The 115,343-nt window shown below is 38.2% G+C and carries 115 protein-coding genes, 1 pseudogene and 1 riboswitch (2 of these 117 running past the window's edge); of the genes and pseudogenes, 84 read left to right on the top strand and 32 right to left on the bottom strand.

The window, feature by feature from the left end; translation table 11 throughout:
• Positions 1-181: the final stretch of a glycerophosphodiester phosphodiesterase gene (locus MKY37_RS07165; RefSeq protein WP_340775374.1), read on the top strand. The gene continues 539 nt to the left of window position 1, outside the view; 181 of the gene's 720 nt are visible here — the last part of the coding sequence; the start codon falls outside the window, past its left edge; the stop codon is at positions 179-181.
• Positions 182-537: 356 nt separating this feature from the next.
• Here the strand turns inward: MKY37_RS07165 and MKY37_RS07160 are convergent, their stop codons facing one another.
• The 4 genes from MKY37_RS07160 to MKY37_RS07145 are packed head-to-tail and all read right to left on the bottom strand — an operon-like array spanning position 538 to position 4,314.
• Positions 538-1,545, bottom strand: a complete 1,008-nt coding sequence (locus MKY37_RS07160; protein WP_340775371.1) for a FecCD family ABC transporter permease — start codon at positions 1,543-1,545, stop codon at positions 538-540.
• Positions 1,542-2,540 (bottom strand): FecCD family ABC transporter permease, encoded by a 999-nt coding sequence (locus tag MKY37_RS07155; protein ID WP_340775367.1) that lies wholly within the window; start codon positions 2,538-2,540, stop codon positions 1,542-1,544. Before MKY37_RS07155 ends, MKY37_RS07160 begins: the two co-directional genes overlap by 4 nt.
• Positions 2,541-2,598: 58 nt before the next feature.
• Positions 2,599-3,519 (bottom strand): iron-hydroxamate ABC transporter substrate-binding protein, encoded by a 921-nt coding sequence (locus MKY37_RS07150; RefSeq protein ID WP_340775364.1) that lies wholly within the window; start codon positions 3,517-3,519, stop codon positions 2,599-2,601.
• The gene (locus tag MKY37_RS07145) at positions 3,520-4,314 is read right to left on the bottom strand and encodes an ABC transporter ATP-binding protein (protein WP_340775362.1); all 795 of its coding nucleotides are present in this window, start codon (positions 4,312-4,314) and stop codon (positions 3,520-3,522) included.
• Positions 4,315-4,437: 123 nt separating this feature from the next.
• On the opposite strand from MKY37_RS07145, the gene MKY37_RS07140 reads away from it, so the two are divergent.
• Entirely contained in the window at positions 4,438-5,478 is a 1,041-nt protein-coding gene (locus MKY37_RS07140) for an NAD(P)/FAD-dependent oxidoreductase (RefSeq protein ID WP_340775360.1), read from the top strand.
• 677 nt (positions 5,479-6,155) lie between these two features.
• Here MKY37_RS07140 and MKY37_RS07135 read toward each other — a convergent pair.
• Positions 6,156-7,178, bottom strand: coding sequence for a DUF2804 domain-containing protein (locus MKY37_RS07135; protein ID WP_340775358.1), 1,023 nt, complete (start codon positions 7,176-7,178; stop codon positions 6,156-6,158).
• A gap of 113 nt (positions 7,179-7,291) precedes the next feature.
• On the opposite strand from MKY37_RS07135, the gene MKY37_RS07130 reads away from it, so the two are divergent.
• Positions 7,292-7,780 carry an amidase domain-containing protein gene (locus MKY37_RS07130; RefSeq protein WP_340775356.1) on the top strand — a complete coding sequence of 163 codons (489 nt, stop codon included), beginning with the start codon at positions 7,292-7,294 and terminating at the stop codon, positions 7,778-7,780.
• 640 nt (positions 7,781-8,420) lie between these two features.
• On the opposite strand, the gene MKY37_RS07125 is transcribed toward MKY37_RS07130, so the two are convergent.
• Complete coding sequence (locus MKY37_RS07125; RefSeq protein ID WP_340775353.1) at positions 8,421-9,269, bottom strand: DegV family protein; 849 nt, start codon at positions 9,267-9,269, stop codon at positions 8,421-8,423.
• 105 nt (positions 9,270-9,374) lie between these two features.
• On the bottom strand, positions 9,375-9,947 hold the full coding sequence (locus tag MKY37_RS07120; protein WP_340775350.1) for a glycerol-3-phosphate acyltransferase: 573 nt from the start codon (positions 9,945-9,947) through the stop codon (positions 9,375-9,377).
• A gap of 213 nt (positions 9,948-10,160) precedes the next feature.
• On the opposite strand from MKY37_RS07120, the gene MKY37_RS07115 reads away from it, so the two are divergent.
• Entirely contained in the window at positions 10,161-10,736 is a 576-nt protein-coding gene (locus MKY37_RS07115) for a nitroreductase family protein (RefSeq protein WP_340775349.1), read from the top strand.
• A gap of 84 nt (positions 10,737-10,820) precedes the next feature.
• Here the strand turns inward: MKY37_RS07115 and MKY37_RS07110 are convergent, their stop codons facing one another.
• Positions 10,821-11,588 carry a hypothetical protein gene (locus MKY37_RS07110; protein WP_340775347.1) on the bottom strand — a complete coding sequence of 256 codons (768 nt, stop codon included), beginning with the start codon at positions 11,586-11,588 and terminating at the stop codon, positions 10,821-10,823.
• Positions 11,589-11,824: 236 nt separating this feature from the next.
• Positions 11,825-13,222: a dipeptidase gene (locus MKY37_RS07105; RefSeq protein ID WP_340775345.1), complete on the bottom strand. Its 1,398-nt coding sequence runs from the start codon at positions 13,220-13,222 to the stop codon at positions 11,825-11,827.
• Positions 13,223-13,394: 172 nt separating this feature from the next.
• On the opposite strand from MKY37_RS07105, the gene MKY37_RS07100 reads away from it, so the two are divergent.
• Both MKY37_RS07100 and MKY37_RS07095 read left to right on the top strand, forming a co-directional pair.
• Positions 13,395-14,666: a hemolysin family protein gene (locus tag MKY37_RS07100; RefSeq protein WP_340775343.1), complete on the top strand. Its 1,272-nt coding sequence runs from the start codon at positions 13,395-13,397 to the stop codon at positions 14,664-14,666.
• A gap of 395 nt (positions 14,667-15,061) precedes the next feature.
• Positions 15,062-15,610, top strand: coding sequence for an RNA polymerase sigma factor (locus MKY37_RS07095; protein ID WP_340775341.1), 549 nt, complete (start codon positions 15,062-15,064; stop codon positions 15,608-15,610).
• 703 nt (positions 15,611-16,313) lie between these two features.
• Here MKY37_RS07095 and MKY37_RS07090 read toward each other — a convergent pair.
• Genes MKY37_RS07090 through MKY37_RS07080 form a run of 3 tightly spaced genes read right to left on the bottom strand, consistent with a single transcriptional unit; the run spans position 16,314 to position 19,151 of the window.
• The gene (locus MKY37_RS07090; protein WP_340775339.1) at positions 16,314-17,879 is read right to left on the bottom strand and encodes an ABC-F family ATP-binding cassette domain-containing protein; all 1,566 of its coding nucleotides are present in this window, start codon (positions 17,877-17,879) and stop codon (positions 16,314-16,316) included.
• Positions 17,880-17,916: 37 nt separating this feature from the next.
• Positions 17,917-18,099: an SE1832 family protein gene (locus MKY37_RS07085; protein ID WP_340775337.1), complete on the bottom strand. Its 183-nt coding sequence runs from the start codon at positions 18,097-18,099 to the stop codon at positions 17,917-17,919.
• Positions 18,100-18,146: 47 nt separating this feature from the next.
• The gene (locus MKY37_RS07080) at positions 18,147-19,151 is read right to left on the bottom strand and encodes a hypothetical protein (protein ID WP_340775335.1); all 1,005 of its coding nucleotides are present in this window, start codon (positions 19,149-19,151) and stop codon (positions 18,147-18,149) included.
• Positions 19,152-19,228: 77 nt separating this feature from the next.
• On the opposite strand from MKY37_RS07080, the gene MKY37_RS07075 reads away from it, so the two are divergent.
• The 5 genes from MKY37_RS07075 to MKY37_RS07055 all read left to right on the top strand — a co-directional run bounded on the left by MKY37_RS07075 (position 19,229) and on the right by MKY37_RS07055 (position 24,586).
• Positions 19,229-19,987, top strand: coding sequence for an NAD-dependent epimerase/dehydratase family protein (locus MKY37_RS07075; RefSeq protein ID WP_340775333.1), 759 nt, complete (start codon positions 19,229-19,231; stop codon positions 19,985-19,987).
• A gap of 11 nt (positions 19,988-19,998) precedes the next feature.
• The gene (locus MKY37_RS07070; protein WP_340775332.1) at positions 19,999-21,825 is read left to right on the top strand and encodes a cation:proton antiporter; all 1,827 of its coding nucleotides are present in this window, start codon (positions 19,999-20,001) and stop codon (positions 21,823-21,825) included.
• 82 nt (positions 21,826-21,907) lie between these two features.
• The gene (locus tag MKY37_RS07065; RefSeq protein WP_340775329.1) at positions 21,908-22,471 is read left to right on the top strand and encodes an NADPH-dependent FMN reductase; all 564 of its coding nucleotides are present in this window, start codon (positions 21,908-21,910) and stop codon (positions 22,469-22,471) included.
• A gap of 299 nt (positions 22,472-22,770) precedes the next feature.
• Positions 22,771-23,289 (top strand): sigma-70 family RNA polymerase sigma factor, encoded by a 519-nt coding sequence (locus MKY37_RS07060; RefSeq protein ID WP_340775326.1) that lies wholly within the window; start codon positions 22,771-22,773, stop codon positions 23,287-23,289.
• A complete protein-coding gene (locus MKY37_RS07055; protein ID WP_340775324.1) occupies positions 23,282-24,586 on the top strand; it encodes a DUF4179 domain-containing protein in 1,305 nt (434 codons plus the stop codon). Before MKY37_RS07060 ends, MKY37_RS07055 begins: the two co-directional genes overlap by 8 nt.
• Before the next feature lie 78 nt (positions 24,587-24,664).
• Here MKY37_RS07055 and MKY37_RS07050 read toward each other — a convergent pair whose 3' ends face one another.
• The 4 genes from MKY37_RS07050 to MKY37_RS07035 form a co-directional block, all read right to left on the bottom strand.
• Positions 24,665-25,006, bottom strand: coding sequence for a DUF3147 family protein (locus MKY37_RS07050; protein ID WP_340775323.1), 342 nt, complete (start codon positions 25,004-25,006; stop codon positions 24,665-24,667).
• Positions 25,006-25,398, bottom strand: a complete 393-nt coding sequence (locus MKY37_RS07045) for a MarR family transcriptional regulator (protein WP_340775321.1) — start codon at positions 25,396-25,398, stop codon at positions 25,006-25,008. The genes MKY37_RS07050 and MKY37_RS07045 overlap by 1 nt, the downstream gene beginning before the upstream one ends.
• Positions 25,399-25,643: 245 nt before the next feature.
• The gene (locus MKY37_RS07040; protein ID WP_340775317.1) at positions 25,644-27,638 is read right to left on the bottom strand and encodes a sensor domain-containing protein; all 1,995 of its coding nucleotides are present in this window, start codon (positions 27,636-27,638) and stop codon (positions 25,644-25,646) included.
• A 251-nt stretch (positions 27,639-27,889) separates the two neighbouring features.
• A complete protein-coding gene (locus tag MKY37_RS07035; protein WP_340775315.1) occupies positions 27,890-30,079 on the bottom strand; it encodes a DNA topoisomerase III in 2,190 nt (729 codons plus the stop codon).
• Between the two features lie 161 nt (positions 30,080-30,240).
• Between MKY37_RS07035 and MKY37_RS07030 the strand changes: the two genes are divergently transcribed.
• The 14 genes and pseudogenes from MKY37_RS07030 to MKY37_RS06965 form a co-directional block, all read left to right on the top strand.
• Positions 30,241-30,654: a BlaI/MecI/CopY family transcriptional regulator gene (locus tag MKY37_RS07030; RefSeq protein WP_340775313.1), complete on the top strand. Its 414-nt coding sequence runs from the start codon at positions 30,241-30,243 to the stop codon at positions 30,652-30,654.
• A gap of 3 nt (positions 30,655-30,657) precedes the next feature.
• A complete protein-coding gene (locus tag MKY37_RS07025) occupies positions 30,658-31,506 on the top strand; it encodes a M56 family metallopeptidase (protein WP_340775311.1) in 849 nt (282 codons plus the stop codon).
• Positions 31,507-31,555: 49 nt separating this feature from the next.
• A complete protein-coding gene (locus MKY37_RS07020; protein ID WP_445323020.1) occupies positions 31,556-32,206 on the top strand; it encodes a DsbA family protein in 651 nt (216 codons plus the stop codon).
• Entirely contained in the window at positions 32,184-32,600 is a 417-nt protein-coding gene (locus MKY37_RS07015; protein WP_340775306.1) for a disulfide oxidoreductase, read from the top strand. The genes MKY37_RS07020 and MKY37_RS07015 overlap by 23 nt, the downstream gene beginning before the upstream one ends.
• 26 nt (positions 32,601-32,626) lie before the next feature.
• Positions 32,627-33,160, top strand: coding sequence for a thiol-disulfide oxidoreductase ResA (gene resA, locus MKY37_RS07010; protein WP_340775304.1), 534 nt, complete (start codon positions 32,627-32,629; stop codon positions 33,158-33,160).
• Between the two features lie 522 nt (positions 33,161-33,682).
• On the top strand, positions 33,683-34,354 hold the full coding sequence (locus MKY37_RS07005; protein WP_340775302.1) for a hypothetical protein: 672 nt from the start codon (positions 33,683-33,685) through the stop codon (positions 34,352-34,354).
• A gap of 18 nt (positions 34,355-34,372) precedes the next feature.
• On the top strand, positions 34,373-34,855 hold the full coding sequence (ybaK, locus tag MKY37_RS07000; protein ID WP_340775300.1) for a Cys-tRNA(Pro) deacylase: 483 nt from the start codon (positions 34,373-34,375) through the stop codon (positions 34,853-34,855).
• A gap of 88 nt (positions 34,856-34,943) precedes the next feature.
• Entirely contained in the window at positions 34,944-35,591 is a 648-nt protein-coding gene (locus MKY37_RS06995) for a YczE/YyaS/YitT family protein (protein ID WP_340775298.1), read from the top strand.
• A gap of 77 nt (positions 35,592-35,668) precedes the next feature.
• Positions 35,669-36,730, top strand: coding sequence for a hypothetical protein (locus MKY37_RS06990; protein WP_340775296.1), 1,062 nt, complete (start codon positions 35,669-35,671; stop codon positions 36,728-36,730).
• 135 nt (positions 36,731-36,865) lie between these two features.
• Positions 36,866-38,056: a glycine C-acetyltransferase gene (locus MKY37_RS06985; RefSeq protein ID WP_340775293.1), complete on the top strand. Its 1,191-nt coding sequence runs from the start codon at positions 36,866-36,868 to the stop codon at positions 38,054-38,056.
• Between the two features lie 332 nt (positions 38,057-38,388).
• Positions 38,389-38,847: an NUDIX domain-containing protein gene (locus MKY37_RS06980; RefSeq protein WP_340775290.1), complete on the top strand. Its 459-nt coding sequence runs from the start codon at positions 38,389-38,391 to the stop codon at positions 38,845-38,847.
• A gap of 152 nt (positions 38,848-38,999) precedes the next feature.
• A complete protein-coding gene (locus tag MKY37_RS06975; RefSeq protein ID WP_340775287.1) occupies positions 39,000-39,539 on the top strand; it encodes a sigma-70 family RNA polymerase sigma factor in 540 nt (179 codons plus the stop codon).
• A complete protein-coding gene (locus MKY37_RS06970) occupies positions 39,532-40,338 on the top strand; it encodes a hypothetical protein (RefSeq protein WP_340775285.1) in 807 nt (268 codons plus the stop codon). Before MKY37_RS06975 ends, MKY37_RS06970 begins: the two co-directional genes overlap by 8 nt.
• 513 nt (positions 40,339-40,851) lie before the next feature.
• Positions 40,852-41,277 (top strand): annotated as a pseudogene (locus tag MKY37_RS06965) (transposase); the annotation flags it as partial.
• Positions 41,278-41,503: 226 nt separating this feature from the next.
• Here the strand turns inward: MKY37_RS06965 and MKY37_RS06960 are convergent.
• Positions 41,504-42,145 (bottom strand): hypothetical protein, encoded by a 642-nt coding sequence (locus MKY37_RS06960; RefSeq protein ID WP_340775282.1) that lies wholly within the window; start codon positions 42,143-42,145, stop codon positions 41,504-41,506.
• A 164-nt stretch (positions 42,146-42,309) separates the two neighbouring features.
• Here MKY37_RS06960 and MKY37_RS06955 point away from each other — a divergent pair, with 164 nt between their 5' ends.
• Positions 42,310-43,269 (top strand): L-threonine 3-dehydrogenase, encoded by a 960-nt coding sequence (locus MKY37_RS06955; RefSeq protein WP_340775280.1) that lies wholly within the window; start codon positions 42,310-42,312, stop codon positions 43,267-43,269.
• A gap of 17 nt (positions 43,270-43,286) precedes the next feature.
• On the opposite strand, the gene MKY37_RS06950 is transcribed toward MKY37_RS06955, so the two are convergent.
• The 5 genes from MKY37_RS06950 to MKY37_RS06930 all read right to left on the bottom strand — a co-directional run bounded on the left by MKY37_RS06950 (position 43,287) and on the right by MKY37_RS06930 (position 47,278).
• Positions 43,287-44,627: a YjiH family protein gene (locus tag MKY37_RS06950; protein ID WP_340775278.1), complete on the bottom strand. Its 1,341-nt coding sequence runs from the start codon at positions 44,625-44,627 to the stop codon at positions 43,287-43,289.
• A 110-nt stretch (positions 44,628-44,737) separates the two neighbouring features.
• Positions 44,738-45,424 carry a bacillithiol biosynthesis deacetylase BshB2 gene (bshB2, locus tag MKY37_RS06945; RefSeq protein WP_340775276.1) on the bottom strand — a complete coding sequence of 229 codons (687 nt, stop codon included), beginning with the start codon at positions 45,422-45,424 and terminating at the stop codon, positions 44,738-44,740.
• A gap of 13 nt (positions 45,425-45,437) precedes the next feature.
• Positions 45,438-45,788, bottom strand: coding sequence for a YojF family protein (locus MKY37_RS06940; RefSeq protein ID WP_340775274.1), 351 nt, complete (start codon positions 45,786-45,788; stop codon positions 45,438-45,440).
• Positions 45,789-46,117: 329 nt separating this feature from the next.
• Positions 46,118-46,951, bottom strand: coding sequence for a bifunctional hydroxymethylpyrimidine kinase/phosphomethylpyrimidine kinase (gene thiD / locus MKY37_RS06935; RefSeq protein ID WP_340775272.1), 834 nt, complete (start codon positions 46,949-46,951; stop codon positions 46,118-46,120).
• A gap of 69 nt (positions 46,952-47,020) precedes the next feature.
• Positions 47,021-47,278: a hypothetical protein gene (locus MKY37_RS06930; protein ID WP_340775269.1), complete on the bottom strand. Its 258-nt coding sequence runs from the start codon at positions 47,276-47,278 to the stop codon at positions 47,021-47,023.
• A gap of 41 nt (positions 47,279-47,319) precedes the next feature.
• On the opposite strand from MKY37_RS06930, the gene MKY37_RS06925 reads away from it, so the two are divergent.
• From MKY37_RS06925 to MKY37_RS06905, 5 genes are read left to right on the top strand one after another with little or no spacing between them, the layout of a single operon-like run.
• The gene (locus MKY37_RS06925; protein WP_340775268.1) at positions 47,320-48,132 is read left to right on the top strand and encodes a DUF4230 domain-containing protein; all 813 of its coding nucleotides are present in this window, start codon (positions 47,320-47,322) and stop codon (positions 48,130-48,132) included.
• 7 nt (positions 48,133-48,139) lie between these two features.
• A complete protein-coding gene (locus tag MKY37_RS06920) occupies positions 48,140-48,793 on the top strand; it encodes a uracil-DNA glycosylase (protein WP_340775266.1) in 654 nt (217 codons plus the stop codon).
• A gap of 37 nt (positions 48,794-48,830) precedes the next feature.
• Complete coding sequence (locus MKY37_RS06915) at positions 48,831-49,010, top strand: uracil-DNA glycosylase (protein WP_340775265.1); 180 nt, start codon at positions 48,831-48,833, stop codon at positions 49,008-49,010.
• Positions 49,007-49,258 carry a YwdI family protein gene (locus MKY37_RS06910; protein WP_340775263.1) on the top strand — a complete coding sequence of 84 codons (252 nt, stop codon included), beginning with the start codon at positions 49,007-49,009 and terminating at the stop codon, positions 49,256-49,258. Before MKY37_RS06915 ends, MKY37_RS06910 begins: the two co-directional genes overlap by 4 nt.
• Positions 49,259-49,277: 19 nt before the next feature.
• On the top strand, positions 49,278-49,658 hold the full coding sequence (locus MKY37_RS06905) for a DUF423 domain-containing protein (RefSeq protein WP_340775261.1): 381 nt from the start codon (positions 49,278-49,280) through the stop codon (positions 49,656-49,658).
• A gap of 129 nt (positions 49,659-49,787) precedes the next feature.
• Here MKY37_RS06905 and gerQ read toward each other — a convergent pair whose 3' ends face one another.
• The 3 genes from gerQ to hemQ form a co-directional block, all read right to left on the bottom strand.
• The gene (gene gerQ / locus MKY37_RS06900) at positions 49,788-50,126 is read right to left on the bottom strand and encodes a spore coat protein GerQ (protein ID WP_340775258.1); all 339 of its coding nucleotides are present in this window, start codon (positions 50,124-50,126) and stop codon (positions 49,788-49,790) included.
• Between the two features lie 18 nt (positions 50,127-50,144).
• Positions 50,145-50,564 (bottom strand): cell wall hydrolase, encoded by a 420-nt coding sequence (locus MKY37_RS06895; protein WP_093493752.1) that lies wholly within the window; start codon positions 50,562-50,564, stop codon positions 50,145-50,147.
• A 297-nt stretch (positions 50,565-50,861) separates the two neighbouring features.
• A complete protein-coding gene (gene hemQ, locus MKY37_RS06890) occupies positions 50,862-51,611 on the bottom strand; it encodes a hydrogen peroxide-dependent heme synthase (protein ID WP_340775254.1) in 750 nt (249 codons plus the stop codon).
• A 151-nt stretch (positions 51,612-51,762) separates the two neighbouring features.
• Between hemQ and pta the strand changes: the two genes are divergently transcribed.
• Both pta and MKY37_RS06880 read left to right on the top strand, forming a co-directional pair.
• Positions 51,763-52,707 carry a phosphate acetyltransferase gene (pta, locus tag MKY37_RS06885; RefSeq protein ID WP_340775252.1) on the top strand — a complete coding sequence of 315 codons (945 nt, stop codon included), beginning with the start codon at positions 51,763-51,765 and terminating at the stop codon, positions 52,705-52,707.
• 11 nt (positions 52,708-52,718) lie between these two features.
• Entirely contained in the window at positions 52,719-53,558 is an 840-nt protein-coding gene (locus MKY37_RS06880; RefSeq protein ID WP_340775250.1) for a lipoate--protein ligase family protein, read from the top strand.
• Positions 53,559-53,838: 280 nt separating this feature from the next.
• Here the strand turns inward: MKY37_RS06880 and MKY37_RS06875 are convergent, their stop codons facing one another.
• On the bottom strand, positions 53,839-54,462 hold the full coding sequence (locus tag MKY37_RS06875) for an RsfA family transcriptional regulator (RefSeq protein ID WP_340775248.1): 624 nt from the start codon (positions 54,460-54,462) through the stop codon (positions 53,839-53,841).
• A 200-nt stretch (positions 54,463-54,662) separates the two neighbouring features.
• Between MKY37_RS06875 and MKY37_RS06870 the strand changes: the two genes are divergently transcribed.
• From MKY37_RS06870 to MKY37_RS06860, 3 genes are all read left to right on the top strand, one after another.
• Positions 54,663-54,890: a DUF1450 domain-containing protein gene (locus MKY37_RS06870; protein WP_093061364.1), complete on the top strand. Its 228-nt coding sequence runs from the start codon at positions 54,663-54,665 to the stop codon at positions 54,888-54,890.
• A gap of 106 nt (positions 54,891-54,996) precedes the next feature.
• Positions 54,997-56,292, top strand: a complete 1,296-nt coding sequence (locus MKY37_RS06865; RefSeq protein WP_340775246.1) for an HD domain-containing protein — start codon at positions 54,997-54,999, stop codon at positions 56,290-56,292.
• A gap of 28 nt (positions 56,293-56,320) precedes the next feature.
• Positions 56,321-56,836 (top strand): YwgA family protein, encoded by a 516-nt coding sequence (locus MKY37_RS06860; protein WP_340775245.1) that lies wholly within the window; start codon positions 56,321-56,323, stop codon positions 56,834-56,836.
• 447 nt (positions 56,837-57,283) lie between these two features.
• Here MKY37_RS06860 and MKY37_RS06855 read toward each other — a convergent pair whose 3' ends face one another.
• From MKY37_RS06855 to MKY37_RS06845, 3 genes are all read right to left on the bottom strand, one after another.
• Entirely contained in the window at positions 57,284-58,216 is a 933-nt protein-coding gene (locus tag MKY37_RS06855) for an IS3 family transposase (protein ID WP_340779856.1), read from the bottom strand.
• Positions 58,135-58,623, bottom strand: a complete 489-nt coding sequence (locus MKY37_RS06850; RefSeq protein WP_340775242.1) for a hypothetical protein — start codon at positions 58,621-58,623, stop codon at positions 58,135-58,137. Before MKY37_RS06850 ends, MKY37_RS06855 begins: the two co-directional genes overlap by 82 nt.
• Positions 58,624-59,406: 783 nt before the next feature.
• Positions 59,407-59,592 carry a 2-hydroxymuconate tautomerase gene (locus MKY37_RS06845; protein WP_340775239.1) on the bottom strand — a complete coding sequence of 62 codons (186 nt, stop codon included), beginning with the start codon at positions 59,590-59,592 and terminating at the stop codon, positions 59,407-59,409.
• Positions 59,593-59,658: 66 nt separating this feature from the next.
• On the opposite strand from MKY37_RS06845, the gene MKY37_RS06840 reads away from it, so the two are divergent.
• Positions 59,659-60,174: a YwhD family protein gene (locus MKY37_RS06840; RefSeq protein WP_340775237.1), complete on the top strand. Its 516-nt coding sequence runs from the start codon at positions 59,659-59,661 to the stop codon at positions 60,172-60,174.
• Positions 60,175-60,459: 285 nt separating this feature from the next.
• On the opposite strand, the gene MKY37_RS06835 is transcribed toward MKY37_RS06840, so the two are convergent.
• Complete coding sequence (locus MKY37_RS06835; RefSeq protein WP_340775233.1) at positions 60,460-62,526, bottom strand: transglycosylase domain-containing protein; 2,067 nt, start codon at positions 62,524-62,526, stop codon at positions 60,460-60,462.
• A 168-nt stretch (positions 62,527-62,694) separates the two neighbouring features.
• Between MKY37_RS06835 and speE the strand changes: the two genes are divergently transcribed.
• Together speE and speB are read left to right on the top strand one after the other, a co-directional pair.
• Positions 62,695-63,528 carry a spermidine synthase gene (gene speE / locus MKY37_RS06830; protein WP_211893000.1) on the top strand — a complete coding sequence of 278 codons (834 nt, stop codon included), beginning with the start codon at positions 62,695-62,697 and terminating at the stop codon, positions 63,526-63,528.
• 4 nt (positions 63,529-63,532) lie between these two features.
• Positions 63,533-64,405, top strand: coding sequence for an agmatinase (gene speB, locus MKY37_RS06825; protein WP_340775227.1), 873 nt, complete (start codon positions 63,533-63,535; stop codon positions 64,403-64,405).
• Between the two features lie 442 nt (positions 64,406-64,847).
• Here the strand turns inward: speB and MKY37_RS06820 are convergent, their stop codons facing one another.
• A complete protein-coding gene (locus MKY37_RS06820) occupies positions 64,848-65,930 on the bottom strand; it encodes a diguanylate cyclase (RefSeq protein WP_340775224.1) in 1,083 nt (360 codons plus the stop codon).
• 216 nt (positions 65,931-66,146) lie between these two features.
• Between MKY37_RS06820 and MKY37_RS06815 the strand changes: the two genes are divergently transcribed.
• From MKY37_RS06815 to MKY37_RS06700, 24 genes are all read left to right on the top strand, one after another.
• Positions 66,147-66,566, top strand: coding sequence for a DUF1934 domain-containing protein (locus tag MKY37_RS06815; protein WP_340775222.1), 420 nt, complete (start codon positions 66,147-66,149; stop codon positions 66,564-66,566).
• Complete coding sequence (gene argS, locus MKY37_RS06810) at positions 66,567-68,234, top strand: arginine--tRNA ligase (RefSeq protein WP_340775220.1); 1,668 nt, start codon at positions 66,567-66,569, stop codon at positions 68,232-68,234.
• Between the two features lie 568 nt (positions 68,235-68,802).
• A riboswitch (cobalamin riboswitch) is annotated at positions 68,803-68,942 on the top strand.
• A 122-nt stretch (positions 68,943-69,064) separates the two neighbouring features.
• Positions 69,065-70,033, top strand: a complete 969-nt coding sequence (locus MKY37_RS06805) for an ABC transporter substrate-binding protein (protein ID WP_340775217.1) — start codon at positions 69,065-69,067, stop codon at positions 70,031-70,033.
• A gap of 4 nt (positions 70,034-70,037) precedes the next feature.
• Positions 70,038-71,021: a FecCD family ABC transporter permease gene (locus MKY37_RS06800; protein WP_445323061.1), complete on the top strand. Its 984-nt coding sequence runs from the start codon at positions 70,038-70,040 to the stop codon at positions 71,019-71,021.
• Positions 71,022-71,023: 2 nt separating this feature from the next.
• Entirely contained in the window at positions 71,024-72,493 is a 1,470-nt protein-coding gene (locus tag MKY37_RS06795; protein ID WP_340775214.1) for an adenosylcobinamide amidohydrolase, read from the top strand.
• A 1-nt stretch (position 72,494) separates the two neighbouring features.
• A complete protein-coding gene (cbiB, locus tag MKY37_RS06790; RefSeq protein WP_340779855.1) occupies positions 72,495-73,454 on the top strand; it encodes an adenosylcobinamide-phosphate synthase CbiB in 960 nt (319 codons plus the stop codon).
• A complete protein-coding gene (locus MKY37_RS06785; protein WP_340775212.1) occupies positions 73,441-74,517 on the top strand; it encodes a pyridoxal phosphate-dependent aminotransferase in 1,077 nt (358 codons plus the stop codon). The genes cbiB and MKY37_RS06785 overlap by 14 nt, the downstream gene beginning before the upstream one ends.
• Positions 74,490-75,020, top strand: coding sequence for a bifunctional adenosylcobinamide kinase/adenosylcobinamide-phosphate guanylyltransferase (locus MKY37_RS06780; RefSeq protein WP_340775210.1), 531 nt, complete (start codon positions 74,490-74,492; stop codon positions 75,018-75,020). Before MKY37_RS06785 ends, MKY37_RS06780 begins: the two co-directional genes overlap by 28 nt.
• 9 nt (positions 75,021-75,029) lie before the next feature.
• On the top strand, positions 75,030-75,860 hold the full coding sequence (locus MKY37_RS06775; RefSeq protein WP_340775207.1) for a cobyric acid synthase: 831 nt from the start codon (positions 75,030-75,032) through the stop codon (positions 75,858-75,860).
• Entirely contained in the window at positions 75,857-76,606 is a 750-nt protein-coding gene (gene cobS / locus MKY37_RS06770) for an adenosylcobinamide-GDP ribazoletransferase (protein WP_340775205.1), read from the top strand. Before MKY37_RS06775 ends, cobS begins: the two co-directional genes overlap by 4 nt.
• Positions 76,576-77,175, top strand: coding sequence for a histidine phosphatase family protein (locus MKY37_RS06765; RefSeq protein ID WP_340775203.1), 600 nt, complete (start codon positions 76,576-76,578; stop codon positions 77,173-77,175). Before cobS ends, MKY37_RS06765 begins: the two co-directional genes overlap by 31 nt.
• Positions 77,127-77,510: a bifunctional adenosylcobinamide kinase/adenosylcobinamide-phosphate guanylyltransferase gene (locus tag MKY37_RS06760; RefSeq protein ID WP_340775201.1), complete on the top strand. Its 384-nt coding sequence runs from the start codon at positions 77,127-77,129 to the stop codon at positions 77,508-77,510. Before MKY37_RS06765 ends, MKY37_RS06760 begins: the two co-directional genes overlap by 49 nt.
• Positions 77,511-77,512: 2 nt before the next feature.
• Positions 77,513-78,103: a cob(I)yrinic acid a,c-diamide adenosyltransferase gene (locus tag MKY37_RS06755; protein WP_340775199.1), complete on the top strand. Its 591-nt coding sequence runs from the start codon at positions 77,513-77,515 to the stop codon at positions 78,101-78,103.
• A gap of 5 nt (positions 78,104-78,108) precedes the next feature.
• The gene (locus MKY37_RS06750; RefSeq protein ID WP_340775197.1) at positions 78,109-78,591 is read left to right on the top strand and encodes an ECF transporter S component; all 483 of its coding nucleotides are present in this window, start codon (positions 78,109-78,111) and stop codon (positions 78,589-78,591) included.
• The gene (locus tag MKY37_RS06745) at positions 78,584-79,249 is read left to right on the top strand and encodes a hypothetical protein (protein WP_340775194.1); all 666 of its coding nucleotides are present in this window, start codon (positions 78,584-78,586) and stop codon (positions 79,247-79,249) included. Before MKY37_RS06750 ends, MKY37_RS06745 begins: the two co-directional genes overlap by 8 nt.
• A 499-nt stretch (positions 79,250-79,748) precedes the next feature.
• Positions 79,749-81,905 (top strand): (Fe-S)-binding protein, encoded by a 2,157-nt coding sequence (locus tag MKY37_RS06740; protein ID WP_340775191.1) that lies wholly within the window; start codon positions 79,749-79,751, stop codon positions 81,903-81,905.
• A 201-nt stretch (positions 81,906-82,106) separates the two neighbouring features.
• Positions 82,107-83,315 (top strand): acetyl-CoA C-acetyltransferase, encoded by a 1,209-nt coding sequence (locus MKY37_RS06735; RefSeq protein ID WP_340775189.1) that lies wholly within the window; start codon positions 82,107-82,109, stop codon positions 83,313-83,315.
• Positions 83,312-84,163 (top strand): 3-hydroxybutyryl-CoA dehydrogenase, encoded by an 852-nt coding sequence (locus tag MKY37_RS06730; protein ID WP_340775187.1) that lies wholly within the window; start codon positions 83,312-83,314, stop codon positions 84,161-84,163. The genes MKY37_RS06735 and MKY37_RS06730 overlap by 4 nt, the downstream gene beginning before the upstream one ends.
• Positions 84,164-84,177: 14 nt before the next feature.
• Positions 84,178-85,314 carry an acyl-CoA dehydrogenase gene (locus tag MKY37_RS06725; RefSeq protein ID WP_340775184.1) on the top strand — a complete coding sequence of 379 codons (1,137 nt, stop codon included), beginning with the start codon at positions 84,178-84,180 and terminating at the stop codon, positions 85,312-85,314.
• Between the two features lie 287 nt (positions 85,315-85,601).
• Positions 85,602-86,741: an acyl-CoA dehydrogenase gene (locus tag MKY37_RS06720; protein ID WP_340775182.1), complete on the top strand. Its 1,140-nt coding sequence runs from the start codon at positions 85,602-85,604 to the stop codon at positions 86,739-86,741.
• Between the two features lie 9 nt (positions 86,742-86,750).
• On the top strand, positions 86,751-87,368 hold the full coding sequence (locus MKY37_RS06715) for a TetR/AcrR family transcriptional regulator (RefSeq protein ID WP_340775179.1): 618 nt from the start codon (positions 86,751-86,753) through the stop codon (positions 87,366-87,368).
• A gap of 38 nt (positions 87,369-87,406) precedes the next feature.
• Positions 87,407-90,664 (top strand): fused isobutyryl-CoA mutase/GTPase IcmF, encoded by a 3,258-nt coding sequence (gene icmF / locus MKY37_RS06710; protein ID WP_340775176.1) that lies wholly within the window; start codon positions 87,407-87,409, stop codon positions 90,662-90,664.
• 336 nt (positions 90,665-91,000) lie between these two features.
• Positions 91,001-91,537: a DNA-directed RNA polymerase subunit delta gene (gene rpoE / locus MKY37_RS06705; protein ID WP_340775172.1), complete on the top strand. Its 537-nt coding sequence runs from the start codon at positions 91,001-91,003 to the stop codon at positions 91,535-91,537.
• A gap of 220 nt (positions 91,538-91,757) precedes the next feature.
• Positions 91,758-93,353: a CTP synthase gene (locus MKY37_RS06700; protein WP_340775169.1), complete on the top strand. Its 1,596-nt coding sequence runs from the start codon at positions 91,758-91,760 to the stop codon at positions 93,351-93,353.
• Between the two features lie 876 nt (positions 93,354-94,229).
• Here the strand turns inward: MKY37_RS06700 and MKY37_RS06695 are convergent.
• The gene (locus tag MKY37_RS06695; protein WP_340775166.1) at positions 94,230-94,745 is read right to left on the bottom strand and encodes a DUF2529 family protein; all 516 of its coding nucleotides are present in this window, start codon (positions 94,743-94,745) and stop codon (positions 94,230-94,232) included.
• Positions 94,746-95,055: 310 nt separating this feature from the next.
• Here MKY37_RS06695 and MKY37_RS06690 point away from each other — a divergent pair, with 310 nt between their 5' ends.
• From MKY37_RS06690 to MKY37_RS06590, 21 genes are all read left to right on the top strand, one after another.
• Complete coding sequence (locus tag MKY37_RS06690; protein ID WP_340775164.1) at positions 95,056-95,412, top strand: response regulator; 357 nt, start codon at positions 95,056-95,058, stop codon at positions 95,410-95,412.
• Between the two features lie 207 nt (positions 95,413-95,619).
• Positions 95,620-96,477: a class II fructose-bisphosphate aldolase gene (locus MKY37_RS06685; protein ID WP_340775162.1), complete on the top strand. Its 858-nt coding sequence runs from the start codon at positions 95,620-95,622 to the stop codon at positions 96,475-96,477.
• Between the two features lie 86 nt (positions 96,478-96,563).
• Positions 96,564-97,211 (top strand): fructose-6-phosphate aldolase, encoded by a 648-nt coding sequence (fsa, locus tag MKY37_RS06680; protein WP_340775160.1) that lies wholly within the window; start codon positions 96,564-96,566, stop codon positions 97,209-97,211.
• A 19-nt stretch (positions 97,212-97,230) separates the two neighbouring features.
• The gene (locus tag MKY37_RS06675; protein ID WP_340775158.1) at positions 97,231-98,508 is read left to right on the top strand and encodes a UDP-N-acetylglucosamine 1-carboxyvinyltransferase; all 1,278 of its coding nucleotides are present in this window, start codon (positions 97,231-97,233) and stop codon (positions 98,506-98,508) included.
• 251 nt (positions 98,509-98,759) lie between these two features.
• Positions 98,760-99,722: a class II fructose-bisphosphatase gene (glpX, locus tag MKY37_RS06670; protein WP_340775156.1), complete on the top strand. Its 963-nt coding sequence runs from the start codon at positions 98,760-98,762 to the stop codon at positions 99,720-99,722.
• A 293-nt stretch (positions 99,723-100,015) separates the two neighbouring features.
• Positions 100,016-101,299: a transcription termination factor Rho gene (gene rho / locus MKY37_RS06665; RefSeq protein ID WP_340775154.1), complete on the top strand. Its 1,284-nt coding sequence runs from the start codon at positions 100,016-100,018 to the stop codon at positions 101,297-101,299.
• A 312-nt stretch (positions 101,300-101,611) separates the two neighbouring features.
• Positions 101,612-101,839, top strand: a complete 228-nt coding sequence (gene rpmE / locus MKY37_RS06660) for a 50S ribosomal protein L31 (RefSeq protein ID WP_340775152.1) — start codon at positions 101,612-101,614, stop codon at positions 101,837-101,839.
• Positions 101,840-101,967: 128 nt separating this feature from the next.
• Positions 101,968-102,540 (top strand): thymidine kinase, encoded by a 573-nt coding sequence (locus MKY37_RS06655; protein ID WP_340775151.1) that lies wholly within the window; start codon positions 101,968-101,970, stop codon positions 102,538-102,540.
• Positions 102,541-103,222: 682 nt separating this feature from the next.
• On the top strand, positions 103,223-104,302 hold the full coding sequence (gene prfA, locus MKY37_RS06650; protein WP_340775148.1) for a peptide chain release factor 1: 1,080 nt from the start codon (positions 103,223-103,225) through the stop codon (positions 104,300-104,302).
• Positions 104,295-105,152: a peptide chain release factor N(5)-glutamine methyltransferase gene (prmC, locus tag MKY37_RS06645; RefSeq protein WP_340775145.1), complete on the top strand. Its 858-nt coding sequence runs from the start codon at positions 104,295-104,297 to the stop codon at positions 105,150-105,152. Before prfA ends, prmC begins: the two co-directional genes overlap by 8 nt.
• A gap of 44 nt (positions 105,153-105,196) precedes the next feature.
• The gene (locus MKY37_RS06640) at positions 105,197-105,727 is read left to right on the top strand and encodes a stage II sporulation protein R (protein ID WP_340775141.1); all 531 of its coding nucleotides are present in this window, start codon (positions 105,197-105,199) and stop codon (positions 105,725-105,727) included.
• Between the two features lie 68 nt (positions 105,728-105,795).
• Entirely contained in the window at positions 105,796-106,824 is a 1,029-nt protein-coding gene (locus tag MKY37_RS06635; protein ID WP_340775138.1) for an L-threonylcarbamoyladenylate synthase, read from the top strand.
• Between the two features lie 63 nt (positions 106,825-106,887).
• On the top strand, positions 106,888-107,391 hold the full coding sequence (locus MKY37_RS06630; RefSeq protein WP_340775136.1) for a manganese efflux pump: 504 nt from the start codon (positions 106,888-106,890) through the stop codon (positions 107,389-107,391).
• Between the two features lie 59 nt (positions 107,392-107,450).
• The gene (locus MKY37_RS06625) at positions 107,451-107,897 is read left to right on the top strand and encodes a low molecular weight protein arginine phosphatase (RefSeq protein WP_340775134.1); all 447 of its coding nucleotides are present in this window, start codon (positions 107,451-107,453) and stop codon (positions 107,895-107,897) included.
• The gene (locus MKY37_RS06620; RefSeq protein WP_340775132.1) at positions 107,894-109,198 is read left to right on the top strand and encodes a methyl-accepting chemotaxis protein; all 1,305 of its coding nucleotides are present in this window, start codon (positions 107,894-107,896) and stop codon (positions 109,196-109,198) included. Before MKY37_RS06625 ends, MKY37_RS06620 begins: the two co-directional genes overlap by 4 nt.
• Before the next feature lie 449 nt (positions 109,199-109,647).
• The gene (gene rpiB / locus MKY37_RS06615) at positions 109,648-110,088 is read left to right on the top strand and encodes a ribose 5-phosphate isomerase B (RefSeq protein ID WP_340775130.1); all 441 of its coding nucleotides are present in this window, start codon (positions 109,648-109,650) and stop codon (positions 110,086-110,088) included.
• Between the two features lie 15 nt (positions 110,089-110,103).
• The gene (locus MKY37_RS06610; protein ID WP_340775128.1) at positions 110,104-110,649 is read left to right on the top strand and encodes a TIGR01440 family protein; all 546 of its coding nucleotides are present in this window, start codon (positions 110,104-110,106) and stop codon (positions 110,647-110,649) included.
• A complete protein-coding gene (gene glyA, locus MKY37_RS06605; RefSeq protein ID WP_340775126.1) occupies positions 110,646-111,905 on the top strand; it encodes a serine hydroxymethyltransferase in 1,260 nt (419 codons plus the stop codon). Before MKY37_RS06610 ends, glyA begins: the two co-directional genes overlap by 4 nt.
• A 1,019-nt stretch (positions 111,906-112,924) precedes the next feature.
• Entirely contained in the window at positions 112,925-113,554 is a 630-nt protein-coding gene (gene upp / locus MKY37_RS06600) for a uracil phosphoribosyltransferase (protein WP_340775123.1), read from the top strand.
• Between the two features lie 18 nt (positions 113,555-113,572).
• Positions 113,573-114,694, top strand: a complete 1,122-nt coding sequence (gene wecB / locus MKY37_RS06595; protein WP_340775122.1) for a non-hydrolyzing UDP-N-acetylglucosamine 2-epimerase — start codon at positions 113,573-113,575, stop codon at positions 114,692-114,694.
• 408 nt (positions 114,695-115,102) lie between these two features.
• Positions 115,103-115,343: the 5' portion of an ATP synthase subunit I gene (locus tag MKY37_RS06590; protein ID WP_340775120.1), read on the top strand. It continues 134 nt past the right edge of the window; only the first 241 of its 375 coding nucleotides appear in the window; it begins with the start codon at positions 115,103-115,105; its stop codon lies beyond the right edge, outside the window.

Below are 115,343 nucleotides of genomic sequence, written 5' to 3'. Positions count from 1 at the left end.
ACTCCATGCTTTTTTCCCGACAGTCCTAAGGCAGATGGGCGAAGAGGCGATTGCAAGTGGCAAAAAAGTTCGCGTTTTTACGGTCAATGAACCGAAGTATGCAGATACGTTAAAACAAATTGGAGTAGATGCTATTTTCACCGACTATCCAGAGAAAATGTGGAAATATCTTCAATCATAAGTAAAGAGGTAGGGACAGAAGTAGAAAGTTTATTGGATAAGGAGAAACCTTTACTAAATAATGGATAGTTAATAAAATTGATTGAAATGGAGGGGCGACTCCTACGGGAATAGCGTGACGCCTGAGACTACAGGCTCAGGCCACGCCCGTGGAAAGCGTCCCTGGAATGGAAATCAATTTTGTGCACAGCAAAAAAACAGCATTTTTCTCACAGAGAAAAATGCTGTTTTGGGGTTCTGTCCCAGTCTCTTTTTGTTTAAGTTAAGAAAGTCTTTCCGTACTTGCTTTGACGTCTTCGTTACTTGTGTTGATTGTTACAACAGTATTCCAATGAGCTCTTCATAAGGATAGAAGAGTTATTTCTTCATCAACAAGTACATAAAGTAAGGTGCACCAATTAGAGCAACTACAACTCCTGCCGGAATCCCATTAGGCTCAATCACGTTTCGACCGATCGTATCAGCGAAAAGTAAGAGCCAACCACCGATGAGGATGGAAATAGGTATGAACAATTGATGACGCGGTCCTACTAATGATTTAGCGATATGAGGGGCCATCAAGCCTATGAAAGCAATTCCCCCGGTAACAGATACTGCCGTGGCTGCAAGAGCAACAGCAGCTAATAAAAGGATGATCCGTTCCTTCTCAATTGCAAGTCCTACTCCGATTGCTACGGGCTCATTTAAATTGAGTAAATTTAATTTATTTGCCTTATATAAGATAAACGGAATAAGAACGATTAACCAAGGTAAAAGAGCCAAGATAAATGGCCAATCGGCTCCCCAAATATTACCAGCCATCCAATTAGCGATGAAATCTACTTTTTGACGATCAGCAGATGAAATAAAGACAATCATCAAACCTGAAAGAGCCATTGAGAAACCAATCCCAACCAAAACTAACCGAACCGGCTGTAGCCCAGTTTTTCGATTGTACGATAGGATATAGATGAAAAAGGCAGTGATCAAAGCACCAACAAAGGCGACTATTGGTAGTAAGTATACAAAAGAACCAGGTTGAATTGGTATAAATAAGAAGAAAATTGATACCGCTACTCCAGCTCCAGAGTTAATCCCAATTATCCCAGGGTCCGCTAAATCATTTCGTGTGATGCTTTGCAAAATAGCACCAGATAGCGCTAATGCCATTCCCGCAAGAATTGTAATGATAATTCTAGGTAAGCGAACGGAGAATAAAACAAATTCCTCTTTAAAAGTTCCTTGCCCTAAAAAGGTTGGTAAAAGCCGATTAAAGGAAAGGGTAGAATAGCCAATTCCAGCACTCATAAAAGCAGTAATTATAATAAGCGCCAGTAAAATGATAAATATTATACGTTGTTTTTTAACTAGTTTACGTTGAATCATTGAAATACTCTTCCTCCTTTACGAACGATTACTAAGAAGAAAGGTAATCCCATAATAGCTATAATAGCAGCAACAGGGGTCTCATACGGAATATTAATAGTTCGTCCAATTGTATCAGCAAGTAGCATAAGGGTAGCTCCTAATATAACCGACATTGGAATTATAAGTCGGTAGTCCGTTCCAACTATTGCTCGAACAATATGAGGGACCATCAATCCGACAAAAGCCATATTTCCTACAAGAGCAACTGAAGCACCCGCAAGTAAAATAACGACTACAAATAAGATTGTCTTTGTTTGAGTTGTTTTTTGACCAAGTCCGACTGCAACTTCTTCATTTAAACTTAAAATAGTTAGCTGTCTAGATAATAATAGGGCAACAATGATTCCGATTGCGATAAAAGGAGTAATCATCTGGAGCTGACTCCAGTTGGTTCCTATTAACCCCCCAGCTGTCCACATGGAAACATCTTTGGAAATTTTAAAATAGATCCCCACACCGTCTGCAATTGCATACAAAAAGGCGGAGACCGCAGCACCTGCTAGTACAATTCGTAGAGGAGAAAAGCCCCCTTTTTTCATAGCACCAATTCCAAATACCATTGCGGCACCAACTGCTGCTCCGATAAAGCATGCAATAGTGATACCGAAGTAATTGAGGCCCGGAATAAGTGCAATACTTATAGCAAGGGCCGCATTTGCTCCCGAAGTTAAACCTAATAATCCAGGGTCTGCGAGAGGATTACGGGTGACTCCTTGCATAATCGCGCCAGATACAGCTAAGGCGGCACCGACCAATATAGCAGCAACTTCTCTAGGCAGTCGCAGCTCTCTTAAAATATTGATAGAATCGCTTTTTACGCTAGAAAATAATGCTTGCCATACGTCTTGTAAGGATGTGGAGGCTGCGCCATACACCATAGAAATGCTGAACATTATAACCAATAAAATAAGTCCAATAACAAACTTTAAACTAAAATGAATAGAGGTTTTCATCGTATTATCCTTTCTACAAAAATAGCGGAGGAATCCCGTAAGAATTCCTCCACTATTATTACTTACTGTTTAAAAAGCTGTCTTTAAAGAACTCCAATTGATAATCTAACGAGATAGGATCATTAAAGTAAAACTCTTCTGCATTTGCTTCAAACAGTTGTCCATTTTGAACAGCGGGAATATTTTTAAATACATCTGTCTCTTGGAATGAATTATCTTGATCTGCTACTTTACTAAAGATGACATAGTCTCCTGCATATTCAGGAAGAACCTCTAAAGATAAAGCATAATAACCAGCTTCTAAAGCCATTTCTTTTACTTTTTCAGGCATATTCAGTCCCATTGCTTGATAGATAACTTCTGTACCTCGTCCCCAATTATCTCCGAACACATATAATTGCTTGTCGAAGTTTTCAATAACGGAAATAGTTGCATCCTCACCAATTACTGCTTTAATTTCTTCTCCGGCTACTGCTGAACGTTCTTTGAAATCATCTATCCATGTTTGTGCTTCTTTTTCTTTATTCAGTAGTTTTCCTATTTCTAAATGCTGTGTCAAATAATCTACTTTTCCATAAGTGAATGTAACAGTTGGAGCTATTTCTTTTATTTTATCCAAGTTTTGTGTGGTAGAGGAGCCGATGATTAAATCTGGGTCTAATTCAATAATTTTTTCTAAGTTTTCTTCCGATACTTCCTCCACATCCGCTAGGTAAGAATCGTATCCTGGGTTAGACTTTGACCAAGAATCTACTCCAACTAAATTTACGTCTAGTGCAGCTACGTTTCCTGCATAAGTTGAAAGAACTACAACTCGTTTAGGATCTGCTGGAACTTCTACAGGACCAGTTTCAGATTCGTACGTAATGGTAGTGGGTTCATCTTTCGTTTCACTTGCTTTCGAATCCTTAGTCTCACTGTTGCAAGCACCGAGGATTAGTACTAATAAGATTGAAATCGTCAATATTAACTTTTTCATTTATTTTTCTCCTTTTAGTAAATCGTATGTAATACACATTGGTTTATTTGTTCGTGGATCTATTCCAATTTCGGCATCTATATTAAAGACATCACGTAATACTTCTTTCGTGATTACTTCTTCACAAGGACCAGCTTTTACAATTTGTCCTGCCTTTAAAGCAACGACATAGTCTGCAAAACGTGCTGCTTGGTTCAAATCGTGTAAGACCATTACAATAGTTCGTTTCTCTTGCTGATTTAGGCGCTGCAGAAGCTCAAGAACTTCTAATTGATGTGCCATATCTAAATAAGTGGTAGGTTCATCAAGAAATATAATTTCTGTTTCTTGTGCAAGGGCCATCGCTATCCATACACGCTGACGTTGACCACCGGAAAGAGAATCGACCGGTAAATACTTAAATGTGCTAGTATTAGTCACTTGCAGTGCCCAATCTATCACCTCGTAATCCTTTTTAGAAAGTCTTCCAAAACCAGTTTGGTAAGGAAAGCGTCCATACGATACCAATTCTCCTACAGTGAGACCGCTTGCACTCTCAGGTGTTTGAGGTAAAATGGCCATTTTTTTTGCGAGAATTTTAGTGTTTTCTTTCGCAACGTTTTTACCATCTAATACAACCGCACCAGATTGATGAGAAATGATTCGTGTAATCGCTTTGAGAAGAGTGGACTTACCACATCCGTTTGGTCCTATTATTGTAGTTATTTTCTGATTTGGAATTTGCACAGACAAATCCTTAACGATGAGTTGCTCACCGTAGCCAATGGATAAATCGTCCGTATATAAACGAACCATTTGAATACCTCCAAACTAATTCTTGCTTATTTTATTGATAACGATTATCATTATCATATTAGCAACTATATTTAATAATTTAACTTATGTCAACAAAATTTTTTTTAGGGTGGGAGACTGAAAATGCATAATGTATTTGATGTGACGGTTATTGGTGGGGGCCCAGCTGGCCTATACTCTGCTTTTTATAGTGGTTTAAGAGAAATGAAAACGAAAATTATAGAATTTCAACCTCAATTAGGTGGAAAGCTACATGTGTATCCCGAAAAAATGATTTGGGACGTAGGTGGGCAAACTCCAATTTCTGGAGAGCGTTTAATCGATCAATTAGTTCAACAAGGACTAACATTTGACCCTGAAGTTGTAGTGAATGAGAAAGTAGAATCGATAACTCGTCGAGAAGACGGTATTTTTGTTTTGCATGCTACTTCAGGCGTTAAACATTATTCGAAAACTATTATCATTGCAGTAGGTAGTGGGATTTTAAAGCCGACCAAGCTAGAAATCGAAGGGGCTGAACGATTCGAGGTCAGCAACTTAAACTACACAGTCAAATCAATTCAACGCTTTAAGGATAAAACCGTTATTATCTCAGGCGGAGGTAATGCAGCAATTGACTGGGCCAACGAGCTGGAGCCGATTGCGAAAAAAGTATATGTAACATATCGTAAAGATTCGTTAAATGGTCATGAAGCACAAGTTACTCAATTATTAGAGAGCTCTGTAACCTGCTTTTTCAATACAAAGATTACTAAGCTAATCGCCAATGATAACCACGATATGATACAACGAGTTGCCGTTTTGGACAATGAAACAGGAAAGACAACGCATATAGAAATCGATGAGGTTATTATAAACCATGGCTATGATCAGGATGCAGAGCTTCTAAAAAATAGTGAAATGCCAATTGATATTGCAGATGATTTTTATGTGAAGGGCACTAGCTCTTGTGAATCATCCATCGATGGTATTTATGCAGCAGGGGATATCATTCAATATCCAGGCAAAGTAAACTTAATAGCTGGTACCTTCCAAGATGCTGCAAATGCAGTCAATCAGGCTAAACAATATATCCAACCTGATGCTAACAAATTTGCAATGGTATCTTCACATAATGAAGTATTTAAAGAACGAAATAAAAAGTTAGTGAAGCAACTCGTATAAAAAGAATGCATGAAGTTCTCCTACCCACCAAAAAAAGTTGTCTCTAAGTAATCTATACTTGGGGACAACTTTTTTTATGTTGTTAGTAAATTAGATTCTACACATTTAGATTGCGAATTACTAAAATGATTTGAAAATATTATCCGTTTCGAAAGTGAAAGGTAATTGATCGCAAGTAAATATAGAATTAGAGCAAGTAAATCCTTACGAGCGTAAGTAATATACAGATGGAAGCAAGTAAATAATAGAAGAGAGCAAGTAAAAACAAAATGCTTTTCTCAAAAGCTACGAATATGGAGTATTTAGCTATACACCTAGTGCTCATAGTATTGTAAGAATTTACACTATCGGAAGTAAAGAAAAATAGTAAGTGTTTGCCCCGTAAAGAAGCGTGGTAGCGAACGAAATTACATCTTCGAGGGCTGTCACTATGAATAAGATAGTATCTTTTCTCTAATTAACCAAAAATGCATTAACCTGTTTTTAGAATTGAAAGACATACGCCATAAGATTACCAAAAAAAAGTTCTGTTGGCTGTGACGTATGTCTCAACCAATAGAACTAAAAATTCACTCGATAATTTTATAGTAAAACCTCAGTCCGAAGCCCTTCAAAAAACATTTGAAACAGGTTGTGAACTTAAAAGAGCAGGCATTTTTTGTCTGTTTTTCGAGAAATTACCATCTAGCTTTATGTTCTTCAATACATCCAAGTAATTGTTTTACCTCAAGGGTAGGTCCATTTTCTAGTTGGATTTTGCCGTTAAAATAGCCCATCATTTGATGAACCTCGGAGGAAATAAGTTTCAAATCTGTTTTAGCAATACGATGGAAAAAGGGGGTGAATGTCATATTCACTTCATCGGAAAACTTTGTGTTGACCTTCCATGGTTTCATAAAGTCATTCGTATCGTATGTAAACAATAAGTCTTCATGGATTTTGGTCATTTTGCCATCAATGATAATAGCATTTTCGGTCATACCTGTACCGTCTGTCCATTTACCCCCAAAATTCAATCCAATTCTTTTAGAACCAACTCGTTGAGAAGCAAATCCCCAGTTCCATATAGCTTCTCTTGGCCAAACTCCTCTACCATAATCGAGTACTGCAAAATTGTCCTCTTGGTGAAAGCTAAAGCGAGAATCACCAACCTTCACAAACCCAGATGTTGGTAATGTATGATGCTTCCCGGTAAATTGAAATTGCGTACGATTCCAAGGAATTACTACATTCAAGGATTCATCCTCGGCAGGGTGAGATATATGTAAATCTGCATGCAATAAATCACCATCAAAATCTGGGATAGTTACCGTCATATGAGTTTCATTTTGGATATAAAGTAATTGGATAGACATTTCTTTCGAATGAAGTTGAATACTTTCCAAAATATTAGTTGGCATTTTTAGCTTATTTCCCAGTGGAATCGTAACTGTCTTTTCAACATATCGTTGCGTTTCATAGTTAAGGAAATAGACAAAGCAAACCGCAGCGTAATCTAGATGGCTGATAGTTGCAGAAAAAAGAATATCATCCCCAAAAACACACCAATAATTCCACTTTTTTTTACGCATATAGTGACCTTTCAAATTGCTTTCAATTAGGGGCTTCCTAGCGTATCCAATTGCTTTTGGATTCAAATTACCTTTTTTATCGCAAAGTAAAGTGGGCTCTGAAATTTCTTTTTCTGCATGCTGTTTCACTGGCCATCTTCCTTTCAAAAGTAATTTGTCAAAAAAATAAATTAGTTCATTAATTCCATACTAGCATATATTTTCTGTTTAATCATATAAACAAAATAGAGGGAGGATGAAAATTGGCAACTTACAATCGTGAAGCAGCAGTAGCCTATGCGCAAAAGTGGTGGAATAGCTATAACCCAAGATTTCCGATGTTCGATGTGGACTGCACAAATTACATTTCACAATGCTTGTTTGCGGGGGGGGCACCTATGAGGGGGCAACCAAATAGGGAACGGGGGTGGTGGTTGAGTAATGACACATGGAGTTTGAGCTGGAGTACTCCACACTCCTTACGTTGGTACTTAGCGGGCTCTACAAAAGGTCTGCAGGCAACACAAGTTAATTCACCTGATCAGTTAATCCCAGGTGATCTTATTTTTTATGATTTCCAAGGAGATGGTAGATACGATCACTCGACCATTGTAACAAGTGTTCAGAATGGTGTTCCTTATGTTAACGCGCATACGAATAATAGCCGTAATCGATATTGGAGTTACGAGGATTCTTATGCACATACACCAAGAACAAAGTATATATTTTTCCACATAAAAGATAAATTTTAACGTCAATTCACTACAGGTATAAGTAAAATTAGGGTTTATCAGGTAATAACCATATGTAAAATCCAAAAAGACTCCCGATATTGGAAAATCGGGAGTCTTTTTGAAATCTGTTTTCATAAAGAGTGTGCGCTTATTCTAAGTATAAGTGATTATCTTTTCTCTAGTTACCAAAAAATGCACTAACCAGTTTCCGAAGGTTTTTGAAGGACGATGGACAGACAAATTAAAACTTCATTCCGTGCTGAGTGAACTCAGGCAAATAACGCCGCGTAGTGCGGCAATGCCTGAGTGACCAACATCCTGTTGGCCCGAACCATTCGGGCTTTTACGGGCAGTTATCTCCCACTTATGCTTTTTGTCGTTTAGGTCCAACATCGAAATGGGAGTCTACTGCCGGTTAGAGTGGGACAAATGCCATAAGATTACCGAAAAAAGTGTTGATGGTTGTGACTTCTGTCACAATCATCAACACTTAAAATTCACTCGGTAATCATATAGCAACAAGACTGTCCAAAGCACTTCGAAAACGGTAGAAACAGGATTTGAACTTAAATGAATGGGCATTTTTTGCCGATTTTTTCCTATGTCTGCTATTACATTAACTTGCCTCGAAAAAGTTAAGCTGTATATTGGGTATGTCTTACAAATACCAAAGTAAGGCAACAGTATCCTCGCCAGCGTGTACTGCAAGGGATGTGCTTATTTCACCGATAGTAAAATGTAAATCTGGCGCTTGCTGCAAAATGGCTTCTTTTAAGTCATTGGCCTGTTGCTCTGCGTTGGCATGCATTATATACACATGCTTTAAACCATCCTTATCTGCAGCTTCAAGCGCCTTATTAATAAGATACTGGATTGCCTTTTTATAAGATCGAACTTTATCTAATTCCTTAAGCTCCCCTTGTTGGGTGATTTGAATAATTGGTTTTATTTTAAGGAGGCTTCCTAAATAGAATTGTGCACTGCTCAATCTTCCGCCTTTATACAGTTGGGTTAAGTTACCTATTAAAATATAGTTACGAAACTTCATAGTCATTTCCCTTAACTCCACTGCAATCTCCGTGTATGAATGACCTTTTTCTTGTAGCTCCAATCCTTTTTCGACTAATCCTGTAATACCTGCTGATAAGGAAAAGGAGTCAATAAATTCTACTTGGACGAGTGCAATCTGAGCTCCACTAATAGACGAAGAAAGGGTCCCGCTAAGACTTTTAGAAACATGAATTGCTATAATTGAATCATATTCTTTACTCAGCTTTTCATATAACTTGGCAAATTCACCTGCAGAAGGTTGAGAAGTTTTAGCTGATTCTGTTCCATTACGAATACGATCGTATAATTGGTCGGGTGTTAGATCTATGCCATCTACAAATTGTTCTATACCAAAATGAATATTAAGAGGGAGTACGTATACATCTGGGTGGTCTTTTAATGTATTACTCATGTACGCACTACTATCGACTACCCACGCAATTTTTTTCAAAGTCATTTTCGAACATCCTATCTAATTTAGTATTTAAATGATAGTAATTATATCATACTAAGTCTAATTGTCTGTTCATTTTTTTGGCTAAATATTATAAAAGTAATAATATTAAATTGTTTTTTTCCACCATCTTTTGTCCCACGATTCCACGATATCTAATCGGTGGCGAACTAGAATGATGAGAATAGCAATAGAAAGCGGCCACAAGGAAACAAATGCAGGTATTGTCCAAGACAAAATAGCATATGCACTAAATGAAATGGTCATGCTAAGTGTTGCGCTTCTAAGAAACGCCAGCAAAACGATAAAACAAATGACCAACATACCAAACAATGCTGGTTCTATAACTAGCGATATACCTATGAACGTGGCTATCCCTTTACCGCCCTTACCCTTTAACCAAAATGGAAAAAGATGTCCCAAAATTACCGCTAACCCTCCAATAGCAATAAGTTCCAAAGAATATTCAAAATAAAAGCCGATATAAATAACAAGGACACCTTTTAAAGAGTCACCCAAAAATGTGAGAAGAAATGCAGATTTCCCAAGTACTGCACCAGCATTTCTTGCACCTAAATTACCACTTCGTTCATTTCTTAAATCAATCTTTTTCCATTTTCCAATCCACCAAGCAGAAAGAAAGTTACCGATTATATAACTAAACAACCAATAGAAGAGCATACTGTCACCTCAATTAATATATGTAAAGTAAAGGAAGAACTACTATTTGACCCTTAAATATTATTTTACACCATGATACATGGAAATAAATATCGTATTACGCTCTAAATGTATCCAAGTAAAACGAAAAAAATCAAGTCACTTTCTTATGAATGATTAAATTGGTATGATGGAGAAAATAACTTAATAGTAAAAGGGAGAATGAAATAATAAATGGTGCAATCACTAACGGTACGCGATGCAATAATTCAAAGAAGATCCATTAAATTATTTAATGGACAGCCTGTAGAAAGAGATATACTATTATCAATCATTGATGACGCGGTGTGGGCACCTAACCATCAATTGAGACAGCCATGGAGATTTATAGTGGCATGTGGAAAAGAATTAGAAGATTTATATAGTGTAATAAAGGAATTTGCACTTCCAAAATGGAAAGAGCTTTCGGAAGAAGATTTAGAAAAACAAATGAAGAAATTTACGACTCCTGGAGGATATGTATTTGTTGTAGTCCCTGAGGATGCTCGTCAAAAGGAACGTTTAGAAGATTATGCTGCAGCAAGTATGCTTGTACAGAATATTCAATTACTGGCGTGGGACCGAGGTATTGGATCTTGCTGGAAAACACCAGGATATTTGGACAATCCATTATTCCGCAAAGCGCTTGATATTCAACCTGGAGAACGTATTATCAGTATGCTTCAAGTGGGCTACTTTGATGAAATGCCGAGACCGAAAGATCGAAAAGGTGTAGAAGACCTAGTAACTATATTTGAGAAGAAAGAATAAAACGAAGTAACATATGCGGAAGCGAGGATTCATCTCTCTTCCGCTTATTTATTTTTTTAGTTATATCCAAAACAATTTTCTATATTATGGATTCTTAGCATAATATGGAGGAGAATTACCTTCTGATTCTTTGATTGTCATAGAATTTCGATCTACGATATAAGAAGTAAGATAGCTTCCTGAGATGTATCCTTTTTTCCATTCTTCCTCAAAGGTTACTACGTATTCCTCGTCACCAATGGAAATTACGCTTGTTTCTCTTTTGACTTCATAGTCTTCAATAGTTCCAGTCCATGTTCCAACTTCTTTTGGAAACTCGCTAATCATCGTACCTTCACCCGCTGTCGCATATGAAACTGCGTCATCTGCTGTAAAAGGAGGGACGGGAGGCGACGTGACTTCTAAAAACACCCAAAGACAAAAAAAGAAAAGTAAAGGAGAGAAAATTAGGAAGAATAACTGCTTTGTTTTATAGCTATTTTTCATCAACCATAAATCTAAAAGAGCAAAGAAGATTGCTATAAAAAAACTATAAATGGCTAAGGGCATTTCCTCATAAACAATCCCAAATAATGCTCCGAAAATCCCAAGTATGCCTACATATAGCCATTTTTTACGGGCAAAATATTTTCTTTGTAATAATTCGACCCCAATTGAAATAATATTTCCGTATACTAAGATTACTGCTCCGACGTACAAACAGAAAAAGAAAGTCCAGCCTACAAAATGATTACCCTGTCCATAACTAGCCATATCTACATTGGAAAGGGCAATGAACATAGCTATAAATGTTGTGGTAATGAAGGTCGCTATTAGCTTACGGGAGAAAAAACTAACTCCAGTTGTATCCATACAATCCTCCTATGTTAAGAAAAGCGCAAGCGCCTATGTTTTGGAAGTCAGTCTAAGTTCGCGACATCGTGGTGCTCCTGCGCATAGCTCGTCGCAAGATAAAAAACATTTCGCAACGACTGATTGACCCACATCGTGTGCCTTGAAATCCTGAAGCGACTCAGGCGGGCTAGGCGCTGGAGCTAGACAGAAAGTTAAAAAACACATGGATTAGACAACCCATGTGTTTGAAATAGTTATTTCTTTAAATCTTCTTTCGAAAGCTCAGCTAACTCAAAATAGTAATCCCCAATTACACGTAGGCCTTGGTCAAAGTTTTCTAAATGGAAGTGCTCGTTAGGTGCATGGAAATTTTCTGAAGACAAGCCAAAGCCCATTAATACGACCGGAAGTCCAAGAATTTCGTCAAATGCAGCAACAATAGGAATAGAACCTCCGCCCCGAGTATATGCTGTAGGAACGTTATATACTTTTTCGTAACTGCGCCCAGCTGCTTGTATAGCAGGATGGTCGAAAGGAGTGATGAACGGTTTACCTTTATCGAATTCCGTTAGTGTAACAGTTACTCCAACTGGCTTGTTCTTTTCAATATGTGCTCTTAGTTTAGCAACAATTTCGTCTGGATCTTGATCGGGTACTAATCGACAAGTGATTTTAGCACCTGCTTCACTTGGAAGTACTGTTTTAATACCTTCACCAGAGAAACCTCCGAAGACACCATTGATCTCTAAAGTAGGGCGTGCCCAGACACGTTCTAAATGAGTGTAGCCTTTTTCGCCGAATAATTCATCAACACCAACTTCGGCCTTCAATTCATCTTCGTCGAAGCCAAGGGAGGCATAAGCTTCTCTTTCTTCTGCAGATAAAGAACGGACATTGTCATAGAAACCTTCTACTTCAATTGTTCCCTCAGCATCACGGAAAGATTCTAATATAGAAACTAATGCATGGATGGAGTTTTGAACGCCACCACCATAAAGTCCGGAGTGAAGATCACCTTTTGCACCTTTTACATCAATTTGAACGCCGCATAACCCGCGCAAACCGTAGCAAACTGCTGGCTGTCCAGGGCCCTGCATCCCTGTATCGGAAATTACGATAACGTCTGCTGCAAGTTTTGCTTTATTATTTTCAATATATTCTTCTAGATTAGGGCTACCAACTTCTTCTTCTCCTTCAATTAAAAACTTAACATTTACAGGTAAGTTTTTATTTGTTTGAAGAAGTGCTTCAATAGCTTTTACGTGCATAAATACTTGCCCTTTATCATCACTTGATCCACGTGCGTATAATTTATTGTCCCTCATTTGAGGTTCAAATGGTTCGCTATCCCATAGATTAAGGGGATCTACTGGTTGAACATCATAATGCCCGTATATAAGCATTGTAGGCTTGCCTTCAGCATGTAACCAATCAGCATAGACAACTGGATGTCCGCTAGTTTTATCGACTAAGACGTTGTCCAATCCTGCTTTTGTTAAGGAATCAGCTAGCCACTGAGCGCCCTTTTGCATATCCTCTTTATGTTCAGATAAAGAAGAAATACTTGGGATACGTAAAAACTGTTTTAATTCTTCTAAATGTTCTTCTCTTTTTTCTGTAAAATAATGGTCTAATGTAGTTAATTGACTCATTACAATCCCTCTTTTCAAAAAATTTCGTGAATAGAAATAGTATAGCATAAGTTTTGTGTGTAATAGGTAATTTAGTCATGGTCGATATTAGTTTTGTGACAACTAAAATCACAATATGATATAGTAGTAAGAAAACATATGAACGTATTAATACTCACAGGAGGCAACAATTTTGTACATAGAATTTGTACTTTTTGCTCTTTCAGTACTTGTATCCCTTTTTCTATCAGGTAGTGAAACAGCGTTAATGACAGTTAATAGGACGAAGGTCCAGCTAAGAGCGGAACAGGGAGACACAGAATCGGAGAAACTACTTGCCCTACTATCTAAGCCGGACCGAATGATTATCACTATCTTAGTAGGAAATACAGTAGCAAATATAAGTATGGCAGTAATTTTAATATTGATCGCAGAGCAGTTTGAATGGCATATTGGTTGGTCTATTGCCATTTTAACAGTGTTTATTATTTTATTTTGTGAAGTACTTCCCAAAACGATTGCCGCTACGTTTTCGGATCGAGTTGTGTATGTAGTTTCTCCACTTATACGCTTGCTTGTCATCATTTTGCGTCCAATTACAGCTTTTATATCTGAAATCACGAATTTATTTATTCGAATTGGTTCAAAAGGTGCTATAACAGAAACGACAATTACGAAAGAAGAGCTACTATCTATGGTTGATCTTGCTTCAACGGATGGAACCTTTGAAGATGAAGAATCAGAACGCATAAAAGGAATGCTCGATTTTCCAAATAAGGATGTCTCTGATGTTTTGTCTACACATAGAACAGAAGTAGTAGGTATTCCTATTGAAGCTACATATGAAGAAGTTCGAGATACCATTCTGGAGCATCATTATACAAGATATCCGGTTTATGACGATAGCTTAGATACAATTGTTGGTATGTTTTATTCGAAAAAGTTTATCGAATGGTCAATGGATACATCTGTAGGGCTCGATACATTTATCGATAAAGATCCAGTATTTGTCGTACAAACCTTGAGTGTAGAAAAAGTATTTAAACTAATGCTGACCCATAAAAAACATATGGCTATTGTATTAGATGAATATGGTGGAACACTTGGAATCGTAACCCATGAAGATTTAATAGAAGAAATGATTGGGCAGGAAATAGAAGACGAAACAGATGATGACGAAGAAATTCTTGTCCATGAGATGACGGAAAGCCGTTTAGTCTGTGCAGGTAGAATGGAAATTGAAGAAGTCAATTCACTATTCAACATTTCTATTGTCAATGAAAATGAAACAATCGGTGGCTTTGTCTTAGATCAATTAGGGCATGTGCCAGAAGAGAATGAACAATTCGCTTACGAGGATTTAATGGTCGAGATCAATGAAATGGATCGCAGTCGTATTGTTAAGTTGACTATCACGAAAAGAGAAGAGGCTACATGGCCTGAACCCGAAAAACAAGAGGACTAGTACTCCTCTTGTTTTTTTGTGGGGTATATAATTGTTTTAAGTAAGTAAGTAAGTAAGTAAGTAAGTAAGTAAGTAAGTAAGTAAGTAAGTAAGTAAGTAAGTAAGTAAGTAAGTAAGTAAGTAAGTAAGTAAGTAAGTAAGTAAGTAAGTAAGTAAGTAAGTAAGTAAGTAAGTAAGTAAGTAAGTAAGTAAGTAAGTAAGTAAGTAAGTAAGTAAGTAGCAAATCAACAGGGAAAATACCGATAAAATAAGTATCGGCAATATAGCCGTTAGATTAACCTCCTAATATTTGGCTTACACCTTTGTAATTTTCCTGAAAGAGAATACGATGGAGGGTAAGGTTAAAGTTTGGCATTATAGAGTTAACAAGAAAAGCCGAGCGGAGGAAAAATAACATGCAGGTTCAATTAGAAGAAATTTACGAGGAATATAATCGTTATATATATTATTTATCTTTGAAATTAACTAAAAACCAAATAGAAGCTGAAGACTTAATGCAAGAAGTTTGGGTAAAAGTCGTACGATACGAGTCTTATATGAAAGAAGTGGATCATGTAAAAGCATGGTTAACGACTATTTGTATGAATACATTTCGCGATCGATACCGCAAACAGGTAAGACGCAGCAAATACGTAGCAAATCAGCCAGAGCAATTAGATATTTCTTTGCTGGACTTAATCGCAGCAGATGTATTAACAGTTGAAGAGCAATTAGAGAAAGAAGACGTTGGTGAAATGATTAGAACCAAAGTTAGTGAATTAGATGGTATATATCAGAAAACAGTAATGTATTTCTATGTACATCAATTTTCCCTAATCGAAATTGCGGAAGTAATGAAGGTATCAATAGGTACAGTAAAATCTAGATTGTTCCGTGCAAAACAACGTTTGAAAGAATTAATAATGAATGACGAAATTGCAAAAGAATCATTAGTGTTAGCGTAATAGTAAGAGCCTCCTATTAAGAAAATAGGAGGCATTTTTTGATTTACACTCTTTTCGAAGAAGAAGGAGGGGGGGCTTTCGTATAGGATGAATTCTCTCTCGGATACCCCGTGGTCGCTCTCGTATAGCGGTTGTCTCTCGGATAGGGTTAGGTCTCTCTCGTATGAGGAGGAATCCCTCCCTGATGCCCGATGATTGCTCTCGTATAGCCAGTGAACACTCTCGTATAGCGGTTGTCTCTCGGAGAGGATTAATTCTCTCTCGTATTAGGAGGAATCACTCTCGGATACCCGTTGATTGCTCTCATATAGCCAGCAAATCCTCTCGTATAGCCAGCGAACACTCTCGTATAGGGTCAGGTCTCTCTCGTATGAGAATGAATCCCTCTCAGATACCCGTTGATTGCTCTCATATAGCCAGCGAACACTCTCATATAGCAGTGTCTCTCGGATAGGGTCAAGTCTCTCTCGTATGAGGATGAATCCCTCTCGGATACCCGGAGATTGCTCTCATATAGCCAGCGAACCCTCTCGTATAGCGGTTGTCTCTCGGATAGGGTTAGTTCTCTCTCGTATGAGGAAGAATCCCTCTCGGATGCCCGGAGGTTGTCTCTCGTATAGCCAGTGACCAGTGAACACTCGCTGATAATCAGCAAACGGAAAAGACCCTGAGTGCATATACACTTAGGGTCTCCATGTATTCATTATTCTTTAATGACCTCTTTACCTGTAGAGAACCATTCTTCCACGTTCCATACTTTTGTTACAAGGCCTTCGTAAAATTCTGGTTCATGGCTAACTAGCACAATTGTGCCTTTGAACTCGGTCATAGCACGTTTCAACTCTTCTTTTGCATGTATATCCAGATGGTTTGTCGGCTCATCGAAGATTAACCAGTTCGTTTCTTCCATCATTAATTTACATAGACGAACTTTTGCTTGTTCGCCACCACTTAAACTAGATAGCGGACGGGAGATATGCTCGCTCTTTAGACCAGTTCTAGCTAATGCGCCACGCACTTGGGCTTGTCCCATGCTTGGATACGTTTCCCAGATAGCTTCGATCGGTGTGATATTGTCGGCTTTTACTTCCTGTTCGAAATAACAAGGGGTTAAGAAATCACCACGTGTTACTTTTCCGTTTAGAGGAGGTATTTTGCCAAGGATTGTTTTTAGTAAAGTCGATTTACCGACCCCGTTCATGCCGACTAGGGCTATTTTTTCACCACGCTCAATTGTAAATGTCAATGGAGGTAGTAACGCCTTATCATAGCCGATTTCCAAATGCTCTGCTTCTACAACGTAGCGACTAGGGCTGCGAGATTCCTTGAAGCTAAATTCTGGTTTTGCAGCCGTTTCAGGACGATCAATTCGTTCGATTCGGTCTAGCTGTTTTTGACGAGATTTTGCTCGTCCTGTCGTTGAGTATCGTGCTTTATTTTTAGCGATAAAGTCTTCTTGTTTTTTTATGAAATCCTGCTGCTTCTCATAAGCATCGATATGCTGTCTTTTATTCAACTCGGCAAGCTCTAAGAACTTCTCGTAGGATGCTGTGTATCTTGTCAGTTTTGAAAATTCTAACTGGAAGATGACTCCTACAATACCATTCATGAATTCAGTGTCATGCGAGATTAATAAAAAAGCATGGGGATAGTTTTTCAAATAGTTGGATAGCCAGTTTACATGCTCTTCATCTAAATAGTTGGTAGGCTCATCCAGTAATAATACTTTAGGCTTTTCTAATAATAGCTTGGCAAGTAATACCTTTGTACGCTGACCCCCAGAAAGTGCTTCCACTGGGCGGTCTAACCCAATAGCGTCCAATCCTAGACCTCGAGCAACCTCTTCTACCTTCATATCCAATGAATAAAAGTCACCAGCATCTAAAGCATCTTGAATTTCTGCCATTTGCTCCAATAACACTTCAAGCTCTTCGGGAGTAGCTTCTGCCATTTTGCCAATAATTTCGTTTAACTCTGCTTCTTTTTTATAAAGCGGTAAAAAAGCATCGCGAAGCGTATCAAACATCGTACGACCCGATTCTAGACGAGTGTGCTGATCTAAGTATCCGTAATGGGTACCTGGTAGCCATTCCACCCGGCCTTCGTCGTGAATGATTTCTCCTGTTAATATATTCATCAATGTTGATTTTCCAACACCATTTGCACCTACAAGACCTACATGCTCACCTTCGACTAAGCGAAATGAAACTTCCTTGAAAAGGGTACGATCTCCGAATGTATGTCCTAAATTTTCTACTAATAAGCTCATGTCTTTATTTCCTCCAAAAAGAAAGCTCTGCGGATTATTATAATTCCGCGAGCTGTTTGTTTAGTTCTGCAAGTTTTTCTTCCATTTTCGCTAGTCTACGTTCAGCATTTTCAACCTGAGTAGGATGGCCATTTGATTCTAATTTTTCCATATCACCTTGCAAGTTAATATAGTCCAATTTCAGCTCTGCAATTTCTGATTGTAGCTGTGACTTTGTCATTTCGATCACCTTCAGTATTTTGCATTTATTGTAGCATAAAAAAGGACTTAGCGTACGATTTCTTGTTCTTCTTTCGAACTTAAAACAGTTTGTTCAATCAGTTTTACCAATTCTACTAAGTTATTACTAAAATCAAAGCGTTTCTGTTTTTGTATATAGGCGTTTCTTCTATTATTATGCAGGATAATTTCCATCACCGCATTTTGTAGATAAGATTGTTTTATCTTTCTACCAAGTCCTAGGTTTGCGAAGCCATGTCCTTCTTGTGGGAATGCGTAATTAACTTCTTCCTCGTGTGCACAAAGAACGATGCAAGGTATTTGAAATTGCGCAACTAAGAATGGCATATACGATCCAGAAGTTATAACAATATCACTATTAGGAAGGTACATATCAGGTTCCGAGGTAGAGATAATTTGTATGGATTTACGTGTAAGTGCAAATCGTTTCAGTTCCAGTATGTCATGCTTATAATGTTCATCCACTAATACGCTAATCTGAAGTGGAATATGAAGCTGTACAAGATGTCTTAAAGTTCGGTAAGTTAAATTTTCGGGATCTTCATGAGGGAAAGATACGATTATATGCGGGGGATCCTGTATCGTGTTATTATTTTTATAGACAATTTTTTTGGCTGGAATATATCCAAGCGGACCAAATACATAATGCTCTTTCGATACGTCCTTTGGATTTTCATACAGCGATTGAATAACAAGATCAGCTAGAGTCCCACCATCTCCATGGTCGTCCAAATGAATAAGCGCACTACCCAACACTTTTAAACGACGGATTAGATCTTTTTCCGAATTTCCACCATCATGCATGATGCAAGTTGGGCTAAAAGCTTTCATTTCCTCGATTAAGTGAGCATTATTTCTATACAAGAGAGGTTGTATCTGCTGTTTTTTTAAATATTGAATGAGGCTTGTATTAGAACTATGCACAAAAATTTCGAAGTTAGTTGGTTTTAACGAAGAAAGCAATGCTACTGCACGATCTGCAGGGTAAAGTCCACGGTGTGGTAATGTATTCAATAAATAAGCTAGTTTCAAATTGTATCTTCCTTTCTAAAAGTTATCTCTTTAGTGTATGGATTTGTACAGTTGCTTATGACAAGGGGGTAAGTAAAATGGCTAGAAGAGTAGCTATAGTAGTAGGTGCAACCGGTTTTACTGGACAGTTTTTAGTAAAACAATTATGTGAGAGCGAAGAATATGCTGCAGTTTCAGTGATAGTCAGAAGAGATTTTTCTTATAAACATGCCAAATTAGACATTCGAGTAAAGGATTTTGATAAATTAGGGGAAAATGATTTAGATATTGCGGATGACCTATTTTGCTGTCTAGGAACTACGATGAAAAAAGCTAAATCAAAAAAGAACTTTGAGAGAGTAGATTTAGAATACCCACTACGAATTGCTTCCTTAGCCAAAAAACGTGGGATTCCAAATTTTCATGTGATCTCTGCAGTTGGCTCCAATAAAAAATCTCTTTTTTTCTATAGCCAGGTGAAGGGCAGGATGGAGGAGGGATTAATAGAAATGGAATTACCGCATCTTTTCATTTATAAACCGTCCTTACTTACGGGAGACCGAGGCGAGTTTCGCTTAGCAGAGCGCCTATCTGAAGGTATTTTCCAACTATTAAATCCTTTATTAATAGGACCTTTAAAAAGAATGCGCTCCATTGAAGCGGAGCAACTAGCTTTTGCTATGTACTATTACGCAATACATAATAAAAAGAAGAATATAACAATTTATAAACCATTAGATATATTAAATGCTAAAACTTCGCCGGTATTAGAAGAAAAGCCGATTTCACGAGAAGAATTATTCAATTGGGATAATCGAAAGGATATTTTTGTTGATGGGGAAAAAGTGAACAAGTAAGGGGAGAAGCTATGTTAGACTCAATGTTATTTGTTTTGATGTTTGTTGTAGTGTTAGGGATATTTTCACAGTGGCTAGCATGGCGTATTCGAATGCCTGCAATTGTATTAATGTCGATTGTAGGGCTATTGGTTGGACCAGTTTTGGGTATTATCAATCCACAGGAGAGCTTGGGTGAATTGTTTAGCCCGCTTATTTCTTTAGCCGTAGCTATTATATTATTTGAAGGAAGTCTTAATCTAGATTTTCGTGAAGTACGGAGCTTTAGCAAGCCACTTACTCGAATTGTAACGCTTGGCGCTTTCATCGCCTGGATCGCAGGTTCCCTTGCTGCGCATTATATTGCGGGACTATCGGTTGCTGTCGCTTTTGTTATCGGGGGACTATTTATCGTGACTGGCCCGACGGTAATTTTGCCGTTACTTAGACAAGCGAAGTTGAAATCTAGACCAGCCGCTATTCTAAAATGGGAAGGGATTGTAGTAGATCCGTTTGGTGCATTATTAGCGGTGTTTGCATTTGAAGCTATCAAGTTTATAAATGGCAATGAATCGTTCACATCGTTTTTACTTTTTTTCACAGGTTCCATTTTTGCCGGGGGATTGGGCTGGTTGTTAGGCTGGATCTTGGGGAAAATGTTTGAAAAAGGGCAAATACCTGAGTATTTAAAAGCACCTGTCGTGTTTGCGGTTGTACTATTGGTTTTTGTTTTCTCAGATGTAATTATGCATGAAACAGGTTTACTTGCTGTAACCGCGATGGGTATAACGATGGCCAATATGCATATTGCATCCATCAATGATATGAGACATTTTAAAGAAAATATTTCCGTATTACTTGTTTCTAGTATTTTTGTAATGTTAACAGCCTCCTTAGACCCAAGTATCTTATTGGAAATTTTCAATCCGCAAATCGTATTATTTGTATTAGCAATGTTGTTTATCGTTCGCCCTTTATCAATATGGTTATCGACCATTGGAACGGACCTAATGAACAATGAAAAAATATTGATTGGTTGGATTGCTCCTCGGGGGATCGTGGCACTCACAGTTTCCGGATATTTTGCTACTGTGCTACAAGAGAGTGGCTATAAGGATGCAGAAATGCTTACTGCTTTAACATTTGCCCTTGTATTTGCGACTGTAATTTTCCATGGGTTTTCCATCGGCTGGGTAGCTAAAAAGCTCCAGCTTGTTGCTACAGAAAAACCGGGCGTACTTATTGTAGGAGGAAATGCTTTTACAGCAGAGCTTGCACTTTCATTGCTTAACGAGAAAATGGATGTACTGGTAGTCGATAATTCATGGGAGCAGCTTCGATATGCAAGAAAACTAGGAGTACCAACTTATGCAGGAGATATATTATCCGAGCAAACGGAGTATACCTTAGATCTGGCTCCCTTTCCTAAAATGATTGCTGCAACCGAAATGGATGCCTATAATGCATTGATCTGCTCGAACTTTGTAGTGGAATTAGGTCGAGATGCGCTATATCAAACTGCCTCCAGTAACGTTTCAGAAAATGAGTACCATCCATCTATTGGTGGTAAAACGCTTTTTAATAGCTCCGCTAATATTTATGATTTAACAGAACTTGTGCTAAAGGGCTTTGTTATTCGAAAGACCAATATTACAGAACAGTACGATTACAACCAATACCTAGATGCTCGTGCTAAAGAATCGACCTTACTTTATATTATTCGAGCAGATGGCACATTGAAGTTCTTTACGACCAAAATGGAACTCAGTGCGAATCCGGGTGACCTTGTTGTCAGCTTGACACCTCCAACGCATATACAAGAGCCAAATTGCGGTAACACCCCTCCGTCGAAAGGATGAACTTTCATAAATAGGATCTCTTATTGCGAAAAAAACGTCTTTTTTTGATACAATAAAGGACGAATAAGGAGGTTTTTATAAGGTGAAAATTCTACTCGTAGATGGAACGATTATCGGCACGAAAACAGGTGTCATTTTAGATCAAGTGAAAGACTATATAGAAGAACTTAATAAAGAGTACACTTTAGAAATTATTCGACTTTCAAATTACGAGCATCAGTTTGTAGATGGACGTCCATTTGAAAACTACAATGATGATATGAAGCTACTTGTGAGTAAATTCGACCAAGCGGATGGTTTTATCATCGCATCACCTATTTTCCAAGGTTCCATACCAGGTGTTTTAAAAAATACATTCGATTTCCTACATCCAAAGTCAATGCGTTACAAACCAGTATCAATCGTGGCAAATGGTGGAACATACCAGCATCATCTTGTAATTGAAAATCAGCTTAAACCGATTTTAGACTATTTTAGATGCCTTGTTACACCTAACTATGTATATACGCATAAAAGCCACTTCGATGAAAATAATGTAATTATCGACAACGATGTACATGATCGTTTGAGAGAGCTCGCTCGTGTATTTGTCCAATACGCTGAAATGAGCAAAAGCCTCTGCAAAGAACCAATTGATGCATATTAAGTTAAGTCAAGATGTCTCGGTAAATAGAGACATCTTTTTTTATGGTGCATTAAACTACGATCCGTAAAATATGTTTGCTTAACAGTTGAAAGTGTATGAGAAAAAAACTATTTATGGAAAAATATCCGATACGAAATTAATAGACACTGGGGAGCAAGTAAATTGAAAACAGAGCAAGTAAATTTATCCAAAGAGCAAGTAAAAGCAGGTGAGCGCAAGTAACCAAAGTTTTCAAATGTTAAATGAACTTTTTCGACTTTGCGATGTCTAATGTATAACAGAACAAGGGGGGTGACAGAGTGGAAGAAGTAGAGATCGCTAAGAAAGCAATTAAAGGAGATGAACAAGCTTTCTTACAGGTAATGCAATTATATAAAGATACATTATATCGAACAGCCTTTGCATTTTTAAAAAATGAACATGATGCACTTGAAGCGATGCAGGAAGTAACTTTTCGAGCTTATCAAAAAATACATACAGTAAAAGAACCGCGCTACGTGAAAACATGGCTAGTTCGGATTATGATGAATTATTGTCAGGATCAGTTGAAAAAAAGTAAAAGATATAGCTCAAGCGAAATAGTACAGGAGATTGGCCATAGCGAAGACACTACTCACTTAGAGATCAACGAAGCAATAGCATCCTTGACGAGCGGTGAACAGCAGCTCATATTTCTAAAGTATTTTCAAAATACAAAAATCAAAGAAATAGCAGAATTAGAAAAAATTCCAGAAGGCACTGTTAAGTCAAGGCTTCATAAAGCACTCAAGTCACTTAGAGATTTTCTATCGGAGAAGGGAGATGCAGACCATGTATGAAATAGAAGAAGAAATGCTTGATAAAACTAGGAAAAGACTAGAACAAGTTGATATACCTGAACAGCTCGTAAATGATGCTATTCAACAGGGAGTACTCCAAGCAAAAAACAAAAAGCGAAAACGTAAAAAGACACTATGGGCTTTCTCTGTTGCAGCAATTCTAATTCTAACCTTTGTGACTTCTATTCGTGTATCGCCGGCATTCGCGAATGCAATTTCTACCATTCCAGGTATGGAGAGGTTCGTTCATCTTATTCAGATCGATAAAGGCATCGAAGCAATCGTGGAAAATGATTATTATGAGGCTATCGGTAAAAGTCAAGTCAAAAATGATATTACGTTTACAGTAGATGGAATTATTATAGATGAAACAGGTGCTGAAATATTTTACACATTGGAGGCTCCTTACTCACTTGAAGGAATGGATTACCCAGGGGTTAAGTTATTTAATAATGGCAAGGAGTTAGTAGCGTCTAGTAGTTATAATTTACCAGACCAGGAACAGGTAAATAGAAAAGTAGACAAATTTAGTCTTGTATTTGTTGAACCAGAACAATTTACAAGTAATGCCCTTGAAGTTCAATTTGAAGTGGAGCAAGATAACAAAATTACTTCTTTTAACGTACCCTTCACACTCAATAATGACATTAAGCAAGGGAAAATATATACGTTAAATGAAACCGTCGAGATAGATGGTCAACAAATTGAAGTAAAAGAAATTGAGGTATACCCACTGAGAGTATCTATAACATTAGAATTTAATAAACAAAACGAAATGAAAATATTACAGTTTGAGGATATGCGATTAGAGGATGAAAACGGCGAAGTATGGAGTTCAATTCAGAGTGGAATATCTGGTCGTGGTGAAAATGCAAAAAGAGAAAGAACGTACTTTTTACAAAGTAATTATTTTAAGGAGCCTAAAGAGCTATATTTAAAATTCGATAAAGTGCAGGCACTCCCGAAAGAGGAAAGTTACTTGCTAGTAGACTTTGCAAAAAAGGAAATCTTGGAGCAACCGTCCCTTAGAAAAGTAGAAGTATTGAACATAAGCAGCAATACTATCGAACTTAAATATCATCCAATTAGAGAAAATCATATGTACTCTTTATTTTCTCAAGGTGAAAACGCTAAAGGCGAGATAGTTGATATACCCGAACAAAGTAATCGGGGCAACGACGAAGAACAACTTTCTATAAATACTTTAAATGAAAAAGATATAATTAACCCCGTTAGACTAGATTTCATTGCATATCCCAACTACTTAGAAGGCTCTGTTTCCATTCAAATAAAATAGAAGCTATAAAACCTTATTATTTCACTCACCATTATGTCAAAACCTCCTATCAATTCATTTGACAGGAGGTTTTTGTATTCATAGTATATTAAATTGTGCAAGAACTAATTTTTGTATCCCAAGAAAAACTCCCCAAGATAGGATGCCCACTATTATCGCCAATACAAAAGGAAATGAGTTCTTTAACATCATATAAACTGCAAGTAGCATAACAATTGTAGCAGGTAATCCAACAAGTACACCTAGTGTAAAGGTTTGAATTTCTCTGCTTGTTTCCCCTTGAAAAGTTAGCCAAAAAATACTCATTAAACTAATAAGGGGAAGGGCAGCGATAATTCCACCATACAATGGAAACCTTCTTGCAAGTTCTGTCACACAAGCAATGATAAAAGCTGAGCTAACGATTTTCATCCACCACATTATTTGACTACCTCACTCAATATCCGGAAAGCTTTTAACACCAAAGCTTGTTCCTCACTCGATAATTTTAATAATGATTGTTGCAATTTTATGTCGTCTAATTCTGTATTTTGCTTTACTACCTCTAATCCTACTGTCGTTAATTGTAAATAGACTTTTCGTTGGTCTTCTTTCAGTCGTTCTTTTATAACCCAACCATTGTATTCAAGCTTTTTCACATGTTCAGATGCAGTATTATGAGAAATATTTAAAGCAATAGCTATATCACTGACTGTAACTAATTCTTCTTTTTGAATAATTTGCAGTATACGAACACTTTGGTGAGAAATGATTTGTTGATGTTTAGGATGTAAATAATAATAAATATCCGTAAAATATTTGTTTAATTCCATAGCAACCTCCATTTATATCGTATAAACGGATTGTATCGTGTTATACGATATAAGTAAAGGAGGATTTTTTGGTCATTATCATATTGACCTTAGGAGACTTGGCATCGTCAACGGAAAGTGTTCCACTACAATGGAAATGAATAGTATTAATTCCTTTCCATTCGATAAAATTACTTTAGTGTTGTTCGATAAATATGCATAAAAAACAGGTGAAGAAAATGCACTTTTCCTTCACCTGTCTATAATTATTTGTCTTTTAAGTAGTTCTGTTCAAATTCATCGAAAGAAATAGGTTTTGAGAAATAATAGCCCTGGAAGTATGTTAGACCAAGAGTATTCAGATAATCGACCTGCTCTTTTGATTCTACACCTTCAGCGAGAACATCGCATTTTAATCCTTTGGCAAGATTCATAAATGTATGTAGAATGAGCTCTGCATTTGTTTCTTTCCCAATCTTATCCACAAAATACTTATCGATTTTCAATTTATCTATTTGAAAATCTACAAGATCTGCTAGCTTTGAATATCCTGTCCCGAAATCATCTAGAGATAAGCGAATTCCATGCTTTCTACAAAATGCAATATTTTCTAATATATTTTGATCAGTTTCTAAGTTTGCATTTTCTGTAATTTCAATATCGACCATTTGGGGTGGAATTCTATAATACTGGATAAAATGAATTAAATCATTAAAAAACTGTCTATTTCCAAGTAGTTTTGGAGTGATATTAATAGCTACTGGTCTATCAAATCCATAATCCTGAATCCATCTAGAAACTTTTGAAAACACCTCGCTGATTAAATACTTCGTTAGTTCCTCAATTCTTCCACTATTATCGGCAATTTCAATAAACTCTGGGGGTGTAATATATCCGTATTTTGGATGAATCCAACGAGTGAGTACCTCTATACCAATTACTTCATTTGTTATAGAATTGAATTGAGGCTGTACAACAAAATGAAGAGATGTATCCCTTAAGTCCCCGTGTAATTCATTTTCAATATTTACCTTTCTTTCTAATTCCTCAATCATGGAGAGTTCAAAGAAACTGAAGTTATTAACATTTCGTTTCTTAGAATCATACATAGCAATATTAGCGTATCGAAACAGTAAATCGGTGTCAGGTGCATCCATAGGATATCTTGAAATTCCAATATTAAGGCTTAGTGGAATAGAGGGCACTGATTTGGATTCGGAAGTTTGTTGGAAATCTTGAATCAGTTTATTAGCTATAACGCTTAGCTGTTCCTTATTTACTTCATCTGTAAATATAACAAACTCATCGCCACCTACACGTGCAACTACTTTATCGATCTCCATACTTTGGTTAAAAAACTTGGCTATTTCTACAAGGAGTGCATCCCCTCGTGCATATCCATACATATCATTTATTAATTTGAAACCATCTAAATCTATGTAAAAAAAGGAAAAAGACTGATTTTTTTTTATTTTGTGTTTGAGAATATCGTAAGTCATTCGTCGATTAGGCAAGTTTGTTAAAAAGTCATAATAAGCAAGACTTCTTAAATCCTTTTCTATATTTTTTCTTTCGGCTATATGGTGAAAAAATACAGACAATCCCCCTTCAGCTCTGGGGTAGGCTTTTACCTCGAACCAAGTAGGTATAGAAGGGATGTAAATTTCCTGCTGTTGAGTTTTTTTCTCCAACATAACCTGTTGGAGGAAAGGGTAAAACTCCGTATCTATTATGGATGGGCTTTCGGAATTAGAATAGTTAAAGCTTGGATGCACTTTGCTTAACAAGGTTTTTCCATACTGGTTTATGTAGGTAACATTCCAATTTTTATCCATCGAAAAGAAAGCATCTGTCATACTTTCTAAAATGCTAGTCGTCTCTGAATTCGATACGACATGCTTTTTATATACCGAATAAATAATAATTGCACCTATTTGGTTCGAAGAAAGCTTCAATTTGTAAGTATGAAATAAATAGCAATATTGATTTTCTTCTATAAGTTCAGTAAATTCCTTTTGAAATTCATCAATTTCACCACGTAGTATCTGTTGGATAGAATCTAATTGCTCGTAGTTATGAGTCGACTCCAATAAATCTATGAAGCTAGAATTTTCTGTCATAAGTTGGTTATATTCGTTCGTGTGATTAAACTTATTCCACGCATTATTCTTATTTAATATCTTGCCGGTTTCGTCCAGAACGATGATTAAATCTTCCGACGTGCTTAATATTGTTTTTGTAAAAGGATGAATTGCATCCAACTATTTCACCTCCAAAGTTCCATATTACTATGTCAATAATATCATTTATTGACTAAAGTTTGTGAGAAAAAAGTAATGTCATCACAAATAAATTGTGAAAATGTGATCCAATATAATATACTTACAATATTTTATAGTAAAAAGAGGACAAAATTAATGAAAAATAACGGAAAGTTAAGAATTCTATAATCAGTTTTTAAAAAAACACATCAAATCCTTATTATAGGAATTTGATGTGTAGCTGATTTACCTTATTTTAAGTTTAATTTTTTCAATGCATCTGCAAGTGCAGTGTTTACAGGTTCTTCCTCTTGATCTTGTTTCTTTAAATACTTTTGTACATCGCGTTTATCGACTTTACCGCCTGAATTTTTTCTGCGACGCTCGAAAGCGGAAAGTTTTTCACGATATCCACATTTACAAGTGAAGATTTGGCCTTCACCTTCACCGCGCAATTCCAGTTTTTTCTTACATTGTGGACAGCGAGCATTGGTTACTCTTGCTACGTTTTTGCGGTGGCCACATTCGCGGTCCTGACAAACTAGCATTTTTCCTTTTTTTCCATTCACTTCAAGCATAGGCTTACCACAGTCTGGACAGCTTTTGGTTGAAATATTATCATGCTTGAATTTCTTATCACTATTTTTGATATTGCTAACAATTGTTTTTGTATAAGTTTTCATTTCATTGATAAATACGTTTTTACTCAATTTACCTTTTGCAATGGCATCCAGTTTTTGCTCCCATTCAGCTGTAAGGGCAGGGGTTTTCAAGTCCTCTGGAACTAATTCAAGCAATTGTTTCCCTTTGGAGGTTAGGTAAATATCCTTCCCTTTTTTCTCCATTAGAAATGAGTTGAATAGTTTTTCAATAATATCCGCTCTTGTAGCTACTGTTCCTAAGCCACCTGTTTTATCTAGTGTTTTTGCTAGTTCCTTATCTTGTGTACCCATATATTTTGCTGGATTTTCCATTGCTGTTAGTAAAGATCCTTCATTAAATCTAGCAGGTGCTTTCGTTTGACCAGAAGTCTCTGCTACTAATTTAACAGATAATTTATCGCCTTTGTTTATGCTAGGAAGTAGTTGTTCTTTCATGTCTTCCGTATTTTCGTCCTCATCAAAACGATTTTCATAAACTTCCTTCCAACCTGAAGAAAGAATCGTTTTTCCTTTTGCTACAAATATTTCATCTCCTATTGATGCTTTGACCGTAATTTGTTCATATTCAAAAGGAGGATAAAGTACTGATATAAAGCGTTTAATAACTAGATCATAAATCTTACGTTCTTTGTCTGTAAAGTTAGATTGGATCACTGTTTCTTCAGTTGGAATAATTGCATGGTGATCGGAAACTTTACTGTTATCTACAAATGCTTTGGTCGCTTTGATAGGCTTTTGTAATACTTTATTTGCAAAAGGTCTATATTGCCCGATGCCGCATGACTTTAAACGTTCTGGAAGTGTCTCTACTATATCACTCGAAATATATCTTGAATCAGTACGAGGATACGTTAGTACTTTATGTCGCTCATACAAAGTTTGCATAATGCCAAGCGTTTCTTTTGCTGAATAACCAAATATTTTATTGGCATCGCGTTGTAATTCAGTTAAATCATAGAGCTGAGGAGCAAAGCTTTTCTTTTGTTTTTTATCGACTTCTACGATTGTCCCTTGCTTTTTATCCACTTTGGAAACAATTTGTTGCACTTTTTCTTTAGAGAATGTTCTGGAGTCATTCGTTTGTTTATCCACCCATGTAAGCTTTAACTTTTGGTCCGTATGTGCTTCCACTCCGTAATATGTTTTTGGTTTGAAATTTCGTATTTCATCTTCTCTTTGTGCAATAATAGCGACAGTAGGAGTCTGCACACGTCCGCAAGAAAGCTGTGCATTGAATTTACTAGTAAGTGCACGGGTCGCATTTAGTCCGATATACCAATCAGCCTCAGACCTTGCAACTGCTGCATGGTATAAGTTTTCATAAGCCTTTCCTGGCTTTAGATTTTGGAATCCTTCTCTAATAGCTTTATCTGTAACTGATGAAATCCAAAGTCGTTTAACTGGCTTGTTTACCTTTGCTTTTTCAATAATCCATCTGGCAACTAATTCACCTTCACGACCAGCGTCGGTTGCAATGATAATATCACTTACATCTGTACGTACTAATTGGCTTTTGACCGCATTATATTGCTTGCCAGTTTGTTTGATAACGACTAGCTTTAAGTCATTTGGAAGCATTGGTAAATCATCCAAATTCCAAGTTTTATATTTTGCATCATAACTTTCTGGATCTGCTAATGTTACTAAATGCCCTAATGCCCATGTGACGATATATTTGTCACCTTCTAAAAAACCATTTCCTTTTTTATGACATTTCAGTACATTTGCGATATCTCGAGCTACAGAGGGCTTCTCTGCAATTACTACACTTTTCTTCATTTTATAACATCCCTTCGAACTACCATTAAAAATTAATATATCATACAATATTAACGTTTGCAGTGATAGACATACAGTGGAAAACTAATGGGACTCTATAGTAAACTTTTATTGACTGAAAAACTAATTCACACTACAATGAGTAGTGAGGTGGATAAATCATGTTGATTCGAAAATTTAAAATTAACGAAAGTGGATTGAATCGTTTTTTTGGACCTCTTGAAGCGAAAATTATGGATATTTTATGGAATGACGTGGAAATGACGATAAAAGATGTTCAGCAAGTTTTGGATAAGGAAAAGATGACCAATTTCAATACGGTTATGACGGTTATGAACCGATTAGTTGAAAAGGGGATTCTGGAGAAACGGGCAGAGGGTAGATCGTCTCTTTATAAACCAGTTCAATCACGAGTAGAGTTTTTAAGTGAGCAGTCAAAGGAAATGACAAATGAATTAATGGATGAATTCGGAAACGTTGTTGTCAGTCATATGCTAGATGCGCTAGAAGACGTAGATGATGATCTTGTTGCAAAGCTCGAGCAAAAAATTAAAGAATTGAAAAAGGAAATGTAGTTTATGTCTAAACGTCAATCATCTTTTATATTTTTCTTGTCACTTGTCATTTCGGGAACAATTTTTATCCAAATGGCTTTATATGTCCTATCTCTATTAGCTGGCTGGAACGTCAAATTTAATATTGTGGAAGTTTGTCATAGTTGGATGAAAGCAATCGGATTCTCTTCGCTTGAATATGTGCTTGATGCACTCGTAATCTATACGTTCTTATTTTCCATTTGGCATATAGGATCTCAATTTTTCTATGCTTCACGCTTAAAAAACCATTTTGAGCAATATAAAGATAATTTGCTTACGAATAATATGAACCAAACATATGGTAGTAAGAAAAAAGATTTTCTCATCGTTTCGAATCCTGCACCAATAGCAATAACAATGGGATTTATTTGTCCTAAGATTGTTATATCGACAGGGTTGATAAACTTACTAACAGATGAAGAGTTAAAAGCTGTCGTTTCTCATGAAATATATCATAAGGAAAATCGTGATCCACTGAAAATATTTTTACTTTCACTTTGCGCATCCACAATTGGGTATATCCCGATTCTAAAGTGGTTCAATCATCAATATAGAATCATTCAGGAAGTATTGGCAGATGAGTTTGCTATAAAAAAACAAGAGACATCTGTAAACTTGGGTAGTGCATTATTGAAAATGTTAAAGGTTGGCAAGCAAGAAAAAATGCCATTTGCTTATGCATCATTTGCGGACACATCTTTAAATTACCGGATTGAGTATATGTTAGATCCATTAAAGGATGTTCAGTGGAAGGTTCCATTGAAAAAAGCATTTTTGTCATTGGCAATATTTATTTTAATATGTGTATTTTTTATTTACGCTCTTGCGTAAATTTTTACCCAATTACACTACATAATGTAGTTTTAACTTAATCAGAGGAGTGTTTTATTTGTCTAAGAAATTATTTTGGTTCATCGGTGTAGTGGCAGTATGTCTTATTGCCATAGTTATGTTAACGAATGCTAAAGAAGATGCAGTAGTAATAGATTACGAGGGGCAACCATTTCTAGGAGAAGAGTCTGCACCAGTTGAGATAGTTGAATTTGGTGATTATAAATGTCCACACTGTGGGGAGTTTAATAACACACTCCTTCCAATGATCAACCAAGAATTAGTGGAAACAGGGAAAGCGAAATTTTACTTTATGAATTATTCGTTTATCGCAGCAGATTCAACTACGTCGGCTCAATTTGGGGAAACTGTTTACCAGGAACTAGGTAATGAAAGATTTTGGGAGTTCCATCATCTCCTATTCGCAAATCAAACTAACGAGTCTGGACAAGAGAATTTGATGTCAGAGGAGTTTTTGAGTGCGGTTTTAGCAGAAGTTGCAACTCAGGAAGAAGTTGAAAAAGTGAAGCTTGCTTTCAGTGAAGGGAAAGCAAAAGAAGCTTGGGATAAAGATATGAGTACGGCAAATAATCTAGGTGTCAATTCGACGCCAACAATTTATATTGATGGTAAAGAATTTACTGGACAAACAATGGATGACTTTGTGGAAATGGTAGATGAGTCTAAAGATGGTAAATAAGCCGCTACTCTTAGCGTGGATAACATCGATTATAGCGATGGTAGGTAGTTTATTTTTTAGCGAGCGGATGGGGTTTATACCATGTACGCTCTGCTGGTATCAGCGAATTTTGATGTATCCACTTGTCATTTTCTTAGGTATCGCTTTTTACCAAAATGACGCAAAAGTTTATAAGTATATTCTCCCGTTGTCAGTGATTGGGATGTTAGTGTCTAGTTATCATTATGCATTGCAGAAAATTCCTTCTTTAAGTGAGTTCAGTGCATGTACAAACGGAGTTCCGTGTTCCGGACAATATATTAATTTGTTTGGTTTTGTAACAATTCCATTTCTGGCACTCATTGCATTCACATTAATAACTGGGATGATGCTAGTGCTAGGCAAACGCAAGTAATTCATTAAAGAAGGGACAGATCTAAGATGGATAAAAAGAAAAAACGCTTCTACATGCGTACAATTATTTTAGCTTTTATGGTAGTGGCGATTGTTTTTACTATTTATACAAATTTAACGAAGGAGAGAACCGCGTTAATACAGGTTGGGGATGATGCTCCAGATTTTGCCCTTGTGGATATGAATGGAGAAAAACATCAACTATCCGATTATAAAGGCCAAGGAGTCTTTTTAAACTTCTGGGGAACCTGGTGTAAACCATGTGAAAGAGAATTCCCACTAATGGATAAACAATATCAAGTTTATAAAGACCAAGGACTAGAAATATTGGCAGTAAATATAGGAGAGTCTGATTTTGCCGTTCAAAAATTTATAGATCGCAAAGGATTAAGTTTTCCAGTACTTATCGATGACAACAAAAGTGTGATGGAAACTTACAAGATTAATCCTTTGCCAACCACGTTACTTATCAACCCTGAAGGTAAAATTGAGAAAGTCATCACCGGGGAAATGAGCGAAGAAATGATCAAGGAATACATGGAACAAATTATCCCTATTTAATTTGATCGATAAATCTTAATACGTTAGAGTTTGCCTCCGAAAAAGAAACGTCGGAGGCATATTTTTTAAAGAATAAGTATTTAAAAATGTCCTTTCAACAAACGGTATTATCACTATATTAACTTTGACTACTATTATCATCTAAGCGATAGGCTATGCAATATCTTATAACCTGCGTACTACACATTCTATTGATTGCAGTGGAGAGCGTCCCTGAAATGGAAATCAATTTTGGGGTTCTGTCCCAGCCTCTATCACTAAAAATTCACTCGGTAATCTTATAACAAAACGTTTGTCCAAAGCCCTTCGGAAACGATAGAAACAGGTTTTGAACTTAAAGGACCGGGGATTTTTATTGCCCGATTTTTCTTATATAGTTATTAAGACTCAGTACCGCTTAATTTTCATAAAAATTAATTTGAGCCTTTGTGCGTACTTACTTTATGACAATAGTAAGTTTGAATATTTTGTGAAAATGGTAAAATGTTAAGAAGGATAACTATATGGGAAGAGGTGGAAGAGATGACATTTGTAAGAGCTACTGGTAATGGTGCCTCCAATGTAATGGCTGAGATAGAGCAAAGAAAGCGTGCCTTTAACCGAAAAGATGTAGGACAAGCTTATCGTAAAAATGCTGCGTATTATGAGCCTAAAAAAAATCCTACATTAGCAGAGTTGGAGGATTTGTTACTTGGAAATAAGGAAAAAGAAAGCGTTTCCGCTGAAATGAATGTAGCAATTAAAGAGTACCAGCAAATAGAGAAAAACAAAAATATGCTAGACATTAAAGGACCTACTTTGCCTGTGCAAACAATTGGAGGACCAACACCCGAAAAAACGATTGAACTATTGGAAAAAGTTCGAAGTTCTGCTCTTGCTACTGATGAACCGACTCCACAAGACTTACGGCTAGCGGCTAATGCCACTGCGAAAATTCAAAACGTCCAGTCGCAAATTACACTAAACCAAGAAGCGACTAGACAAATTGAACTTGAAGCTAAAAGGCAAAGAGAAGATGAGGCAGCAGTATCCAATCGTTCTGTTCAATCGGACTTTCAATCTCCTAAAGTTCTGAGCGAGAATCTACAAAAAAGAAGGTTTATTGAACAAGCAATTGCGAAATACGCATTTCAAGTACACATGAAAAAATATGGATTTACAGACCAACAGCCAAGTTTCTTCCGTATAGCTTAAGAAAGGGCACTCACGAATATGAGCAAAAAACTAAAAACGAATGCAGTTCGTAAATTAGAACAGCAGAAAATTACGTTCGAATCAATTGAATATGAGCTTACTGGCGATCAAGTAGACGGGGTAACTGTAGCGGATAAAATAGGCTACCCCGTTTTAGTTGTATATAAAACATTACTTGTTACTGCTGGAACCAATAAATATTATGTTTGTATTATTCCTGTCCATAAAGAGTTGAATTTAAAAGAAGTAGCTAAAGCGGTAGGGGAGAAAAAAGTGGAGTTGTTACCGCTGAAAGAACTGCAACCGACGACTGGATATATTCGAGGTGGATGTTCCCCGATTGGGATGAAAAAACTATTTCCAACATGGATAGACTCAAGTGCAGAGAACTTGGATTTCGTCCTTGTAAGTGGTGGGAAAATCGGTCTTCAGGTAAAACTAAGCGTCCAAGATTTGCTTCAACTCACGAATGGTCGAATTGCAACAATTATTAAAATGTAATCATTTCTTTAAAACATCGTTATAATTGACCTACTATATATTGGAGACTTTTATTGGTTTTCGAGAAACAGGAAGTAGGTAAAGTAATATGAAGCAATTAGTTTGGCGTTGGATATTTTTTGTTAGTGGAGTCACAACGATGGCTTTGGGAATTTCGATGACCATAAAGGGACAGCGATTTGGAATTGGACCATGGGATGTATTTCATGTTGGTTTATATAATCATCTAGGTTTAACTATTGGTTCTTGGGCAATTTTGACGGGTATTATCATTGTGTTGATCACGATGATTGGAACGAAGAAATTTCCACAGCTTGGAACATGGTTAAATATTCTTTTTATAGGGTCCTTTATTGATGTGTTCAACTGGCTATTGCCTGATATCACAAGTTACATAGGTCAACTAATTATATTTGTTATTGGAATTGTTATAACGGCAGTGGGTGTAGGGGTGTATGTTTCTCCAAACGTTGGAGCGGGTCCACGCGATTCTCTTATGCTGCTGCTCATGGCGAAAACGGGCTGGAGTATTAAAAAGGTGCGTACCGGTATTGAAATAATTGTGGCGCTAGCAGGCTGGGCACTTGGTGGACCAGTGGGATTAGGTACTATTATTATTGCTTTATTGCTTGGTCAGATAGTTCACTATTCATTGCCATTGTCACAAAAGCTATTATATAAGATCTCCGGTTATACATTGCCGTATGTTAAGAAGAGTGTGGAAAATCAATCCTGATTTTCGCACTCTTTTTCATATTTTACTAGTATGGTGCATATAGTATTTCTTGAAGGAATGATAGGGAGGATGATGCTATGAACGGGATAATTACTCATTATATGGGAAGGTCATATACAGGACAAGGTGTGAAAAGCTTTTACAAGGAAATTATTCAAGAAGCAAACAAAGTATATTTCTTTAAAGGACCGACTACCTATCGACTGACAGACATATTTAAGGAAATAGGCTATACGGCAGTACGTCGTGGTAAAAATATGGAGTGGTTTTATGATCCAATGCATGAGGATCTGTTGGAGGGTATATATATAAATGAAACAAAAACACTCTACGTACAAGCTGACACTGTCGATCCCACTTATTATGGAGCAGGGCATGAATGGGTTCCCTATTATGAAACGTATAATGATCGGAAACTCCGTGAGATAGGTCCAATAGTAAAAGAAAAGCAGATTAGTAATGATATATGGCTAACAAAAGGACTTCAAGCATTATCCAGAGCAAAAAAAATTCATGATGAATGGGAACAGCTTATACAGGTAGCCATCAGCTGGGACGGGATAAACGAATTGCTTGAAGAGCGATCAAAGAAAAATATCGGTAATATTCAACTCCAAAAGAATCCAAAGGTAACACATCGTTTAATGGGTTCTCTTACTCCACTTGGGGCCAAGGATACACTAGAGTCTATTTCAAAAAATTTAAAAACTAGATTGTATATAAAGGGGTTACCGGGTAGCGGGAAATCTTCTTTTATGAAGAAGTTTGGTGAAGTAGCAAAACTGCATGGTTTGGATGTTCGGTATATTTGGTGTGGACTTGATGCAAATAGTGTAGACGGGATAGTGATTCCAGAACTCCAATTATGTGTTGTGGATGCGACAAGCCCTCATGTCTATGAGCCAGAGCGCAATGGAGATGAAATTATCGATTTCTTCCAACATATAGACAAAACAATGTTAGATGAGGGTAAAATAGCAGAAGTGAGAAATCGTTATGCAAGCGAAATGGAGCTTGCTCAAGATTATCTATGTACGTACGCAGGAGAATCCAAAATGATCAAGATGCTGTACGATTCAGCCATTGAAGAGGATAAGTGGAGTGAATTGCAGGAGAAAATGCTTGAAACGATTAGATGAATACAAGTGATTCCAACTAACAGAAGCAACTATTTAAAACCACCACTGCGGTGGTTTTAATAGTTGCTTTATTTTCCTCAATCCCTTTTGCATGGTAAGATAGAATAGAATATTACCCGTGAAAGGATGAAGAACATGTCTAACGTATTAAATAACTTTTTATCCGAAAACTTAAATGAATTAAAAAGCCAAGGTTTATATAATGAAATCGACCCTGTAGAAGGTCCAAATGGGGCGAAAATAAGTGTAAAAGGCTCTGAGCTCATTAATCTATCATCTAATAACTATTTAGGACTTGCGACAAATCCAGAGCTTAAACAAATTGCCAAAGATGCAGTGGACAAGTATGGAGTTGGAGCAGGAGCTGTACGTACGATTAATGGTACGCTGGATCTTCATGTGAAGTTAGAGCAAAAGCTAGCTGAATTCAAAGGAACAGAAGCTGCTATATCGTACCAATCAGGCTTCAACTGTAATATGGCAGCAATTTCTGCAGTGATGGACAAAAACGATGCAATACTGTCGGACCAACTAAACCATGCATCTATTATTGACGGATGTCGACTGTCACGTGCGAAAATTATCCCGTTTAATCACTCTGACATGGATGATTTACGTGCAAAAGCAAAGGCAGCAACAGAGTCTGGACAATACAATAAAGTAATGGTAATTACAGACGGTGTTTTCTCCATGGATGGAGATATTGCAAAGCTTCCAGAAATCGTGGCAATTGCAAAGGAATTTGATCTAATCACTTATGTAGATGATGCACATGGCTCAGGCGTAACTGGTAAAGGAAAGGGAACCGTGAAGCAATTCGGTTTAGAAAAAGAAATCGACTTCCAAATTGGTACACTTTCCAAGGCCATCGGAGTCGTAGGTGGATACGTTGCGGGTAAAAAGGATTTAATCGACTGGTTAAAGGTTCGTTCACGTCCATTTTTATTCTCCACAGCATTACCACCTGGTGATGTAGCGGCAATAACGGCAGCAGTTCAAATGATTATCGATTCCACTGAATTGCACGACAAGCTTTGGGAAAACGGTGACTACTTAAAAGCAGGTTTATCGAAACTTGGCTTTGACATCGGTGCATCCGAAACACCAATCACACCATGTATTATCGGAGACGAAAAACTAACTCAGGCCTTCTCCAAACGACTATTTGAAGAAGGTGTCTATGCAAAATCTATTGTTTTCCCAACTGTACCAAAAGGAACAGGTCGCGTACGCAACATGCCAACCGCAGCTCATACAAAAGAAATGTTGGATGAAGCCATAGCTGTTTACGAGAAGGTTGGTAGGGAGCTTGGGGTAATTAAATAATTATAAAAAGAGGCCGAGACAGAACCCAAAAACAGCATTTTTCTCTGTGAGAAAAATGCTGTTTTTTTGCTGTGCACAAAATTGATTTCCATTCCAGGGACGCTTTCCACGGGCGTGGCCTGAGCCTGTAGTCTCAGGCGTCACGCTATTCCCGTAGGAGTCGCCCCTCCATTCCAATCAATTTTATTAAATATCCATTATTTAGTAAAGGTTTCTCCTTATCCAATAAAATTTCTACTTCTGTCCCAGCCTGTTTTTTATGTGGAAGAAGGTTTAAAGATGATGAAAGAAGAATGATTAGTTATAGGTATATAAAAAAAGGGGATAAAAAAATGTTTATGAGAAACTCTGCAAAGGCAGTTATAATCAAAGACGATAAACTGTTGACGATTAAATTATATGAAAACGACGAAACATATTATATTTTGCCAGGTGGAGGTCAAGAGCCAGGTGAGAATCTTCAGCAAACAATTGAAAGGGAATGCATGGAGGAGTTGGGTGCGGAGGTTACAATTGGTGAATTATTATTTGTACGTGAATATATCGGAAAAAACCATGAATTATCTGCAAAACATGGTAAATATCATCAAATAGAATTTATGTTTTTATGTAGCGTTGATCGGGACCGATTTGAAAACGGTGTAATACCAGACCAAGGACAAGTAGGGATAGAATGGCTATCTATACAGTCATTAATGGAACATAATTTTTTCCCAAAAGCATTGAGAGTACATATAATTTCTTATTTAAATAATGGGAAAGCTCCTATTTATGTTGGGGATATTAATTGAGCTGCGATTTCAGCAACCAATGCACTACAGGGCTATCACTTACGTTGATGGCTATTTTTATGTCTAGTAAACTAAGAATGATTTTTTGAAACGCTTTCATTGTGTTAGTCGTCTTAGGGGTGGAAAGGAAGTGAAACCAAAGGATGGAAAATGTGGATGGTAGGATATTGGCTATGGAAGAAGATAAAGATCAATGGCTAAATGAGTTGATGGAGTTATACGGGGAACCTTTAACCAATTTAGTTTACACATACACAAAGGACTGGGGGAGATCTCAAGAGATTGTTCAGGATGTGTTCGTTAACTGTTATAGAGATTTTCATAAGCGACATACCATTCGTTCTTACAAGGCTTGGATTTATAAAATCACGATAAATCGTGCCAAAGATTATTATAAAACATCATGGTTTAAACGAGTGTTTTTGGTAGAAAAGTTGCCAGAGAGAGCGCCTTCCTCGTCTCTAGTGGAGAATGTTCTTATTGAAAAAGAGAATGACACCAGACTGGCGGAATCTGTATTAAACCTAAAAGAGAAATATAGGATTGTTATTCTACTTTATTATTACGAAGAATTAGGGGTTAGGGAAATTGCTTCTATACTTGGCTGCAATGAAAACACGGTGAAAACGAGACTTAAACGAGGGAGAGAGCAGCTTGAAAAAATGCTGAGGGAGGTGGATTTACATGGATGAACAACTAAAAGGTCTACGCAAAGCAATGAATAATACCGTGTTTCATAAGAAAAATTTTGGTGAGCATCAAAAAGCTGTAGTTCGGCTAAGTGTAAACAAAAAGAGGAAGGTCAATTTTGCACCTGCAATTATAATAATATTATTTCTAGCGGTATCTTCCATTCTTGGGCTCTCTTATATGAATGATAAGCAATCCGCTGATTATATAACCGCAAAACATGATTTAGAGGAACAACACTTTGTTAACCAAAGGCACTCACAACATACATTGCACTTTTATAACAATGAGTTGACTATCTCTACCAATCCTTACTATACCAATCCTCCAGATTCAACAGTGTACAAAAACATCTCGGTGAAAACAGAAGGGGACCAGTACTTTGTATACAGTGGGAAAGAGCATTTAATGACGTTGCAAAAAATAGCGCCACGTCTTGTAAAGGATGAGGATGGAAATGTATTTAGTACACAAAAATATTTAAGTAACTTACTAGCTATTGAAGTTGTAAACGAATCAGATGTTAAACTAAAATCTATTGAATTTTTAGTGATGAATGGAGAAGAATTCGAAGGAACCCTTATATCAAAACAACTAAGTAAATTTCCATTGACTACTAAGGTGGAGGTTGAACGTAGTGAGTTTCATCGAAAAGTAGAATTTCAGGTTATTGTAACCTTAGCAGATGGAGGGAAACATACTTTAAATCAAACAATTTTTCTTGATGGAGCTTACGAGGATCTATACCTTTTTCATATAGTTGGGACCACAGTGGAAAACTTAACGATAGAGACAAAATAGTACGAAAAAAACGCTGATAACTCACAGTCAGTAATATAGGATAAAGATAGTAGATTTTCTTTTTTACTAGTGGAAATAAAGAGAAATAGTAAGTGTCAACTAAAGAAAAGAAATAGCGAACGAAATTGCATCTTCGGGGCCCGCACGACGCGGGTCAGGTAGTCGTCGCGACAAGATGTCGCGTACTTAGACTGTCATCCCCTCTATGAGTAGGAAAGTAGCTTTTCTTTAGTTACCCAAAATGTACTTAATCTTTTTCTTGCAGTTGAAGGAGAACGACGGTCAGAAAAACACCATAAGATTACCGAGAAAAGATGAGGCTGGGACAAAACCCACCTCAAAATTTGAACTGCTTTATTTTTATGTCTACTTCGTAGCCGTTGTTCTCCGTTACGGCGGACGCTTTCCTGGGGGCACGGGTCGAGCCTGTAGTCTCTCCCACGCGCTTGTCCCTGGGAGTCGCCGCCTTCACTCCGCACAACTAATATTTCTTCTATATTCAGTTAATCTCCATTCAAAACGAGTAACTGGGCATACGATGGACAAACGGATACGTACACATGTCCGAATGAGAAAAAACTAACTTTCCAATACAACACAATGTGCACAGATAAAACAGGTTTCACGCGACAGTTTAAAACGTATGAATGAGAAGACTGTACAGATTGCCCACTGCGTGCATTCTGTACAAAAGCTAGTGAAGGTACGAATCGCAAACTCGCAGTGAATACAAAATGGGAACAGCATAAAGAATATGTACAACAAAAGCTTTCAGAAGAAGTAACAGCAGCTATCTATCGTCAACGTAAAATGGACGTGTATCCAGTTTTTGGATTCTTGAAGGCTAATTTAGGTTTCACGCGATTTTCCGTTCGTGGAAAGTCGAAGGTTGAAAATGAAATTGGGCTCGCATTCATGGCCACAAATTTAAGAAAATAAGCGATACGAGGATAATGCCTCGTCGGATATTTTCAAAATAATGCAAAAAAAGAAATCGCACTGTGCAATTTCTTTTTTTGCGTAAACTGAAACTAATTATGTCCCATCCTCATTTAAAGAGAATCAACCGGTAAAAATATAGCAAAGAGTTTGTCCAAAGCCTACTGAAAACGCTAGAAACAGATTTTGAACTTAAAGGACCGAACATCTTTTTGCCTGGTTTTTATTAGTTTATTTCGATTTCTTTCCCCATCCATTCAAACGAATACACAAGATTAAACTTCTGAACTCCTCTAGCCAAGTGAATGCTCTCCTCAGCTGCTAATCGAAAAGCACTCAAGTCGCCTTTCTCTTTAGCAATGATTGCATCTATTGCATAGGGCATCCAACCAGCAGGCAATTTCCCCTTTAAAGAGTGTGCTCCTTCAAAATTCCCTTTCAGTGCTTTTGAATAGGCTATGTAATATGTATGAAGTGGTTCTTTACTTATTTGTTTAGCAAGCTGTTCAAACAGCGATATATTGTTTTCAAATAAAGCTAAATTTGTTTTATACACTTCTTGCATATATGGCTGTTTGTATTTTGTTAAAATCGTCTGAATTGCACCAATTATTTCTTCACGATTGCCAGTCTTTACTGCAAGTGCGTAAGCAAATATAGGCTTTCTTTTATTTCTCTCCAAAAAGCGCTCAATTTTTTTTAGGTTGTTGGATTTATATACAGTATACATTAGAGGTAGAACGAGCAATACGATGTATACTACAATAATTACACTATAAATCAAGTAAAATGGTAGCTCTATAAATAGCAAAGCTACTGTTAGTACAACCCCAAAAATAAATATATATATAAATGGTAATAGTCTCATAAAATCCTCCTTTATTTCATTATACCAAAACTCTCTAACTTGAGGTGTTGTATTTAGTGAATGAACATTGTATAATTACTTTCATGAAAGACTAGTAATATCAATGGTTTGAATGATTTTAGTGTACTTCTCAAAAATACAAATGTTTTTGAAAGGGAGATTTTATGAAGAAGATTATGGTTACCGGAGCTTTAGGACAAATCGGGTCTGAGTTAATAACCAAATTGCGAAAAGAATATGGTCCAGAAAATATACTAGCAACAGATATTAGACATTTAGCTTCACCTGTATCGGAAAGCGGTCCTTTTGAAATTTTAGATGTGACAGACGGAGAAAAAATGTATCAGCTTGCGAAGGATTTCAATGCGGATACGATGATCCATATGGCTGCTCTTTTATCAGCAACAGCTGAAGCAAAACCTTTACTTGCCTGGAATTTGAATATGGGTGGGTTAGTGAATGCATTAGAAGCTTCCCGGGAACTTGGTTTGCAGTTCTTTACTCCAAGCTCTATCGGAGCATTTGGACCATCTACACCTAAAAAAAACACACCTCAGGACACACTACAGCGTCCAACAACTATGTACGGTGTGAACAAAGTATCTGGTGAACTACTATGTGATTATTACTTTAATAAGTTTGGAGTAGATACACGCGGAGTACGTTTCCCAGGACTAATCTCCAATGAAACCTTACCTGGTGGTGGAACGACCGATTATGCGGTGGATATTTACTATAAGGCAATACAAACAGGACAATACACGTCGTATATTAATGCAGGAACATATATGGATATGATGTATATGCCTGACGCGCTACAGGCGATTGTAGACTTAATGGAAGCAGATGGAAGTAAGCTAATCCACCGTAACGCATTCAATGTAACAGCAATGAGCTTTGAGCCTGAGCAAATTGCAGCTTCTATTCGAAAGGAAATACCGACGTTCACACTGGACTATGAAGTGGATCCAGTTCGTCAAGCAATAGCGAATAGCTGGCCAGATTCTATCGATGCAACAGCGGCGAAGGAAGAATGGGGCTTTTCGTATAAATACGATTTAGATGCAATGACGAAGGATATGTTAACTAAACTGGCAGCAAAAAAAGCGGCGGAAACCTTATAAGGTCCGCTGCTTTTTATTTAAAACAATATATGTGCTACCGCTGCAATGATTGGGAATGAAATAAGCGTACGTAATAAGAAAACAACGAGTAAATCTTTAAAATTAACTGGAATTTTCGAACCTAGTAACAATCCACCAACCTCAGACATATAGATCAACTGAGTTACGGACATCGTAGCGATAAAGAAACGAGTCATTTCAGATTCAATAGATGCCCCAAGAATAGATGGTAGGAACATATCTGCAAATCCAACAACCATTGTTTGTGCTGCTGCCGCTGCTTCTGGAATTCCGAAAAGCATAAGTAAGGGCTCAAATGGCTTGCCTAAAATAGCAAATACCGAAGTATATTCTGCAAGCATTAATGCAATTGTGCCGAATGCAAGCACTACAGGTGCAACCCCGATATACATATCCACCACGTTTTTTATACCATCAACGAAAAACTTACTAATCGAGCGGTTTTTATTGGCTGTATTTAATGCATTTTCTAAACCATGTGTAACAGCATTATAATTTTCAGGGAACTTTTCTGCTTCTAAGTCAAGTGGACGTCCATCAATATGTATTTCCTCTTTTCCAGCAAGTGGGTAAATTCTTGGCATGATAAACGCAAGAACTATACCACAAAGTAGAACAGTTAAATAATATGGAAGGAAGTATTTACCTAAACCTACTTGATCTAATACAACAATACAGAACGTAATCGAAACTACAGAGAAGGTAGTACCAATAATTGCTGCTTCTTTCTTTGTGTAATAGCCTTCTTCATACTGTCTACTCGTAAGTAATACCCCGATTGTACCATCTCCAACCCACGACGTAAGGGCGTCAACTGCGGAACGACCAGGTAATTTAAATAACGGACGCATAATTTTCACCATCATCGTACCAAAGAACTCCAGTAATCCGAAGTTTAATAGAAGAGGTAGCAACAATCCTGCGAACAAGAAAATGGTAAATAAGAAGGACACTAATCCAGTTGGACTTAATAACATTCCACCTGTATTTTCACTCCAGATTGCTTCTGGGCCAATCTCCCAAATGATTAAGATGGAAAACACTGCACCAACAATCCGTGTTACTGTCCAAAAAGGAGTTACTTTGAACAGATTATTGAAAAATGTATCCTCTTTCGGTTGGAAAAGAAAAATGATCGAACCTATTGCAGCGATTAAAAGTGTTACCAATGCAAGCCATTGTACAACAGGCTCAAGTACTGTTGAAAGAATGCTCGCAAGCCAAGCAATCGGTATTTTAAATCCACCATCAAATGGTAGAGGAATCATAAAAAGTATAACACCCGCTATAGACGGGAGTAAGAACAAAAGCCATGTGGATAAGGAAAACTTTTTCATGAAACAGACCAACTTTCTATATTTGAATATTTATTCATGTAGTGTAATGATGACGCTTACAAATAATAATTCAAATACAGAGAGAAGTCTATAGTTATCGAAAAATTTTTTTATTCGAAATCTTTGGAGAAATCATATGTGTAAAAACGTTCGAAGTTTAACCAGTTTTCTGCTTCAGTTTCTCCATCCGCTAGACGTTTATCCATTTCCTCTAACATCCATGCAGTTTGCGAAATATGCGCACGCATAGATCCCATTTTTTGCTCTGCTGCTTCTTTTATATTATGCACAATATCTGGTTCTCCGAGAACTTCCTTGGAATCATTAGAGAATGCTAGTGCATAAATCGTCGGACGTTGTTCTTCTGGCATACGTCGCACTGCACGAACCATTGCACGTCCAGTCGCATCATGATCAGGATGTACAGCATAATTCGGGTAAAACGTAATTATAAGAGAAGGATTCGTATCAGAGATCAGATTTTGCATCATCTCTACCATTTTTTCGTCATCTTCAAATTCTATCGTCTTATCACGTAATCCCATCATACGAAGGTCCTTAAGTCCCATTGCTTTAGCGGATGCAAGTAATTCTTCCTTGCGGATCTGCGGCAATGTTTCTCGTGTGGCAAAAGGAGGGTTTCCTAAATTTCTTCCCATTTCTCCTAGTGTTAAGCAAGCATATGTAACCGGAATTCCCTGATTAATATAAGTCGCGATTGTACCTGATACTCCAAATGCTTCATCATCAGGATGAGGGAATACTACTAGTACATGTCGTTCCATTGGTAATGTCATTTATGTGTCCTCCTTAATAAGTAAATGGTGTTTTACTAATTTGTAACGCAACAGCTAACTTTCCACTTTGGTCATGACCTGCCATCAGTAATCGACCGTGTTCATCTAGCTCGAAATGAGTAATTCCTTGCGCATAAACCCAACCATGTGGAAGTTTCAGTCCTATACGGTGTGGAGATTCTCCAGCTATTTTCCCAAGCTCATAACGAATCATCACATTACGAATAAAGGCACCCGCATTAAAAACATTCTCATTAAAATGGGCCGCATATGCACCATTTGTCGTTTCTAAATGTATATATACATCTTCGTTTGCAAAATTATTTAAAAGCTCCTGCAAGCGTTCTACTTGAACAAGTTCCATTCATATTGCCTCCTAACATACTGTCTGCTATTAGTATAATGAAAATAACTTCATGAAGCGAATGATTGAATTAGGGAAAGATATTTGGATATTACAAATGGAGCGATGTAGTTGAACTAGAAGGTTGTTTACTTGCTTTAGACTATAAGATACTTGATCAACTTGTCGACTTACTTGCGTTCAAGGGGATTTTACTTGCTCCCATTGTTTGTTTACTTGTGCTCCACTAGCATTTACTTGATAAATGGATATTTTACCTAAAAAAGTACTTTAATAAACACAAAAAAACACGCAAGTCATACATGACTGTGCGTGCTTTTGGGAACGTATTATACAGTTGTAGTAGTTACTTCAGGTGCACCAAATTTACCTTTAGCGCCATGAAGAACTGGTCCAACGTATTGATTTAATTTCCAACCATGGGCGATGGCAGCTGAAACAAATTCTTTCGCTTCAAAAACGGCATCCCTTACAGACAAGCCATTAGCCAAGTTTGCGGTTATTGCTGCAGCAAACGTACAGCCTGCACCGTGATTATAAGTAGTTTCTGTTTTTTCTGTTTCTAAAAGTGTATGTGTTAGACCATCGAAAAATAGATCGACAGCTTTTTCATGTTTTAACTGTTTTCCGCCTTTGATGACTACATTTTTAGCGCCAAGTGCATGGATTTTTTCCGCAGCTGCTTTCATATCCTCGATTGTTTTCAAAACTCCAAGTCCAGAAAGCTGACCAGCTTCAAATAGGTTAGGAGTTACTACTAATGCACGCGGAAGTAAAAACTTAATCATTGCATCCACTGTCCCAGGATTTAATACTTCATCCTCGCCTTTACATACCATAACAGGGTCAATAACTACACTTTGAATTCCTGCTTCTTCTATAATATCTCCTGCAGTTTCGATAATTTCTTCTGTACTTAACATACCAGTTTTAATCGCATCTACATTGGTAGATAATGCTGTTTTTGCTTGACGTTTAATCTCGTCGACTGGCAATGAAAAAACACCATGGCTCCAGCCGTTATCAGGATCCATAGTAGCAATAACTGTTAAAACATTCATGCCGTATGTACCGTGCTCTTGGAAAGTTTTTAAATCTGCTTGAATTCCAGCTCCACCAGAAGTATCGGAACCAGCTATTGTAAGTGTTTTTTTGATAGACATTGGACTTTTCCCCTTTTTCTGTGCTGCGTATAATTATTTTATTGTATCAGATTTGGTCGGATATTTAAATTATGGAATCTTCGGAGCTGTCCAAAACTTATATAAAACAAATAGACAAACAAGAACTAAAATACCCGTTAAAAGAGAACCAACAATAATTTCGTTTATCCATAATGAAATAGATAAAAAAGTGAGGAATGCGATAAGGAGGATGAATGCAAAAATAAAGCATCCCATTCCGATATTTTTAGCACCTTCTGGCACCATATTTGTACTAGCTGCTTTCTCAATTTGTTTTAACTTTTCTCGATAGTGAAAATCTGCCATTTGAAAAATCTCCTTTTTTTTATCGTATCATGGTAGATTAGTTGTTAATAGCGAAACTTTTAGCTATTGTAAACGTAATAGAATTAGAGGAAAAGAGGGATGATATGCGAAAAGAGGACAAGATTCGTGAAATGGAAAAGCTTTTAAAAGAATTAAAAGCACAGGATGAGACGGCTGCTACTATTGCGGAAAACCCTTCCCGTAAAGGATTTAACTTTTGGAAGATGCCCCGAGTTTTATACAAGTTTGGTTCAAAGTCCTTCCTACTTATTGGATTACTCATTCTCTTATTAGTAGCCGCGCTTCCGTTTGCAGCCTTTTGGGCTATTCAAGGAAGTACGTTCACCGAAAGTAAAGGATCATTCGTGGAACAAGTACAAGCCCTAAATGAATTATCTACAGCTCAGGCATATACGAAAGTAATTATTGAAAGACAAGATAATGCAGTATTTGGAAAAGAGATCGGCATTAATTTGCCCGGCACAAAAAGACAACTTCTTGTTGTTGTACCAGGCTCCGTCAAAGCTGGTGTCGATTTTTCACAGGTAACTGCATCCGATATAGAAGTGAATGATGAGAATAGGACCGCCAAGTTAACATTGCCAAAACCAAAGTTTTTAGGCGGACCAGAGATTCTATTTGACCAGGTGGAGGTATTTTCATATGAAGGATTATTCCGTGAAAAAGCGGATATAGAAGAGGCATATGAACTAGCAGAGACTGCGAAAGCAATGATGATGGAAGAAACAACCGGACAGGGTATCTTAGAACTAGCAGAAGAAAATGCTGCTAAGTCGGTGAAAGAAATGTTCCAATTAGTGGATTATGATGTAGAAGTGGAATTTAAGGAGTGACATGGACATGCCTAGTTGGAAAGATGTGTTACGAGAGGAACTGGAAAAGCCTTATTTTAAAGAACTACAATTATTTTTAGATAAGGAATATGCTACTCAAACAATTTTTCCTGCACGTAACGAAATCGGCAGTGCGTTTCAGATGACAGCCTACGAGAATGTCAAAGTAGTGATTTTGGGTCAAGATCCGTATCATGGAGAAGGTCAAGCTCATGGAATGAGTTTTTCGGTGAAGCCAGGTGTCCGTATACCTCCGAGTTTAAGAAATATGCTGAAGGAACTGAAGGATGATTTAGGATGTCCTTTACCAGCTAGTGGATATTTAGAAAAGTGGGCGAAGCAAGGTGTCTTGCTGCTAAACACGGTGTTAACTGTTCAAGCGGGGGTAGCGAATTCCCATAAAGGAATGGGGTGGGAAACGTTTACGGATACTGTAATACAAAAGCTTTCCAATCGACAAAAGCCAATTATTTTCGTTTTATGGGGCAAGCCAGCACAGTCCAAAATTAAACTAATAGATACAGAAAAACATATGATTTTAACAGCACCACATCCTAGCCCGCTAAGTGCGCATCGAGGATTTTTTGGGAGTAAGCCATATTCCAAGATCAATGCCAGGTTGGCGGCTTGGGGTGAGCAACCAATCGATTTTTGCCTCTAAATATGCTACGATAGTCAGTGGAAAGTGGGGGAGGACATTGGCTGTAAATTGTTTCAAATGTCGATACTTTTTTACGACATGGGATGCACGGAATCCCCGTGGTTGTAAGGCATATGGATTTAAAACAAAGGAACTTCCCTCCGTAGTAGTACAGCGTTCATCGGGAATGGAATGCTTGAAATTTGAACCAAAGCAAGTGGAGGGACAAAGACGATGATTTCTAATGAGCAATTATTAATGCAAATAGATAAACATCTAAAGAACGCAAGAAATAATGGAAACGAGCAATCTGTCAGAGAATCATTAGTGGCAATCAAAGCATTATGTGATGTTGGTTTAGAAGTTCAAATTCCGTCACAAGCTCCTATTACTAGAGGTGTACAGACGACTTCAGCTATTCTACCTACACAACCAGTCGCTTTAAAAGAAGAAGATGCAAATGGGGATTCCCTATTCGATTTCTAAGAGAAAGAAGGAGAAATTTGTGCAATTTTTTATTATAGCAGGTGCTATTAATGGATTTTTATCTGTTGCTCTTGGAGCATTTGGAGCTCATCTATTAGAAGGCAAGGTGGCCGACAAATATTTGGCGACATGGGATACAGCAGTTCAGTATCAGATGTTCCATTCGTTAGCTTTAATAGCTATAGGTATATTGATGAGTAGTAAAGTGCTTGGTCCAGTCTCTACTTTGAATACTGCAGGGTATTTAATACTTGCAGGAATCGTTATTTTCTCTGGTAGCTTATATGTGTTGAGCTTAACGGGAATTAGTATTTTAGGTGCAATAACGCCAATCGGTGGAGTAGCATTTTTAGTCGGATGGATTATGCTCATAGTAGCCGCAGTGAAGTACGCAAGCTAATCGGTAAGTCGAATCTATCATAGGTTCGGCTTTTTATATGGAGAAAAAAGAGTTTAGGTTTCACCCAGAATCGTGTAGTCCGTTCAATCATAAAAAAAGCTTATTCGCAAAACGAATAAGCTTTAAGTATCAAGCGAAATAATTAATTTCCTCATCAAATGTTACATAGTCTAAGTAAATCATAAGCATTAAGTATCGTTTACCATTTGGATCACTAATAATAACGTGATCCCGACCAGCCGCTTCTACATAGCCAGTAATTACTAAATTATTTCTTTCTCGGTTGTTCTCGAACGTAAAATAGAATGTACCTAACTTGCCTCTGTTCGCTCTTAAAATATTTTCAATATAAGATTCTTCCTGTTGTCTAGTAGCTGCAGGTAATTGTACGCTAGGTGGGGTCATCTGTTGTTGCATCTGTTGTTGCTGTTGGGGAAAACCTCCAGGGTGCCAATAATATTGAACCATTCATACATCCTTTCAAATTTAAATTTCAGGACAATCTGCGGTAGAAGGAGAGTAAAAGCAATGCGATTTGAAACGACCAGTATTCCATTGGTTATACCACTGCGCAGGGCATTCACCAGGTGGTTCAAAAAACCACAAAGAACGGGTTGCAGGATGAAAACGTTCACCATTAATAACTCTTTGGGCAAGCCTTTTATCTTGCTCACGTGCACGTTGATAAAAGTACGATTTCTGTGTTGCCTCAAATCCTCCGGGGCTTTGAAAAACCATTTCCTCTAGCGTACGTATATTTTTGAAATCTAGGCAGGCAGCACGAACTCTATTTACTCCTACGTTTCCAACCATAAGCATGCCGAGCTCGCCTTCACCTTCTGCCTCTGCTCGCATCAGCCGTGCAAGTAATTCCATTTGCTTCGTGTTGGATTTGACGACTGCCATTGCATCACCTCCTACCCATACACTATGCATCCAGCTAGAAAATGATGAACAAACATTGTCTAAAAATAGCGAACGTTTTTCCGTTTTATGGATTTTTGAAACAAATAGGGGATTACACAAACCACTTCCAATATTCCCCTATTCGCAAGTAAATGTTGAGTCAGAGCAAGTAAATACCACATAAGGCAAGTAAGCCTCAGTAAAGAGCAAGTATTTCAAGAACTAGAGCAAGTAATAAGGTATATGCTTATTTAATCTTTAAATAAAAAAAGACTGCAAAGTTGCAGCCTTTTCCTATTAAATATTAAAGAATGTAGAGCGTTTTTCACCAGCAAGAATAGTACCAGTGAAGAATGAACCGAATTCCGCATAACGAGCGCTTACTTCATCAAAACGCATTTCGTATATTAACTTTTTAAATTGAAGGACATCGTCTGAGAATAGTGTAACGCCCCATTCGAAATCGTCAAAACCGACTGATCCAGAGATGATTTGTTTAACTTTCCCAGCATAGCTGCGACCAATCATGCCATGGCTGCGCATTAAATCTTTACGCTCTTGCATTGGAAGCATATACCAGTTGTCATCACCATCACGACGCTTGTCCATAGGATAGAAGCAAATATATTGTGAACGTTGTAGCTCTGGGTATAAACGTGCACGTACATGTGGATTTTGATATGGATCTTCGTTAGATTCACCAGCTAGGTAGTTAGACAATTCTACTACTGAAACGTATGAATAAGCTGGAATCGTGAAGTCCGCTATTGTTAATTTATTGAATCTTGCTTCCAGTTCTTGAAGCTCATCCATTGTTGGACGTAATGTCATTAACATAAAATCTGCTTTTTGCCCAACGATTGTGTAAAAAGCATGTGCTCCCGTTTTTGCATCATCTGCAAGTTGCATTTCATCTAAAAATGCTACGAACTCATCTGTAGCTTGTTTACGTAGTTCAGGATCTACTTGTTTCCAAGATGCCCAGTCCATCTGGCGGAAATCATGTAATACGTACCAACCGTCTAATGTAATTGCTGCTTCATTCATTATTTATGACACTCCTTTAAGTTAAATAATCGCATATTAAGTGTATCATATACATTCGAAGATTTCTTCTAATGACACGGCTTTGACATGACAATCTGTGACAAACTCGTGTATGCTTGAGGTAATAAAAATAAGCGTAGGGGGAGACATAATGACGAATTTATTTCAAGAAATAAAAGAGAAATTAAGGGATGTCAATCTATCCATTATATTGCCTGAAGGAAATGATGAGCGAATTATTGAAGCGGCATTGAAACTGCAGGATGAAGGAATCATTCGTCCTATTATTATTGGAAATAAAGAAGAAATTCCTTCAGCTCTAACTGTTATTAATCCCCAAACCTATAAAGAAATGGACAAGCTAGTTGCTGCTTTCGTAGAACGTCGTAAAGGCAAAGTGACAGAAGAACAAGCGCGCGAAATTTTACAAGACGTCAATTATTTTGGGACAATGCTCGTTTATATGGAGCAAGCAAATGGCTTAGTAAGTGGAGCAGCACATACAACTGCTGAAACGGTGCGACCCGCATTACAAATTATTAAAACAAAGCCGGGGATCTCGAAAACAAGTGGAGCGTTCATCATGGTAAAAGAGGATGTTCGATATGTATTCGCAGATTGTGCGATTACAATTGCACCAACGAGTGAGGATTTAGCAGAAATAGCGGTTGAAAGTGCAAAAACAGCTGCGGCGTTTGGGATAAAACCTAAAGTCGCGATGCTATCTTTTTCTACAAAAGGCTCTGCTCAGTCAGAGGAAACAGAGAAAGTAGTGAAAGCGACTGGACTAGCCAAACAGATCGATTCAAGTATTCTAATAGAAGGAGAGCTGCAATTCGATGCGAGTATTGTTCCAGCGATAGCAGCAAAAAAGGCCCCGGATGCAGTAGTTCAAGGAGATGCAAACGTATTTGTGTTTCCATCATTAGAGGCAGGGAATATTGGTTATAAAATTGCACAACGTTTAGGTGGATTTGAAGCAATAGGTCCTATTTTACAAGGGTTGAATGCACCAGTTAATGATTTATCACGAGGCTGTTCTGCAGATGATGTATATAAGCTAGCTTATATTACTGCTGCACAAGCACTTATTTGAGGAGAAGTAACATGTCAGAAATAGAAGATTTATTGCAACAGGAGAAGTGGCGGTTTTGGGATCAATCGCTAAGTGGTAAAAGTAGATCCGCACTAGAATCATTTGCATCGGATGATTTACTTTGTCATCTAGTCGGACAAGGGCTTTCACCCGCTACCATTCGTACTTGGGTCCATTCACAAACAGTTGTGTTAGGTATACAGGATCACCGACTACCATTTGTGGAGGATGCCCAGGATTTTCTACGCACACAGGGGTATACACCAATTGTTCGAAATTCGGGAGGGCTAGCTGTCGTCTTAGATGAAGGTGTATTGAACATGTCTATTATTTTGCCAGAAGCGAAGCGAGCAATTGATATCCCTACAGGCTATGAAGTAATGCTTGCATTTGTAGAGCTTTTATTTCCAGAAGCAGGTGGAAAAATAGAAGCTTATGAAATTATTGGTTCGTATTGTCCAGGTTCATATGATTTAAGTATAGGCGGTAAAAAGTTTGCGGGAATTTCTCAGCGTAGATTGCGTCAGGGAATCGCAGTGCAAGTGTATTTATGTATTGAAGGCAGTGGAAGTGAACGAGCAGAACTAATTCGTAGATTTTACAAAATCGGAATACAGGGAGAAAACACAAAATTTACATATCCCGACATTAAACCGGAAGTAATGGCATCGATGAATGAACTTCTAGGTACATCGCTCAGAGTAGAGGATATCGTCATTCGTATCCAACAGCTGCTCCAGCAATTATCAAGCGCAGTTATCAATCAATCCGTTACACCAGATGAAATGGATTTGTATTTGTTTTACATGCAGCGAGTAGTAGATAGGAATAAGAAGATGCTAGAGAAGTAAACAGTTCGGATAGAGTATATCGTCTATACGAGAGAGACTGGTTGTTATACGAGAGAGATTCCAGCGTAAACGAGAGAGATTGATTGCTATACGAGAGAGACTAGCAGCCATACGAGAGGGATTTTGTTCTAAACGAGAGAGCCATGCGTAAGCGAGAGAGAATGGTTGTTATACGAGAGAATCCAACAGCCATACGAGAGAGATTGGTTGTTATACGAGAGAGCCAACAGCTTATTCGAATCAGTACAAAGCAACACTAATCAAAAAAACCACCAATCTTTTAAATGATTGGTGGTTCTTTAGATACTAGGTTACCATTCTTCTCCATTTGAAAAACGGGTACTGCTGGGATTTCCTCTTCGTTTAATGTTACTAGACGTCTTGCGCGGTTCATAATTTGTACAAATTGCTCGTAATCTTGTTTGATAGCTGCGTTTTCTTTTTCCAGTTTTGCAAGTTCGCTTTCTAATTTACGAATCTTTTCATTTGATATAGTGGAGAGATGACGGTATCTAGAAATATCTGAATCACTATGTTGCAAACGTACGAGATATGCAATGATAATATCAATAGATAATGCAGATACTGGAATGGATTGTGCACGATCATCATCATCTTGTGATTTAGCTAGATAAATTCCGTTTCCTCTTCGTCTATAATCCTTCCCTAATATACGAAGCTTTTCTTTTCTTTCTTTTTTCGCTTCCTTTAACTCACTTTCATATTGATGGCGAACGACTGCATTCCAGCGAAATCCACATGCGGCTGCAGTTCGGTTTAATTCATCACCAGCTTCTTCGAATGCATTTAGTTGAGTGCTGCCTTCCCGAACGTGACGTAATACCATTTCTGCTAGCATTTCATCATTTTCTGTCATCCAGGCGTCTTGTCTAATTTTTACCATGTTCTTCCTCCTACCATGTTCATAGTTTCGTTGTTCTATTAACATAATGGTCAACTTATTGCTCTTTTATTCACGTAATATACACTTGATAGCAATATAAACTTTAAGATACAATGACCTGTAGACTATTATTATTTTACATAATTCAGTTGGTGCCAAAACAAGTTAATGCCTCCGGCGGATGAAAGGGGTTGTGGACTATGGCAAACCATTTTCGAGTTTGCGATGAGTGTCAGGCCGTCAATTTAAAAACATTAATACCAAAACTAAAAGCGATTGATCCTGAGGCAGAAATTGAAGTGAAGGAATGTCAATCATACTGCGGTCCTGGACGTAAAAAAACTTTCGCATTTATCAATAATCGTCCCGTAGCAGCATTGACGGAAGACGAATTAATGGAAAAAGTACGCGCCAAGATAGCAGATTAACATGAACTTTTGCCGCCTTTCAATATGCGGCTTTTTTCTTTATAATAGATACTAAATTGCATTTAACTATAATAGTTCTTGAGTTTTACATTACGGAGGTGGAAAAATGAGCTATGCGACACAAAAGCTAGCAGAAGAAAAAGTGTTTAAAGATCCAGTTCACCGCTATATCCATGTCCGCGATCAGGTTATCTGGGATGTTATCGGAGCAAAAGAATTTCAACGACTTCGCCGCATTAAACAGCTTGGAACTACGTATCTAGTTTTTCATGGTGCCGAACATAGCCGTTTCAATCACTCGTTAGGTGTGTATGAAATTGTACGCAGAATTGTCGATGATAGCTTTAGTGGACGTCCGGAATGGGATGATTCTGAAAGACTAGTAGTGTTATGTGCCGCTCTTCTCCATGATTTAGGGCATGGCCCATTTTCCCATGCATTTGAGAATGTGTTTGGGTTAGACCATGAGTATTTCACGCAGCAAATAATACTTGGCGATACGGATGTCAATGAGATATTAAAAAGAGTTAGTGAAGATTTTCCACAAAGAGTTGCTGACGTTATCGGTAAAACGTATCCAAATAAGCAGGTAGTTAGTTTAATATCCAGTCAAATAGATGCCGACCGAATGGATTATTTACAAAGAGATGCGTATTTTACTGGAGTTAGCTATGGACACTTCGATATGGAACGAATTTTGCGCGTGATGCGACCAAGAGAAGATCAAGTAGTCATTAAATCGAGCGGAATGCATGCAGTGGAAGACTATATAATGAGTAGATATCAAATGTACTGGCAAGTATATTTTCATCCAGTTTCCCGCAGTGCGGAAGTAATTTTGACGAAAATTCTACATCGAGCAAAAGCACTAAGCGAAATGGGATATGATTTTGAACAGCAACCGACTCATTTTAAAGGCTTCTTTGATGGAACATATACTTTAAAAGAATACCTTGCATTAGATGAAGGGGTTTTATTAACTTATTTCCAGTTATGGATGACGGAAAAAGATCCTATTCTGTCAGACCTAAGTAATCGTTTTGTGAACCGAAAATTATTTCAATATATTGAGTTTGATTTGGCAAAAGATTATATGAAGATGAAAGAGTTGGAGTTGTTATTCAAAAAAGCGGGTATAGACCCAGAGTATTACTTAGTTTTCGATTCCTCTTCGGACTTACCATATGACTTTTATCGTCCTGGAGAAGAAGGTGAACGTATACCGATTCACTTGTTGAAGCCGAATGGAGAAATTCGCGAGTTATCACGCGAATCAGAAATAGTGGAGGCAATCTCCGGAAAAAGAAGAACAGACCATAAATTGTATTTCCCAGAAGATATTTTAACTAAGGATGGAAAGAAAAAAGCATTAAAGAAACAAATACTTGAGTTATTAACTTAATGTACTTGAAAGTAAAGGAGGGGTCTAATTGATAGAAGAACATGCAAAAATCGTGCAATTTATCGGAGCAGCGAACGGCATTACAGGACGGAAAAAACTGCAAAAAATGATTTATATCGCAAAAAAACTTCAATATCCATACAAGGAAAAATACGAATTCCATTTTTATGGCCCTTATTCAGAAGAGCTTACCTTACGAATTGAAGAATTATGTAATATGGGATTTTTACAAGAAGAACGACAAGATAAAGGCTCATACGTTCAATATAAATACCAAATGACCGACGCAGGTGAGCATTTCACGCAAATGGCTCAAGTATCTGAAGCACCAAGAGATTTAGTAGCATGCATTAACCAAATGAAAGATAAAAGTTCTCGCTTTTTAGAACTAGTATCGACATTATTGTATTTCGATTATCTGCCAAAAGAGGAGCAAATCGAAAAACTTCATGTCGTAAAAGGAAAACTTAACTTCACAAAAGAAGAAATCGACGACGCATTTACATTTGTCATGAATCTTATGAATGAACGAGCTATCCAATAGGATGGCTTTTTTTATAAGGTAAGAAAGTTTATAAAAATATACTATGAACACTTGGTTTGCGCATCTAAAGATTCACTCGGTAATAAAATAAAATAAAATAAAATAAAATAGCAACAAGTCTATTCAAAGCCCTTCACAAACCCTAGAAACGCGTTTGGATTTTAAGGACCGGTCGTCTTTCTCTCCGGTTTTTCTTAAAAGATAAGAAAGTATATAAAAATGTCCCGTGAACACTGGGTTCTCGACACTTTTAAGAGAGAATAATCCTGCTGATTTCCGTTTCAGGTGGACGCTTTCCGTGGGCGTTGCCTCAGCCTCCTCGCTGGAAAACAAATGCTCCTGCGGTTACTCGTCGCAAAGACATTGTTCAAACAAAGTTTGACAAATGTCTTCGCTGCGGGGTCTTCGCCTAACGCTTTGACATGAACCCAAAAAGTTGTACCCGATTTATGCTGCTTTTTCATAAGCTAAACGAAACTCAGTGGGACTCATGCCATTGAGTTTTTGTTTAATTCGATGGTGATTATAGTACTGAATAAAAGCCTCTATTTTTTGAACGGCGTCTTTTACCGAATCAAACGTTTCGCGATAAATACATTCATTTTTTAAGATGCCGAAGAAACCTTCCATTAGTGCATTATCCAAGCAGTTTCCTTTTCGCGACATACTTTGTTTCATCTCATATTGTCCCACCAGTTTCTTAAAGCGCGGGATTTGATAGAGCCAGCCTTGATCAGAGTGAATGATAGCCTGACTAGTTGGCGATAGTTTTGCCTGACTCACAGCTTTTTCAAACGAGTCTTGAACTAAATGGAAATTCGGGTTTTGTGTAACGGAGTACCCGACAATCTCCCGATTAAACACATCTAAAAAGGCGGATAGATAGAGCTTTACCCCTTGTACTTTGAACTCGGTGACATCCGTCAACCAAAGGGTGTTTGGGGCCTTTGCTTCAAATTGGCGATTCACTTCATTCTCTGCCACAAGCCCGACATCGCCTTTATAGGAACGATATTTTTTTGCTTTTTGGAAGCCCTTTAAATTTAGTTCTTGCATCAGACGATAAACCGTTTTGTGGTTAATTGGAAAGCCCTCTCGACGTAATATTAACGTAATACGACGATAGCCATACAACCCTTTATGCTGGTGAAAAATGCGTTGAATCGCCTCTTTTACTTCTTCATACTTATCTACTTTTTCAAAAGTATGAACATGATAGTAATAAGTACTTTTGTTCAGTTTGGAGACAGTCCATAAAATTTTCAATGAAAATTCATGCCTTAGCTCATAAACAGCTCTTACTTTTTCTTTGGTTTTATCTGTTGTTTTTCCTGAACTAAGGCTTGTAACTTTTTTAAATAAGCGTTCTCTGCACGCAATAATTCATTCTCTTCTTGTAGTTTTTCAAGATCTGTTATCACACGATTTGGCTGCTTTTTTTTCATATCCCGACGCTCCCTTTTTAATTGATAGAGCGCCCAATCTTCTGTAGACATGTATTGATGCATCCATTTCCAAATCGTTGCCCGACTAGGGATTCGAAAGCGCCCTGCCACAACTGAAAATGGTTCGACCGTCTCTATCATGTGTTGTATTACCCTTAGTTTAAAGGTTTTATCATACGTTAAACAAGCAGGAGCCATCAGCCCCTCCAATCCGTGATAGCGATAGACTTCAATCCAACCACAAATGACCGTTCGATCAAGACCCAACTCGCGGGCAATTGAACGTTGGGATTGACCTTCTTCAAAGAAAGATTGAATTGCTTTTTTCTTTCGTTCGTCCATAACCTACACCTCCCATGTTGAGTAAGAAAAGTTCAACATTTTGGGTGCACCTCACTTTTCCCACTGGAGTCGCCACCTTGCACTACAATCAACTATGTGAGTAGTCCCCATTATTAAATTTGGCAAAGCATATCGCTTAGATAATAAGATTAGTCCAAGTTAATGTAGGGAAAAACCATTTGTAATCACTGTTGAATTAGAAATGCTATTATTTCATGATGGATGAAGGAATCAGACTTTCTTTTTACCAGTGGAAATAAAGAGAAGTAGTAAGTATTTGCCTCATAAAGAAGCGAAGTAGCTCACGAAATTGCATCTTCGTGAGCTTCCTCTATGAATAGGAAAGTATCTTATCTCTAGTTATCCAAAAATGCACTAATCTGTTTCTTAGCGTTGTAGGAGGGCGTCGGACAGGCAAACGCCATAAGATTACCGAAAAAAAGTGATATTGGTTGTGACGGATGTCACAACCAATATCACTAAAAATTCACTCGGTAATCATATAGCAAAACGTCTGTCCAAAGCACTTCGAAAACGTTAGAAACAGGTATTGAACTTAAAGGACCGGGCGTTTTTTTGCCCAGTTTTTCTTATGTAAAAATTATCCTTTCCGCAAGTAAAAGTTACTTAAGAGCAAGTATACTGAGAAGTAGCACAAGCAACTAATAAAGAGACCAAGTAAATCACAATTGAGCGCAAGTATACGGCAGGAGGAGAGAGCAAGTAACCTTCCGAATGGCATAAAAAAACGAACCCTTCAAAAAAGGCTCGTTTCCAATCTTCTTATCTATCGCTAAACAATTTACCAGCGGTTCCATAATGATTCTTCGGCATTTCTTCTATAAATACAACAACATTCTCAGCCGGAGCATTTACTGTTTCCACAACTGCTGCAGTAACCTTCTCTACAAGTGCTCTTTTTTGCTCGTCATTACGTCCTTCAAGCATTTTTACTGTTACATATGGCATTTCATTTCCTCCTTTAGTGAAATTTTCTGTATACTAGTATCATAACAGAACGGAGGGAACTGTCGAATGACTAACGAAGAAAAACCAAAACAAAAAATTGGCTTCACGATTATAAAAAATGATCCGACCGATGGACATAAGGGGTTCGGTATAGGTTCTCTTTCTTTAGAGAATGTATCTCCAGTCATTATTGATATAGAGGAAGACATTGCAAGAGTCGAAATTGGAGCGATGCATGCGAGAAGTGACACTGAGCGGGGCATTAAATTTACGATGAATCGAGAAGACTCAGCAGGAGGAAAACCATATTGGCTTGTTTGGGTAACGATAGATTATAATCCAGAAGGACCTTATTTTGCTGGAGTTAGTGCCTGTGAAATGGTTATTAACCGTGAAAAACGTCGTGGCTATAAAAACTTAGCTGATCATGTAAATCGTATGGACAAATCAATGAAACGTCAAATCTTGGTCGATTTTATGGATGACCGCTCCAAAAATATTTTACGTGAATTTTTACAGTCCCATAACAAAGAAATGTGGGATAGAAGCGAAGAAAAGCTACACAAAGACTTATCTGTTTGAGCAAACTATTCAAATAGTCTGTTTAGGTGGTTGAATTAAAAGTAAAAAGACAGTACAATTTAGTTAAAGCTTACTTCCAAGTAATGCTAGGACACTTAGTGGACTCAAGTAAGTAAATTGTTTGTGCGAATGGACAACCCAATCCAATCAACTCAGTCTTTTTACAGAAAGCCAAGCTAAGAAAAAGCTTTCTATTACCTAAAATAGGTAGTAGAAAGCTTTTTATTATGGTTTCTTATTGTAACGGATCAATCGAATAGTTGGAGGAATCAACCGATTCCCCCCTTATTCGAATAAATTAAAAGGGAAGATAGACCAAGGGGGAGATTCTTCCGAATTATCCTCAAAGGTTTGCTGCTTCAATTTGGGATCGGTGCAAAGCTTAGTTGGGACATCTTTTTTCTTCAAGTAGACTAGTCGCTGTTTTGTACAGGCTGATGTAGCGATCCCGCCCGTTTCTATATCGACTATAACGCCCTGCACTCCATCCGGAGCTATAAAAGGCTCTACCGGGAGTCCTTGATGAACAGCTTCCATAAATTCAATCCATACTTGTTTTGTTACTTGCCTTGCCTCTGCATCACTCACTTGTTTACCTTGATCATACCCATTCCATACAGCTGCTGTTAACTGAGGGGAGTAGCCTATCAAATATTGATCGGTGTTTGTAGTTCCAGATTTCGCAGCATAGGGTCTTGTTTGTTTAGCTCGAATACTAATTCCTGTAGCTGGAGAGTAATCGTTAAAAACTGGGTCGAACATGCCTGTCAGTAAATGCGATAAAATAAACGAGTCTTGTTCGGTTAATACCTTTTTACCTTTTACATCGTTTTTCTCTATATCATAAATGACTTTACCACTATTATCGGTAATTTTAGTAATGTACGTAGGTTTTTTCTGGATGCCTCCAGCAGATATGGTGTTATAAACTTTTGTCATTTCTAAAAGGGAAACTTCCGTTGTACCAAGCGCTGTAGCGGGAGTGTCCTTAACATTCATATCCAAATCGAATCTTTCTGCTAATTGTTGAAAAGGCTTATACCCAATTTGTTCCAACGTTTTAACTGCATAAATATTATCGGAAATAGCAAGTGCCTGTGCCAATGAAATAGGGTGACCTGCAAACTCTCCGTTCACATTTTTCGGTTCATATTCCTGGCGACCGTTATCATAGGTGAAAATAGTACGCTCACTTTTCATATAAGTAAGTGGGGAGAATCCATTTTCTAAAGCTGCTGCAAATAATAACGCTTTTATCGTAGAACCAGGCTGCCTTTTAGCTTGCGTAACACGATTAAATGGACTTTCTGCGAAATTTCGTCCACCGACCATTGCCGTTACATAACCGGAATCTGGTTCCATACTTACGAACCCTATTTGTAATTCGCCGTCTGGCATCCACTTTTCAATCATTTCTTCTGCAACTTGTTGATGCTGCCTATTTAACGTAGTTTCAATCGTCCAGCCGCCTTCTTCAATACGCCGACCTTTTTCCAAGGTAATTTCTGTAGCCTCTTTCCACACTTCCTCTAAAAAGTACGGGGCTGTTTTCTGTTTAATTAAAGAGTCTTCCGCTTTTAATACGAAATTTTCGTTAAATGCTCGTTCCTTTTGGTCAGAAGTTATCTTTTGCTGGTTTTCCATCAATGTTAAGATTAGCTGTTGGCGAGTGACTGCTTTTTCTTCATTTACTAAAGGTGAATAGTAGGTAGGACCTTTCGGAATCCCGACTAATAACGCGGATTCCGCTAGAGTTAAAGACTTGGCACTCTTTCCGAAATAGAATCTACTTGCTGCCTCAACCCCATACATACCATGGCCAAAGTACACCGTATTCAAATATCCTTCTAACAATTCATCCTTATCGTAGAAAATTTCTAGTCGGTACGCATACAGTGCTTCATTTATCTTTCGAGTCCAGGACTTTTCATGCGTTAGAAACAAATTTCGAGCGTATTGCTGCGTAATTGTGCTGGCACCCTCCACTTTTTTACCGGCTTTTATATCCTTTAAAATAGCAGAAGCAATTCGAGAATAATCAAACCCGTGATGCTCATAAAACTCTTGGTCCTCCACTGCTACAGTAGCTTGCGGTAAAAAAGGGGACATCTCTTCCAATGAAATCCAGTATCTGCGCTGCTCCTTAAAGCGATCACCAATAACGTTTCCTTGACTATCTAAAAAGACAGAAGAAATTGGCACTTGAATCATAGGGGCACCAACGATTTGAGCGTATATTCGGAGCGTTATAAATGCGCTGATAAATGCACAGCAAGCGGCAATACTAAAAAGTAACAGCCTTTTCCATCGTTTCGTTCGTATGACTTTTTTTCTATGTTGAATACGCCCCATGATATCAACTCCGTTCAAATTGATGTTTTCATTAGTATGAGAACAATAGATTCAAATTAAACGGAAAAACAAAAAACTATTGCACTTTTGTCAAAAAGCACTATACTTTCAATGTATTTATTTTTTAAAATAAATACTAAAACCCATTATAGAAACGGAGATAGATAAATGGCTGGATTTTGGTTTACAGAGAAGCAAACCGAGAATTTTGGCATCACAATGAAGGTGAAACGCACTCTTCATACCGAGCAAACAGATTTTCAATTGCTAGAAATGGCAGAAACAGAAGAATGGGGAAATATGCTCTTTTTAGATGGCATGGTAATGACCTCACAAAGAGATGAATTTGTATACCATGAAATGGTGGCTCATGTTCCTTTATTCACACATCCGAACCCTGAAAATGTGTTAGTTGTTGGTGGTGGAGACGGTGGAGTAATCCGTGAAATTATGAAACATCCAAAAGTGAAGAAAGCAACACTTGTTGATATAGATGGAAAAGTAATTGAGTACTCAAAAGTATACTTACCAGAAATTGCTTGCGAATTAGAAAACCCACGCGTAGATGTACAAGTAGGTGATGGTTTCATGCATATCGCAGAATCTGAAAATGAATATGATGTAATCATGGTAGATTCTACAGAGCCAGTAGGGCCTGCAGTAAACCTTTTTACAAAAGGCTTTTATGCTGGAATTTCTAAAGCATTAAAAGAAGATGGTCTATTCGTTGCGCAATCGGACAACCCATGGTTTAAGGCAGATTTAATCCGCCAGGTGCAAAAAGACGTGAAGGAAATTTTCCCAATTACAAATATGTATTTGGCGAACATTCCAACATATCCAAGCGGACTATGGTGCTTTACAATTGGATCTAAAAAGTATGATCCATTACAAGTTCCAGATGAGCAATTCTTTGATATCGAAACAAAGTATTATACAAAAGAGCTTCACAAAGCGGCATTTGTGTTACCAAAATTTGTGAAAGATCTTGCAGGAGAGTAAGTCTATGCGATTTAGTGAAGATTACTCAGGAAATGTATTTATAAAAAGTAAGCAAAATTATGAAGAAGCACAGGCAGTCATTTACGGTATGCCAATGGACTGGACGGTAAGCTATCGTCCAGGTTCACGCTTTGGCCCTGGGCGTATTCGTGAAGCGTCTATCGGCTTAGAGGAATATAGTCCCTATCTTGATCGCGAGTTAGACGACGTGAACTATTTCGATGCGGGGGATATTCCACTACCTTTTGGTAATGCAGAGAAAAGCTTAGACTTAATCGCAGATTTTATTCGTCAATTATTGCTAAGCGGGAAAATACCAGTAGGCATGGGTGGCGAACACTTAGTGTCATGGCCTGTCATGAAAACGGTCGCGGACAACTATGACAATCTTGCAATTATTCATATGGATGCGCATACAGATTTACGTGAGGAGTACGAAGGAGAGCCACTTTCTCACTCCACACCAATCCGTAAAATCGCCGAGTACATCGGTCCTAAAAACGTCTACTCATTCGGAATCCGTTCTGGCATGAAAGAAGAGTTCGACTGGGCAAAAGAAAACGGCATGCAAATTCATAAATTCGAAGTATTGGAGCCTTTGAAAAAAGTCCTTCCAACACTAGAAGGACGTCCAGTCTATGTAACAATCGACATCGACGTACTCGACCCAGCACACGCACCTGGAACAGGGACAGTAGACTGCGGAGGAATAACAAGCCGCGAGCTACTAGCCTCCATCCACGCAATCGCAAACTCCGGAGTAAACGTAGTTGGGTTTGATTTAGTAGAAGTAGCACCAAATTATGATCCCTCGGAACAGACAGTAAACACTGCTTCGAAGCTTTTAAGAGAAATGATCTTAGGCTGGGTTAAATAATTATTAATAAACGTGATGTCATAAAGGCATCACGTTTTTTATTTTGAATAAATAATAGGCATGGTTTCGCACTATGAATGTCTTTCTTTCACAGAGGCACGTGGATGGGGCAAAAGCATATTCGAGTAGGAAGAGGAAATCCGTAATTACTTGCGCTCATAAGTCATTTACTTGCATTCATGGGGAATTTACTTGCTATATACAATGAGTTACTTGCTTGCTTTCATCAAATACTTGCTCTGAGGGGAGATTTACTTGCGAAGTGGTAGATTATACCATTAATATTTACTGGCTTAGCCATACTTCATCTAGACTAGCATCTATTCTTGAAGGTTCAGGTGTAGTATTTATTAAAATAAAAACGCAAGCATACTGTTCATCGCAGTGAACAATGTATTTGCGTTTTCAATAAGAGATTTATTCGCTCGAAGTTAAACTCACACTATTTATCTTGATTGATATGCACTACTTTATTTCTCCCTGAAGTTTTAGCCAAGTAAAGTGCCTCATCTGCAAGTTTATATAATTCGTGAACTGTAACTGCATTTTGTGGGAAAGTACTAATGCCGCCAGATATAGTGATATCCAGTTTTTCGTTTGATGAGATTTGGAACACATTCTTTTTTATTGCTTGTCTAATAAGATCGGAAATTTCTAAACTCTTTTTCGCTGTAGTATTTGGAAGTAGCACGGAAAACTCTTCGCCTCCATTTCTAGAAACAATACCTCCAAAAGGATTACTAGTATCTTTTATACGAAGTGCTAATTCTTTCAAGACTTCGTCACCAACAGGGTGTCCGTATGTATCATTTACTTTTTTGAAATAGTCGATATCCAACAATAAAAGTGAAAATACTTCATTATTTTCTATAAGCTTTTGAGTACATTCTTGAAATTTTCGGTTATTGTTCAAGCCGGTGAGATAGTCTGTTACAGACATCTCTTCAATATGCTTTATCTTTTCAAAAAGAGAGCTAAGCAGTTTAAGAATGACCAAAATAATGGAAAACGACAAGACTGAAAATACAATAAAGCTTATAATGGCCAACCACGTTTCAAATTTCCAATTGCCTAAGAAACCTAAAACAATAGAAGTTTGCAGGATGGAATATCCAAAAAAGTAAGGGACGTTTTGAAAGGTCATCGTTTTCTTCCAACTCCAAAGACCGATAACTAGACCTATTACGATAGTGCTGCTACCAGCGATCAGTGCATTCGTGGAATATCCGTACATGAATAGGCGGAATACCCCGATTATTGTTCCGCTTATAATAGGTGCAAAGGGTCCTCCTAAGACACCAGATAATGCAATAACCGCCATTCTCCCATCCACAATAAAAAAATCAGAAATGCTAACAGAGGTTAACATTAATAGACAACCAGTAAATCCGCTTAATATCCCAAGTATAAATCGGGAGTAATTATAAGATGGTATATAAACATTTAATTTATTTTGAAATGGAATATAGGTAAGAATCGCAAAAGTAAACAAAATACAAAAGTTAATAATAAAGTCAATAAGCAATATGGTCACCTTCTTAAATTATCTTGGTCTATTATAACCTTTTGGGCATGAATAGTGTATGACTATTTGAGTGATTAGTTGTCATATACGTTAAATTTAAGATATAATATGAAGGTTATAGTAAAAAATATATGGATATTGTGAATGGTCTTCCTGTTGCGGTCAATAATCGCTTTTAGGAAATCATAAATAAAACTTCTACAAAGGATGATAGGCATGTCTACTCCATTACAAAAGACAGTAAATATACGACTAGTTTCTACGATTCGTCATCCAAATGTGCAAGAAGAAACAATCAATATAGAAACAAAAGGCACTTTAACACTTAAAGGTAAACAATATTATTTAGTTTACGAAGAAATGCAAGATGAAAAAAATACGCGATCAACTGTGAAGTTAGGTGGACAGACCGCCTTGATACTACGAAGTGGTGGAGTCAAAATGCGTCTGCCGTTTGAACGCGGAGAGCTTCAAACAGGAAGCTATGACACACCATATGGCATATTAATGATTACAACTAATACAAAGCATCTGTATTTTGAAGAAGGTCATTTTCAAGTTGAATATGAGCTAATCATAAATGAAGAAGTTGCTGGTACATATACATTAGAACTAATTTATACGGAGGCGGAGTAAATGAACGCAGTAGAAAAGGTACAACAATCCATTAAAGACGCATTACAACAAGCAATAATGAAAGCAGAACTTGTGACAGAAGAGCAAATTCCTGCTATTCAGCTTGAAACTCCAAGAGACAAAGCAAATGGGGATTATGCAACAAATATTGCAATGCAGCTAACAAAGCTTGCGAAAAAGAATCCTCGTCAAGTGGCTGAAGCAATCGTAGAAAACCTTGATATGTCAGGAACAATGATGGAAAAAATTGATATCGCAGGTCCTGGATTTATGAATATTACGGTTCGTAAAGATTACTTACAGGATGTAGTTAAGGCTGCTTTAGCAGAAAAAGAAAACTACGGTCGTTCGACTTCAGGTGCAGGAGAAAAAATTCAAGTGGAATTCGTATCTGCAAATCCAACCGGTGACTTACATCTAGGTCATGCACGCGGCGCATCAGTAGGGGATTCTCTATGTAATGTGCTTGACTTTGCTGGATTTGACGTTGCACGTGAATATTATATTAATGACGCCGGAAACCAAATTCATAACTTAGCTATTTCGATTGAAGCCCGTTACTTCCAAGCATTAGGTTTAGACAAAGAAATGCCAGAAGGTGGCTACCATGGGCAAGATATTATCGACATTGCTGCAGCTCTTGTTACAGAGCATGGCGACAAATTCGTATCCATGTCGGATGAAGAACGTTATAAAACATTCCGTGCGCACGGATTAAAAGTAGAGCTTGCTAAATTACAACAAGACTTAACTGATTTCCGTGTTGGATTTGATAACTGGTTCTCAGAAAGCTCATTATATGAGAACGGCAAAATCGAAATTGCTTTAGATAAATTACGCGCAAATGGTCATATTTTTGAAGAAGAAGGAGCTACTTGGTTCCGTTCTACTACATTTGGTGATGACAAGGACCGCGTGCTTATCAAAAGTGATGACTCTTTCACGTATTTATTGCCAGACATCGCATACCATGAAGATAAACTCGTTCGTGGATTCGATCAACTCATCAATATTTGGGGAGCAGACCACCATGGCTATATCCCGCGTATGAAAGCGGCAATTGAAGCACTTGGATATGAGCGAGAAAAACTAGAAGTATCTGTTATTCAAATGGTTCAATTATATAAAGACGGCGAAAAAATGAAAATGAGTAAACGTACAGGGAAAGCTGTTACAATGCGTGAGCTTGTGGAAGAAGTAGGGCTAGATGCAGTACGTTATTTCTTCGGTATGCGTTCCGGTGACTCACATATGGACTTCGATCTAGATTTAGCTGTTTCTCAATCCAATGAAAACCCAGTGTTCTATGCACAATATGCACATGCACGTATTTGTTCGATTTTACGATCTGCTGAAACGCAAGGAATGAAAGTATCGACAGACTCACTTGAATTATTACAAAGTGAAAAAGAATTAGATCTATTGAAAAAAGTTGGTGACTTCCCACAAATAGTTGCAGATGCTGCAAAACTTCGTGCACCTCACCGAATTGCAATTTATATCCAAGAATTAGCTACGACATTCCATAGCTTCTATAATGCGGATAAAGTATTAAATGCCGATAATGTGACGCAATCTGAAGCTCGTCTTGCACTTGTAACAGCAGCGCGCCAAACAATCGCGAATGCATTACGCCTGCTCGGTGTTTCTGCTCCAGAACAAATGTAAATCAAAACCCTCGACCTTGGTTGAGGGTTTTCTTATGTTATTTATTTGGAATTATTATCCACAACGCGAGTAAGTGCCGCTCAAGAGCAAGTAAGCCTAGTACGCCCGCAAGTATTTCTAACTAGAACTTTAGTAAAGCTCCAGTAACAGTAAGTAAAAAAAATAGAGAGAACCTTAGAGAGAAATTCCTATCTATACGAGAGAGAATAAACGCTATGCGAGAGTGATCCCGCCATATACGAGAGAGAATCTGTGCTATACGAGAATGATCCAGCTATACGAGAGAGAATCTGCGCTATGCGAGAGTGATTGCCGGCTAAACGAGAGAGAATCTGCGATATGCAAGAATGATCCGGCTATACGAGAGGGAATAAACGCTATGCGAGAGTGATTGCCGGCTATACGAGAGAGAATCTGTGCTATGCGAGAATGATCCCGTCATATACGAGAGAGAAAGCCACATATACGAGAGAGCCCATCCCCCCCAACTCAAAGGTCAGACAACTCCATCATCAAAACGAAGTCGACAGTATTAAAAAATAAGGTATAATGAATGCAAAGCGATATGAATAATTGAATGCATAGAGGTGCTCTAGTTACGGATTACTAGAGTTAAAAGGGAAGCTGGTTAAAGTCCAGCGCGGTCCCGCCACTGTAAGTGATGCAACCATCACGAGTCAGAAAACCTGCCTTTATGCTTGACGCCCTTTACCTACGAGGATAGGTTTGGTGTAGATCGGCTCTTAGTGATTTCGTGCGGATTTATACCTATCTATCTCTCATCAAAAGGATGGGAGATTTTTTATTGCTTCAATTAGGAGGAATGTTAAATGAAGAAATTATGGCAGTTATGGATGACATCCGCATTAGCAGTATTATTACTAGTAGGATGTGGACAAGAAGAAGTAAAACCTGAGAATAATAACGATAACTCGCAAACAGAAGTAGTTGTTGATGAAACAACTTTCCCAATAACGATGACGGATGCGGTTGGCGAAGAAATTACATTGGAAGAAGCGCCGAAAACAATCGTTTCTATGCAACCAAGTAATACGGAAATCTTATTTGCACTTGATTTAAATGAAGAAATCGTTGGTGTTAATGATTATGATAACTATCCAGAAGAAGCACTTGAAAAAGAGAAAATCGGTGGTATGGAATTCAATGTAGAAAAAATCGTAGCGATGAATCCGGATATCGTATTTGCGCATGAGTCTGCCCTAGGTATGGGTGAAGCTGGATTACAACAAATTCGCGATGCCGGTGTGAAAGTTTTCGTAGTGAAAAATGCAGTGGACTTCAATGAAACATATACAACAATTGAGCAAATTGGTCGTGCTACTGGTAAATTTGAAGAAGCACAAAAAATTGTAGAAGATATGAAAGCAAAAGTAGAAGAAGTTAAAGAAAAAGTTGCAAACGTAGAAACAAAGAAAACGGTATTCGTTGAAACTTCAGATGTTCCGCAAATTTATACACCTGGTAAAGGGACATTCATGCAAGAAATTTTAGATATGGTGAATGCTGAAAATATTGCAGCGGATCAAGAAGGCTGGTTCATAATGGAGCCAGAAGAAATTGTTAACCGTAATCCAGAAGTAATTATAGTGATGTATAGCTATGTCGAAGGAATTGTAGATAGCGTGAAAGCTCGTGATGGTTTCGATTCTATTACGGCTGTGAAAAACAATGAAGTTGTACAAGTAGATGAAAACCTAACAAGTCGTACAGGTCCGCGTCTTGCGGAAGGGTTAGAAGAAGTAGCGAAAGCAATTTATCCAGAGGCTTTTAGTGAGTAAAGCCTTGATCGGCTACATCTTGTCCATAGTTGCACTTTTAGTAGCAATTTGGCTAGGTGTATCGGTCGGATCCGTAAAGGTACCGATCAGCACATTATGGGATACGGGAGCAGATGCAATTGCGACCAATATCGTTTGGAAAATTCGCATGCCACGTGTTGTACTTGCAGGGCTAGTTGGTGCATCACTAGCCATTGCAGGTGCTGCATTTCAAGGGTTATTAAAAAATCCGCTTGCCGATCCTTATACGTTAGGAGTGTCGTCCGGTGCCTCAGTAGGTGCCGTGGCTACGCTCTTTTTCGGTATTTCGGTACCATTTTTAGGTATATACACGTTACCTGTTTTCAGTATGATTGGTGCTCTAGTTACAATGCTACTCGTTATTACTTTTGCAAAGCTAGTCGATCGTGCGATGAAAATGGAAACAATTATTTTAACTGGTATTATTTTTAGCTCTTTTTTAGGTTCTGTAATTTCATTGATGATTGCACTGACGGGAGAAGAATTGAGGCAAATCATCGGCTGGCTCCTCGGAAGTGTGTCGATGCGGGGCTGGAGCTTCGTGCAAATGGCTTTACCGTTTGTAGTTATTGGTACCTTTTTATTGTGGTTAAATAGAAGAGAGTTAAATGCGATGCTATTTGGAGAAGAGCGAGCAAAGCATTTAGGAGTCAATGTGAAACAGCGAAAAATGATGATTTTAATCGGTGGTTCCATGCTGACGGGAACGGCAGTTGCAGTATCTGGAACGATTGGATTTGTAGGACTTGTCGTTCCGCATATGACAAGGCTGTTATTTGGTTCAGATAACCGACATGTGTTGCCGCTAAGCTTCATAAATGGTGCAGCTTTATTAATCATTTGTGACTTAGTATCTCGAACGATTATTTCACCAACAGAGCTGCCAATTGGTGTTATTACGGCATTTATCGGGGCACCAGTCTTTGCGTTTATTTTCTTTAGACAACGAAAAAAAGGAGGCATTTAACTATGTTACAGGTAGAAAATGTATCGGGTGGGTATGATCGCAAAATAATCGTTAAAAACGTCTCCTTTGAAGTTGGAAAAGGAGAAATGCTTGGAATTCTTGGTCCAAATGGGAGCGGGAAATCCACATTACTAAAGGTAATAAGTGGAATATTACATATGGAGTCAGGGGAAGTCCTCATTGATGGGAAGTCGTTAAAATCGTATGCCTCCAAAGAACTTGCGAAAAAAATGGCAGTTCTACCACAATTACATAGTCATGCCTTTTCACATTCTGTGAGAGATACGATCGCACTTGGTCGCTACCCCCATCAAAGTGGGTTGTTTTCCTCTTGGTCAGATGAAGATGAAACGGCGGTTATCGAAGCGATGAAACTAACAGCAATGGAAAGATATGAGTATCAAATGCTGGATCTATTATCTGGTGGTGAGCAACAACGCGTATTTGTTGCCCAAGCACTTGCCCAACAAGCACCTATCTTACTGCTGGATGAACCAACTAATCATCTAGACATTGCACATCAAAAACAATTGCTTGATACGATTAAAACACAGGCCATTGAAAAAGGAATTACTATTATTAGCGTATTTCATGATATTAATCTCGCTTCTTTATATTGTGATCGTCTGCTATTAATGGATCAAGGAGAGGTAAAAGTAATAGGGGCACCGCATGAAGTAGTGAAGAAAGATCAAATTGAAACGGTGTATCAAGCTCGTATTAGCACAAATCCACACCCGGAACGACCAAAGCCTCAAATTACGATTCTTCCAGATGTAAATGAAAAGCTGGATGAAAAACTACTGACAGTAGATAATTTTCAGGTTACTGGTGAATTAGTTATCTTTCAAGCCCAAACGCAACTCAAAACATGGTCATCAGCAGTAATTAACGCAGGAAGTGGATGGTATAAAAACTTCGTCAATAGAAGGGTAGATGCCAACTATGCTTGTGATAATGTACAGAAAGAAATGCTTGAATATTTGGCAAAACAGGGATTTTCAGAAGCAGATACAGTAGGGATGATGACCGCGGTAAACACAACGGATGCTGTCATTAAAGAGTATGACACACCTTTTGGAAGTATTGTCATTATGGTAACAGCGGGAGTAGGGAACGCTGTGGACGTCTCCAGAGCACATGAAGTAGAAATGCTTCCTGCAATTGGGACTATTAATACTTGGATAATTGTAAATGGAGAGCTATCCGATGAAGCTTTTATTCAATCGGTCATTACAGCAACTGAGGCAAAAACAAAAGCACTTGCATTTGAACAAGTTAAGGATCCTCGTACGGGGACTATTGCTACTGGTACATCAACCGATAGCGTACTAATAGCGGCGACGCAAAAAGGTACACATATTCCGTATGCAGGCCCAATTACGGAAATAGGCAAAAAAATCGGATTTGGTGTGTATGAATGTACAGTGGAAGCTATTCAAGTCTATAAAAAAGCAAAAGGCTGGGAATAGAATGGGTCCACATATAATTGCAATAGCAATAGGCTTAATACTGGACCGAATAATTGGTGATCCGCCAAACTGGCCTCATCCAGTTAGATTTATCGGTACACTAATTTCAAAGCTGACAACATGGTTGAATAAAGGAAAAGTGCGTAAAGCAAAAGGTTTTTTACTCGTTTTTGTAGTCGTTGGGATAACATTCTCCGTCACACTAGCTATATTAATAGGTTCATACTCCATTCATATATGGGTTGGAATTGCAGTGGAAAGTATACTAATTGCATCAGGGCTTGCTCAGAAAAGTTTAAAAGAGGCAGCATTAGATGTATATAAACCGTTAGTAGCAAAAGATTTACCGTCCGCAAGACAAAAGCTTTCCTGGATTGTCGGTCGCGATACAGACAAATTAGATGAAAAAGAGATTACGCGCGGGGTTGTGGAAACAGTATCGGAAAATATTAGTGATGGTATAACAGCCCCTCTTTTTTATGCATTTGTGTTTGCCGGTGCGCCTGGACTTTGGGCATATAAAGCTATAAATACGCTCGATTCAATGGTCGGTTATAAAAATGAAAAATACGAAGACTTTGGCTACGCGGCTGCAAAGCTGGATGACATTGCGAACTATATACCAAGTCGTTTGACTGGCTATCTCATCATGCTCTGGGGCAAAAAAGAAAGCGGTTTGCCTTTTAGCAAACGGATGAAAGGTTGGTGGCAGGATGCGAAAAAACATCCAAGTCCAAATAGCGGCTATTTGGAAGCTGCAACCGCATATCAGTTAGGCATTCAACTTGGCGGTATCAATACATATAAAGGAGTCGTTTCTAATCGTGCACTCATGGGAATAGGAGAGGCTCCATTATCGCCAAACCATATATTAAGCACCATCTCTCATTTGAATACGGCTGTAGTTTTGTTTTGGCTGTGGATGATGGTCATAGGGGGGATTTTGTTTGGCATTACCTAATCACGGAGCAAATGCTCATCACGTATATGAACGACTTGGAATAGAAATGCCTAAAATGGTTATTGACTATAGTGAAAATGTGAACCCGTTAGGACCACCAGCATTTGTGTATGAAAGATGGTCCACTTATGCACAGTTAATAACAAAATATCCAGATCCACTCGGAGAACCATTTTTATCAGCAGCGGCAAAGTATCACAATGTCTCATTTGAAAATGTGAGCGTTGGTAATGGGGCGGCGGAAATATTCGCAAGCCTTGCAAAACGATATGAAAATAAACGTGCGGTATTAATTCATCCAACTTTTTCAGAATATGAGGCAACTCTTGCGCCTTACAATGTGTACATTAAAGAAATAATTGCAACTGGGAAACTTCCTTTGGACGAAGTACTCGATGAAGTAGAGTTTGCGGAAGTGATTTATATATGCAGACCAAATAATCCAACCGGGTATTTAATACCACTAGAAGAAATTATTCAAATAGCAAAATATGCGAATCGGTATAAATGTGAAGTCATTTTAGACGAAGCCTTTCTCGATTTTATAGATGAGAAAGAATCATTCATCCCATATTTAAAGGATTTTCCAAACGTTATTGTCGTACGCTCGATGACGAAAATGTATGCAATCCCAGGTATTCGACTTGGGTACGCGCTGGCTAGTGAATCCATCATAAACGACATGCGTTCTAGAATGCCGCATTGGAATAGTAATGCAATCGCCACGACAATTGGAGCAGAGTGTTTGCTAGAGGAAGATTACCGAATACAAGCAATTGAATTCGCAAACGAAATGCGTGAACAAATGACGACGTTTCTAGAAAAATGGAACTGTATTGTATTACCATCTGTGACTAACTTTCTTTGTTTTCAATTGCCGGATCCTGCTCGTTCAAAGGGATTTTTCGAGTATTTATTAGCAAAAGGGTGTGTACTTAGACACACCGAAAATTTCAAAGGGCTAGACGGAAAATGGTTTCGGGTAGGAATGAAAGAAAGTATCCAAATGGAGCATTTGCAAAAGGAGATGACCACATGGTTCGTGGAAAACTTGTCTTCATAACGGGTGGCGTGCGCAGTGGGAAAAGTAGCTTTGCTGAACATTATTTAATGGACGAGCAGACAAAACGAAATGTGTATATCGCATCTGGCGTTGCAGTGGATAATGAAATGAAAGAACGCATAAAAAGGCATCAGGACGACCGTGAAAAATACCAAGTCGAATGGATGACAATCGAGCAGCCACGCCATTTTGAACAAATTGTTCCTCATATCCAACAAGATGACGGTATCTTATGGGATTGTGTCACCACCTGGCTAGCCAACGAACTATACGAAGGCCAAATGGAGAAAGTAGAACAGCAGTTATACGAGGCGATTGACCAGTTATTAGCAAAGGTTAAAGTAGTCGTCATTGTTTCAAATGAAGTGCTCGATGAATCTATATCAACTTATGAGTATACAGCTTTGTATCAAGCGTGGATTGGGCGAATCCACCAAAAGCTTGTAGCTAAGGCAGATTATGCTTTCGAAATGGAATATGGCTTAAGTCATCAATGGAAGTGAGGGATATCGATGAAGGGTTTAATGGTGCAAGGTACAGCATCAAGTGTAGGGAAAAGTTTGGTTTGCACAGCTATTTGTCGACTCCTAGTAAATGAAGGAAAGCAAGTGGCTCCTTTTAAATCGCAAAACATGTCGGGTCTCAGTATTCATACAGACGATGGTTTAGAAATAAGTGTCTCGCAATCATTACAAGCAAGAGCGGCAAAAATTCCTTATTTAGTCGAAATGAATCCCATATTATTGAAGCCTGCAAAGAATATGGAATCAGATATAATTATTTTAGGAAAAAAGCTGAATAGAATGAGTGGCATGCACTACCGGGAACAATTTTTTGAAAAGGGGCAAAAGCTCATTGAAAATAGTTTGAGTATGCTGTCAGCTTCGTATGAATATCTGATATTAGAAGGTGCTGGTAGTCCCGTTGAAGTAAATTTGCGTGACCGCGAATTAGTAAATATGCGTGTTGCTGATATAGCAGATGTGCCGGTAATATTAGTAGCCAACATTGAGTTTGGCGGCGTATTTGCTTCAATTGTTGGAACGCTTGCACTTCTACCGGAAGCACAAAGAGTACGAGTAAAAGGAATAATTATCAACAAGTTTCAAGGAGACGTTACTCTGTTTGAGGATGGAATCGATTTCATCGAAACTTATACAGGAATTGATGTTTTAGGAGTCATCCCTTATTTTGCAAATGAGTTTGAGGAAGAAGACGGCGAAGAAAAAAGAGGACAAATGGCATCAGATGAACAAATTAATGAATGGGCAAGCCATTTTAAAAAGCATGTAAAATGGGAAAAAGTCTTAAGCCTTTTAACGAATCATGCGGTGAATAAATGAGTAGCATTTTGTTAGCACTTCAATTTTTTACAGTCATTCCAGTAAAAAAAAACCTGCCGATGAAAAGTCGATCAATTACAGGGATGTATAGTATTTTCCCTTGGATAGGGGCTGTCATTGGAGCAATTGCTTGTTTAGTACTCTACTTCGAATGGAGTTCACTAATGACGGGGTTTTGTATTGTACTTCTTGGGGTTGTACTTTCCGGGGGACTCCATATGGACGGATTTATCGATACATCGGATGCATTTTTTTCCTATAAAGATCGGTTGAAGCGATTTGAAATACTGGAGGATCCTAGAGTCGGTGCTTTTGGTGTGATGGCAGTAGTGTTTTTAGTTATTGGTAAAGTAATTATTATTTCCGAGGTACTCTCTACAGAATCATTTCATTGGATTTTCGTATTGCTTATTCCTTTTTTCTCAAGAGCCACGCTAGGATTGCTATTTTCTTTAACGAATACAGCGAAAACGAGTGGGCTTGCTTATTATTTCAAGGAAAAAATGAATGCGAATGTTGTCCTAATTGCTACTGCATGTCAATTTATTATCGGATTAGGTGTTTTAGGCTGGATGACGAATTGGATGGTTGCAGTCACTGTTGCTGTTGCATTGTTTGCTTTTATTTGTTTATTTCGCAGTTGGGTATTAAAAAACTTCGGTGGAGTTACAGGTGATTTGCTCGGTGCAAGTGTGGAAATTTCGGAGGTGGTCCTATGGCTAACGCTTTTATTGTTACTCTCGTAAGGCATTTACCAACGCAAGGAAATCGAGATAAAAAGTATATTGGCTGGACCGATGAACCGATCATTGCCGGAGTTAAAACGAAAGAGTTTACTTATGCTACCAAACAAATAATCGGCAGTGATTTGATGCGCTGCAGGCAAACGGCAGCAAAAGTTTTTAGCGGAGTTCCTTATACAGAGAATGCAAATTTTCGAGAATGCTCCTTTGGTGATTGGGAACAAAAAACATATAATGAATTAAAAGAAGAAGCTCAATACAGAAATTGGCTTGATGATCCGCGGCAAATAGCCCCTCCAAATGGAGAGTCAATGCAAGCAATGGAAAATCGAGTGCTACAAGCTTTCTTGGAAATAGTGGAACAGGTCGATCAGCCGATAATCGTAACACATGGTGGACCTATTCGGTTTTTACTGACCAAGTTCGCAAATATAGAAAAGAGTTTTTGGGATTGGAAAGTACCTCATGGCTGCATGTTTACAGTGCATTGGGAAAGTAAAAAAGCTGTATTGGAGGGAAAACGATGCACGTCATTTTCGGTGGAGCATTTAATGGAAAACGAGCGTATGTAGAGCAGAGGATTCAAGGACGCAGCGTGCAGTGGCTAAATGTGGATGCTGATGAGCATATTTTATTGCCTAATATAGAAGTGATTGTTGTTTTTGGTGTTGAAAATCTGCTAGAACCCAAAGGCAAAGAGTTACTAGAAAAAATGGAAAAATGGGATGAACTAGCTGAAGTGCTAGTCATTGCAACAGAAATTGGTCGTGGAATTGTACCGATGGATGCAAGTATGCGCAAGCTTCGAGATGATGTCGGTCGATTTTATCAACAGCTTTTTACAAAGGCGGACAGTGTAACACGAATTTGGTATGGTATTTCACAAACAATAAAGGGAGATGAGTAGAGATGAAAATTTATACTAAAACGGGTGACAAAGGTCAAACAGGTTTGATCGGGGGAAGAACGGACAAAGACGATATCCGAGTGGAGGCTTACGGAACGATTGATGAAGTTAACTCATTTATCGGAAAAGCAGTAACAGAGCTAGATCCGGCGAAATTTGCGGATATTTTAGAGGATTTAGAAACGATTCAGCATGAACTATTTGATTGTGGCGGTGATCTTGCAAATGTTTCAAATCGTCGCGTATATAAAATGACAGACGAAGCAATCGATGCAATGGAAAAACGAATCGATGTGCTGGTAGAAGAAGGGCCAATTTTAGAACGATTCATCTTACCAGGTGGAACTCCTGCTGCGGCAACGCTTCATATTGCGCGGACAGTTACTAGACGTGCGGAGCGTTTGACTGTGACGTTAACGAAGACACAAGAGGATGTGCCAACAGTAGTACAACGTTATTTAAACCGCTTATCGGATTATCTATTTGCAGCTGCTCGTGTAGCAAATGTGAGAGAAAACGTATCAGACGTTGAATACGTGCGCAGTGCAAAGGTATTTAAAAACGTAGGAAGCGAGAAGAAAGAAGGGAAGTAAATCGTATGAAACTTCGATTATTAACACTCGCAGCAATGTTTGCAGCGCTATGTGCGATCGGGGCCTTTATAAAAGTTCCAGTCGGGATCGGAAGTGCCGCCTTAGATACGGTACCTGCCCTGATTTCAGCGTCCTTTCTGCCTCCGATTTATGCGGGAGCAGCATCACTAATTGGTCACTTATCATCCTCTTTATACGCGGGGTTTCCGTTAGGACCACTGCATATAATTATTGCTATAGAAATGTTTGTGATTTTATATATTTACACAAAGCTGCACCAAGCAGGGCATCACATTTGGAAATGGATTTTCTTTATCATTGCGAATAGTGTGCTGGCAACACTTCCGTTTTACTGGATTATTTCACCTGCATTTTTTGTGTCGGCACTTCCTGGCATCACATTAGCGACTATTTTGAACGCGGCAATTGCTATGATTGTCTCTCCAGCAGTTGAGCGAGTATTGGCTCGAGTGAAAACTCATGCGTAATGCTGTTTTATTGCCAAATGGATTCGTTTTGACGACAGACAACTCCGCAGGCATCGGAGAAAAAGTGGATGATGTTGTTTCAACTCCGGACGAAATAGTTTCTTATTTTGCAACCAGAGTTGCCTTACTCGAACAATGGGCTGCTAATGCAACTCCACAGTCCATTGTCGTTCATAACTTTTCTGGCGATCAAAGCTGGACTAAATATGTTGCTGGAATTGAAAAGCTGTTTAACGAAATTGGCTTAAAATGTCCGGAGATTACGGGAAGCAGTGAGACGAATATTGAAACATTACAGTCGGCAATAGCTGTGACAATGCTAGGTGAGCAAGTTGGAGAAAACTGTAAAGAAATCCGTTGGTATGCATATGGCAAGCCAAGTGTCGGTGAGGAAGTCATCACGGATGAAGATTATATCGCTAACTTGAAAAAAATTAGAGATGCCAAAAATACTGGACTTGTGCATCGGGTCTGGCCGGTTGGATCTACCGGAATTAAAGGCGAGTGTGAACGACTAGGTCTTGCTGGTAATTTAGTTGGCTGGGATATGGAAAAATCAGCAGGACCAGCTACCACGGTACTACTTGGAATTGATATTTTTAAAGAAAAAGAAGCAAAACTTCATTTTGGTGATTATTTTGAGGCTATCTCGTTGTGAGATGGCTTTTTGTTTTGGGGAAATGTGATGGCTCTCGTATAGGCTATTAGCTCTCTCATATAGGGTACAATCCATCTCGTATAGATTGGTACCTCTCTCGCATAAAGTATAATAACTTCTCGGACAGGTGTATCGCTCTCGTATAGGTCGGATTCTCTCTCATATAGAGTACAATATCTCTCGTTGAAGGAGGCAATCTCATAGTTTACTTGCTTTCGATATAGAGATACTTGCGGATGCACTATGATTACTGCCGTTAAGGATAATTATTCCATAATTTAAATCCCGATATGTGAAAATATCTCATATAATACAGATTCTCTCGTTCAATCCAATCTTTCATCAGAAAAAATTACAAAATTCGCACCAATCCGAATAAATAACTGTTGACTGAACGCTCATTCAGTTTTAATATGGAATTACTTATATATTAGTTTAAGAATCTAATGTATTATTCTATTCATAATGTCATTTTACAACTCAGAGGGGGAGAAATAAGATGAATCCATTGTTAATCGCAAACTGGGTACTGTTTATAGCAGTAGTTTTGTATGCTTTAGGATTGTTCGCATATTTGTTGAAAACAAGATATACGTACATCAAACTAGGGAAAAAAGTCGAATTTGAAGATAATGTGAAGGAAAGACTTCGCAAAATTTGGGTGTATGTTTTTGGTCAAAAGAAACTATTAAAAGATAAAAAGAGTGGAGCTATTCACGTTATGTTCTTCTATGGTTTCTTACTTGTACAACTAAGTGCTATTGATTTTATTTGGAAAGGCTTAGCACCTGGTTCACATTTACCGCTTGGACCATTGTATCCAGCATTTACGTTTTTTGAAGAAATTGTTACCTTAGTAATTTTAGTTGCTGTCGTTTGGGCATTCTACCGTCGTTATATTGAAAAGTTAGTTCGCTTAAAGCGCGGGTGGAAAAGTGGCTTGGTGCTAATTTTCATCGGCGGATTGATGGTTTCCGTTTTAGTTGGTAACGGTATGGCAATGATTTGGCATGGTCACGAAGCAACTTGGTCAGAGCCAGTTGCATCTTCTATGGCGTTTATTTTTGGCTGGTTACCTGAAGCTGCGGCAATAACGGTATTTTATATCATGTGGTGGGTACATTTATTATTCCTGCTAACATTCTTAGTATATGTACCACAATCAAAGCATTTTCATTTAATCACTGGACCAGCAAACGTATACTTCCACCGTTTAGACAAAGTTGGTAGATTACGTCCGATCAATTTTGAAGAAGAGGAAAACGAAGACCCAGAAGCTGAAGAAGAAATGCCTTCGTTCGGGGTTGGTCGTATTCAAGACTTTACGCAAGCACAAATGATCGACTTCTACGCATGTGTAGAATGTGGTCGCTGTACGAATATGTGTCCTGCAACTGGAACAGGGAAAATGCTATCTCCAATGGATTTAATCGTGAAATTACGCGATCACTTAACATTTACTGGAGCAGTAGAAACGAAGAAAAAACCTTGGGTACCAGCACTAGCTTTCCAAGGAACAAAAGGAAATCAGCTTGCGATGGCTGCAGGAGCAGAAGGAGCAGTAATCGAAGATATTTATAGCCCATCTCTAATTGGAGATGTAATTACTGAAGAAGAAATTTGGGCTTGTACAACTTGTCGTAACTGTGAGGATCAATGTCCAGTTATGAACGAGCATGTAGATAAAATTATCGACCTTCGCCGTTACCTAGTAATGACAGAAGGGAAAGTAAATCCTGATGCACAACGCGCAATGACGAATATCGAGCGCCAAGGAAATCCATGGGGACTTAATCGTAAAGAGAAAGAAAACTGGAGAGATGCTCGTCCAGATATCCATATTCCAACAGTGAAAGAAGTTTCAAAAGCGGGAGAAGAATTTGAATACCTATTCTGGGTTGGTTCGATGGGATCCTTCGACAACCGCTCACAAAAAATCGCTTTATCATTTGCACGTTTGATGAATGAAGCAGGAATTAAATTTGCGATACTTGGCAATAAAGAAAAGAATTCTGGTGACACACCACGTCGATTAGGAAATGAGTTTTTATTCCAAGAGCTAGCAGGATCAAATATTTCAGAATTTGAAAAAGCAGGGGTAACGAAGATTGTCACGATCGACCCGCATGCATATAATATCTTTAAAAATGAATATGGTGATTTTGGATGGAATGGAGAAGTGCTCCATCATACAGAAATGCTTTATGACCTAGTTCAGGAAGGTCGTTTGAAGCCGCAATATGCAGTGGAAGAAACGATTACGTTCCACGATTCCTGTTACTTAGGACGCTACAATGATGTATACGATGCTCCACGTGAAGTATTAAAAGCAATTCCAGGAGTGAAGTTAGTAGAGATGGATCGTAATCGCGAAACGGGTATGTGCTGTGGAGCTGGTGGCGGACTAATGTGGATGGAAGAGCATGTTGGAAATCGTGTAAACGTAGCTCGTACAGAACAAGCATTAGAAGTAAATCCAACTATTATATCTTCTGGATGTCCTTACTGCTTAACAATGTTATCAGATGGAACGAAAGCGAAGGAAGTAGAAGAAACAGTTGGCACATATGATATTGCAGAGCTTCTAGAGAAATCGGTATTTGGAGAATTCGTTCCGCCGGCGGAAGAGGAAGAGTTAGAGCCAGTTATTCAATAATAAGAAAAAGCGCAAGTGCCTATGCACTGGAGTCTGGACAACAATAAAGATATTGCAAATAGTCTCATAGTTTCGTAAACTAGAATTAATAGCAAGGGAGTAAATTTTACTCCCTTTTTTCTTTCAAATGAAATCGAGCGAGCGTTCAGTCGTTTTTTATTTTCGAAAGGTTGAAAGCGCATACAAAAAGGGGTGTCTACATTGACGAAAACAGTTATTTTAGATGGAGCACGTACAGCTTTTGGTAAATTTGGAGGGGCATTGAGTACTTTAACTGCCTCAGATCTTGGCGGAGTAGCAATTAAAGAAGCACTAAATCGCACAGGTATTAACCCTGAGCATGTAGACGAAGTAATTATGGGGACTGTTCTACAAGCAGGGCAAGGGCAAATTCCTTCTCGACAAGCAGCAACTAAAGCAGGAATTCCCTGGTCAGTAAAAACAGAAACGATCAATAAAGTATGTGCCTCTGGAATGCGAAGTGTCACACTCGCCGATCAATTGATCCGACTAGGTGACGAGGAAATTATAGTAGCGGGTGGCATGGAATCGATGTCCAATGCACCTTATTATTTACCAAAGGGTAGATTTGGCTTGCGCATGGGGGATGCAACTATGGTCGACGGTATGGTTTACGACGGTCTATCTTGTTCATTCCATCCAAAAAATGTTCATATGGGAACATACGGTAACTCGACAGCAGAAACGTTTGAGTTATCTCGTGAAAAACAAGATGCCTGGTCGTTTAGAAGTCATGACCTCGCTTTAAAGGCTATAGATAATGGGATTTTAGGAGAAGAAATTGTCCCACTCGAAATTCCACAGCGAAAAGGGGATCCAATCGTTGTAAAAGAAGACGAATCACCACGTCGCAATACATCATTGGAATCACTAGCTACTCTAAAGCCAGCATTCGGAAAAGAAGGAACGATCACAGCAGGAAACGCACCTGGTATTAATGATGGAGCATGTGCAATTGTTTTAACAAGTGAGGAAAAAGCAAAATCACTCGGAAAAGAAGTTCTTGCGTACGTTATTGGACATGCGGAAGTAGCGATTGAACCTGAAAAATTCCCACAAACCCCTGGATTAGTTATTAACAAAATCCTAGAGAAAACAGGCAAAAACTTAGAGGATATCGATTTATTTGAAATAAACGAAGCTTTTGCAGCTGTTGCATTAGTGAGTAGCCAACTAGCAGGTTTAGACGAAGAAAAAGTAAATGTAAATGGCGGAGCAGTTGCACTTGGTCATCCAATAGGAGCATCTGGTGCGCGTATCATACTAACGCTTGCTTATGAATTGAAGCGTCGTGGCGGAGGTATCGGTATCGCAGCCATTTGTTCTGGTGGAGGTCAAGGAGATGCCATCATGATTGAAGTTCCAAAAACAGGAGGCAGCAAAGTATGAATATCCAAAAAGTGATGGTAATTGGAGCAGGACAGATGGGTTCTGGAATTGCTCAAGTATGCGCTCAAGCAGGATTTGAAGTAAAACTAAATGATCGTGAACAACAATTTTACGATCGCGGAATCCAAACAATTACAAAAAACCTTTCCCGAAATGTAGAAAAAGGTCGAATGACCGAAGAGGAAAAACAATCAGTGTTAAATAAAATTACAATGTCACTATCCATTGAAGATGCAAGTGATGTTGATATTGTGATCGAAGCTGCAGTCGAAAACATGGAGATCAAGCAGTCTATTTTCAAGCAATTAGACGAAATTACACCGACTCATACAATACTTGCAACAAACACATCGTCGCTACCAATTACAGAAATTGCTGCTGCGACGAACCGTCCAGAGCAAGTAATTGGTATGCATTTCATGAATCCAGTTCCAGTTATGAAGTTAGTGGAAATCATTCGCGGGCTCGCTACATCCGATGAAGTATACACAGCAGTTGAAGAAATGACAACGAAACTAAGCAAAGTACCAGTAGAGGTGAATGACTTTCCTGGATTCGTATCTAACCGCATTTTAATGCCAATGATCAACGAAGCAATCTATACGCTGTATGAGGGTGTTGCATCTAAAGAAGCTATTGATGATGTGATGAAAATGGGGATGAACCACCCAATGGGACCTCTGCAACTAGCAGATTTTATCGGTTTAGATACTTGCCTCTACATTATGGAAATCTTACATGAAGGATTTGGCGACAGTAAATATCGCCCATGTCCACTTCTTAGAAAATACGTAAAAGCTGGCTGGTTAGGGAAGAAATCTGGTAGAGGTTTCTACACTTACGATTAAAAGGGGCATATATAATGGAGCTAAAGTTTACTGAAGAACAACTAATGATGCGCAACATGGTCAGGGATTTTGCTAAAACAGAAATTGAACCTTTTATTGAACGAATGGAGCAAGGAGAGTTTCCTCGAGAAATTTTGAAAAAAATGGGAGAACTAGGCCTGATGGGCATCACCGTTCCAGAACAATATGGTGGCTCTGAAATGGATTTTACAAGCTATGTAATTGCAATTAACGAACTTTCAAAAGTGAGTGCGGTAATAGGGGTAGTACTTTCCGTTCATACTTCAGTTGGAACTAATCCAATACTATATTTCGGTACAGAGCAACAAAAAGATAAATACATTCCGAAGCTTGCAACTGGTGAATACTTGGGTGCCTTTTGCTTAACAGAAGCCTCTGCAGGATCAGACGCCGGTGCTCTGAAAACAAAAGCTGTCAAAAAAGACGACCACTATGTATTAAACGGCTCAAAGGTATTTATTACAAATGGTGGAGAAGCAGATGTGAATATTGTTTTTGCATCGACTGATCCCTCACTCGGCTCTAGAGGCATTACAGCATTTATCGTCAAGAAGGACACACCAGGATTTATCGTTGGGAAAGATGAACAAAAAATGGGGCTCCATGGATCTAGAACCGTAGAACTTACATTTGAAGATATGAAAATACCTGTGGAAAACAGACTTGGTGAAGAAGGAGAAGGCTTTAAAATTGCAATGGCCAACCTTAACACCGGGCGTATAGGTATTGCAACGCAAGCACTTGGTATTGCAGAAGCCGCTTTCGAAGCCGCTGTAGGATACGCAAAAGAACGGGTGCAATTTGGTAAACCAATCGCAGCAAACCAAGGTGTTGGATTCAAGCTAGCTGACATGGGTACAGCAGTAGAAGCAGCTAGATTACTAGTCTATCGTGCTGCGAGTCTTCGTGAACAAGGACTTCCTTGTGGCAAAGAAGCATCCATGGCTAAACTATTTGCCTCCAAAACCGCAGTAGACGTAGCGATTGAAGCAGTTCAAGTATTCGGTGGTTACGGCTACACAGAGGATTATCCAGTAGAACGCTATTTCCGTGATGCAAAAATCACAGAAATTTACGAAGGCACAAGTGAAATCCAGCGCATTGTAATTGCAAAACATCTAACGCATTAAATCTGGAGTTTGAAATCAAGCAATTATGTTTTATATGAGAGAGAATACCGGTTATTCGAGAGAGACCGCAAGCAGAACGAGAGCGCTACCGTTCTATGCGAGAGAGAATACCGGTTATCTGAGAGAGATCGCAAGCTATGCGAGAGACCGTAAGCTATACGAGAGCGCTACCGTTCTATGCGAGAGAGAATACCGGTTATCTGAGAGAGATCACAAGCTATACGAGAGACCCCCTCTCGCTGCTCCAATAAACAACCAAACTACAACCAAAAAAGGCGGGATTTACAATGAACTTTCAACTATCAGAAGAACATGAAATGATTCGTAAAATGGTAAGAGACTTTGCAGAAAACGAAGTTGCGCCAACAGCTGCTGAACGAGATGAAGAGGAACGCTTTGACCGCGAGATTTTCGATAAGATGGCAGAGCTGGGGTTAACAGGTATCCCTTGGCCTGAAGAATACGGTGGGATTGGTTCCGATTATCTTGCATATTGTATTGCGGTAGAAGAGTTGTCACGCGTTTGTGCTTCGACAGGCGTAACTTTATCTGCACATACATCACTTGCGGGTTGGCCGATTTTCAAATATGGCAATGAAGAGCAAAAACAAAAATATCTTCGCCCAATGGCAGAAGGTACAAAAATCGGTGGTTATGGGTTAACAGAAGCAGGCTCAGGTTCGGATGCGGGTGGAATGAAAACTACTGCAAAATTAGATGGCGATCATTATGTATTAAATGGATCTAAAATATTTATTACGAACGGTGGAATTGCAGACATTTATGTAGTCTTTGCAGTAACTGATCCTGAATCGAAGCATAAAGGTACCAGTGCATTTATCGTAGAAGCAGACTTCCCAGGTTTCTCTGTTGGTAAAAAAGAGAAAAAATTAGGAATTCGCTCATCTCCAACTACTGAAATTATTTTCGATAATTGCCGCATTCCAAAAGAAAATCTTCTTGGGGAAGAGGGGCAAGGGTTCATTATCGCTATGAAAACATTAGATGGCGGACGTAACGGAATTGCTGCACAGGCTGTGGGAATCGCACAAGGAGCACTAGATGCATCAGTAAATTATGCAAAAGAACGTGTTCAGTTCGGTAAACCAATCGTTGCAAACCAAGGAGTATCTTTCAAGCTTGCAGATATGGCAACTTCAATAGAAGCATCTCGTTTACTTACATATCAAGCTGCTTGGTTAGAGTCAAATGGTCTACCATATGGCAAAGAGTCGGCTATGGCTAAACTAATGGCCGGTGATACTGCGATGAAGGTAACAACGGAAGCTGTTCAAGTATTTGGCGGATATGGTTATACGAAAGATTACCCAGTAGAACGTTATATGCGTGATGCCAAAATTACGCAAATTTATGAGGGAACACAGGAAATTCAACGATTAGTTATTTCTCGTATGTTAACTAAGTAATCGATGCCTATGGAAAAGAAACATGAAGTAAAGACATCGGTAAAAGATGAGAGTCTTATTGAAAAAAGACGAGATCAAATGATTCGCGCAGCCGTTACTTTATTTAAAGAAAAAGGATTTCATCGAGCGACTACTAGAGAAATTGCCAAAGAAGCTGGCTTTAGTATTGGGACTTTGTATGAATATATTCGTACAAAGGAAGATGTTCTCTATTTAGTATGTGACAGTATTTACAATGAAGTACACAACAGGCTTTCGCAAATTACTTTAGAAGATGGTACCACAGAAGACTTAAAAACAGCTATCCGTCACTACTATGAGGTAATCGATGATATGTCAGATGAGTTCGTAGTTATGTATCAAGAATCTAAGTCACTTCCAAAAGGTGCATTGGAATATGTATTAACGAAAGAATTAGAAATGGTTGATATCTTCCATAAAATAATCACGGGCTGTATTCAAGCAGGGGAACTTGAATTAACGGGTGCACAGGCACATCTTTACGCACATACATTGGTCGTTCAAGGACAAATGTGGGCATTTAGGAGATGGGCGCTGCGTAAGGAATATACAATCGAACAATTTACAGATTTACAAATTCAATTATTACTTGATGGGATGAAATAACAAAACACGAACATTCACAAACAAGGGGGAATTTCAGCATGTCTACGGTAGAAGTATATCGTCCAAAAAATCATGTACGATTCGTTACAGCGTCCAGTCTTTTTGATGGACATGATGCATCCATCAATATTATGCGTCGCATCCTACAAGCGAGCGGAGCAGAGGTTATCCACTTAGGACATAATCGCTCGGTGGAAGAGGTAGTAAACGCGGCAATTCAAGAGGATGTACAAGGAATCGCCATATCTTCCTATCAAGGAGGGCATGTTGAGTATTTTAAATATATGAAAGACTTACTCGTCGAGCGTGGTGCGCCACATATTCGCATTTTCGGCGGAGGCGGCGGAGTAATTATTCCGAAAGAAATAAAAGAACTACAAGAGTACGGCATTTCGGGCATTTTCTCACCAGAGGATGGCCGTAAATTAGGGTTACAAGGAATGATCAATCAAATCCTAATGGAATGTGATGTAGCAACAGAAGCTAAAGGCGTAAATGAAGAGATTTCCAAAGTTACGACAGAAAATCCGGAAGTTCTTGCTCATTTAATCACCGTAGCAGAGGAAGCACATAAAACCCATAACGAAGAAGCGGTCGAAATGCTGAAGCAAGCAAAGAAATTATCCAAAGGTACTCCAGTACTAGGTATTACAGGTACTGGTGGAGCAGGTAAAAGTTCATTAACTGACGAATTAATTCGTCGCTTTCTACAAGAGCTTCCAGATAAAAAAATTGCTGTTCTATCTATTGATCCAACAAAGCAAAAAACAGGTGGGGCTCTACTGGGAGACCGAATTCGTATGAATGCAATATTCAACAAGCGTGTATTTATGAGAAGTCTAGCTACTAGAGGCTCACGTACAGAATTATCAGGAGCACTTGCGGATGTATTAGACGTTGTAAGAGTTGCTGGTTATGACATGATTATTGTAGAAACGAGTGGAATCGGACAAGGGGATGCGGAAATTACGAATGTATCGGATGTATCGATGTATGTAATGACTAGTGAGTTCGGAGCACCTTCTCAATTAGAGAAGATCGACATGATTGATTATGCAGATTTAATCGTTATCAATAAATTTGAGCGTAAAGGCTCAGAGGACGCACTTCGCCAAGTGCAAAAGCAGTATCAACGAAGCCGTGAGCTTTGGCATGAGGATCTAGATACGATGCCTGTTTATGGAACCATTGCTAGTCAGTTTAACGATAAAGGAACAAATTCATTATTTGCAGCACTTGTTGCTACATTAAACGAAAAGACAGGATCCGCTTGGGAGACATCATACGACCAATTTGTAAAAACACAAAAGCAGAACGTTATCATACCGAATGACCGCCGCTACTACTTACGTGAAATTACAGATGCTGTTCGAGGATACCATCGTAAGTCGGAAGAACAGGTTGGTTTTGCTAGAAGACTGTTCCAGTTGGAAGGTGCTATCGAACAGCTGAAGGAAAAAGCCTCAGATGACGTGCTAGTTCAATCTCTCGAATCATTAGCTATAGGTGTTCGAGATGAACTGACTGCTGAATCTAAACGTATTCTAGAAAACTGGGCTACTTTAAAAGAAGCTTATACTGGGGACGAATTTATCACAAAGATTCGAGATAAAGAGATTCGTACAATTCTTCGTACAGAAAGCTTATCAGGAATAAAAATTCCAAAAATAGTACTTCCTAAATTCGTAGACTTTGGAGAAATTCTACGCTGGGTATATAAAGAAAATGTACCAGGTTCATTTCCTTATACGGCAGGTGTTTTTCCGTTTAAACGAGAAGGAGAAGACCCGAAACGTCAATTTGCAGGAGAAGGAACACCTGAACGAACAAATCGCCGTTTCCATTATTTATCGAAGGATGACGATGCAAAACGCTTATCGACTGCATTTGACTCGGTGACACTATACGGAGAAGATCCTGATCATCGTCCGGATATATACGGAAAAGTTGGAGAGTCTGGGGTTAGTATTTGTACATTAGAGGATATGAAGAAGTTATATGATGGCTTTGACTTATGTGCACCTTCTACATCTGTTTCAATGACGATAAATGGTCCAGCTCCAATTATTCTAGCAATGTTCATGAATACAGCGATTGATCAGCAAGTACGTCTAAAGGAAGAAGAACTGGGACGCACCTTGACTTTAGAGGAATTTACAGTTGTTAAGACTACTACGTTACAGGTCGTTCGAGGAACTGTTCAAGCGGACATATTGAAAGAGGATCAAGGTCAAAATACATGTATTTTCTCTACGGAATTTGCACTTCGAATGATGGGAGATATTCAGCAATATTTTATTGAACAAAAGGTTCGCAATTATTATTCTGTATCTATTTCGGGTTATCATATTGCAGAAGCAGGAGCAAATCCAATTTCGCAGCTAGCATTCACACTGTCAAATGGCTTCACTTATGTGGAGTACTATTTAAGCCGAGGTATGCATATTGATGACTTTGCACCGAATTTATCGTTCTTCTTCTCCAATGGATTGGACCCAGAGTATACTGTTATTGGACGCGTTGCCCGTCGTATTTGGGCAGTCGTAATGCGCGATAAATATGGCGCAAATGAGCGTAGTCAAAAACTGAAATACCATGTACAAACATCAGGTCGAAGCTTGCATGCTCAGGAAATTGACTTCAATGACATTCGTACAACATTACAAGCATTGATGGCACTACAGGACAACTGTAACTCGCTTCATACGAATGCTTATGATGAGGCAATTACAACTCCAACAGAAGAATCAGTTCGTCGTGCAATGGCGATTCAAATGATTATTACGAAGGAGCATGGTCTATCGAAAAACGAGAACCCACTGCAAGGTGCTTTCATCGTAGAAGAAATGACGGACCTTGTAGAAGAAGCTGTACTTTCCGAATTCGATCGTATTAATGACCGCGGTGGTGTGCTTGGGGCAATGGAAACGCAATATCAACGCGGTAAAATTCAAGAAGAATCTATGCACTACGAGATGAAAAAACATACTGGTGAGCTACCTATTATCGGTGTAAATACTTATTTAAATCCAAATCCTGCTTCCGAAGAGGACATTAATAATATGGAAATTGCACGAGCAACAACAGATGAAAAAGAAACGCAAATAACGAATCTTCGAAACTTCCAACAAAGAAATGAAGCTGAGACAGAAGAAGCACTTGCTCGCTTGAAGCAAGTTGCTGTAACTGGTGGTAACATTTTTGAAGAGTTAATGACAACAGTTCAAAAAGCAAGTCTCGGTCAAATTACACATGCTTTGTATGAAGTTGGGGGACAATATCGTCGTAATATGTAAATGATAGACCCAAGGAAAATAAATTTAGTGTTCCGATGATTATTGGAACACTTTTTTCCTATTTTTTTGTATAATATACCTAGTATGTAGTAAAGGAGAATTTAGATGAAAAAACCTGTTCACATTTTGATCATTATAATTCTTTTACTACTAACTTTTTTTCTATATAACAAACAACTAGCCTCCATTCCACTGCTTTTAATATCATTTTATTTGTTTACAATTGCAGGAGGGAAAATTTCTCTTTTCAAAAAGAATAAATGAATGTAGCATATAACATACTTGTGTGTATATAATGAAAAGTATGCAAACGAACATAGAAAGGACGTGCACGATTTGAAATTTCGTGAAATGACAACAATACAATTACAAGAAGAATCGTTAATCGATCTAGCATTTGCGATTTTAGAAGATAAAAAAAACTCATTAACTTTAACAGATTTATTTGATGAGATTCAACATTATAATGGGCTTACAGATGAGGAAATGGCTTCTCGTAAACCTCAATTCTATACAGATATGAATATTGACGGACGCTTTTTAGCAATTGCTGAAAACCAATGGGGTCTTAGAGAATGGTATCCAGTAGAACAAATTGAAGAAGAATCAGCTCCTACTGTAAAAGTTCGTAAAAAGAAAGATAAGGTAGTAGATGATGATTTAGAAGATTTAGATGATGACGAAATCGTATTCGAAGAAGAATTCGATGAATTTGTTGAAGAAGATGACGAGGATGAAGATGAGGACGATCCAGTTATTGAATTTGTCGGAGCAGAGATTGACGAAGTGATTGAAGAAGACTTAATCGATGAAGACGATGATGAAGAGTTTGATATCGATGAGGACTTAGACGATGAAGAAGACGAAGAATAATTCTTGACTTATCCTCTTAAACGCTATAAGATTTTATTGGGCTCTTTTTGAAGAGACATTACTCATGTGCATATGCGCTCCCCTGCGAAGAAGCAGGCGGAGCGTTTTTTTGTTATTGCTCTACTCTTATTTATTTGAATGTTTTAACGCATACTAAAATAAGACAATGTCCTCATCGGTTGTGGTGGCGGACTAGATATTACATTAGGAGGAACACATAATGACTAAATTTATTTTTGTTACTGGTGGGGTTGTATCTTCACTTGGTAAAGGGATTACGGCTGCATCACTTGGTCGATTATTAAAAAATAGAGGACTAAACGTAACGATCCAAAAATTCGATCCTTACATCAACTTAGATCCTGGAACAATGAGTCCATATCAACATGGAGAGGTTTTCGTAACAGATGACGGAGCAGAAACAGATTTAGACTTAGGTCACTACGAGCGTTTTATCGACATCAACTTGAACAAATACTCAAATATTACAACTGGTAAAGTCTACTCATCTGTACTAAGAAAAGAGCGTCGTGGTGATTATAATGGTGGGACAGTACAAGTAATTCCACATATTACAAATGAAATCAAAGATCGCTTATTTTTAGCTGCAAAAGAAACACATGCAGATATCGTTATTACGGAAATCGGTGGAACAGTAGGAGATATCGAATCTCTTCCATTCCTAGAGACAATTCGTCAAATGAAACGCGATGTTGGTAGTGATAATGTAATGTATATTCACTGTACTTTAGTACCGTTCATTAAAGCAGCAGGAGAAATGAAAACAAAACCAACACAACATAGTGTAAAAGAATTGCGTAGCCTTGGTATTCAACCAAACGTTATTGTACTTCGTTCGGAAATGCCAGTTCCTCAAGATATGAAAGATAAAATTGGTCTGTTTTGTGATATTAAACCAGAAGAAGTAATTGAATGTATCGACGCAGATTCTTTATATGAAATTCCATTGAATTTACAAGCGCAGCATTTGGATCAAATTGTAGTGGATCATTTCAAACTTCAAGCACCTGAAGCAGATATGACCGACTGGATCGGCTTAGTAGACCAAGTAAAATCATTATCGAAAAAAGTTCGTATTGGTTTAGTTGGTAAATACGTAGAGCTTCAAGATGCATACATTTCTGTTGTAGAAGCGATGAAACATGCGGGCTACAAATTTGATGCAGACGTTGAAGTGAAATGGATAAATGCCGAAGAAGTGAGTGATGCAAACGTTGCAGAAATTCTTGCTGATGTAGATGGTATCCTTGTTCCTGGTGGATTTGGAGACCGTGGAGTTGAAGGGAAAATCGCGGCTACTAAATTTGCACGCGAAAACAATGTTCCATTCTTAGGTATTTGTTTAGGTATGCAATTGGCAACAGTTGAATTTGCACGTTCTATTCTTGAACTTCAAGGAGCACATTCTACAGAGTTAGACCCAACTACACAACATGCTATTATCGATTTATTGCCTGAGCAAAAAGATGTAGAAGACCTTGGCGGAACACTTCGTTTAGGATTATATCCATGTAAGTTAACACCAGGTTCAAAAGCTCATCAAGCATACGGAGAAGAACTTGTGTACGAACGTCACCGTCACCGTTACGAGTTCAACAACGAGTACCGTGAGCAATTCGAAGCAGCAGGATTTGTGTTCTCTGGTACAAGCCCAGATGGTCGCCTAATCGAAATCATCGAACTACCAGATCACCCATTCTTCGTAGCTTCCCAGTTCCACCCGGAATTTGTGTCTCGTCCACAACGTCCACAACCGTTATTCCGCGACTTCATCAAAGCATCAGTTGGTGAGTAAGGAAAGCGAAAGCGCGTATGTTAGCCCCGATAAGCGTTGGAAGAATGCAGGTAAAGGCGTCCTTTGCCTTTATCCGGCATTCTGAAACGACTCGAGGGGCTACGCGCTGTAGCTAGACAAAGAAAAGTGGAGGGCGCCGTTTAGCTGCGAAAAGCATTAACTTGAAGGAAAAGGCTACTTTGCCTATATTCGCAATCCTGAAACGACTAAAAGGGCTGGTGCCTGGAACTAGACAAGCTAGAAAACCAGAAGTTCTAATATAGATTTATAAAAGAGGATTACTCATTAACAGGAGTAATCCTCTTTTTTTATTTACTCAGTTAAATGGTTAACAGAAGGCGACATCAAAAATTGCAGATTCAAAAGAAATAACTATCTCAAAGATTTCTGTAATCTGCTAAGTGATATATAGAATTGAGTTTGATTGTATGAAATTTCCATTCCGCAAGTAAATCTTCATCAAGAGCAAGTAAATGAAGAAGGACAGCAAGTAACTAACGCAGGATAGCAAGTAAATTTCTAATGTAAGCAAGTAAACGAAACGACACCGCAAGTAAATGATAATGTATTTGATTTTCTCATATTATTATTTTTTATCTGAATGTGCGCAGCCAATAGCTAGACATGCACCTCTTCATCCCTTTTTATAGTCTCATTCTTCTTGCTCATGCGGCTTTGAAGGAGCACATATACTATTTCTGTAACTAAATTAACAGTATACAATTCCTACAATAGTCAAAAGCTTTACTTGCATTCAACTTTTGTTTACTTGCGTTTGATTTAACAATACAAGAGCTGAAGTAGCAAATACTTGCGAAATAGAAAAACTATACAAAGAATAGCCTAAAGAAAAATTCTTTAGGCGTTTTTTGTGAACTATTCACCGATTAGCATTTCGTTTAACTTCATCTTCACTGCTTCATATACAAATAATCCACCTAAAGCATGTGGGAGCACAATGCGAGTTCCATCTTCAGCGGGTAGTAGCCCTTTAGAAATTTTTGTGGAAATATATGTATACGATAGGTCGGCTAACATATTGTCATCACTTATCGGTTCTGCTGCTAAAGCACTAAAAGGAATAAACTCTTCACTCAACTTTTTAGCCAAAGCCAGAGCCTCTTCGTCGTAACAAGAACGAGTGAAAATCCAAACACGATCTGCACTTGATAGTTCGATTTCGGGTGACCAAGATTGCATAGATGGGAACGGCTCTGCTGCAAACTGTGCATTAACCATAATACTTTTCATTTCCCCGAAAGTAGCAAAAAAAATGGTTCCTTCTCGAGCGGCAGCTTGGGCAAGTAAACGAGCGGTTTCTTCAATATTTTCTTCCTCTGAGCTGGAGATTCTTTGTAATAATCCTGAAAGTTGCGTAGTTAACATTTTCATCCTAATTCACCTCTCATCTATTATAAAGTGAAACTTCCATCAGTGGGGGTTTTCTTCACCCCACTGATGGAAAATTGAACTCAGGCAAATAACCCCGCGTCGTGTGTCAATGCCTGAGTGCCAAAATCCTGTTGGTCTGAACCAATTGGGGATTTACAGCCTGTTAAACCGGGATAAAGTAAAGTTCTTCATTTAGCTTAGTGATCTATAAAATAGAAAAAATGCGGAAATTTTATAAAAAATAGAGGGAATGCCTCAACCGATATCGTATAATACAATATGGGATTAATAAAGAAGGGGTTTGCTTACCATGAAACATATCTTAATAGTGGATGATCAGTTAGGAATACGGTTATTGTTAAAAGAAGTGTTTACACAAGAAGGATATGAAGTAAGTTTAGCTGCAAATGGTTATGAAGCTTTAGAACTTATCAATGAGCACAATATCGATGGAGTTTTACTCGATATGAAAATCCCAGGTATGGATGGAATTCAAATTCTAAAGTTAATAAAAGAACAATGGAGTGATCTCCCGGTCATGATGATGACAGCATATGGAGAGTTAAATTTCATAGAACAAGCACAGAGATTAGGCGCATCTCTTTATTTTACTAAGCCATTTGATGTATTTGAACTAAGAGATTCCGTGAATAAACTCCTGAAATAAGTTGGAACAGCAGGCAGTGGAAAACATCGCCTGTTTTTGTTATGATGTAGGAAGAAAGTAGAAGATACCATATAGTTACTACATAGGACTGCTGTAACTTATTTTACAGAGGAATATTCCTTACTCAAGCTACTGGTGTCTGCAGCTAGGCAAATAGAAATAAATATAATTTTGAAGTGTAAAAGCAAATAGAGGAGGTTCATTTCAATGGCTTTAGTTTCGATGAAAGAAATGCTGGAAAAAGGGAAAAAAGAAGGATACGCAGTAGGACAATTTAACATTAACAATTTAGAGTTCACACAAGCAATCCTATTAGCGGCTGAGGAAGAAAACTCACCAGTAATTTTAGGTGTATCTGAAGGCGCAGCAAAATATATGGGTGGCTTCGTTGCAGTCGTATATATGGTAAAAGGATTAATCGAATCTTATAAAATTTCAGTACCTGTAGCAATTCATTTAGACCACGGATCTAGCTTTGAAAAATGTAAAGAAGCAATTGATGCAGGATTCACATCTGTAATGATCGATGCTTCTCATCATCCATTTGAAGAAAACGTTGAGACTACATCTAAAGTAGTAGAGTATGCACATGCGCGCAATGTATCAGTAGAAGCTGAACTGGGAACAGTTGGTGGACAAGAGGATGACGTTATTGCAGATGGCGTTATTTACGCAGATCCTGCTGAATGTGCAGAGTTAGTAAAACGTACAGCAATCGACTGTTTAGCTCCTGCTTTAGGTTCAGTTCATGGTCCATATAAAGGTGAACCAAACTTAGGCTTCAAAGAAATGGAAGAGATTTCGAAACTTGCGGACCTTCCACTTGTTTTACACGGTGGAACAGGTATACCGACACATGATATAACACGTTCTATTTCACTTGGAACTGCGAAAATCAATGTAAATACAGAAAACCAAATTGCTGCAACTAAAGCGATTCGTGACTTTTTAGCTTCTGATGCAGAGCAATATGACCCACGTAAATATTTGACACCTGCACGTGATGCTATTAAAGCAACAGTAATCGGCAAAATGCGTGAATTTGGAAGCTCAAACAAAGCCTAATTATAAGTAAGAAAAATAGCTACAGGGGAGAAGTGTTCATTTAGAACCTTCTCCTGTTTTTCCATCATGAGGAGGATATTATTCATATGAAATTTTTTATCGATACTGCCAATTTTGACGAAATAAAAGAAGCGCACGCTTGGGGGATTCTATCAGGAGTTACAACTAATCCATCGCTAGTAGCAAAAGAAAATATTTCATTCCACGATCGCCTACGTGAAATTACCGCGTTAGTAGACGGTTCAGTGAGTGCGGAAGTAATAGCGCTAGATGCTGAAGGTATGATTAAAGAAGGTAGAGAACTTGCTGCCATTGCACCGAACATTACTGTAAAACTACCGATGACTCCAGAAGGTCTTAAAGCTTGTTCTGTATTCCGTGCAGAAGGTATTAAAACGAATGTAACGCTTATTTTCAGTGCAAACCAAGCATTGCTAGCTGCACGTGCTGGGGCAACATACGTATCGCCATTTTTAGGTCGTTTAGATGATATCGGTCATGATGGAATGGAATTGATCGCAAAGATTGCACAAATCTTTGATATTCATAATATTGATACTGAAATTATTGCAGCATCCATTAGACATCCACAACATATTACGGATGCAGCTTTAAACGGTGCACATATTTCAACAACACCTATTAAAGTACTAAAACAACTATTTAATCATCCTTTAACAGACAAGGGAATTGAAGGATTTCTAGCGGATTGGAACAATCGTAAAAGCGAGTAACAAGACGAAGGAGAACTGTATGGAAGTTTATAAAATAAAAGGGGGACAGCGCCTTCAAGGAACCATTAAAGTAAGTGGGGCAAAAAATAGTGCGGTTGCACTTATTCCCGCTTCTTTATTGGCAAATTCCCCTGTAACTATTGAAGGTTTACCAGAAATTCTAGACGTTTGGACGTTAAAAGAAATTTTGGAAGAGGTTGGAGCTAAAGTAACATTTGAAAATGGAACAATGACGATAGATCCAACAAATGTTGTGGATATGCCTCTTCCAAATGGCAACATCAAGAAACTTCGTGCGTCTTACTATTTAATGGGTGCCCTGCTTGGAAGATTTAACAAAGCAGCAATAGGTTTACCAGGTGGATGTCACTTAGGCCCAAGACCTATCGATCAGCATATTAAAGGCTTCGAGGCATTAGGTGCATCTGTGTCCAATGAGCATGGAGCTATATATTTGCGTGCACAAAATTTAGTCGGAGCTAAAATCTATTTAGATGTTGTAAGTGTAGGTGCTACTATTAACATTATGTTGGCAGCAGTCAAAGCAAAAGGTCGTACGATTATTGAAAACGCAGCAAAAGAGCCAGAAATCATTGACGTAGCAACTCTACTATCTAATATGGGTGCGAATATCAAGGGTGCTGGAACAAATGTAATCCGAATAGACGGTGTGGAAGAATTACATGGTACAAAGCACACGATTATTCCAGATCGTATTGAAGCCGGCACATTCATGATCATGGCAGCAGTCGCTGGAGATGGCGTGACAATTGACAATGTGATTCCTTTTCACGTAGAGGCATTAACTGCTAAACTTCGTGAAATGGGTGTGAAGGTGGAAGAATATGAAGAAAAGATTGTAATTCCGAAAGTGGAGGATATATTACCAGTTGATGTAAAAACATTGGTATATCCAGGCTTCCCAACTGATTTACAACAGCCCTTTTCTGTATTGATGACTCAAGCAGTAGGCACTTCTGTTATTACGGATACTATATACTCCGCTCGCTTCAAACAAATAGATGAATTACGCCGGATGAATGCAATCGGTCGTGTAGATGGTAGAACGGCAATCATTACAGGTCCAGTGAACTTAGAAGCTGCTACCGTACGCGCAAGCGATCTTCGTGCAGGTGCAGCGCTTGTCATTGCGGGGTTAATTGCCGATGGAGAAACGGAAATCCAAGATATTTTCCATATAGAACGTGGGTACAGCTCTTTAGTCGATAAGCTTCAAGGACTTGGTGCAGATATTAGACGGGTAGAAATAAAAGAAGTGGAAATAAATAACGATTAATATCTACGGGTAGTTTGACTTTTCCTGAATGGTTTGGCCAAACAGGATGCTGGTCAATCAAGCATTGCCGCACGATGCGGCGTTATTTGCTTGAGTTCTGTTTTTCAATCAGTGGGGATGAAGAAAAAACTCGCTGATAGAAGTTTTAATGGATAATTGTCACTTATTAAATTTGATAAATATGCTACAATGATACAGGAAGAAATACAGTTCGGAATTTGGATAATGCAAAACTGGAGGCTTATATTATAATGGAACGTAGTTTATCAATGGAATTGGTTCGAGTAACAGAAGCAGCAGCAATCGCATCTGCACGTTGGATGGGTCGGGGTTTAAAAAACGAAGCGGATGATGCAGCAACAACTGCTATGCGTACAGTTTTTGACACGATCCCAATGGAAGGCGTCGTTGTAATCGGAGAAGGAGAAATGGACGAAGCGCCGATGTTATATATCGGTGAAAAACTTGGTCTTGGAACGGATGGTCCTCATGTAGACATCGCAGTAGATCCTTTAGAAGGTACAAATATCGTTGCCTCAGGTGGTTGGAATGCACTTGCGGTACTTGCAGTTGCCGATCGTGGAAACTTACTTCATGCTCCAGATATGTATATGGAAAAACTTGCTGTAGGTCCTGAATCTGTAGGTCAAGTGGATATTAATGCATCGGTTTTAGATAATCTAAAAGCGGTTGCACGTGCAAAAAATAAAAACATAGAAGATGTTGTAGCTACTATTTTAGGTCGTCCTCGTCACCAAAAAATCATTGATGAAATTAGAGCAGCTGGAGCACGTATAAAGCTAATCACAGATGGTGATGTTGCCGGAGCTATTAATACAGCGTTTGATGATACTGGTGTAGATATTTTATTCGGAATGGGTGGAGCTCCAGAAGGAGTTATCTCTGCCGTTGGATTAAAATGTTTAGGTGGAGAAATCCAAGGGAAACTGATACCTCAAGACGAGGCAGAGATTGCACGTTGCATCAAGATGGGGCTAGACGTAAACAAAGTATTACGTATGGAGGATTTAGTTAAAGGCGATGACGCCATTTTTGCAGCAACAGGTGTTACAGATGGAGAACTTCTTCGTGGAGTACAATTTAAAGGTGCGTTCAGTTCAACACATTCCATCGTTATGCGTGCTAAATCAGGTACAGTTCGCTTTGTTGAAGGTCGTCACAGCTTAAATAAAAAACCAAATTTAGTTCTATAAGAAATACGTAAACACCTATGTAAGCCCCGACAAGCGCTCGAAGAATTGCAATAAAGGCGCACTTTGCCTTTATTCGCAAGACTGAAGCGACCTCGAGGGGCTAGGAACTGAAGCTAGACAGAAGATGAATAATAAGTATATACTTTCTTAATCTATAAAATAAGAAACTTTCCTTTATGTTTTACCCGGCGACCAATCCTAGGGCGTCGGGTAACCTCTTATAAAACTTCTATCTTTAACATTTCAAACATTAGTAAAACAATAAAAAATAATAAAGAGTGGTGCATTCCCATATGACACAAACAACAATTAATGAGTTAGAAAATATGACTCTAAAAGAACTATATGCACTTGCGCGTAAATTTAAAGTAGCCGCATATAGTAAACTTTCAAAGAAAGAACTTATTTTTGCAATCTTAAAATCTCGTGCTGAACAAGAAGGATTTTTCTTCATGGAAGGCGTATTAGAAATTATTCAACAAGAGGGTTTCGGTTTCTTGCGTCCGATTAACTACTCGCCTAGCTCAGAGGACATCTATATCTCTGCTTCTCAAATTAGAAGATTTGACCTTCGAAATGGAGACAAAGTAACAGGGAAAGTGCGACCGCCAAAAGAAAGTGAACGCTATTATGGACTGCTCCATGTAGAATTAGTTAATGGGGAAGACCCAGAAGTAGCGAAGGAAAGAGTACATTTTCCAGGGCTAACACCTTTATATCCTGATCGCCATATCGTATTGGAAACAGTTCCTGATAAACTATCGACTCGTATCATGGATCTGGTAGCACCTGTTGGTTATGGTCAACGGGGATTGATAGTGGCGCCACCGAAAGCTGGTAAAACATTACTTATTAAGGAAATTGCCAACGCAATAACAACGAACCATCCAAATGCAGAACTAATTGTTTTATTAATAGATGAGCGCCCAGAAGAAGTAACTGATATAGAGCGTTCTGTTAAAGCAGATGTTGTAAGCTCTACATTTGATGAGGTTCCAGAAAACCACGTAAAAGTGGCAGAACTTGTACTTGAAAGAGCAATGCGCCTAGTTGAACATAAACGCGATGTGATCATTTTGATGGACTCCATTACTCGTTTAGCTCGTGCATACAACTTAGTTATTCCACCAAGTGGGCGTACACTATCTGGTGGTATTGACCCAGCAGCATTCCATCGTCCAAAACGATTTTTCGGAGCAGCACGTAATATCGAAGAAGGTGGAAGCTTAACAATTCTTGCTACTGCATTAGTTGATACTGGATCTCGTATGGACGAAGTTATTTATGAGGAATTTAAAGGAACTGGTAACTTAGAACTTCATTTAGACAGAAGCCTTGCAGAACGTCGTATTTTCCCGGCAATTGATATCCGCCGTTCTGGAACAAGAAAAGAAGAGTTACTTATTCCCAAAGAACAACTGGACAAACTTTGGGCAATTCGTAAGACATTCTCCGATTCATCTGATTTCGCAGAACGTTTCTTAAGAAAACTTCGTCAATCAAAAACAAACGAAGGATTTTTTGAGCAACTAACTGTAGAAATGAAAGCACATCGAAGCGGAAAAGTAACATTATAAAGTGAAACTTCCATCAATGGAGGTTCTTCGCCCCCACGGATTGGAAAAGTGAACTTAAGCAAATAACGCCGCATCGTGCGGTAATGCCTGAGGTAACCAACATCCTGTTGGTCCGAACTAATTGGGAATATTACAGCCTGTTAAACTAGTTTAAACTAAACATTTGCATTAGACTTCTAAAGATGGTATTATATTTAACGTAACATCACACTTTTCTGCTACATATGCGATTGACATCAATCGGATCGTGTAAGGTATCAGTATCATAACCAACTCTGTTCCAGATGGTTCAGGGCGAGAGGAGAGATAGAGATGAAAGCAGGAATTCATCCCGATTACAAAGAAGCAACAGTATCATGTTCATGTGGTAACACATTCACAACTGGTTCTGTAAAAAACGATATTAAAGTCGAGTTCTGTAACGAATGTCACCCATATTATACTGGGCGTCAAAAATTCGCAGCAGCTGATGGCCGTGTGGATCGCTTCAACAAAAAATACGGCATTAAAGAAGAAATCAAAGAAGACCAAGAAAACTAATACCAAAGTACCTGTAGAGCATCATGCTTTGCAGGTATTTTTGTTTTAATGTAAATATGATTTCCGATAAAAGTACGCTTATGGTATAAATAAATAGAAGAAATACATAGTGCACAAGGAGACAAATCATGCCGCAATTATTTTATAAATACGGAGCAATGAATAGTGGAAAATCAATTGAAATCTTAAAAGTTGCTCATAATTATGAAGAACAAAACAAACCTGTTTTAATATTCACACCAGGAATAGATACACGTGACGAAGTTGGTCATATTTCTAGTAGGATTGGATTGAAAAGAAAAGCTATGGCTATCTACGAAGAAACCAACTTACTTGAATTAGTACAAGCAGTTTCCCCAAAACCATACTGTGTTTTAATCGACGAAGTGCAGTTCTTAACAAAGGAACATGTCTTACAACTAACGAAAATTGTCGATGAATTAGACATTCCAGTAATGGGCTTTGGACTGAAAAATGACTTCCAAAACGAACTTTTCGAAGGTAGTCGTTACATGCTGATCTACGCCGACAAAATTGAGGAAATGAAAACCATCTGCTGGTTCTGTCATAAAAAAGCAATCATGAACCTACGTGTAGACGACCAAGGAAAACCTGTCTACACTGGCGAACAAATCCAAATAGGCGGCAACGACTCCTACTACCCAGTATGCAGAAAATGCCATGCCAACCCACCACTATAAGCTAATGTAAATCCACTTCATTTAATTCTATGAAGTGGAATTTTAAAGAATGAGAAGAAAATTATATGCCCTAAACCTAGAGTTACTGGTAAATTTAAGAATTAAATGTGCCACTGATTTCCGTTTCAGGTGGACGCTTTCCGTGGGGTGAGCGATGAGCTATCACCGTCGCTAGCGCGTCGTTGTGATATCTCATCTGTCTCACTCATCCCACTGGAGTCGCCACCTTCCACTACAATCATTAAGTGAGTAGTCTCCAATAACAAGATTTTTTACAGTTAATCACTAAGATTTTTAATTAGTTTAAGCGTGTACCCTAAAGAATGACCGCTGCGCTGAAATATCATGAGATGCTTTTTAAAAAAAAGGTCTGCTATACCTTAATTTTGATGGTTATACCAATAATTAATTATTTCAATAGTTGAGTCACTTTTATGTTTACTTCTTTCAAAATAAAACATGAATACTTATGTGTTATTATATTTAATTATCACTTTATTTAAAGTGGACTTTGTTGATTGGAGCGCAAGTCGTCCGCCTGGAGTGGAAATCAACAGTATTAATTAATGTTACTTACTCATACCAAGATCTATAACTAAACTCTTTACAGAAAAAGTAGCGAGAATGTTACTTTTTCTTTATAATAGGAATGATATAGACTTAAACGAACGAGGTGAGCTCGATGTTTGATCGATTACAATCGGTAGAAGATCGTTATAATAATTTAAATGAATTGCTTAGTGACCCTGAAGTGGTCAATGATCTAAATAAGCTAAGAGAATATTCAAAAGAGCAATCGGATTTGCAAGCAACTGTTGACGCGTACCGTGAATACAAGGAAGTTAAAAGCCAATATAAAGACTCGAAGCAAATGCTAGAGGAAAAGTTAGACGCGGATATGCGAGATATGGTAAAAGAAGAAGTTAGTGAATTAGAAGGCCAAATAGAAACATTGGAAGAACGACTAAGACTGTTGTTGATTCCAAAGGATCCAAATGATGATAAAAACGTTATTATGGAGATTCGTGGGGCTGCTGGTGGAGACGAAGCTGCGTTATTTGCAGGGAATTTGTTCCGCATGTATAGCAGATATGCAGAAACACAAGGTTGGAAAATTGATATTATGGAATCCAATCCTACTGGTCTTGGCGGCTTCAAAGAAATCATTTTTATGATTAACGGAAAAAGTGCGTTTTCAAAAATGAAGTATGAAAACGGCGCACACCGAGTACAACGTGTTCCAGAAACAGAATCTGGAGGACGTATTCATACTTCTACAGCTACTGTTGCCGTATTGCCGGAAGCAGAGGAAGTAGATGTGGAGATTCATGAGAAGGAAGTTCGTGTCGATACATTCGCTTCATCTGGTGCTGGAGGACAATCGGTAAATACAACGATGTCTGCAGTTCGAATGACGCATTTACCTACTGGAATTACTGTTTCCATGCAAGATGAAAAATCACAGATCAAAAATAGAGAAAAAGCGATGAAAATTCTTCGTGCCCGCGTAGCAGATAAATTCCGTCAAGAAGCACAAGCAGAATATGATGCAGTTCGTAAATCTGCAGTAGGAACTGGTGACCGTTCGGAGCGTATTCGTACGTATAACTATCCGCAAAATCGTGTGACCGATCACCGTATTGGATTAACCTTGCAAAAACTCGATCAAGTCCTAGAAGGTAAAATGGATGAAGTGATCGATGCATTAATAATGGAAGATCAAGCAGAAAAATTAGAGAGAATGAACGATACCAATGTGTAAAACAAATTTTGAGGCCCTAACACGGGCTTCTTCTTTTTTAGCAGAAAATAATCGTGAAAAAGAAGTTGCTCGCTACTTATTGCAGCATGTCTTACAGAAAAACTATTCCGAGTTAATGATGACTATATATGAAGAAATAACTCCAGAAGCCTATCAAACCTTTTGGGATTATGTCGAAGAGCACGCAACTGGTCGCCCTTTCCAATATATCATCGGACAGGAGAACTTTTACGGGCGTGATTTTCTAGTGAATGAACATGTTCTGATCCCAAGGCCAGAAACAGAAGAATTGATTGAAGAGGTTAAAAAAAGAACTGCAAACCTTTTTGAGGCAAATAAATCAATAAAAATTGCTGATATTGGAACTGGCAGTGGTGCTATAGCTTTGACGATAAAAAAAGAAATTTCAAATGTAAAAGTGACTGCAACAGACATATCCCCTGAAGCTTTGGTAGTTGCTAAAAAGAATGCTGAACGCTTAGAAGCGAAAGTAGAATTTAAGCAAGGGGATTTACTAGCGCCAATTGCCGATCAAAAATGGGATATTATTTTATCCAACCCTCCTTATATAGGATCACATGAAGCTGAAGATTTATCGGACACAGTGATAGATTATGAACCACATCTTGCTTTATTTGCTGAGGAGGATGGTTTACAGCTATATAGAAAAATGGCAGCTCAGCTTCCGGGTATGATGAATATTCCAAGTTTCATCGGTTTTGAAATTGGTTACGCGCAAGGTCCAGCTGTTCAAAAAATGCTTCAAAATGCCTTTCCACTAGCGCTTGTAGAAGTTGTTCAGGATATTAATCAAAAAAATCGCTTTATTTTTTGTACAATCACTGAATAAAATATGAATCTACTGGTAACAATGTTCCTAAGGGGGAATGTTAGATGTTACCAGATTACGAGATTAAGAAAGCACCTAGTATAGGGAAACAAATAGATGCAGTAATTTTCTTTGTTTGGATGCTGTTATTAATTCAGTTTTGCTTATTTTTACTGTTTCAACAAGGAGAAGAAGTAGAGGGTATTCGTTTCCGACTAATAGCAAATAGTAATACTATAGAAGATCAACAAGTAAAAAATAACGTGAAGCATCATATAGAACCAATCCTACTAAACTACGAAAGTAATCCGCAAAAAACGTATAACGAATTAGAACAGGCTGTTGAGAAACTATCAAACTCATTAGACACTAATATTACGATTACTAAAGGGCAGGCAAGCTTTCCACCGAAAGTTTGGAACGAAGGAATCTCTTCGCAAATGATGGCAGAATCGATTGTTATTTCCATTGGTAACGCAAGAGGAGATAACTGGTGGTGCGCACTTTTTCCGAAGGTATGCTATAAAGAAGAAGTAAAGGAAGAAAAACCTAAATTCTGGGTTTGGGAATGGTTGAAAAAGAAGTTTTCCACATAGTTACTAACAATTATCTGAAAGTTATTAACATTTTGTGGACAAGTCCTAAGGGAAGGAGAAAAACTAGTATGAAAACTACAATCGCAATTGTGGATAATTTATCAACAAATCAGTCAAGTTATGCACAGGCTGTGGATTTATTAACAAAAGGGGAAGTAGTAGCTTTTCCAACTGAAACTGTATATGGATTAGGTGCGATTGCTACAAGTGAAGAAGCTGTAGCTAAAATATTCGAAGCAAAAGGAAGACCACAAGATAATCCACTTATTGTTCACATTGGCTCCAAAGAAGAGATAAAGGCATTTACTCGTGATATACCAAAGCTTGCGGAAGTATGTATGGATATGTTTTGGCCAGGCCCATTAACACTTATCTTGCCATTAAAAACAAATAGTTTGGCTAAAAATGTGACAGCGGGACTACAATCAGTAGGGGTTAGAATGCCAGAGCATAAGGTAGCCCTTGAACTATTAAAACTATTAAAACAGCCAGTTGCTGCTCCTAGTGCAAATAAAAGCGGAAAGCCTAGTCCAACAAAAGCTGCTCATGTTTATCATGATTTAGAAGGTAAAATTCCCCTTATTTTAGATGGTGGAACAACAGGCATCGGATTGGAATCTACTGTGATAGATTTTACTAGTGAAGTACCAACTATTCTTCGTCCGGGTGGAGTTACAAAAGAAATGTTAGAAAAAGTGATTGGGCAAGTCGGTGAAGCAAAACCAACAGATCATGAAGAAGCACCACGAGCTCCGGGTATGAAATATGCACATTACGCACCTGATTCACCAGTCTATTTAATAGAAGATTCTATATCGAAAATCCATGAAGCAATAGAAAAAATACATAATGAACAGAAAAAGGTAGCGGTAATCGCAAGTGAATCATTTAATCAGGTAAAAGCGGACTATTTCTTTTCTTTAGGAAAAAAAGGTCAGCTGAAAGATGCAGCTCATTTACTGTATCAAGCATTAAGAGATTGTGATGAAACAGACGTCGATATTATTCTAGTACCGGTTCTTTCTAAAGAAGGAGTCGGAACGGCGATTATGAATCGTCTGGAAAAAGCGGCAAATAGTAAATGGTTTTATAGCTAATATTGTATTCTCGCTCGTCTATTTGCATACATTTAAGTATGCAAATAGACGGGGGAGATTTTTTTGTGGCGTGAAATTTTAGCAGGCGCCTTGATGTCTGTGGATGTACTTATTTTATTTTCATTGGTCGTATATCGAAAGCAAATTTTTACATTGGCTGCATGGGTGGCGTCTTTACATATGCTTTTTCCGTTAATCGGGTATTACGCGGGTGTGGTCGTACAAAATTATTTGGCATATGCTAGTCCTTATTTATCGGGTATTCTTTTGTCGTTAGTAGGATTACAAATGATTTTAGCTCAATCTCCAAAGCAGGTACCACTTCTGTCACCTTATTTACTTGCAGTATTTGCAAGTCTTGATACCTTTTCAGTAAGTGTTTCGTTTGGTATGCTTAAATTAGAAAAGTTTGTGTTTATATTAAGTGCTGGATTATTTTCCTATGTCGCTGTATTTATAGCGCAAAAGGTTATATTTAAACATACTTTTATGAACCGAGCGATTATATTAAGGTTAGCAGGTGTGCTCATTTTGTTAATGGGTATTCTCACGTTACGAAATATTTAACAATTCATAAAACATTTATAGGACCAATTAATATATACTAGAGATGAGGAAATAGATCTATGAATATTCTGTTTGTTTGCACAGGTAACACATGTCGGAGTCCGATTGCCGAGGCATTATTAAAGTCTCAAAACATTGATGGTATGGAGGTTCGATCTGCTGGCATCTATGCTATGAACGGCGGGCGAATATCAAGAAATGGACAATTAGTATTAGAACAAGAAATGATTCCATTTACACATGCAACTGCTTCTGTAGATGAGGCGTTGGTAGACTGGGCAGATCTAATCCTAACGATGACTGCCTCTCACAAACATGCAATTATTTTAGGATTCCCTCATGCAATCTCAAAAGTGTATATGTACAAAGAGTTTGTAACCCCTGAAGATGTAAGGGATGTATCTGATCCGTATGGGGGAGATTTGTTTACATATGAAAGTACCTTTCGAGAACTACAAGTACTAACAGATGAACTAGTGAAAAAACTACAGGGGGAAACGGGATGAACGAAAAAAAGAAAAAGCACAGTTTTGGTCTTCAAAAGAAGATTGTGTTATTTGTAGCTATTTTGGCATTAATTACGTATACGACAAGTGCTTTATTTATCCGCTTTATACAACCGCTATTGTTTGATGGAGCAACGAATTCTTGGGGATTTGAGATTGCAACATATGCACTTGGGATTTTATGGTCTGGTATTCTAGCTTATTTCTTCAGTGGTCTTCTTATCAAGCCTTTATTCAACTTAGAAAAAGTCGCAATATTAGCCTCAGAAGGAAAAATTGGTGTTGATGTCGAGGTGCCGAAATCGAAAGATGAGATACAGTCGGTGGCTATCGCATTTCAGTCTATGTTAGTGAATTTAAGAGAAATGGTGCTAAGTATTGAAGATAACTTTGACAAAACAAATAAAACAGTACAGCAGCTTTCAGTAGAATCATCCGCCGCTTCAGAGCAGGCAGAAGCAATCGCTCATACGATAGCCCAAATTTCAGAAGGTGCAGAGCAGTCAGCCGTAGCGGTTCAAGAAACAGCCGAATCAGTAGAAGATGTACGAGTATTGGCTTCAGAAGTAAATCTTCGTGCAGAAAAGTCTTCTAAACAATCCAATGAAATGATAACAGGTTTATCCCAAACTACAGAGGTTATCCAGACGCTAGTAAATGGGATTCAAAAAATTGCTTCTGGTAGTGAAGCTGCCCTTGGGAATGTTCATCAATTAGAAGAAAATGCAGGGAAAGTAGAAAGTATTATTCAATTGGTAGGAGATATTGCAGCACAAACGAATTTGCTTGCACTAAATGCATCTATTGAAGCGGCACGTGCTGGAGAACATGGTAAAGGATTTGCGGTCGTAGCAGAGGAAGTTCGTAAACTAGCAGATGAAAGTGCTAAAGCTGTACAAGGTATTTCTGAACTGATTTTAGCTATTCAAACGGATGTACAAACGGTGGTCCGTCAGATGACAGATCAAGTAAGCTTTGCAGTTGGAGAGGCTAAACGGGTTTCCGAAACAAATGAAGCAATTGAAGGAATGTCTACAAAGATTCATGAGATGGCGGAATCGGTAGTTGAAATTTCCTCACTAGTAGAAAAACAATTAACAAATATAGAAAGTACAGCACGTCAGTCACAGGAAGTAGCGGCCATTGCTGAAGAAACATCTGCAGGAGCAGAAGAGGTTCGCAGTGCAACGGATGAACAAGCCCGTTCCATCGAGCAAATTGAATCTGTATCCTACGGGTTAAAGCAACAATCAGAAGAGCTATTTAAAGTAATATCTCAATTTGATCGGAAATCCAATTAATTCTCTCTATAAGTTTAATAGAGAAATAGAAAAACGATCATTAATTGTTAAATCTCGTTAAATGTTCGTATTTTTATATAAAGTTGATGAAAATATACTGTTTTCTTTTATATTTTTCAGAAATTCGTCAAATTAAACAAAAATAATGCAACTCACTTTACGTGAGTTGTGTTTTTTTATATAGAAAAATGGTATGATGTTGAGGAGTAAAAAAGTGAAACTTCCAACAATGGGGTTTTCTTCATCCCCACTGATGGAAAAAGGAACTCAGGCAAATAATGCTGCATCGTGCGGCAATGCTTGAGTGACCAACATTATGTTGGTCCGAACCAATCGGAGATTTACAGGGGGTTTATCCCCCACCTGTTTTCTCTTAATTTTTTCTTGAAAAATTTGTGGGGGGATATTACAGCCTGTTAAACAGGGATAAACAGAAAAGAGGGAACGAGTTGAAAATTGCAATTTCTTCTGATCATGGTGGAAATAATCTTCGTCAGGAAATTATACAGCTTCTTGAAGAATTAGGATTATCTTATGAAGATTTTGGACCAAAAAGTAACGATTCAGTTGACTATCCAGACTTTGCAATGCCTGTAGCAGAGGGTGTGGCAAATGGTAATTTCGATCGTGGTATTTTAATCTGCGGTACTGGTATCGGTATGTCTATTGCAGCAAACAAAGTTAAAGGCATTCGTTGTGCATTAGTTCATGATGTATTTTCTGCGAAGGCTACTAGAAGTCACAATGACTCTAACATTATCGCAATGGGTGAACGTGTTATTGGCGCAGGGCTTGCAAGAGAAATAGTTTCGACTTGGCTTGCACAGGATTTTGAAGGTGGACGTCATGTACGTCGCGTAGAAAAGATTTCAGAAATAGAAAACGCATAGAAGAAGGGATTCCTTATGGAAGCAAAAAGTTTGTGGGTAGAACAAATCGAACAGCTTCTTTTAGAAGTGGAGCAGCAAATCGTGTTTCATGAAAATGATTTATTCGTCGTTGGATGTTCGACCTCAGAAATTATTGGTGAAAAAATTGGAACTGCAGGCGGCATAAAAGTTGCCGAGGTTTTATTCACCCCTTTACAAGCATTTGCAAAACGCAACAATATCCATTTAGCTTTTCAAGGCTGCGAACATATTAATCGCGCCGTTACAATGGAAAGAAAATCACAAGTATTATATAGATTACAAGAAGTGTCAGTTATACCGGTGGTTCGTGCAGGTGGCTCTATGTCTGCATATGCCTACTCACATTTTAATGACCCTGTTGTAGTCGAGCATGTCCAAGCACATGCCGGCATTGATATAGGACAAACTTTAATTGGTATGCAGCTTCAACCTGTAGCTGTGCCAATTCGCTTGTCTATAAAGAAAATTGGGGAAGCAATCGTGTTGATTGCAAAAACGCGTCCTAAGCTAATTGGCGGAGAGCGTGCATTTTACGGATGAATTTTGAGGAGGAACGAATAGTGGAGAAAATTTTATCACAAGATCCAGCAGTATATGAGGCAATGTTAGCGGAGAAAAAGCGTCAGCAATCGAATATCGAGTTAATCGCATCGGAAAACTTCGTATCAGAGGCTGTAATGGAAGCACAAGGCTCTGTACTTACCAATAAATATGCAGAAGGTTACCCTGGTAAACGTTACTATGGTGGCTGTGAGCATGTAGATGTAGTGGAAAATATTGCACGTGATCGTTTGAAAGAAATTTTTGGTGCAGAGCATGCCAATGTCCAACCACATTCAGGTTCTCAAGCGAATATGGCAGTTTACATGACTGCACTGCAACCGGGTGACACAATCCTAGGGATGAATTTGTCTCATGGTGGGCACTTAACGCATGGTTCTCCTGTCAATTTTAGTGGAATTCAATATAACTTTATCGAGTACGGTGTTAACAAAGAATCAGAACTAATCGATTATGAAGAAGTCCGTAGAATCGCATTAGAGCACCAGCCAAAAATGATCGTTGCTGGAGCAAGTGCTTATTCACGTACAATTGACTTCGCTAAATTCCGTGAAATTGCAGATGAAATTGGTGCATACCTATTTGTAGATATGGCTCATATCGCAGGCTTAGTAGCTGCTGGTCTTCATCCTAACCCAGTACCACATGCACATTTTGTAACATCTACAACACATAAAACATTACGTGGACCACGTGGTGGATTAATCTTAACGACAGAAGAGTTTGCGAAGAAAATTGATAAAACAATTTTCCCAGGAATTCAAGGTGGCCCATTAATGCACGTAATTGCAGCTAAAGCTGTAGCATTTGGTGAAGCACAGAAACCAGAATTTAAAGAGTACCAAGCACAAGTAATTGCCAATGCAAAAGCTTTAGCAGACAGTCTAACTGCAGAGGGAATCCGTATCGTTTCTGGTGGTACAGATAACCACGTTATGCTATTAGACGTATCTGCTCTTGAGCTGACTGGTAAAGTAGCGGAGCATGTCCTTGATGAGGTTGGAATCACAGTAAACAAAAACACAATCCCATTCGATACAGCAAGTCCATTCATCACTTCAGGTGTCCGCATTGGTACACCAGCTGTAACATCTCGTGGATTTAAAGAAGCAGAAATGAAAGAAATCGCATCTATCATTGCAAAACTATTAAAAAATAACGAGGATGCAGAAGTACTAAAAGAAGCAAAAGAAAGAGTTGCAACATTAACAAGTAACTTCCCATTATACGAATAGAATAAGATATATGAAAGCCAGCTACTTCACTAACAGTAGCTGGCTTTTGTGTGCGTAGAGAAATAATTCAGCTGATTTCCGTTTCAGGTGGACGCTTTTCGCGGGTTGAGCGATGAGCCATCACCGTCGCAAAGTGTCGTTGTGATGTCTCACTCATCCCGCTAGTGTCGCCACTTTCCACTACAATCAATAAGTGAGTAGGTATTAATTTTAAGATGGAATAAGCTAATTTTATAAAAACAATAATTATGTAAAGTATTGATATAGACGTAGACAGTTAGAGCAAAGTATCAATAAGGAAAGATTTCAAATTTCATAATCAGATACTCCGCTAGAAGTTTGTTTACTTGCGGTGGAGTGTTGTTTACTTGTGGAACGGAAGTTAATTACACATATATATATCTATTTTCTGTGCCACTACCTAGTAATTATAGAAAGAGATTTCTTCTGACCAGCGATTTATAGGAGTGTGCGCCTTCCAAGCCGCAAGAGAGCGAAGAATGAGACTTCAAAAGGGATGAAGAAGCGATAGCGACACATCCTTGGAGGCTCATGCATAGCGTGCGGCAGCGCACATCCGAGTAGAAACTATAAATAAGGACAGGTTTCACACTACATGATTATTTACTTGCGGTGGAGTGTTGTTTACTTGCGTCTACTAGGAGTTTACTTGTTCTTAACCGTCAGTTACTCGCTTGCCTTCTTCAAATACTTGCACTCGATGAAGATTTACTTGCGGGACGGAAGTTTATTACAAATATATCTCTATTCTTAATTCCATTAGCAGTGGTTATAGAAATTGATTTCATCGGACTGGTAACACATATCCGTATAGAAAGTATGAATAAGGAGAGAATATAATATCATAGCCATTTACTGCTCCCTAAATGATGATTTACAAAACAATATTCTTGGTGCAAATAGACGCAATATTAAAAACGTAGGATTACTGTTTGTATCCTGCGTTTTTTGGTATAATTAATAGAATTTAAATAAAACACAAAAGGAGATCTGCTAGTATGCCAAAAGTATTTGTATTTGACCACCCCCTTATTCAACACAAACTTACATATATTCGCGATGTAAAAACAGGCACAAAAGAATTTCGTGAATTAGTAGATGAAGTTGCTACACTCATGGCGTTTGAGATTACGCGAGAAATGCCGTTGGAGGAAACAGAAGTAGAAACTCCAGTTCAACTTACAAAATCGAAAGTGCTTGCTGGGAAGAAAATGGGGATAGTTCCTATATTACGTGCTGGAATAGGGATGGTTGATGGAATCCTTAAGTTAATCCCAGCTGCAAAAGTAGGACATATTGGACTTTACCGTGATCCACAAACATTAAAGCCAGTGGAATATTACGTAAAGCTTCCTGCAGACGTAGCAGAACGTGATTTCATTTTGGTAGATCCAATGCTAGCTACAGGTGGTTCAGCAATCGAAGCGGTAAACTCTCTTAAAACGCGTGGAGCGACAAGCATTAAATTTATGTGTTTAATCGCAGCACCTGAAGGCGTAGAAGCTCTTCAACAAGCACATCCAGACGTAGATATTTATATTGCTGCACTTGATGAGAAGTTAAATGATCACGGATATATCGTTCCTGGTTTAGGGGATGCTGGTGACCGTTTGTTTGGTACAAAATAAAAGGAGTGTTTGTATTTCATGCGTAAATATAAAGTAATGACGATTTTTGGTACGAGACCAGAGGCGATTAAAATGGCCCCACTTGTCTTAGAACTTCAAAAACATCCCGAAGAGATTGAATCGCTGGTAACGGTGACTGCTCAACATCGTCAAATGCTTGATCAAGTATTGGATACATTTAACATAAAACCAGATTATGACTTAAATATGATGAAAGACCGTCAAACATTAGTAGATATAACGACTAGAGCACTTGAAGGCTTAGATAAAGTGATGAAAGAAGCTAAACCTGATATTGTACTTGTTCATGGAGATACTTCTACTACTTTTGTGGCAAGTCTAGCAGCATTCTATAACCAAATTGCTATTGGTCATGTAGAAGCAGGATTACGTACATGGAATAAGTTTTCACCTTTTCCTGAAGAGATGAACCGACAACTAACTGGAGTAATGGCAGATATTCATTTTGCTCCTACTGTAAAATCGGAAAAAAATCTATTAGAAGAGAACAAGCAAAAAGACACTATTTTTGTTACTGGCAATACGGCTATTGATGCTTTGAAAACGACAGTAAAAGACGATTATACACATCCTATCTTAGAGCAACTTGAAGGAAGTAGAATTATCTTATTAACTGCGCATAGACGAGAGAATCTAGGCGAACCAATGCGGAATATGTTCCGTGCCATTAACAGATTACTTATGGAACATAAAGATGTACAAGTAATCTATCCAGTTCACATGAATCCAGCAGTTAGGGAAATTGCCAATGAAATATTAGGAGATCATGAACGGATCCATTTAATAGAACCATTAGAAGTTCTAGATTTCCATAACTTCGCTGCACGTTCTCATATAATATTGACTGATTCAGGTGGTGTTCAAGAAGAAGCTCCTTCTCTTGGAAAACCAGTTATTGTTCTTCGAGATACTACGGAACGTCCAGAAGGTATAGAAGCTGGCACGCTGAAACTTGCCGGTACAGAAGAAGAAACCATCTACCAATTAACAAATGAATTACTATCCGATGAAGTAGCGTATCATACGATGTCTAAAGCAAGTAATCCTTATGGTGATGGAAAGGCTTCACAAAGAATAGTTGAAATTTTAATAAACTTCCTTCAAAAAGCAGAAAAATAAAATTTGTCCATAAAATGTCGGAAAGTTTTGCTATTCTAAGTTTTTCGCTCTAAGCAATTGACATCAATTTGCCCCTATTGTATGCTTACAAAGGATAATCATGATAGGGGTTTCATGCTTGAAACGCTTGTCAGATTAACTTTCTACTAGATTCACAGTTTTTACTTAATAAGGAAAAAATGTGAGGATTCTTTTCACGTCATATTAGACGTCCAATTAAAGGGAAAGCAATGTATTCTGCGATTCTCTCACAGCTTACCGGTTCAACTTCATTCATAGGGATGTGAATGGATTTATTATTAGAACCACTCCAGTATTACTAGTAATATGCCTGCTTGTTAATTCTACAATTGCATGTTGGCAGCAATTACTACCATTCGAAAATATGATTCAGGAGATTAAAGATCAATGCTAGAAATGCAACGTATATTTACGAGGCAAAAAAAGTACATATATTTTTTGCTCGCAGCTTGTGCGCTAGGTTGGGGTTTTACACCTTATTCGACAATTTTTGCAGGCTTGGCACTTGGTTCTTTATTTGGTCTGTATAATTTCTGGATTCTAGTTCGTAGAATGGAGAAATTTGATCGTGTACTTGAGAGCGGAAAAGGACGAGCAGGTTTAGGTACAACATTCCGATTTGCATCGG

Origin of the sequence: Psychrobacillus sp. FSL K6-2836 (genome assembly GCF_038003085.1) — a bacterium.
Taxonomy (GTDB): domain Bacteria; phylum Bacillota; class Bacilli; order Bacillales_A; family Planococcaceae; genus Psychrobacillus.
This window is presented reverse-complemented; position numbering and strand designations above follow the sequence as displayed.

Coding starts and splice junctions, on each gene's coding strand:
- rho (WP_340775154.1), top strand. CDS start 100,016: ATGACACAAACAACAATTAATGAGTTAGAAAATATGACTCTAAAAGAA.
- MKY37_RS06960 (WP_340775282.1), bottom strand. CDS start 42,145: ATGAGACTATTACCATTTATATATATATTTATTTTTGGGGTTGTACTA.
- MKY37_RS06985 (WP_340775293.1), top strand. CDS start 36,866: ATGTCTAACGTATTAAATAACTTTTTATCCGAAAACTTAAATGAATTA.
- glpX (WP_340775156.1), top strand. CDS start 98,760: ATGGAACGTAGTTTATCAATGGAATTGGTTCGAGTAACAGAAGCAGCA.
- MKY37_RS07090 (WP_340775339.1), bottom strand. CDS start 17,879: ATGAGCTTATTAGTAGAAAATTTAGGACATACATTCGGAGATCGTACC.
- MKY37_RS07105 (WP_340775345.1), bottom strand. CDS start 13,222: ATGAGTCAATTAACTACATTAGACCATTATTTTACAGAAAAAAGAGAA.
- cobS (WP_340775205.1), top strand. CDS start 75,857: ATGAGTAGCATTTTGTTAGCACTTCAATTTTTTACAGTCATTCCAGTA.
- MKY37_RS06910 (WP_340775263.1), top strand. CDS start 49,007: ATGATTTCTAATGAGCAATTATTAATGCAAATAGATAAACATCTAAAG.
- MKY37_RS06655 (WP_340775151.1), top strand. CDS start 101,968: ATGCCGCAATTATTTTATAAATACGGAGCAATGAATAGTGGAAAATCA.
- MKY37_RS07015 (WP_340775306.1), top strand. CDS start 32,184: ATGAGTCTAAAGATGGTAAATAAGCCGCTACTCTTAGCGTGGATAACA.
- MKY37_RS06895 (WP_093493752.1), bottom strand. CDS start 50,564: ATGGCAGTCGTCAAATCCAACACGAAGCAAATGGAATTACTTGCACGG.
- MKY37_RS06740 (WP_340775191.1), top strand. CDS start 79,749: ATGAATCCATTGTTAATCGCAAACTGGGTACTGTTTATAGCAGTAGTT.
- MKY37_RS07025 (WP_340775311.1), top strand. CDS start 30,658: ATGTCTAAACGTCAATCATCTTTTATATTTTTCTTGTCACTTGTCATT.
- thiD (WP_340775272.1), bottom strand. CDS start 46,951: ATGTCTATCAAAAAAACACTTACAATAGCTGGTTCCGATACTTCTGGT.
- MKY37_RS06850 (WP_340775242.1), bottom strand. CDS start 58,623: ATGGACGAACGAAAGAAAAAAGCAATTCAATCTTTCTTTGAAGAAGGT.
- MKY37_RS06940 (WP_340775274.1), bottom strand. CDS start 45,788: ATGGAACTTGTTCAAGTAGAACGCTTGCAGGAGCTTTTAAATAATTTT.
- MKY37_RS06745 (WP_340775194.1), top strand. CDS start 78,584: ATGCGTAATGCTGTTTTATTGCCAAATGGATTCGTTTTGACGACAGAC.
- MKY37_RS06700 (WP_340775169.1), top strand. CDS start 91,758: ATGACTAAATTTATTTTTGTTACTGGTGGGGTTGTATCTTCACTTGGT.
- ybaK (WP_340775300.1), top strand. CDS start 34,373: ATGAGCAAAAAACTAAAAACGAATGCAGTTCGTAAATTAGAACAGCAG.
- MKY37_RS07120 (WP_340775350.1), bottom strand. CDS start 9,947: ATGCTCTTCTATTGGTTGTTTAGTTATATAATCGGTAACTTTCTTTCT.
- resA (WP_340775304.1), top strand. CDS start 32,627: ATGGATAAAAAGAAAAAACGCTTCTACATGCGTACAATTATTTTAGCT.
- MKY37_RS07055 (WP_340775324.1), top strand. CDS start 23,282: ATGTATGAAATAGAAGAAGAAATGCTTGATAAAACTAGGAAAAGACTA.
- MKY37_RS06805 (WP_340775217.1), top strand. CDS start 69,065: ATGAAGAAATTATGGCAGTTATGGATGACATCCGCATTAGCAGTATTA.
- bshB2 (WP_340775276.1), bottom strand. CDS start 45,424: ATGACATTACCAATGGAACGACATGTACTAGTAGTATTCCCTCATCCT.
- fsa (WP_340775160.1), top strand. CDS start 96,564: ATGAAATTTTTTATCGATACTGCCAATTTTGACGAAATAAAAGAAGCG.
- MKY37_RS07035 (WP_340775315.1), bottom strand. CDS start 30,079: ATGAAGAAAAGTGTAGTAATTGCAGAGAAGCCCTCTGTAGCTCGAGAT.
- argS (WP_340775220.1), top strand. CDS start 66,567: ATGAACGCAGTAGAAAAGGTACAACAATCCATTAAAGACGCATTACAA.
- MKY37_RS06880 (WP_340775250.1), top strand. CDS start 52,719: ATGTCAGAAATAGAAGATTTATTGCAACAGGAGAAGTGGCGGTTTTGG.
- prfA (WP_340775148.1), top strand. CDS start 103,223: ATGTTTGATCGATTACAATCGGTAGAAGATCGTTATAATAATTTAAAT.
- MKY37_RS07155 (WP_340775367.1), bottom strand. CDS start 2,540: ATGAAAACCTCTATTCATTTTAGTTTAAAGTTTGTTATTGGACTTATT.
- MKY37_RS06635 (WP_340775138.1), top strand. CDS start 105,796: ATGAAAACTACAATCGCAATTGTGGATAATTTATCAACAAATCAGTCA.
- hemQ (WP_340775254.1), bottom strand. CDS start 51,611: ATGAATGAAGCAGCAATTACATTAGACGGTTGGTACGTATTACATGAT.
- MKY37_RS06870 (WP_093061364.1), top strand. CDS start 54,663: ATGGCAAACCATTTTCGAGTTTGCGATGAGTGTCAGGCCGTCAATTTA.
- MKY37_RS06920 (WP_340775266.1), top strand. CDS start 48,140: ATGCCTAGTTGGAAAGATGTGTTACGAGAGGAACTGGAAAAGCCTTAT.
- MKY37_RS06775 (WP_340775207.1), top strand. CDS start 75,030: ATGAAGGGTTTAATGGTGCAAGGTACAGCATCAAGTGTAGGGAAAAGT.
- MKY37_RS07125 (WP_340775353.1), bottom strand. CDS start 9,269: ATGACTTTGAAAAAAATTGCGTGGGTAGTCGATAGTAGTGCGTACATG.
- MKY37_RS06765 (WP_340775203.1), top strand. CDS start 76,576: ATGGCTAACGCTTTTATTGTTACTCTCGTAAGGCATTTACCAACGCAA.
- MKY37_RS07140 (WP_340775360.1), top strand. CDS start 4,438: ATGCATAATGTATTTGATGTGACGGTTATTGGTGGGGGCCCAGCTGGC.
- MKY37_RS06815 (WP_340775222.1), top strand. CDS start 66,147: ATGTCTACTCCATTACAAAAGACAGTAAATATACGACTAGTTTCTACG.
- MKY37_RS06840 (WP_340775237.1), top strand. CDS start 59,659: ATGACTAACGAAGAAAAACCAAAACAAAAAATTGGCTTCACGATTATA.
- speB (WP_340775227.1), top strand. CDS start 63,533: ATGCGATTTAGTGAAGATTACTCAGGAAATGTATTTATAAAAAGTAAG.
- MKY37_RS06620 (WP_340775132.1), top strand. CDS start 107,894: ATGAACGAAAAAAAGAAAAAGCACAGTTTTGGTCTTCAAAAGAAGATT.
- MKY37_RS06930 (WP_340775269.1), bottom strand. CDS start 47,278: ATGGCAGATTTTCACTATCGAGAAAAGTTAAAACAAATTGAGAAAGCA.
- MKY37_RS07030 (WP_340775313.1), top strand. CDS start 30,241: ATGTTGATTCGAAAATTTAAAATTAACGAAAGTGGATTGAATCGTTTT.
- MKY37_RS06720 (WP_340775182.1), top strand. CDS start 85,602: ATGAACTTTCAACTATCAGAAGAACATGAAATGATTCGTAAAATGGTA.
- MKY37_RS07145 (WP_340775362.1), bottom strand. CDS start 4,314: ATGGTTCGTTTATATACGGACGATTTATCCATTGGCTACGGTGAGCAA.
- cbiB (WP_340779855.1), top strand. CDS start 72,495: ATGGGTCCACATATAATTGCAATAGCAATAGGCTTAATACTGGACCGA.
- wecB (WP_340775122.1), top strand. CDS start 113,573: ATGCGTAAATATAAAGTAATGACGATTTTTGGTACGAGACCAGAGGCG.
- MKY37_RS06610 (WP_340775128.1), top strand. CDS start 110,104: ATGGAAGCAAAAAGTTTGTGGGTAGAACAAATCGAACAGCTTCTTTTA.
- MKY37_RS06950 (WP_340775278.1), bottom strand. CDS start 44,627: ATGAAAAAGTTTTCCTTATCCACATGGCTTTTGTTCTTACTCCCGTCT.
- MKY37_RS06795 (WP_340775214.1), top strand. CDS start 71,024: ATGTTACAGGTAGAAAATGTATCGGGTGGGTATGATCGCAAAATAATC.
- pta (WP_340775252.1), top strand. CDS start 51,763: ATGACGAATTTATTTCAAGAAATAAAAGAGAAATTAAGGGATGTCAAT.
- prmC (WP_340775145.1), top strand. CDS start 104,295: ATGTGTAAAACAAATTTTGAGGCCCTAACACGGGCTTCTTCTTTTTTA.
- MKY37_RS06955 (WP_340775280.1), top strand. CDS start 42,310: ATGAAGAAGATTATGGTTACCGGAGCTTTAGGACAAATCGGGTCTGAG.
- MKY37_RS06875 (WP_340775248.1), bottom strand. CDS start 54,462: ATGGTAAAAATTAGACAAGACGCCTGGATGACAGAAAATGATGAAATG.
- MKY37_RS06845 (WP_340775239.1), bottom strand. CDS start 59,592: ATGCCATATGTAACAGTAAAAATGCTTGAAGGACGTAATGACGAGCAA.
- MKY37_RS06715 (WP_340775179.1), top strand. CDS start 86,751: ATGGAAAAGAAACATGAAGTAAAGACATCGGTAAAAGATGAGAGTCTT.
- MKY37_RS07115 (WP_340775349.1), top strand. CDS start 10,161: ATGGTGCAATCACTAACGGTACGCGATGCAATAATTCAAAGAAGATCC.
- rpmE (WP_340775152.1), top strand. CDS start 101,612: ATGAAAGCAGGAATTCATCCCGATTACAAAGAAGCAACAGTATCATGT.
- MKY37_RS07050 (WP_340775323.1), bottom strand. CDS start 25,006: ATGTGGTGGATGAAAATCGTTAGCTCAGCTTTTATCATTGCTTGTGTG.
- upp (WP_340775123.1), top strand. CDS start 112,925: ATGCCAAAAGTATTTGTATTTGACCACCCCCTTATTCAACACAAACTT.
- MKY37_RS06970 (WP_340775285.1), top strand. CDS start 39,532: ATGGATGAACAACTAAAAGGTCTACGCAAAGCAATGAATAATACCGTG.
- MKY37_RS06690 (WP_340775164.1), top strand. CDS start 95,056: ATGAAACATATCTTAATAGTGGATGATCAGTTAGGAATACGGTTATTG.
- MKY37_RS06750 (WP_340775197.1), top strand. CDS start 78,109: ATGAAACTTCGATTATTAACACTCGCAGCAATGTTTGCAGCGCTATGT.
- MKY37_RS06780 (WP_340775210.1), top strand. CDS start 74,490: ATGGTTCGTGGAAAACTTGTCTTCATAACGGGTGGCGTGCGCAGTGGG.
- MKY37_RS06695 (WP_340775166.1), bottom strand. CDS start 94,745: ATGAAAATGTTAACTACGCAACTTTCAGGATTATTACAAAGAATCTCC.
- MKY37_RS06835 (WP_340775233.1), bottom strand. CDS start 62,526: ATGGGGCGTATTCAACATAGAAAAAAAGTCATACGAACGAAACGATGG.
- gerQ (WP_340775258.1), bottom strand. CDS start 50,126: ATGGTTCAATATTATTGGCACCCTGGAGGTTTTCCCCAACAGCAACAA.
- MKY37_RS07085 (WP_340775337.1), bottom strand. CDS start 18,099: ATGACAAAGTCACAGCTACAATCAGAAATTGCAGAGCTGAAATTGGAC.
- MKY37_RS07160 (WP_340775371.1), bottom strand. CDS start 1,545: ATGATTCAACGTAAACTAGTTAAAAAACAACGTATAATATTTATCATT.
- MKY37_RS07110 (WP_340775347.1), bottom strand. CDS start 11,588: ATGGATACAACTGGAGTTAGTTTTTTCTCCCGTAAGCTAATAGCGACC.
- MKY37_RS06980 (WP_340775290.1), top strand. CDS start 38,389: ATGTTTATGAGAAACTCTGCAAAGGCAGTTATAATCAAAGACGATAAA.
- MKY37_RS07070 (WP_340775332.1), top strand. CDS start 19,999: ATGTTAGACTCAATGTTATTTGTTTTGATGTTTGTTGTAGTGTTAGGG.
- speE (WP_211893000.1), top strand. CDS start 62,695: ATGGCTGGATTTTGGTTTACAGAGAAGCAAACCGAGAATTTTGGCATC.
- MKY37_RS06995 (WP_340775298.1), top strand. CDS start 34,944: ATGAAGCAATTAGTTTGGCGTTGGATATTTTTTGTTAGTGGAGTCACA.
- MKY37_RS06725 (WP_340775184.1), top strand. CDS start 84,178: ATGGAGCTAAAGTTTACTGAAGAACAACTAATGATGCGCAACATGGTC.
- MKY37_RS06990 (WP_340775296.1), top strand. CDS start 35,669: ATGAACGGGATAATTACTCATTATATGGGAAGGTCATATACAGGACAA.
- MKY37_RS06640 (WP_340775141.1), top strand. CDS start 105,197: ATGTTACCAGATTACGAGATTAAGAAAGCACCTAGTATAGGGAAACAA.
- MKY37_RS06865 (WP_340775246.1), top strand. CDS start 54,997: ATGAGCTATGCGACACAAAAGCTAGCAGAAGAAAAAGTGTTTAAAGAT.
- MKY37_RS06755 (WP_340775199.1), top strand. CDS start 77,513: ATGAAAATTTATACTAAAACGGGTGACAAAGGTCAAACAGGTTTGATC.
- MKY37_RS06730 (WP_340775187.1), top strand. CDS start 83,312: ATGAATATCCAAAAAGTGATGGTAATTGGAGCAGGACAGATGGGTTCT.
- icmF (WP_340775176.1), top strand. CDS start 87,407: ATGTCTACGGTAGAAGTATATCGTCCAAAAAATCATGTACGATTCGTT.
- MKY37_RS07005 (WP_340775302.1), top strand. CDS start 33,683: ATGACATTTGTAAGAGCTACTGGTAATGGTGCCTCCAATGTAATGGCT.
- MKY37_RS07045 (WP_340775321.1), bottom strand. CDS start 25,398: ATGGAATTAAACAAATATTTTACGGATATTTATTATTATTTACATCCT.
- MKY37_RS06760 (WP_340775201.1), top strand. CDS start 77,127: ATGCACGTCATTTTCGGTGGAGCATTTAATGGAAAACGAGCGTATGTA.
- MKY37_RS07095 (WP_340775341.1), top strand. CDS start 15,062: ATGCAGGTTCAATTAGAAGAAATTTACGAGGAATATAATCGTTATATA.
- MKY37_RS07075 (WP_340775333.1), top strand. CDS start 19,229: ATGGCTAGAAGAGTAGCTATAGTAGTAGGTGCAACCGGTTTTACTGGA.
- MKY37_RS07150 (WP_340775364.1), bottom strand. CDS start 3,519: ATGAAAAAGTTAATATTGACGATTTCAATCTTATTAGTACTAATCCTC.
- MKY37_RS06675 (WP_340775158.1), top strand. CDS start 97,231: ATGGAAGTTTATAAAATAAAAGGGGGACAGCGCCTTCAAGGAACCATT.
- MKY37_RS06685 (WP_340775162.1), top strand. CDS start 95,620: ATGGCTTTAGTTTCGATGAAAGAAATGCTGGAAAAAGGGAAAAAAGAA.
- MKY37_RS06625 (WP_340775134.1), top strand. CDS start 107,451: ATGAATATTCTGTTTGTTTGCACAGGTAACACATGTCGGAGTCCGATT.
- glyA (WP_340775126.1), top strand. CDS start 110,646: ATGAATTTTGAGGAGGAACGAATAGTGGAGAAAATTTTATCACAAGAT.